This is a genomic window from Exiguobacterium sp. s133 (genome assembly GCF_018618595.1).
Taxonomy (GTDB): Bacteria; Bacillota; Bacilli; order Exiguobacteriales; family Exiguobacteriaceae; genus Exiguobacterium_A; species Exiguobacterium_A oxidotolerans.
Window position 1 is genome coordinate 57672 of record NZ_JACSMK010000007.1, and the last position, 103904, is coordinate 161575.

Sequence of the window (103904 nt, forward strand, 5' to 3'; positions counted from 1 at the left end):
AGTTCAATAAAGGTATCGCAGCAAGTGCTGCCTTCATCGTCGGGATTGGTGCTGGAATCGTCGGTGCTGCCGGAGCTTTCTTACTTGTTCCAATCATGCTTGTCATCTTAAAAATTCCAACACGGATGACGATCGCTTCGTCCCTCGCGATTACGTTCATTTCTTCGATTGGCGCGACCGTCGGTAAAATCACGACGGGGCAAGTCGATTGGGGTCCTGCAGCGATCATGGTTGTTGCCAGTCTGATTGCGGCGCCACTCGGAGCAATCGCCGGGAAAAAGATGAATACTAAAATCCTACAAGTGACCCTTGCTGTCTTGATTCTCGCGACAGCAATCAAGATTTGGCTTGATATTTTATAAACAGACAAAAAACGAGTCGGTATCGTCAAAAGACGAAACCGGCTCGTTTTTTTGCTTACTTGCTTGCGTCGATGACGTGAAGCAATTGATCTTCGACTTCTTTTGCGACCTGTTTTAATTGTTCATCTTCAACGAGCGCAATCAGTGCTGTCGGACGTGGCATGCCGATTTTCGTTTGTCCATTCTCCGTAAAGACAGCCAGTTTACAAGGTAGGAAGTAACCCGCACGTCGTTCAGCTGACAGGACGCGGTGTGCTTCTTTCGGGTTACAGACTTCGAGAATATGATACTCGCCTTCAAAGTCGAGTCCCTTTTCATCTAATTTTCCTGCTAAATCGAATTCCCAAAGGACACCAAATGAAACTTTTTGGAGCTCCTCTTTCAAACGTGTGATGGTTTTTTCTGTTGAGTGTTCAGTCGTAACTGTATAATCAAACATCGATACCCCTCCTGGTGTTTAGTCTTAAAGCTATTCCCTACTTTTTCATTAAATAATCATTCAGCATCAGATGTGCAATTTTGAGGCACGGTCAACGACAAACTATGTGAAATCAAGGTACATTAGAAAAAAGACATCTAACCATTCACCCGGAACGTATGCTTTAAAAAGGAGGCGAAGGGAGATGAAGAAGCGAATGTTGACGATTCTATCCGTCGTTGCATTACTTGCCATCATGATTGGCGGGTATTTTGTTTTCCAGCAGCAACAGGCGAAGTCGAGCGGAAGTAAAGAACTGACCTATGCGAAAGAGGAGACGGCGATTTTAGCAGGGGGCTGTTTTTGGTGTATGGAACCGCCATTTGAGGAATTGAAGGGCGTGAAGTCCGTCATCTCGGGTTATACCGGCGGTGACGTTGAAAACCCGACCTACAATCAAGTGTCTGCTGAGACGACCGGTCACCGGGAAGCCGTTTTGATTACGTTTGACCCGACTGTCATTTCGTACAAACAGTTACTCGATGTCTACTGGCGCCAAATCGATCCAACCGATCCGAACGGTCAATTCGTCGATCAAGGCGAGTCGTATACGACAGCGATTTTTTATACAAACGATGACCAAAAGCAAATCGCTGAACAGTCAAAACAAGACCTGGCAGACCGCGGCATCTTTGACGACAAAATCGTCACACCTTTGATTGAGTCCGGTCCTTTTTATGAGGCGGAGGCATATCATCAGGACTACTACTTGAAGAGCGAGAAAAAGTATAAGTTTTACCGTGCCGCTTCCGGGCGAGATGAGTTCATCGACCGCTACTGGACCGATCAACCGAAACTCGATTTACCGAAGTATGACAAGTTAACGGATGCTCAAAAGAAAGCAAAATTGACCGATATTCAGTATAAAGTTACGCAAGAAGACGGGACCGAACCTGCCTTTGACAATCCCTATCACGACTTAAAAGCGGACGGGATTTACGTCGATCTGATTTCTGGTGAACCGCTCTTCTCATCAAAAGATAAGTACGACTCGAAAACAGGATGGCCCAGTTTCAGTCAACCACTCGAGCCTGGGAATATCATTGAAAAAAGTGATTTTGCCCTCGGGATGAAGCGGATGGAAGTCCGGAGTCGTCATGGCAACGCCCATCTCGGTCACGTCTTTAACGATGGTCCTGAGCCGACCGGTCTTCGGTACTGCATGAACTCGGCAGCTCTACAGTTCATTGCGAAGGAAGATTTAGAAAAAGAGGGGTACGGTCAGTATCTGTCTGAATTTAAATAACATATGCGCCCCATCCTTTCGTTCGAAAGGGTGGGGTTTCTTCTGAAAAAAAGCAGGGGGACCAAGTCGTTCGGTCAAGTGAATATTTTTCCTTTCGAAATTGTAAGGTAATATAACGAAAAAATTATCATATTTATCCAAATATTGTTTATACTTGAGAAAAGCACGATTTATTTTTCTTAAGGAGGAACAGTGGTGAAGAAGTTGACGATTTGGCTCATGTTGAGCTGCCTCATTCTGACACTTGGAGTGGGACCTTTCGCTATGAAAACGATAGCGGCAGACGAAATAGGACAGGCAATCGGATTAAAAGCAGGACAAGAAACGGTCCTCGAAACGGGGACGAACGACAAAAATACATATTGGTATAAAGTCGAACAGCAAGCAGGAATCGAAAAAACAGCATCGCACTTCGAATTATCAATTGATACGGATCAATCGATCGAAGTGACCGCCTATCCGAGTGAAGAAATGGCAGCGAAAGATGAAACATTCGATCGTTACCGGAGCTACGCTGAACCTAATGAAAAAGAAGCCATGAAACTGGCGGTTCCCTACGCTTGGGATGGCCCGTATTATATAAAAGTCGATTACTATCCGAATATCGAGGAAGGCAAAACGACGAAAGCGGCACACGTTAAACTGACATACAATGATGTCAAACTGGCAGTCGAGTACGAACCAATCAGTGATATTAGCTGTGCAGCGGAAGAAGCGTTGAAGCAAAAGACTGAAGAAAAGCCGATGCTTGCGTTGATGCACGCGATTCAAAAACAAGTGTTGAGTCAATCGGAGCAAGGACGTAGCTTAACGTCGCTGTATTACAAAGCGTCACCCTACGTCGTCAAAGCGATTTTATTTAATAAAGATAAGCGAACACAAGCAGCAGAAGACTTGAAGACGTTGAAACCAGCGATGACGGCGCTCGTCAATGGAACGACGTATACATTATCAAAAGCCGATCAGCAGGCAGTCAATCGTCTGTTTGAATTAACACGTGACGCGTCACCAGAAATCATCGCGAATGAAATCAATCAGTATGCGAAAAAAATGGAAATTTCAACGCTCGGTGGAAGCACGCTGAGTGAAACATTCCGTTCACTCGGAATGACGATTCAATCAGAAGAAAAAACACGGTTCATCGTTAAATTAAAACCGGGTCAGATGAATCGGTCGATGAAGATCGCTGGAACTCCAGCGACAGATGTTGAGCGTTTATCGCTTGGTAAAGCGGGCGACTTCGTCATTGTCACGGAAGATCCGACAGTCAAAAGTCAAACCGCGACGGCATTGAAACAGTCACTCAGCCGGTCTTCTGCCGTCGAGTATGTCGAGAAAATTCAGACGTACCGCGCAACAGGGGACATCAACTATGACTACCAGTGGGCGTTAAATAAAAATGCGATCGTCGAACAGTTACCGGATGTCGGTATCGGTTTTGAACAATTCGTCGCCAGTCCAATCAGCAAAACACTGACTCCGGTGACGATTGCTGTCATCGATACAGGAGTCGATTACCGCCTGAAAGATTTACAAGGAAAAGTCGACATCGCGAACGAAAAAAACTATGTCGATGTCAATGGAAAAGGAGATGCCCTTGACGACAATGGTCACGGGACACACGTCTCAGGCGTCATCGCGGCAGCACTCGAAAATGAATATGGCATTCGCGGAATTCACCAATCTGCTAAAATCCTCCCGATTAAAGTATTGAATGCGAATGGGGAAGGCGAAACAGATGCCATCGCACTCGGAATTAAATATGCTGTCGATCACGGAGCAAAAGTCATCAACATGAGCCTCGGTGGCGGCGAGAGTCGAACGATGGCTTACATGATGAAGTACGCAGCGGACAACGGCGTCACAGTCGTCGCGGCGTCAGGGAATGAATATGACAGTTACATCGGGTTCCCGGCGAACTCGGAGTATGCCATTTCAGTTGGAGCAACGAATCCACTCGGGATGGTCGCTGACTATTCGAACTACGGTTTCGGGCTTGACGTCGTAGCACCAGGATCAAAAATCGCAAGTCTCGTCCCGGACGGTAACACCGTCTACATGGATGGAACGAGTATGGCAACACCACACGTTGCGGCAGTCGCCGGCATCTTGGCGTCACTCGACGGGACACTGAAACCAAAAGAAATCGAAAACATCTTACGAACAAGTGCAGAACCACTCGCCTTCGAAAATCCGAATGATTGGTACGAGGATGATGAAGAGGACATGGAAGACGAGTATCCGCCTGGTAAAGCGCCAGAAAAACTTCCGGCCTACGTCAGTCCGGTATCCGGTTACGGGAAAATCAATATTTTGCGTGCCATCTCACAATTGCATTTACAAGGAAAGGTCAAACCGGTCTATGACAATCAACTCGTTGTCAGCGGGACTGTTAAGACGGGCACAAAAGTAGAAGTCTGGTCAACAAAACGTTTAGCTTCGACGGTAGCAAAAGCTGGTACGTTCTCCGTTCAAATTCCACGCCAAGCAAAAGAAACGGTCTTGACGATTCGTTATGCGAATGGAACGGATGTTACATCTGAGCGGACGGAAGTATTGCCTGGTAAAGCACCTGCTGCACCGAAAGTGAATCCTGTACTCGCAGGCGCGACGAAAGTGACAGGAACAGCCAGTGCAAGTGGAAAAATCGTCATGAAGGACGCTAAGAATAAGACGATTGCCACAAGCATGGTGGATGCGAAAGGTAAGTTCAGCGTCAAAGTACCAAAACAAACAGCTGGAGCACGCCTCAGCGTGACAGTGCTTGATATCGCAAAACGTTCAAGTAAACCAACTGTCGTAACGGTTTTGGCACCACCTGCGGCACCAAAAGTCAAAGCCATCACTAGTAGTCAGACGAAACTGTCTGGGACAGGTGAGAAAAAAACACGCGTCTACGTACAAAATGCGAAAAAGAAAGTCATCGCTAAAGGAACCGTCACGTCAAAAGGAACGTTCTCTGTAAAAATCGCGAAACAAAAAGCAGGAACGAAACTTTCCGTTTATCTTGTCAACGCGCATAAACAGACAAGTGTAAAGACGTCGATCACGGTCAAAAAAGCGAAAAAATAATCTGTTGAACAGCCCTTCTCCAGTCATCTGGAGAAGGTTTTTTTGTAGTCGATTATTTTTAAGGTATTTTTCGGTAGATTATGCTATTTTTAAGTAACTGAAACCATTTTAAAAAAGGCATCATCCCTGAGTGGATGGTGAGGGGGATATTCTATGATCAAGTGGATTCGGAGACGAATCGGACGCCAGTTGCTAGCGGTGTTTTATGTAGTATTACTATTAGTATCGGTGACATCATTTTTTGTTTATGACTACATGGAAACACGAATTGAATCGTCCCGAAGTGATCTTGAGACGATTAGTGAGAAAAATAGACGGGCTGATACGCTTTGGGACAATTGGCAGAACGTCCAATTTGGATTACGCGGATTCGTGATTTTTGGAGATCAGGAACGATTTGATGAAATTGAAGCCTTACGGACTGAAATCAAAAGTGAGACGGATTGGTTTGGACGCAGAGCAGAAACGGATCAAGAAGAAGAATTCGCTGCTCAAATGTTGAACTTGTATGATTTATATTACGGGGCATTGTTCCCGCTGACGCAATCATACGTAACGGAGAAAAAAGCAAATCGCATCAATGAAGATTTTTTACAAGGTGACAGTTTGTTTTCGTTACCAATCGCGCAACGTCTCGTCGAGCAAGGTCAAATCAAACCGACGGCAGACGGATCGATTGATATCACACCAGACATCGAAAAAGCATCATCGGCACTGGAAGAATACCGTAATACGTTGCAGCAACAACAAGAAGCGGCCGTTTTAAAATTACGGACTGAAGTCGCGAATACACAGTGGATTTGGATTTCAAGTATTTTTGTTTTAATCAGTTTCATTCTATTGTTCGTTCATCCGTTCATTCGTCGGATGACAAAACAGTTATTCCGCTTAATTGACGACAATCAAAAATTGACGCGAAGTGAACCGATTGAAATAGATGAGGCGGCACAACAACGTCCTGATGAAATCGGTCTACTCCGGGCCTCGTTCAATCAAATGGCGCTGACGACGAACGCACATAAAGATGAGATGCAGGGGAAAAATGAAGAGTTGCAAGCGCAAAGTGAAGAATTGCTTGCACAACAAGAAGAATTGCAAGCACAGCAAGAAGAATTAGAGGAAGCCTACCAGGCAACGAAACAAAATGAAGAAAAACTAAAGCTCAGAAGTGAACTGACAGAAGCCTTAGCCATTCGAGAAACGATGGAAGCCTATCCGTCAATCATCCAGAAAATGATTGATATCACGTCTTCAGAGTACGGAGCGCTTCTTCTGTATGAAGCAGGCATGTACATCGGTGCGACGACGAATGGCATGAAACAAAGTCACCTGGAAGCCTTACGAACTGACGATACGTCCGTGTTAAGTCGGATGCTTTTAGGTAAAAAGATCGTTCAATCTGAAAAACGTGTCGACCGCACAGCGGACATTCCGTACAGCTTTAGTACACATGAAGTGGCACTACCTATCTATGATCCGGCAAATGGTCAGTTGATGGCGGCCATTTATTTAGTCCGGTACAAGTCGCCTTACAAAAAGCAACAGTTACTTGATATGCGCGATTTCTCCCAACAAATGACGCTCTCTCTGTTACGGACACGTTCGTATGAAGAGATGAAACAAGAAAAGAAAAAAACGGAACAAGTGTTAGACTCGATTCGTGAGGCCATCATCTATCTAGAAGACGGAAATGACGAACTGTATGTCAACCGTCCGCTGTTTGACCTGATACCGGAATTACAATCGGAGTTCACGAGTGACCGGACCTTATCATCCGGGTCCTATGTGATTGAAGTGATGCGAAGTGTAGTCGACGATCGTGACGTATTTGATGAGTATGTCACTTTAATTCGCTCAGGCATCGTTCCTCCGGATAAGTTTCAGTTCGATGTGCGAAACAATACAGCACATCTCGAAGTGTATGCGGAACGGATTGATATTGAAGGCGGATGGAAAGGTGTCATTCTTGTCATTCGTGATATTACCCGGGAAACAGAGGCGGATCGTCTGAAAACAGAACTCGTGTCAACGGTCTCGCATGAGTTACGAACACCGCTTTCATCCATTTATGGATTTACGGAGTTGATGTTGAACCGTGAAATCGATGTCATGAAGCAAAAAAAATATTTAGCAACGATTCATGACGAAACAGGTCGTTTGTCAAACTTAGTGACAGACTTCTTAGACGTTCAACGGATGCAATCAGGGGCGCAGCTCTATCAAAAGACGACACTTCATTTGTACACTGTCGCGAAACAAGTCGTCGAAATTTATGAGACGTCGAGTGTACGCCACTCGATTCGACTACGCCTCTTAAATAAGGAATTGCCAGCCATTCATGCTGACGAAGATCGTATTAAACAGCTCTTAAGTAATTTAATTAATAATGCAATCAAATATTCACCGGATGGTGGAGAAATTGACGTCGTTCTGGACTTGGACGATGAACATGTCATCATTCGTGTCATTGACGAAGGGATCGGTATACCGCCTCATGCGTTTGCTCATCTGTTTGATAAATTTTATCGCGTAGACAATTCCGATACGCGTCGTATCGGTGGAACGGGACTCGGGTTATCAATCTGTAAAGAAATCGTCAAGGAACATGATGGAACGATCCACGTTGAATCTGAAGAAGGCGAAGGCAGTACATTTACGATTCTACTTCCATTGTCTAGCGTACTTCCATCTTAAAAATACACTAAAATGCTTGCTCGTTCATTCGAGCAAGCATTTCAGCGTGTAGAAAAACTATTAAAAAGCGTAAACATACGGTATCGAGAGGCAATCCGTTCACGCTTGCCTGTCTCGCCTCGTCTTCAAAGCGGCAATCGGTCACGCCGCTACAGCAAAGCTGCTGGGTCGCTTACGATTGCTTTTCGCTTTAAAAGCGAGTCAAGACGGATTGCGCTCTAAACCGTCTGCATGCCCGGCTTTCCGTCACGGTGTTACCTAAAAAGCGTCACATTTCGTTGACTCCTACGGGAAAAGTGCGTTTTTAACGCACTTTCAGAGGCAGCCAAGACCCTGCTCGTTGTCCGTGAGGACTAAGGAGCAACGGCTTGCGCCTCGCCCGAGGAAAGCAACGAAAAAAGATGCTTCGTCTCTCGATAGCACTTTGTCTACAGTTTAAAATGCTTGCTCGTTCATTCGAGCAAGCATTTTTTAGGGTCGACCAAACCAAATACTTCGATAGGCGGAATAGAGGAAAATAAAAAACTTTTTGAATATAATAAGAAAAGAAGGTTAAAAATATATTGTTTTGACCGATAGATGATAGGACATTAGAACTATTTGAAGGGAGGAGGACGAAGTGAGACAAAAATTAATTTATATTTTGATAATTGCTTGGATTTTGAGTCATTTTAGCTGGTTAGGCATTGTAGGAACGTCCTCCGATCTCGCACGAATCGGTAATAGTCTATTTACGACGGGTGGTGCTGTTTTATCTTCTGCAATGCTCCTACTGGCGATTTATAAACATCCCACTCGTCCCTTTACGCAACGACTTTTTTTCCTGTTGCTCTTAGGAAATATCGCTTTGATTGCAGGTGAAGTAGGTCAATTGGTTTTGCAAATTCAGCGGGCTGAACGCTTTGGACCATTCGACTGGATTGACTTTGTCTTCAGCTTGCAGATTATCTTTTATTTGATTGCGTTTTGTTACTTTTTATTCAATCGCCGCACTCAAATCAATCTGCGATTTTTCTTATTCGATGAATTAATTATTCTGATCGTTGCAGGATCGATATCTTGGCACTATATGATTACACCCTATTTAGAAAATGTGACCGGATTTGACTTAGAAACCTTGCTGTTGATTCGCTATCCGCTAGGTGATTTTTTACTCCTTGGAGGAATGATCATCTTATTCTTTGGCGTGATGAAACGAGGCAACAGTAGATCGTTGTTGCTCGTCTTATTAGGTTTTCACTTACAACTATTAGCCGATCTTCTGTACGTCGTGTTGTATCGGGCGGACTTCCCGGTGTCCGCCATGTGGCTCGATCCAGTTTGGCTCGCGACAACGTTGACAGTAGGGGGAGCCGCGATTTTATTTGATGCAGATGAGCGGTCTGTCGATTTCATGTTAAATCGTCGCGTGCTGGATTGGGTACGCTTAGTGACGCCTTATATTTTCTTGTTGATTTTATTTATCACAATGGCGCGCCAAGCCGTCACCTTTAACGGGTTGACCATCGGGCTGATGATTGCGACACCTTTGTTGATTTCGCGACAAATTCGTATTGTCATGGATAATCACCGGCTTCGGGAAAACTTGGAGGCGAAAGTCGACCAGCGGACGGCGGACTTGGAGCGAGCGCTCGAAGAAATGGAGCATATGGCTTATCACGATGCATTGACGAATTTGCCGAACCGGTATTTGTTTGCCCGTCTCTTTAAAGAAGAGCTGCGTCGCGCAGAAATACACGAACGGTTAGCCGCTCTGTATTTTATTGATGTGGATCACTTCAAACAAATCAATGACACCTATGGTCACCAAATCGGCGATCAACTCATCATCGATATTGCCAGCCGTCTTGAGAAAAAATTACCACACAACACTGTCATTTCCCGTCAAGGCGGTGATGAATTCGTTGTCCTTTTATTTGACGTGAAAGAAACGAACGTGATTGAGGAGTGTGGACAATTACTCGTACAATTGTTTGAACGCCCCTTTATTCTTCAAGACACACCGGTCTGCATGACAGCGAGCATCGGGTGCGCAATCTATCCGACACATGCGACGTCACGGACGACGTTGATTGAACAAGCGGATATTGCGATGTATGAAGCGAAACGGCGCGGGAAAAATCAATTCTATTTACAAGCTGATTAAAAAGCGAAGCCTCCCGAAAACAGGGTGCTTCGCTTTTGCTGTTATTTAGCATTTGCTAAGAATTTTTCAAGATCAGAAATCGCTGTGATGGAAGTGTTACATCGGTCGCTATCGATGCATAAGTAGTTCCCGACAGCACGATAGTGATCAGCTGATTTATTTGTTCGAACCGAGACGAGCGCGACCTCATTGTTTGTTTTACAGAGGCTGCAAATTCCGTGCTGAATGTTTGGTAAATAGGTGCTCTCGAGTCCGATCCACGTCCCGTCGAGCGGATAAACAAAAAATTTCTTTTTGTTGCTCGTATCATTCCAGCTCAAATACGTCGTCATTGAAAAATCAATCGTATCGAGTGGAGGAAGATGGAGTTTTTTTACCTTTGGAAAAAGTGCCTGGATTTCAGCGGGGATGATCGTCGGAAATGGTTCGACGAACGGTTGGATTTGATCGAGATACGTGAACAGCTGTTGCTCTGAAGCTTGATTCCGGATCGTCATCAAAAGTTCCTCTTGTTCCGGGGACAGAATGGGAATGATGTCGAAAATTTTTGTCGTCGCGCTGTATAAAACGGCATCACGGACATCGGGGTCATTCACGGTCGTTAATTGTTGAAGTAATAACTCAATTTGATTCCGGATGAAATTATATTGGTGGGGCTTGATGAATGGTTGCATATGATCAACGCTCCTTTATCTTTCCATCGTACCTGAATCCGTTTCTTGAAGACAGTTTTTTTGTTTTCGAGCATGTCGCGTCGGGAAAAGACTAGGTAAGGAGGTGGACGCGAGATGTTGACACTGACGGGACTTCGTTTACTCAATTTTTTATCGTTTTTATTCGTTTTATTTGCCCGTGTCGTGTGGTATAAGATGACGACCGAGTTACCGTTAGCAATCATGCCGGCACCATTCGTTGATGCTGTCGTCGGTGTTCTGTATACGACACTCCTGATTTGGTGCATCCGTCCAGTCCGATCTTATCCGGCAGATCGAACGTTGATACTTGATATAAGTGGATGGTTCAGTTTGACGATGATTGGACTCGGAGTAAGTTCGATTGTAGGTCCGCCGTGGGAACTCGTGTTGATGACAGTGTCTTTCATAAGTCTTTGTCTCATCTATTCAAAAATTCAACAGCATCCGAACCGTTCACCTTGGATGCGCTCGCCTTTTTCCGTCTTTCTAGCCTGGTCGAGCGTCCAAATCTTAATTTTACCGTTTCGGATTTTACGTGATTTCCGGTTTGAGGAACTGTTTGGTTTAAGTGTCTCGCTTTGGACGAGTATCATGCTGATTGTTTTTGCCGGTGGTGTACTAGTATTCAGCTGGTTCCATTCGGATTGGGTGTTTGGTGTAGTGATGATTTGGTTTTATAGTGGGCTGTTCTTTAACGATCGTCTCACTTTAACACAGGAATGGATTACCGTTATTGCGACGGTGGCAGTCGCAATCGTCACAGTAGTGGTCTTTCGGAGACGACAAAAGGTTTTTTCAGAACAAAAAACACCAGTTTCTTGAAACAAACCGACAGTTTGAATCATTGCTTTTCGTTTTTTCGGGTATATCCCTTATAGAAGTTAAAAAGGGGGACACAGTCAAATGGGGAAAAAACAATTTATCGGAACGTATGAAAATGAAACCGAATTGATTCGGGATATTGAAGATTTACATTTTAAAGGGTATCTTGAGGAAGATTTATACGTCGTCTTACAGGATAAAACCGATATGGCGATGTTGCGGGGACAGTCAGCAGCACAACTCGTCACGGGTAAACGGACATTGTTCGAGCGTTTTACTGGAAAGCCGGCGACAGAAGATGAAATCCGAACGGCATTTACGTCGCTTGGTCTAGCGGACGAGGAAATCGAACGTCATGTCGTCGGTGTCCGGCATGGTGCTTACGTCTTGTTCGCGGATCGAGAAGGTGCGGAGCGACCGACACCGTCACCTAAAAGTATTCTTGAGACGGAGCCGGAAGGCATCGAAGCAGAACGGAAACTCGATCATGAAAACAGAGCATTGGAGAACGAAAACAACGATAAATTATGAGTGTTGCCTTTGTTTGAGTGGAGAGGGTGAATCATGATGGACAGCCACTACCATACAATTCTGGTCGCAGTAGACGGATCAAAGACAGCAGACTTGGCATTCGATAAAGCGGTCCAGTTTGCAAAAATTGATCATGCAAAGCTCGTCATCACACATGTCATCGACATTCAGACATTCGCGAATGTCCGTGCCAACCAACGCTTCATTGACCAAAACGTGACAGAGTATGCACAAGAATTACTTGAACGATACGAAAAACAGGCACATCAAGCCGGGTTGGATGCAGTCGAGCTCGTCATCGAGACAGGGTCACCGAAGACGTTGATCCCGAAAGTCATTGCACCGCGTGTCGGGGCAGGACTGATTGTCTGTGGGGCTGTCGGCATGAACGCAATGGAACGGATTATGATTGGGAGTGTATCCGAAAACATTGCCCGTTATGCGAAATGCGACATTTATATCGTCCGTCCAAAAACGTTAAATTAATCAAAAAAGATAAGCAGTCTCTTAACGGTAGTAGCTTAAGGGACCGCTTATCTTTTTTAGTTTACTTTGTCAGCAGGTAATAAAATACACCAAGTACGATTAAGATGACCGGTAGTAAAATCAAGTACATCCAAACCATGTTTTTAGCAGTTGTTTTGTTACTGTAGCTTTCTTCATTGCGGCTACGTCCGACCATGAGTGTAAAAATAAGTCCAATGATACAAATCACAAGGGCGATCCAAAATAAAAGGGTCATCGTTCTTCCTCCTTTATCTAGCAAGCATCAAGCTCTCTTTTATCATATCGAACATTGCTCGGGTCTGTCTGCCTAATTGTGACAGTTTGAAGTTGACGTCAGCTAGTTGAGGGGCTAAACTAACACTAACAGTTTAGGAGGTAAACTAAAATGAAAGACAATCTTCGGGAAGCCGTCCTTCTGTTTGAGGAAGTCATGATTCATGGGACGGAACGCGTATTAAAGTCCGTTGAATCTCCCGTGTGGCGTTTGTATTCTCCAGAGCAACTTCATTTATTGAAAATCGTCGGTAAATACGGACCGATTGCTTCGGGACGAATCGCCGTCATGCAAGGTGTCCATAAAAGCGCGATTTCAAACCGTCTGAAAAAGTTAAATGAAAAAGGACTCGTGGAAGTCGAACGGGCGGAAGATGATCATCGGACGAAACAAATCATTTTGACGCAAGCAGGACACGATGTCGTCGAGGAATCGAACCAGGCAATCTATCTCTATTTGGAACAATTGATTGACGGTAAGGTCGAGGACGATGAAATTCAACAGTTTATCGAAACATTTAAAAAGGTCAAATCGATTTTAAAGATTGAAGACTAAGCAGAGAGAAAAATAGAACTAGAAGAGGTGGAGAAGGTATGCGACAAATCGTCAAGTGGCGCTGGCCGATCGTAATCGTCTTATTGATTGCGACAGTCGGTCTATTTTTAGCGGCACCGAACTTATCGAAACAAGCAGAGGATGCTGGAGCGATTCAGCTCGCAAGTGATGCAGATTCGCAGCGCGCAGCAGATATTTTACAGGCAGCTGGTGCAAGTGAAGAAACCATTTCGCTCGTCATCCCGTTAAAGGACAAGGTCTCAGCGTCTGACCGCACTGACATCGGTCAAATCGTGACGGATTTAGAAAAACTCGACAAACCTGTGACCGGTGTCCTTAATCCGTTTGAAAGTGAGGAAACGGAAGGACAACTTGTCTCAAAAGATAAAAAAACGGTGCTCGTTCCAATTACAGTGGACGGGTCACAAGAAGAAATTACAGCGCTCGCGGAAAAAATCCGGGCGGATGTCCTTCCGAACGACCGGACGATTTATCTGACAGGTGAATCGCTGATTAATGCAGACGTCAACAAAAGTTCGCAAGAAGGACTGAAACGGACGGAGTTAATTACTGTCGGTTTGATTTTTGGTTTATTGCTTATCGTCTTCCGTTCGATCGTCACACCGTTCGTTCCACTGCTTGCAGTCGGCGTAACCTACCTGATGAGCCAATCATTTGTGGCGTTTTTTGTTGATTGGTTCGGTTTCCCGGTCTCGAACTTCACACAAATCTTCCTCGTCGCGATCTTATTCGGGATTGGGACAGATTACTGTATCTTACTGTTAAGCCGCTACAAGGAAGAACTGACAGCTGGACATGACGTCGAAACGGCAATCGTCAACACGTATAAAACAGCGGGTCGGACATTGCTGATTAGTGGGATTGCCGTTCTCGTCGGTTTCTCGGCAATCGGATTCGCAGATTTCCCGATCTTTAAATCATCGGTTGCAGTAGCGGTCGGGATTGCCGTCTTACTGCTCGTCCTGTTTACACTCGTCCCATTCTTCATGGCGACGTTAAAAGAAAAATTATTCTGGCCGTCGAAAAGTGCAGCGAGTCACCGTGATAGTAAGTTATGGGCACGTTACGGCGGATTATCGATTCGCCGTCCATTGCTCGCGATGGCAATCGTCGCCGTCATTACAGTCCCGACGCTCTTTACGTATGATGACGATCTTTCATTCAATACAGTCGATGAGATTGGAGAAAAATACGAAACCGTCAAAGGGTTAAATGCGATTTCAGACGGATTTGGTGCGGGAGAATCGCTCCCCGTCAACGTCATCTTAAAGGACGATAAAGACATCGTGACAGAAGAAACACTTCCTTATGCGGAGCAGTTAAGTCGCGAGCTCGTCAAATTGGATGGTGTCAAATCCGTTCGGTCGATTTCAAGACCAACGGGTGAGGTCATCCCCGATTTATACGTCGACCGCCAACTCGCGCAAATTGCAGATGGGGTCAAAGATGCCAATACGGGTCTTGGTGAAGTCGGTCAAGGTTTAGAGGAAGTCGAAAAAAACCTTCAATCGATTAGTGGACAGCTTCCGGCTGGAGACGAAGCGACGGCTGGGGCAACACAATTGCAACAGGCAGCAGATGGTCTCGGTCAAATCAATCAACAGCTCGGCGCTGTCGGTCAAGGACTGCAAACGACACAAAACATACCGCAAGCGGTCGGGACGTTGTCCGCTTTATCGGAACAATTGACGCAAATTGAAACCGGCATTGCGCAAGCGGCGACAGGAATTGAACAACAAGGTGCACAAGCTGGACAGCTCGGTGGTGGCTTGACGCAACTTGCGGACGGTGTCGGTTCGGCAAATGAGGGTCTTCAAAAAATCGAAGACGGTTTAACGGATGTAGCGGATATTCTGACTGAGATGGGCGATTCGAAAACGATTCGCGGGACCGGAATGTTTATTCCGAAAGAGACGTTAACGAATAAAGAGTTTGAACCGGTCATCGAACGATATGCAATTGATGACGAAACAGGATTGAAGTTTGAAGTCATCTTAAACGACGATCCCTATTCGCCAAAAGCGATCGAAACAGTCGCGGCGATTAAAAAAACGACTGCGAGTACGTTAAAAGATACGCCACTCGAAGAGGCAAAAGTTGCTTACGGTGGTATTTCAAGCATCAATAGTGACTTAAACGATACGTCAAAAGCGGACTTTTCGCGGACGGTCGCGATTATGATCGTGAGTCTGTTCATCGTCCTCGCAATCATGTTCCGTTCGTTCATCATGCCGCTGTTCATGATTGGTTCATTGTTACTGACGTACTATACGTCGGTCTCAATCGCAGAGTTGATCTTCGTCAACGGACTGGGGTATGACGGAATCAGTTGGGCGGTTCCATTCTTTGGCTTTGTCATGCTTGTCGCACTTGGCATCGACTATTCAATCTTCCTCCTTGATCGCTTCCGCGAAGAAACGATCAACGGACTTGAGACGAAAGAAGCGATGTACATCTCGATGAAAAAAATGGGCTCGGTCATCATTACGGCAGCGATCATCCTCGCCGGTACGTTCGGTGCGATGATGCCATCCGGTGTCCTCAGTCTCGTTCAAATCGCGACGATTGTCATCACGGGTCTTCTCTTGTATGGATTGATTGTCTTACCGCTCTTGATCCCGGCGATTACGGTTTCGTTCGGTTCAGGTGTCTGGTGGCCTTTCCGTCAAAAAGAAAATAAGAAGTAAAGGCATTGAACTGGTCCATCCGGGCGTCATCCGGATGGGCTTTTTCGTTATACTACAAGCAGGAGGCGATGAAGATGCAACAATTTAACCAATTGACGGATCGTGTATGGTATCAAACGCCGGTCAGTGAAACGGATCGACCGATTTTAGGGCTGATCGTCGGAGCAAAACGCAGTCTGATGATTGACGCAGGAAACTCGAGCCGGCATGCGGCACTGTTTTTAGAAGAAGTGGAGCGACAGGGCTTGAAAAAACCTGATTTACTGGCATTGACGCATTGGCACTGGGATCATATTTTCGGACTAAAGGAAATGAACCTTCCGGCGATGGCAACGAAGCGGACGGTCGCGCGAATTGAACAGATGCTAGATTATGACTGGACAGATGAATCACTCGAAGCGCGAATCGAGCAGGGAATCGAGATACCGTTTTGTGCCGATGCCATCAAGCTCGAGTTTGGTCCGACACGTGATATAGCAGTACAATTGCCAAATATTCAATTCGAGGGAGAACTTGTCGTCGACTTAGGGAATGTGCATTGTATTCTGCGCGAAGTCGAAAATGACCATTCACCCGGGAGTCTGCTTGTTTACATACCGGAAGAACGTGTCTTATTTTTAGGGGACGCGATGTATGCTGATATCTTTTCGGCGAAATGGAACTATACGGTCGAGCGAATGACGTTGCTACTTGATGCAATCGCGGAGTATGATGCGGCGTATTACGTCTGGTCGCACGGTGAGGCAATGCCCCGCGAAGCCTTTGAAAAAGAAGTCGCGATGTTACGTCAGGCGATGGATGTGACGGAGCGAGCAGGTGGGAAGATTTCAGAGATGCGTCGATTATACAAAGAAACGGTCGACCGTGTGTTAACGACGGACGAAGAAGAAACGCTCGTCTTTTTTGCGAACGGGATGAAATCTTAAAGAAATCAATCGTCAGTTCGGAAGGAATTGATGCCGCAAAAGGCGAAACTATTCAATATGAGAAAAATTGGATAGATGAGAAAGGGAGTTGTATAATGTATCCGGATAAAAATAATCGGAACGAAACAAGCGACCGTGTTTTTTTTGGTACGGGAAAATTCTTTTTCGTCTTTGTGATTGCGCTAGTGCTCTATGTTCTCTACGACTTGTATCTCCAATGAAAACAATCTGACGCGTCACCTTCCTGAAAAAATCGGGAGGTGATTTTTTGATTTTTAGGGGAGTGCAAAGAGACCAAATTTTGGGTAATAATCAGCATGAGACACTTACAGGTTTTTGCAGAGGAGGCACAACATGAAACGCATCCAGATTGCCGACTTTGATCGTCGTTTACCTGGGAGAGAGCTCCGGGAGACGACGCATTATTATGAAGTGATTTTTATGAAAGATTACGAAGAAATGTATCCTTCAACACAAGTACGAACGATTCAATTGGCAGATATCTGTGTCAACTTAATCGTGATGCCGGAGCGGACGTATCTTGTCTCCGCGTTATTTTTGAAGCCGGTCGAAGTAACAGATGTCGTCGCCTGGATTCAACTGTACACGATTAGTTTTGCGACAGCTGATGACTCGGGTTATTATGTCGAACAGGCGGATGAAATTCTTGAAATCGTCCTGTATCAAGACAATCCGATTGTCATTGCGACACGAGGGGATGACCGCCTTTATTATGAGACGAAAGGAGCGATTGAAGTGCGCCGAGCCACCAATGAAGGAATTGGAAACAAACCATTGTTGTATTTGAACGGAGAAGCATGGTTCGGGGTCCCGCGACTTGAATTCAACCCGAAGCAAGACGAAATCCATGTCAATGGAACGTTTTTATTCGCTGATTATATGGACGTTTATCAAGGTCATGTCAGCTTTTTTCGGAAGACGGACCCAGAATTGCCGGCTGTGTTGCTAGTCGGGCAGGCCATTATTGAAATGGAGTTGACGGAAAAGCCAGACGGTAGCCGAATCCTCGTCATCGAGCAGCCGTATGATGAAGCGTGAAACCTCGCCTCTTTCTCTTTCAAAATGAGTTAAAAAGGAGACAGTGAAATCCCTTACAAAATGTGCGAAGATAGGAAGGAGAAGGTTAGAGGGGATGAGGGGAAGCATGACTAAAGAGACACCACGTAATTCAAAATGGATGCGCTCCTACAATCGGGCACTTGTGTTACGCCTGATTCGAATGCATCAGCCAATTTCGAGGGTCGAACTTGCCCAGCGGACAAATTTGACGAAGCCGACGGTCTCGAACATCGTCAGTGAGTTGATTGCCGATGGTCTCGTGACGGAGCGGGAACTCGGAGTTTCGAATGGGGGACGCAAACCAATCATGCTTGAATTGGTTGCGACGGAACAATATGTCATCGGAATCGATGCGACGAGTCATCGTTTCATCGGTGTCATCGCCGACTTGAGTGGAAATACGATCCATGAAGTCGAATCAATCGGACACTTTGATACGAGTGACGATATGATTGATGCCGTCAGTCAACTGTGTGAAGAATTGATTGAAGCGACAAACGGTGTCGGGACGATTCATGGCATCGGGATTTCTGTCCACGGGATGGTTAATCCGGAAACAGGTGTCATCCTATTTGCCCCTCGGTTCCACCTTCATGATGTCGCACTAAAAAAACATTTAGAGGAACGATTTGCCTATCCAGTTTTCATCGAGAATGACGTGCGTGCGCTCGCTTCCTTCGAATTGTTATTTGGCGAGGGGGTTGGGGTCGATCAATTCTTTTACCTTTATGCAGGCGAAGGGATTGGAGGCGCCTATGTACTGGATGGAAAGTTGATTGATGGGGAAAACCACATCACGGGTGAAGTCGGACATATGCGACTTGATTTAGATGGACCCATCTGTTCTTGTGGCAATCGTGGTTGCCTCGAGGCATTGGCAGGCGAAAAGTCACTGTTGCGCGATTTTGAAGTCATTGATCCGCAAGTAAAAACCTTACTGGAACTGCGGAGTCGTTTAGTGGCAGGAGACGAACAAGCGGCGCGCGCCTATCATCGAGCAGGAGAGTATATCGGGATTGGTGTATTGAATACGATTCACTTGTTGAACCCGAAACGGATTTTACTAGGCGGCCCGATGTTTGAACGCGCACCGGGCATCGTCGAGCAGATTAAAGAACGGGTCGCGCATACGGCGCTGACAACAGCCTCGCGACAGACGGACGTGAAGATGGTGCCGTGGAGTGAAAAACAAGGGGCACTTAGTGCAGCTGCCTTAGCGACAAATAGTGTCTTTCAAACGATTTAAAGTATAAACTACTTCCATCGATATGACGGAAGTAGTTTTTTTGACTGTAGGCAAACTCTTATGAAGAGTGAAAATGCGATAACGAGAAGCAATCAGTTCGCGCTTCCCTTTCTCGCTTCATCTTCAAAGCGGCAATTGGTCTAAAGCGATTCAAGACGGATTGCGCTCCAAATCGTCTGCATGCCTGGATTTCTCTCACGGTATTACTTAAAAAGCGTCACGTTTCGTTGACTCCTACGGGAAAAAGTGCGTGTTTAACGCACTTTCAGAGGCAGGCAAGACCCTGCTCGTGTCCGTTAGGACCAAGGAGCAACGGCTTGCGCCTCGCCCGAGGAAAGCAACGAAAAAGACGCTTTGTCACGCCCTCAGTTATCAGGACTTCAAGCAATCTCGAGATAATCCCAAAAAATAATTTATGAAAACGTTTACAAATATAAAAGTCATATGCTATAGTCTTTTTAAAGATAGATAATAAATTTAATTTACTAAGTTCATGTGAACGGTGGAGGTGGATGCGGACTGGCGAAGACCAGTCGAGCTGAAACGGAAAGAAGGAGGCAACGCGCCGATGGAAACAAAAGATCCGTGGGTTTCCTATCGTGAAGCTTTTGGGCGTTACGGGGCCATCCGCGGCTTTTACTATGATCGTCAAACGCAGCGGATGACTGAACAACAACTAGGGGATGAACGGTCACCGGACCAAGACATCGTGCTCGTCCGTCCGCGACAAGATGGAGTTTTTCAATTCCGGATGTCATCCGTGCAAGGAGTATTGACAATCCGTTCCTCAGAACTGCATGTTCGAAAAAATGAGAGCGGATACATCGAATTACGCGCATTGATGCAACAAATGCGGACGGCAGGCTGCTTAACACTTGGCGGGGAGTTTTACTTATTTGTCGCTCGCGAAGTCGACACATTGGATTATCGGTTACGTTTGATTGCCCGCGTGTTGATTCGGCTACAGGGAATGCCGATCGACCAAACGGTGGTGGAAGACTGGTGCAAACAAGCGAAACTGGAAGGTCAACACGGTCAAAAATACGCATGATACTTACACATAAAAAGGGGATCAATCAGATGAAATTTAAAAAATCGAAGATTTTAGCGGCAGCATCGGTTCTTACATTATCAGCACTACTCGCAGCTTGTGGTGGCGAAGATGAGCAACAGACGACAACAAAAGACGGTAAAACAATCGTTACCTGGTGGGGCTGGGCACCACAACCTGAAGCTGGGAAAGCCGTTGTCGATGCGTTCAATAAATCGCAAGACAAGTATTCAGTCGAATTCAAACGGTACAGTGAAGACTATGAAAAGCAACTTCAAGTCGCAATGTTGTCAGGTAAAGGCCCGGACATCATTGGCTTAAAAGAACCGATGATTCAGCAGTATAAAGATCGTGTCGTACCGGTCGATTCATATATGGATAAAGCAGCCGGAGATGGATGGAAAGATAAATTCGTCGAGCTCGGGATTGAACAGACGACACTTGATGGTACACAATACGCAGTCCCAATCGGTTTCACAGGACAAGCATACTTGATGTACAACAAGACGATGCTTGATAAATACGGTGTCACGCCACCTAAGAACTATAAAGAAACGGTCGATGCCGTCAAAAAAATCAAAGCGTCTGGCGATAAAGTCATTCCATTGATGCTCGGAGCAAAAGATGCTTGGATCGACATCGATGTCTACAATGTCCTCAGTCACCAAGTCGCGCCGGGTTATATTCAAAAAGTCTTGTCGGGTGAAGCAAAATGGACAGATGACGAAATGGTCAAAACAGCACAAGTATGGCAAGACCTCTTCGAAGATAAAGTCTTCCAAGAAGGAGCGCTTGGTCTTGCGACTTACAATGACGGGATGAACCAGTTCTTCGATAAAAAAGCTGCGATGTGGGTCATCGGTTCATGGGAAGCACACTCGATGACGACGGCTGAGAAAAAAGACAAATGGAAAATTGACGATGAGCTTGGATTTGCACCACTTCCTAACCTCGTAGGCGGAACAGAACAACCAATCATCGCTTCAATCGATATGGCGCTTGGTGTCAATAAAGAATCGAAACAACAAGAAGGTGCAGCAGAGTTCATCGCCTTCATGAGTCAAGGTGAAGGACAAGAAGTATACATGGGTGAGTTCGAGATGGCACCAGGAATTAAAGATGTCACAATCGACTCTGATTCCGCTTTCACATCGGAAGGCGAAAAAGAATCATACAAAATGTTAAACGATACGCTTGCGGACGCAGTCGCGAGCCGTGGAATCCGGGATACGAAATTGAACGATATCCTCGGGAAGGAACTTCAAAATATCGCAACAGGTCAAGATCCGAAAGAAGCACTTCAACGTGTTCAAGATACAGCGGATAAATCGGCGAAATAAGCAGTAGACAGCGAAGTGATGCGCCTGGCGTATCACTTCCTGATTTTTGGAAAAGAGGAAAGTGAGGAATCAACATGCAGACAGAGCGTCAGGAATTGCCGATTAAACCAAAAGCAGAGCCGTTAAAACCAGCAGCGACACGTTCACCTGCTCCAAGAAAAAAAGGCAAGATGAAACAAAATATGGTCGGTTGGGCATTTGTCGCACCAATCGTCCTTTTCGTCGTCAGTTTCATCTACTACGGGATTTTCTACAATGCCTATAACTCGTTTTTCTCATGGGACGGGATTTCGTTTGATAAAGCGTTTGTCGGGCTTTCAAACTATGCGGAAATGTTCGGAGATCCGGACTTTTATCTTTCGCTCAAAAACACCTTCATCTTCACCGTCTTGACGGTCACAATCCAGGCTGGAATCGGACTTGTTCTCGCGTACTTCCTGCATACACAAGGACCGCTGCGGACTGCGATGAAATCGGTCTTCTTCTTCCCGGTCGTTTTGAGTCCGGTCGTCCTTGGGGCAGCTTTCACACAAATTTATGATTTCCAATTTGGCTACATCAACGAATTCTTACGTGCAATCGGTCTTGGGAGTCTCGAGCAGAATTGGCTCGGCGATCCGGATATCGCGCTTTATTCCGTCATCGCCATCAATATCTTCCAGTGGACAGGGTCGTCGATGGTCATGTACTACATGGCGATGTTGACGATTGAAAAAGAAATTTTCGAAGCTGCGAAAATTGATGGAGCCGGTTTCTTCCGGACCCTTTGGAGCATTGTGTTCCCGAACTTAAAGGGCACGACCTTCACGTTATCGATCCTCGGTGTCATCGGTGGACTGAAGACATTTGACTTAGTCTGGATCACGACTGCCGGTGGGCCGGGATCGTCCACAGAATTTATCTCGACCTACTTATTCCGAAAATCAATGCTCCAACAGGAAGTCGGCTACTCGAGTGCTGTCGCCATCGTGCTACTTACAATCGCGTTGCTGATCACGTATTTCCAATTACGGATACAAAAGAAAATGGATAACTAAGGAGGAACGTACCATGAATGTAGAATCTAAAAAGAGTCGTTGGATGATCAACCTTGTCCTTGCCTTAGCTTCAATCGTCTGGCTGTTCCCGATCTTTGTCATGTTCAAGGAAAGCTTACGTGTCAATGGATTTGAGAACTATATCGCGACGTTACAAAACCCGAATTTCCCAACGTTCGTCTTCAACAGTTTCTTTGTTGCTTTCTTCATGATCATCATCTCAATCACGATTCTTGCGTTTGCAGCGTTCGCTTTTTCAAAGCTAGAGTTCGCAGGAAAGCGTCTCATGTTCAATATGGTCCTCGCCGGTTTAATGTTACCGGTTGCTTCGATGATCGTCCCTTTGTTCTTTACGCTCCGTTCATTTGACGGACTGAACAATCATTGGGGATTGATTGGGGCAGAAGTTGCATTTTTCCTCCCGTTCGGCTTGATGCTCATCAAAGGGTACTTTGACGAATTGCCGAACGAACTGATGGAAGCGGCCTATATCGACGGTGCGACAATTTTAGAAGTCTTCTTCAAAGTCATGTTGCCACTCGCGAAACCGGCACTTGCGACAGCATTAATCTATGCGTTCCTCAACTCGTGGAACGAATACTTGATGGTCTTGACGTTCATGACCGATCCCGCTTACCAGACAGTCACGATGGCACCGAGTTTCTTCAAAGATGCACTCGGCGGCGATCCAGGTAAAATCTATGCCTCACTTGTGTTAATCAGTTTACCGACAATGGTCTTCTATATCTTCTTCCAACGTTTCTTCCAAAAAGGAATGACGGCCGGTGCAGTAAAATAATTTGTTTTTTGAGTCAGGGGGAGCAATATGTATTTAGGAGTCGATTATTATCCGGAACAAACACCACGTGAATTGTGGGAGGAAGATTTTCGTTTGATGAAAGAACTGGGGGTCAACGTCGTCCGGATTGCAGAATTTGCGTGGACGATGATGGAACCGGAAGAAGGGGTTTATGACTTCGACTTTTGGGATGACGTCGTCGCACGACTCAGTGACGCGGGCTTCGATATCGTCCTCGGTACACCGACGGCAACACCACCCGCCTGGATGTGTCATAAGTATCCAGAAATTTTACCGGTCGACGAAAACGGTGTGACGATCAGCTTTGGTGCGCGTCGTCACTATACGGTTCACAGTGAGACCTATCAAAAGTTTTCCGTCGCGATTACGACGGAAATGGCGAAACGGTACGGGCAACATCCGCGTGTCATCGGTTGGCAGACAGATAATGAGTACGGTCATGAAAAGTCGGACCGCTCTTACAGTGCTATCGACCGGGCCGCTTTCCAGGTCTGGCTCAAGAAGCGGTATGGCACGCTTGACGTGTTAAACGAGACATGGGGAACGGTCTTTTGGAGTCAAACCTATACGGCGTGGGAACAAATTCCCGTCCCGCGTAAAGTTTACCAAGAGCATAGTCCTGCCCTGCTCGTCGATTTCGACCGATTTTGTGCCGACGGCTATAACTATTACAACAAGCTGCAAGTCGATGTCTTACGGGAACATATCCATCCGGATGCCTTTATCACACATAACCTCGTCTACAGCGATATGGCTGTGAATCAACAACAGATGGCGCAAGATCTTGACTATGTCTCATTTGATAACTATCCCGTCTGGGGCGGGTTACCGGAACCAAACCGTTTCGAGAAGATGGCGAGCGATCACGATCTCTGCCGGTCGTCGAAACAGGGCAAAGGTTTCTGGGTCATGGAACAGCTCAGTGGCGCACAGGGGTGGAGCAAAATCGGATACTTACCACGCCCGGGTCATATTCGTCTCTGGACGTATCAAGCCGTTGCGCGCGGCGCGGAAGCGATCGTCTATTTCCGCTTCCGGGCAGCCTTGTTCGGGACGGAAGAATTTTGCCACGGCATCATCGACCACGACGGGAAACCGAAACGGAAGTTTGCTGAAGTCAAACAGATCATGACGGAACTAAATACGTTCGGCGACGAGATCAATGCCAGTACGTACCGAGCGGATGTCGGTGTCTATTTTGATCAGGAAAACGTTTGGGCCTGGACGCATCAACCACACAGCGATGCATTTAATTTCCGGACCGAGTTCGTCCGTTTTTACGGCGGGGCTGTCCGCAAGCAGGTTGCGACGGACATCGTTTTCCCGGGCGATGCGCTTGACGGCTACAAACTGATTATCGTGCCGCTGTACTTCCTGACGAACCCGACGTTCGATCAAGCATTGATTGATTACATGGAACAAGGGGGGCACGTCATCTTTACGTACCGGACAGGTGTCAAGGATCCGCATAACAATGTCATCCCGAAAACACTTCCCGGGAAGTTTGCCACGTATGCCGGCATTGAAATCGATGAATATGAATCCCTTCAAGCGGTCCAGCAAAACCGTGTCGAGGGACTTGACGGACAATCGTCGACGGCACGCCTCTGGTGCGATCTCATTACACCGACGACGGCAGAGCCGCTCGCCGTTTATCGCGATACATTTTACGATGGTGTCGCAGCCGTCACGCGAAATCAATACAAAGGAACAATCACGTACATCGGAGCGTCGATCGATGACGCGATGATCGATACGATTTACGCGCAAGCCTTTGAAGAAGCAGGAATCGAGACGCTTGAAGTGCCGGACCAGGTCGAAGTCGTTCGCCGTCACGGGGAAACACGCGATTTCGTCTTCCTGATGAACCATGACACAAAAGAAACGAAACAAGTCACGCTTGACGGAACATATCAGGAGCTGACGACGCAAGAGACATACAGTGGAACAGTGACACTCGCACCGCTTGCGACACTGATTCTGACGACGTAAGGAGGTAGGACCATGGCAATCTTTGAAGTATCGAAACACCGATTCGTGATTGAAGGACAAGATGTCGCGCATGTCGTGACAATCGGAGCGAATGGGAAGCTCGTTCATACGTATTTCGGGGCACGACTTCCGTATCGAGCAGATTATGCGGCGTTACCGAGTGCGGTTCTTGCCCACAGTTCATTCGAATCGCCAGACGGCGTCGCGACGTACGACTTTATCCCGTTCGGTGAGATGGTCTATACAGAACCGACGTTAAAATCAGAACGGGCAGACGGAGCAAGAATCAGTCAATTTTCTTTCGAGCAAGCAGAGCTGTCGGATACGGCACTTGTCTTATGGCTCCACGATCCCCTCCAAGATTTGCGCGTCGGGGTACGGTATGAACTTTTCGCGGCATACGATATGATCGGGCGCTCGCTCATCGTCGAAAACGCAGGAGAAAGACCTGTCCGTTTGACGACGGCGCAGTCGTTCGCGATGGGACTTTTAAATCGTCCGACGCTCAACTTCCATCATTATGCCGGGACATGGACGGGCGAATTCCAAAAACAAATCACGCCGCTGACAGCAGGACGCAAGACGATTGAAAGTCGACGCGGTGTGACGAGTCACCAGGCAAATCCCTGGTTCGCGCTTGAACACAATGCGACAGAGACGACGGGCGAAGTCATTTACGGCCATTTTGCCTATTCGGGCAACTGGTCGATTCACGCTGAACAAGATGCCTTCGGGTTCGTCCAACTATCGGGTGGGATGAATGGATTTGACTTCAGCTGGACGCTTGACGCTGAACAACGTCTAATAACACCGGTCTTTTATATCGGCTATACTCCGGACGGCTTCGCCGGAATGAGTGCGCGCGCGCATGACTTCCAGCGTCACGTGATCATGCCGGCGTCTGACCGTGAAAACGTTCGACCGGTCCTCTATAACTCATGGGAAGCGACGTATTTCGATGTGACGGAACAGGGACAACGGGCACTCGTCAATCAAGCAGCGGACATCGGATGTGAACTATTCGTCGTCGATGACGGCTGGTTCGGTGAACGTCACTCCGATCAAGCGGGATTAGGCGACTGGGTCGTCAATCGGAAGAAGTTTCCGAACGGTCTGACCCCTTTGATTGAGTATGTGAAGGGAAAAAACATGCAGTTCGGTCTTTGGGTCGAGCCGGAGATGGTCAATCCGGACTCCGATTTATATCGCGCACATCCGGACTGGATTTATCATGCTCCGGGTGCTGTCCGGACGACATCGAGAAACCAGTTCGTCTTGAACCTCGGTTTACCGGAAGTCGAACGTTTTGTTTATGACATGATGGATGAATTATTGACGTCGCACGAAATCGACTACATCAAGTGGGACATGAATCGGGCATTCTCTGAGCCGGGTGTCCCGTCGCAAACGCCGGACGCGCAAAAAGAACTTTGGAAGCGTCACGTCGATGCCTTATATCGAATCTTCGACGAGCTACGACTCGGGCATCCGACGGTCGACTTCGAAGCGTGTGCCGGTGGCGGAGGTCGGATTGATCTCGGGATTTTAGAGCGGACGGAACAAGTCTGGACGAGTGACAACACGGACCCGCTTGACCGGTTGACGATTCAACATGACTTCTCGTTTGCCTATAATGCAAAAATGATGAGTTGCTGGGTGACGGATGGTCCGAACTGGTTGAATGGGCGGAACTTACCGCTTGCGACGCGGTTCGTCTCTTCGATGCAAGGGACGCTCGGCATCGGTGGAAACTTAAGTGAGTGGACGGCAAGTGAACTCGCGGAAGCGAAAGGATGGATTGAGACATACAAGACGATTCGGCCGACAGTTCAGCACGGACGTCAATACCGCCTCAGTCCATTCTCACAAACGACAGCGAGCATCATGCAGTATACGTCTGAAACTGAGACAGTCATTTTGGCGGTTGCACCGATGCGTAAGCATGGCATTCACCAGTACAGCTTTAAACTGACGGGATTAGATGCAAGTAGACTCTATCAAGTGGAAGATCGCCAGGTGAGCGGTGCTTACTTGATGAACCAAGGACTGAACTTCTCTTATTCGACGGACTATGAAGCACGTTGTTTACGAATTCAACCCATCTATCAATTGAGACAAATTGAGCAAAAGGAGCCGATCGCATGACCGACCAGACGTTAGAACAAATCTTTGAAGAGCAATTCGATGTACAGGCGACACATCGCTTTTTTGCGCCAGGGCGTATCAATTTGATTGGAGAGCATACGGACTATAACGGAGGTCATGTGTTTCCATGTGCCTTGACGCTCGGGACGCATGCGATTGCCCGAAAACGGGATGATGCAACGTGTCGTTTCTATTCACTCAACTTCGAAGCAGACGGCATCATCGAAGTCGGATTAGACGACTTGGCCCATAATCCGCAAGACGGTTGGACGAATTATGCCAAAGGAATGGTGCACATCCTCCGGGAAGCCGGGTACGCCATCACGTCAGGATTTGACGTCTTGATTAAAGGGGATATTCCGAACGGAGCAGGGTTGTCTTCGTCTGCTTCACTCGAACTCGTCATCGGTGTCATGCTCGAGCGTTTATATGAATTGGATCTCGACCGGGTCGAACTCGTGAAGTTCGGTCAGCAGGTCGAAAATCACTACATCGGCGTCAACAGTGGCATCATGGATCAATTTGCGATCGGGATGGGACAGGCAGGGTCAGGATTACTCCTTGACTGCCAAACGCTTGATTACACGTATGCACCGCTCGACTTGACGGGCTATACGATCATCATCATGAACACGAACAAGCGGCGTGAACTCGCCGATTCAAAATACAACGAGCGACGTGCGGAGTGTGAACAGGTGCTCGAACAGTTACAGCAAGTCCGGCCGTATGCAACGCTCGGAGATTGGTCGATGGCAGAATTCGAAGCCGTCACACTCGACGACGAACGCTTGATGCGCCGGGCACGCCATGCCATTTCTGAAAATGAGCGGACGTTACAAGCCTTGGAAGCACTACAAGCAGGGCAACTCGAGGAATTCGGAGAATTGATGAATGCGTCGCACCGGTCACTCCAACACGATTATGAAGTGACAGGGCAAGAACTCGACGCGTTGGTCGAAGCGGCTTGGGCGCAACCGGGTGTCCTTGGGGCACGGATGACAGGAGCCGGCTTTGGTGGCTGTGCGATTGCAATCGTTGAAACGTCAACAGTCGACCGATTCATCGATGCCGTCGGACAACGCTATGAAAGCCGGATCGGTTATCCGGCAACGTTTTACACGGCGACTGTCGGAGACGGAGCGCGTGAAGTCGAACGGGAGGTCATCTAATATGGCAGTACTAGTTGTCGGTGGGGCCGGCTATATCGGCTCCCATGCGGTCTATCAGTTGATTGATGCTGGAAAAGACGTCGTCGTCATTGATCATTTACAGGCAGGTCACAAAAAGGCGGTCCATCCGCAAGCCCGTTTATACGAAGGAGATATTCGCGACCGGTCGTTCCTTGACCGTGTCTTTACAAAAGAGACGATTGAACAAGTCGTTCACTTCGCTGCCTTTTCGTTGGTCGGGGAGTCGATGGAACAACCATTAAAATACTTCAACAATAACGTCTACGGAACGGAAGTCTTACTCGAGGCAATGGTCGCACATGATATCAAACAAATCGTCTTCTCTTCGACGGCTGCGACATACGGTGAGCAAGAAACGATGCCGATTCTCGAGACGGCAATGACGAACCCGACGAATACGTACGGTGAAACGAAATTGATGATGGAGAAGATGATGAAATGGTGCGAACAAGCACATGGTCTTCGTTATGTGGCGTTACGTTACTTCAACGTCGCTGGAGCACGCGCGACAGGAGAAGTCGGAGAGGACCATACACCAGAGACACACCTTGTTCCACTTGTCCTTGAAGTCGCAAACAATCAGCGGTCTGTCATCTCGATTTATGGGGATGACTACGCGACGCCAGACGGGACATGCATCCGGGATTACATTCATGTCGAAGATTTGATTGATGCCCATATTCTCGCACTCGATTACTTACAACAAGGACACACGAGTGATGTCTTTAACCTCGGTTCGAGCAACGGATTTTCCGTCCGCGAAATCATCGAGGCGGCGCGCCGGGTGACGGGGCACCCGATTCCGGAACAAGTCGTCGCAAGACGTGCCGGTGATCCGAGTACGTTAATCGCAGGATCAGAAAAAGCAAAACGTGTTCTCGACTGGTCACCGCGTCGGACGGACATCGACCAAATCATCCGTGATGCCTGGAACTGGCACGAACGCCGTCCGAACGGCTATCAGACAACATAAGAGAGAGAATGGATTGAGGAGAGTGAAGGCGATGAATGAACACATCAAACGATTGATTGAGCAAGCGATTGCTGAACATCTGATTGACGCAGAAGATGAAATCTATGCGCGTAATCGAATTCTTGCGCTTGTCGGTCAGGCGGATTATACCGATCCAGGGACTGTTACAGCGGAACCGATTCCAGACATCCTCGAGGCGCTGGTGGAAGAAATGATTGCGTCCGGACGGCTTGCAGCACGACTCGATGAAAAAGAACGTTTCGCAGCTGAATTAATGGATGTGTTCGTCGATCGTCCTTCGACGATCACGACGACGTTCAATCAGCTCTACAAAGAAAATCCGGTGCACGCAACGGATTATTTCTATCAACTCAGTCAGGCGAGCAATTATATCCAGACGAAACGGATTGCGAAAAACATCCAGTACAAGGCAGCGACGGTTTACGGGGAAATTGATATTACAATCAACTTATCGAAACCGGAAAAAGATCCACGCGAAATTGCGGCAGCCCGGACAGAACCTGTTGCAGCATCGACCTATCCAACGTGTTTGCTTTGTGTCGAGAACGTCGGTTATGCCGGACGCAACAATCATCCGGCTCGGGCGAACCACCGGATCGTTCCGTTGACACTCCAAGGTGAGGATTGGGCATTGCAGTATTCGCCATACGTTTACTACAACGAACATAGCATCATTTTGTCGCAGGCGCATCGCGATATGGTAATCAACCGCGACGCCTTTGAACGATTACTGGAGTTCGTCGATCAATTCCCGCATTATTTTGCAGGGTCAAATGCTGATTTACCAATCGTCGGCGGTTCGATTTTGACGCACGATCATTACCAAGGCGGGCGTTATGAGTTCGCGATGGACCGAGCAACGATCCAAAGCCGGTTCGACTTGCCGCAACAACCGGATGTCAGTGGGCAAACGTTACACTGGCCGCTCAGCGTCATCCGCTTGAGTAGCCCTGATCGTCACCAGTTACTCGCTGCTGCCGATGATGTGTATACAGCCTGGCTGACGTATAGTGACGCGGAGCAGGAAATCATTGCGATGACAGACGGCGTCCGGCATAACACGGTGACACCGATTGCCCGGATGCGAAACGGCGTCTATGAACTCGATCTTGTCTTACGAAACAACCGGACCTCTGTCGAACATCCGGATGGCATTTTCCATACGCACGCGGACATCCACCACATCAAACGTGAAAACATCGGCTTGATTGAAGTGATGGGACTTGCGGTCTTACCAGCCCGGTTGCTTGAAGAACTAAAGCAGGTCGAACAGTTCATCGTCGGTGAAACGACGGACGTCTTGCCGGTACACCGGACTTGGGCAGAAGCGTTGAAGCAACAGTACACCGGTCAACCGGTCACAGCTTACGTCGAACAAGCGGTGGCCGAAAAATTCGTCCGTGGACTCGAAGACTGCGGTGTCTTCAAACAGACGGAGGCAGGGCAGGCGGGACTTAACCGGTTCCTGCAGACGGTGACACATCAAGTGACAGGTGACCGGCGATGACGTACGAGACACATCAAACAGAAGACGCGCGACTCGTTCGGCACCGCTTGATGCAACCGGACATGGAAGTCGAGATATGGAATTACGGTGGCATCATCAATGACGTCCGGGTCAAAGATCGCTCGGGCAAGATGGAGAGTGTGGTGCTCGGCTTCGATACACTGGCCGCGTACAAAGAACATTCGCCGTATTTCGGAGCAATCGTCGGCCGGGTCGCCGGACGGATTGGGCAAGCCCGCTTTTCAATTGCTGAACAAACCTATCACCTTGCGGCAAATGACGGAACGAATCACTTACATGGCGGCACGCACGGCTTCGATCAAGTCTTCTTTGATGTCATCGAAGCAACGGAACAGCTGTTGCACTTACGGACGCTCAGTCCGGATGGTTGCGAAGGGTATCCCGGGGACGTGACGGTGGATGTCATCTACCGGCTAAACGGTACAGCATTGACGTTGTCGATTGAAGCAACGACGGATCAGACGACACCATTGAACGTGACGAATCATACGTACTGGAACCTGTCCGGGAACTTACAACGCGATATTCTGGATCATCAGTTGACGTTACCGAGTTCGACCTATCTACCGCTCGGATCCGATCTGCTACCGACGGGTGAATTCCGTGCGGTCGACGGAACGGTCCTTGATTTCCGGACAGGGCGGTCGATTCGCAGTGGCGCTGAATCGGAAAGTGAGGAGACGGTCAATGCCGGGAACGGTTATGATCATCCGTTCGTCTTAGACGAAGGGAGAGCGCAACTCATGGATCCGGTATCAGGACGAACGTTACAGATGACGACGAATCAGCCGGTCGTCGTCTTATATACGGGAACACAACTTTTGACCGACTATACGGTTCGCGGTGTCCCGTCCCGTCCGTCACTTGGTCTTTGCCTTGAGGCACAAGTTCATCCGAATGCTGTCAATGAATCCCGTTTTCCATCGATTCTCATCGAACCGGGTGCGACGTACCAGTGGGAGACGACATATCGGTTTGGGATCAATAATGTAAACTGATATCGGAGGGGTGACGTCCCTCGTTTGAGTCATCCGCTGTTCATCTTTATATTCTTTTGATGAAGAACATGCTGAAGCAGGTGTCATCCGTTGATTCTCATGCGAGACGGAGACTCCTGCGGGAACAGCGGAATAGGTGAGACCCCCGAGGAACGTAAGTGACAAGGAGGCTTGCCTTCCGCCCGTGGAAAGCGAAGTCTCGCATGAGAATCAACAACCGCTTGATCGTTGACCTTTAGCTTGTCTCCATTTCATTTTGTGTTAATCTCGATGACTCATGCCTCAACCGAGAAAAACATATGAACAAAAGGCTGATTGTTCATCAACCACGACGTAATGAACGCCGTGTCTACGTGAAAACCCGAGCGTTCCGTTTCTTGTTAGAAAACGGAGTCGCTCGGGTTTTCGATTACATCGTATTCGGACTGACTTCTTGCTCTAAGGCAAGCAAGCGGCGTTTCATGTTCAATCCACCCCAGTAGCCAATCAAATCACCGTTCTTGCCGACAATCCGGTGACAGGGGATGACTAACAGCAACCGGTTTTTCCCGATTGCCGTGCCGACTGCCCGGATGGCACGAGGGCGTGAGACGGCCGCTGCGATCTCGGAATACGTTGTAGTGTTTCCGTATGGAACAGCTTGCAATGCTTGCCAGACATCGAGCTGGAACGGTGTCCCGATCGGGTGAAGTGGCAATGTAAAGGCCGTCCGCTCTCCCTGCAAATAACCGAGCAGTTGCTCCCGGTACGGATTGATTCTTGAATCGTCAATTAAGACTTCAGCCCGTGGAAGATGCTTTCGTTTCCAGTCTTCAAAGAGTTCGGACGGTTCGTCAAACGCACCGACATAACAGAGACCGTCCGACGTCGCAGCAATCGGAAAGCAATGGTGTTCCCATTCAAGTTTCGTAAAGTAAAGTTCCATCGGGCATTGCTCCTTCAAAAACAAGTGGTGTGGTTACGTGTTCGAGAAGACAGCCTGTTGACGTGGTGGAAGATGGATTGCTTGTCCGACCAGTGCTTCGAGTGCTTCCGTCAAGGCTTCATTGCGACTCGGGTGTGCTTGGACCGGAAAACGTAAATCTTCTTGTTTCGCAGCCATTTCAAGGGCAAGCGCACATGTACCGGCGAGTTCAAGGGCACCGTCCCCAATCATATGAATGCCTAAAATCAGTGATGTCTTCGCGTCCGAGACGACTTTGATAAAACCGCTGGCCGCATCGATACTGCTCGCCCCGTTTGCCGTCAATGGAAACTGTCCGACTTGCACCGTGAACCCGCCTTCAGTGGCTGCTTGTTCCGTCAAGCCGATGGAAGCGATTGGCGGAAGTGAGCGGATGATTGTCGGGAAGTAAGGAATCGTCGTATCAGGTGAAGCGCCACCGAGATGTTCCGCCGTCCGTTTTGCTTCATGGATTGCCCGCGTCGCGAGTTGCGGACCAGGTGTTACGTCCCCAATCGCATAAATATGGGGGAAGTTTGTTCGACCAAGCGCATCTACGACTAGTGTTGCATCCTCGTTTAACGTCAGACCAAGCCGATCGACACCTAAATCAAGTGTATTGGCTACGCGTGGCAACGACTGGAAGAGGTAACTGGCCTGGACAGTTTTTTCTTGTTCAGCCTTGACGATTGTGACGTCGACGTGAGTATCTGTCGGTGTAATCGTCGTCACAGTGCCACTGACAAGTGTGATTTTTTGTTTTTTGAACGTCCGCTTCAATTCTTTTTCGAGACTTGTGTCGAACTCGAATCCGTCAGCAATCAACGTCACATCTGTCCCGAGTGCTTGAAAACTCATCGCTGCTTCAATCGCGATATAATCGTTCCCGATGATAATCAGACTGTCCGGTAACTCTTGTAATTGATACAGTTGTTCCGCGTTCAAGAGAACGGATGATTCTTCACGGATGCTGTGGCTGCCGGTTGCGATCACGACATCCTGAAAACGATACGTATCGAACTGATGTCCGTGTTCGACACCAATCCGGTCGTCTGAGAGGAAGGACGCAGACCCGGTCACGTATTCAATATCGTTAGCTTTACATAGCGCTTCGACGCCTTGGCGCAGCTTCGTCACGACTTGGTCACGGTAGCTTGCTAACTGGCCGAAATCATGTGTCGTTTCGATGGAAAAGCCGAGTGCCGTCAAGTGTGAGAGACGTGTCCGCTCCTGCGCAGCATGCGCCAATACTTTCGACGGGATACATCCGACGTTCAAGCATGTTCCACCGAGTCGTTCCCGTTCAATTAATGTGACGTTGCGTCCAAGCTGTTTCGCCCGAATCGCAGCTGTGTAACCAGCCGGTCCACCCCCGAGAATGAGGAGGTCACGCTCTTGTGTCAGTTCTCCTACGACCATTTAAATCAACTCCATTAATAAAGTAGTCGGTTGTTCAATCAGACCGGCGAAGCGATTCGTAAAGGCGACGGCCGTCGCTCCGTCCGCGACACGGTGATCAAACGACATCGAGACGTTCATCATCGAGCGGACGACGATTTGATCGTTTTCATCGACGCAAGCCCGTTTTTTTGTTTTATGAAAAGCGATCAGGGCGGTCTCCGGATAGTTGATGATGGGCGTCGCACCGGTACTACCGAGCGGTCCGACATTACTCATCGTAAACGTGCTCGCTTTTAAGTCGCCCGCCCGCAACTCGTTTGTTTTCGCCCGTGTGTGCAGTCCGGCGAGTTGTTCATGTAGCAGGCGGAGTGAGAGCTGGTCGGCTTGACGGACGACAGGGACGATTAAGCCGTCTTCCGTTTCCGTCGCGATGCCGATATGGTACTCCTGCTCTAAAATGATTTGATCATTGGCTTCATCCAGTTTGGCATTGAAGACCGGGAAGTCTTTTAAGGCAACGACAAGTGCCTTGACGAAGAAGGCGTTGACACTGATCGGTGTCCCGTTCGCTTTTAGTTCTGCCCGCAGCGCGAGGAGACGAGTCATGTCGATTTCTTCAAAGTGCGTGACATGAGGAATCGTAAAGAGCGATTGCGTCATCTTCTTCGCAATCTGTTTGCGGATCCCGCGAAACGGTAACGTCGTCGGAGTAGCTGGCGGTGTGACCGCTTCAGGAGCCGTGACGGCTTCAGGCCGGACAGGTGACGCGGATTCTCGACTTGTGACGAACTGCAGAACATCCTCTTCCGAAACGCGTCCGGATGGGTCCGATGCGGGTACTTGTTCGATATCAATTCCGTGATCGCGAGCGATTTTTCGTGTGTACGGTGTCGCGAGGACACGGCGCGTCTGTATGGCAAGCGGTGTTCGCGCGTTCACGACAGGACGCGATGGCTCGGTGACGGTTTCACGTGTTGCCGCTTCCTCGTCACCGGATTCAATCAGGAGGAGTGTCGTTCCGACAGTGACGGTCTGGCCGACCGGAATTAAGATGTCTTTGATGACGCCGGAAATCGGTGCCGGTAGTTCAGCGACCACTTTATCGGTCGACACTTCGACAACCGGTTGATCAAGCGTCACATGATCACCGATTTTGACGAGATAATGGGCGATTTCACCTTCCGTCATGCCTTCTCCGACATCATGTAGTTTCACTTCAGTCATAAACTCAGCTCCTTAGAAGTCGACCGTACGCGTAATCGCTTCAAGTACGCGGGCGGGTGTCGGAATATAGTGATCCTCTAGTGCGAACAACGGGACGGGAACATCAAATCCGGTCACGCGGGCAATCGGTGCCCGTAAGTAGAGGAAGGATGTGTCATTAATCAAAGCAATCAAGTCTGTCCCGAGACCGCCCATCGCGTGGGCCTCGTGGACGATGACGGCCCGTCCTGTTTTTTGGACGGAGGCGGCGATCGTCTCTTGATCGAGCGGATAAAGTGTCCGCAGGTCGAGCACTTCACAAGAGAGACCTTGTTTTTCTGCCTGTGCTGCTGCTTTTTGAGCGACTTGCACCATTCCACCCCAGGCAATCAACGTGACGTCGGTCCCTTCCGAGACGATGTTCGCTTTACCGATTTCAATCGTATAGGCTTCATTTGGGACGGGTTCCTTGAAAGCGCGATAGCTCCGCATCGACTCGAGGAACAGAACGGGATCGGGGTCATCGATCGCAGCAAGTAACAGTCCTTTGGCGTCGTAAGGCGTCGCAGGACAGACGACCTTGAGTCCTGGCATCGAGGTGAATAAACTTTCCGTGCTGTCCGAATGGATTTCCGGGGCGCGGATTCCGGCACCATACGGCGCACGAATGACCATCGGTACGCTGTAGCGTCCCATCGTCCGCATCCGAATGCGCGAGACGTGGGTCATGATTTGTTCATAAGCCGGATAAATGAACCCGAGAAATTGAATTTCGACGATCGGTTTAAAGCCATTGACGGCAAGTCCGACCGAGGTCCCGACAATCCCCGCTTCACTGAGTGGGGTGTCGATGATACGGTCTTCGCCGAATTCGGCTTGCAGTTCGTCCGTTGCCCGGAAGACACCGCCGTTTTTCCCGACATCTTCGCCGAGGACAAGCGTCGTGTCGTCGGTCGCTAATTTAATGCGTAATGCATCCGTGACGGCTTGGATGAGCGTCATGTCGGTTTGCTGATTGATTGGTGTCGCCATGTTAGTTCCCCCTCGCAGTCAGGTAAGCGGTTTTTTGACGCGCGACGTCTGCTGGCAACGTCGCATAGGTATGATCGAACAGGTCATCGATTGCCGGTGGCTTGAAGGCTTCCATCGCTTTGACGGCCTCCTCGACCTCCGTTTGGTGACGTGTCCGGATTGCATCGATTTCCGTCTCGTCGTAAAACCCTTGCGTGCGCATGAACTGTTCGAGGCGTTCGAGCGGATCGACACGGTCGCGCGACTGTTCTTGATCGCGGTACTTCGACGGGTCATCCGCTGTCGTATGGGCACCGAACCGCCATGTGACGGCCTCGATCAATGTCGGTCCCTGACCGTTCCGTGCGCGGGCGACAGCTTTTTGCATCGTGAAGTAGACGGCAAAGGCATCGTTTCCATCAATCCGGACGCTCGGCATGCCGTAAGCGAGTGCTTTTTGGGCGATGGTCTCCGAGTGCATCTGCTTCTGGATCGGGACAGAAATCGCATAACCGTTATTTTGGTTGAACAGAATGACCGGTGCCTGGAAGACACTTGCGAAGTTCATCCCCTCATGGAAGTCACCTTCAGACGTCGCCCCGTCTCCGAAATAGGCAACGGAGACGGCGGACGTTCCTTTTCGTTTTTCCGCCCAAGCGGCACCGACCGCATGGGGGATTTGTGTGGCAATCGGAACGGTAGGGGGGAAGATATGCAAGTCGTCCGTCGGGACACACCCCTCGACCCGTCCGTTCCAGTAAAGGAGTGTCCGTACCATATCGGCACCGAACGTCAACGTCGCCCCGTGATCACGGTACGTCGGAAAAATCCAGTCCGTATCGTTTAACGCCAGGGCACTGCCGACTTGAGCCGCTTCCTGTCCTTCAAACGGGGCATAGGTTCCGAGTCGCCCTTGGCGTTGCAAGTTGATTGCTTTTCGGTCGAATGTCCGAATCCGGTTCATGTGCGTGAATAACTGTAACGCTAATTCTTTCGTCAAAGCGTCTCGTTTCGTCTCGTCGACGATTTGACCGGCATCGTCGATGATACGTTGAATCGGGAATTGTGATTCCATCTCGTCCACCTCCATCAAGATTGATTGCGAATGTTCCACTTTGGTTTCGTTGTATTCGTGAAGATATTATTGTGGCGGGCGCGGACGTGAATCCGTTTGTCACACATTCGGTTTGCGGCTTCGAGTGTCGTAATCGACTCGGCACGTGATTGTCCGAATACTTCCAGGACGGCATCGTAAATGTGACGTGTTTTCAGGAGGACCCGTTCATGATTGGCTCCGTACAGTTCATCTGCGACTTGAATCAGACCACCGCCATTGACGATGTAATCGGGAGCATAAAGGATGCCGCGCTGCATCAATTCTTCAGCGAGCGAATCGTCTGCGAGCTGATTGTTGGCTGAACCGCAGATTGCCTTACACGGAAGACTTGCGATGTTATCCGCACGGATGACACCGCCGTAGGCACAAGGGACGAAGACATCGGCATCCGTCAGGTGAATCTCGTGTGGGGCGACAACATGAACCGTTCCCGGTGTCATCTCGGCTTCTTTGACGATCGAGGCGAGTGCTGTTTCGTTAATGTCCGAGACATACAGATTGGCACCGGCATGTAAAAGTTGTTCTGCGACCTTATAACCGACTTTTCCGAGTCCTTGGACGGCGTAAGAGGCACGACTCAAGTCGTCCGATCCGAACAGGCTCTCAATCGTTGCACGTAATCCATTGACGACACCTTCAGCAGTCGGAATCGACGAATCACCACTCCCGCCAAAGGCTTCCGGGATGCCGACGATCCGTGAGGTTTCGCGACTCGCATGGACGAAGTCGTCCATCGTCGTCCCCATGTCCGTCCCCGTATAGAAACGTCCGCCTAACGAATCGACGAATCGACCGAAAGCACGAAACATTTCCGGCGTTTTGTCCGTTGCCGGATTACCGATGATGACAGCTTTCCCTCCGCCGAAATCAACGTCGGCAGCGGCGCATTTATAGGTCATGCCGCGCGACAGACGCAAGACATCGTCAAGTGCCTCATCGACGGTCGCATACGGTGCCATGCGACAACCGCCGAGTGCCGGACCAAGTGTCGTATCGTGAATCGCGATGATGGCTTGAAGTCCCGAAATCGGATCGTTACAAAAGACGACCTGCTCGTGTCCTGCGATTTTTTCCATGATTGATAAAGAAGTATTTGTAGATGGATTGATCATGTTCATGTCAAAGCCTCCTTGGATTTCTAAGTAAGCGCTTTCATTTTTTTAGTTTAAAAAATGTGTGTCGTCAACTTGTCCTCAATTAATCGTTTATCCAAAATGATTTGCGTGACTTCGCCGACGCCGATCAACCCGTGTTCGTTCGTGACATCGATTTTTGTCCGGACGCGGTTGTCCCGCAGTTCCGTCACCGTCGCTACGATGCTGACCTGTGATCCGAGTGGTGCCATATTCAGATGTTTTACGTTGACTGCTCCCCCGACGCCTTCTTCTGACGATTCCAGATAAGGGAGGATGATTTTGCGGGCGGCCCACTCCATATGATAAACCATCGACACAGTGGAGTAGGCGGGATGGACGACGGTTCCTTCGAACTGTGCGAACATCTCTTCCGTGACGGTCGTTTCGACGCGTGCCGTCTGACCAAGGGCTAAACCGGGTTTCATAGAATCCTCCTCTATCTTCAAAACATATCTGTTTCTCTCCAAGTGGTCTTACCAAAAATAGTATAACACTTGTCACACGATATTTTATCAATCAGTTACAAAATGAGCAAATCATTTCAGAAATTTTTTCCAAACAGTAGTATATTATGCCGTTTAAGATGGTGAAAAGACCTTAAATCCGAAAAAGGACGAAGATTCGATTGGGTGACGAAAGATATGGGAGCTTTTAACAAAATGAATCATTGACAACATTGTGAACGTATCGTAGGTTTAACGTATAACTAAATTTAAACGGGCGTATTTTTATTGTGTTAAATGAATGGGGGGTGCGCTATGTTTTATGATGAGGCACTTGAGACGATGACGCATGAAACACGACAACAACTGCAACTCAATCGTTTACGTGAAACGGTCCGGTATGCGATGGAACGTGTGCCGTTTTACCGGAAACGTTTTGAGGAAGCCGGGCTTGATGCTGTTGCCTTTGATCAGCTAGAAGATATTCAAAAACTTCCGTTCACCGGAAAAAGTGATTTACGTGAGAACTATCCGTTCGGGCTGTTTGCCGTCAAACAAGAAGAGGTTGCGCGCATTCACGCCTCGTCCGGAACGAGCGGCAAAGCGACGGTCGTCGGGTACACGCAGGAAGATTTGGACGACTGGGCAGGTGCCGTCGCACGTGGTCTCGTCATGGCAGGTGCAAAACGGACGGATTTGTTGCATAACGCGTATGGTTATGGACTGTTCACGGGTGGGCTCGGTTTACATGCCGGAGCAGAAAAACTCGGGATGACGGTCGTCCCCGTATCAGGCGGGAATACGGATCGGCAAATCACATTGATCGAAGACTTCAAACCGGCAGGGATTTGCGGGACACCTTCTTATGTGCTGCGCCTCGCAGAACGGATGGAAGAGCGGGGCATCAATCCCCGGGCAACGGGCTTACGTTATGGAATTTTCGGAGCTGAACCGTGGTCGGAAGAAATGCGTCGGACGCTCGAAGAAAAATTGAATATTACTGCACTTGATATTTACGGACTGAGCGAAATCATGGGTCCGGGCGTCGCAATCGAATGTCCAGCGCAACAGGGATTACACATCATGGATGACTTGTTCATCACGGAAGTCATTGATCCCAGCACGGGGGAACCGTTACCAGAAGGGATGGTCGGGGAACTCGTTTTTACAAGTTTAAAAAAGAAAGCGCTTCCAATTATCCGCTACCGAACGGGGGACCTTGCTTCGATTACACGTGAAACATGCGCTTGCGGTCGAACGACGACCCGGATGTCCCGGATTACAGGACGAACGGATGACATGATGATCATCCGCGGTGTCAACGTCTTCCCGTCGGAGATTGAACGTGTCCTGTTGAAACAAGATGGTGTCACACCACATTATCAAATTCATCTCGTCAAACGACATGGACTTGATGCGATCGAGCTGCACGTCGAGCTCGAAGAACAGACGCAGCAGGAAGCAGTCATGCGAACCGTCTGTGAAGCCATCAAATCAGAATGCCTGATTTCGATTGAAATGATCTGTCACCCGCGGTATGGCGTCACCCGTTCAGAAGGAAAAGCAGAGCGGATTGTCGATCGTCGGACCGAAACGTCGGATAAAGAACCTGTTTAAGACAAGAGGAGGAACTCAACATGTACGATGCAACACACTTGTTCGAACCGGAAGTCATGACGGAAGATGAAAAGCTCGCCCGGTTCACGGAACGAATCGAGAACGGTGAAAAGATTGAAGCCGATGACTGGATGCCTGCGTTTTACCGCGATACGTTAATCAAATTGATTTCGATGCACGGAATCAGCGAAATTATGGGCGCCTTACCAGAGAAGGAATGGGTCCCGAAAGCCCCGTCCCTCCGGCGAAAACTTGGGATCATGGCGAAAGTCCAGGATGAAATGGGGCACGGACAACTGTTGCTCCGCGTCGTCGAGGATTTGATGAAACCGTACGGGAAAACGCGCGGTGATTTGATGGATGACCTGTTTACGGGACGTCTGAAGTTTCACAACGTCTTCCACATGCCGACCCGTACGTGGGCAGATGCCGGAACGATCGGTTGGCTCGTTGATGGTGCAGCAATCATCACCCAGACGAACATGTTAGGGGCGTCATACGGTCCGTATGCCCGTGCCTTACAACGAATTTGTGCGGAAGAAGTGTTCCATGCGCAGCATGGTGAATCAATCATCATGGCACTTGCTGAAGGAACACCCGAACAAAAAGCGATGATTCAGGAATCACTGGATGAATGGTGGGAGTCGCTCTTGATGTTCTTCGGTCCGGCGACAAAAGAAACGACCGGAACATCGAAACAAGACATCACGATTGCCTATAAGATTCGGACGAAGACAAACGAAGAACTCCGCCAAAATTTCTTTACGAAGTATGTCCCGCGGATTCAATCGCTTGGACTGGTCATTCCGGATCCAACGCTCCGTTTTGACGAAGAATCGGGACAATGGATTTATGCCCAGCCCGATTGGTCGGAGTTTAAGAAAATCATTCAAGGCGGAGGACCGCGTTCGAAGGAGCGTCTCGCCTTACGCCGGACGTCTTATCAAAATAACGCGTGGGTCCGTGAAGCGTTGACCAAGACGATGGCATGAAGGAGGGGAACGACATGACGGAAACATTTTATCAGGAGTTCGAAGTGTTTAGTAAACGGACGCCGAACGCCGCGTTCACGCATCAATTCAGCTTGCTTGCACCAAACAAGGAAATGGCGTTACTGATGGCGCAAGAAAACTTCATGCGCCGCGAACCGGTCGTCGACATTTGGGTCGTCAAACGGACGGACGTCCGCGGCCTGACTCCGGACGAAAAGCAGATGTTGACGCGACTCGATAACAAGGATTACCGGACGACGAAAGGGTACGGCTACTTGAAGAAAAAGTGGCGCCATTATGAACAGCAGATGCTCGACGAAAAAGAAATCATGTCTTGGCAGGGAGGCGACTCGAAATGACGGAGCAAGAACGGACAGCGCTCGCAGCGTTACTGTATCAGTTAGCGGATGACGATTTTCTTTATGCGTTCCGCGGCTCGGAATGGCTTGGTCTGGCACCGCATATCGAAGAAGATGTTGCGTCCTCATCCATTGCCCAGGATTCGATGGGACACGCGGCGATGTATTATCAGTTGCTCGAAGAGTTAGGGGAAGGGAAGGCGGACGCATTGGCACACGTCCGGCTGGCGCATGAACGGAAAAATTCGATTCTCGTCGAACGGGTCAACGGTCCCGGATACTACATGGAGACACCGGAATATGACTGGGCGTATGCCGTCGTCCGGAACTACTGTTACACGCTGGCGAAAAAAATCCGCATCGATGCTTTAAAAAACAGCAGCTATGCCCCACTCGCGGCAGCCGCCGTCAAAATCAATATGGAATTGTACTATCACTTGCTCCACTGGCAAACGTGGTTCACGCAACTGTATCAAGCGACTCCGACGGCACGTCAAAAGATGGATGCGGCACTCGAACAAGTGCTGGCGGACTTCGGCGACATGTTTGATTACGGGGAGCACGGTGACGTGATTGAAGAGATGCGATTGATTGAAGGGCAAGGCATCTTACTTGATCGGTGGTATCAGACATTGACGCCGACGCTCGTCGAGTTGGATGTCACGTTACCGGAGATGCGGATGTCAGCCAATGGTCGCAACGGTGAACATTCGGCTGACTTGAACGATGCCTTGTCGACGCTCGGAGAAGTCTACTTGATTGACCAGTCCGCCGTATGGTGAGGAGGGATGCGTCATGACGACGCTTGCGTTACAACAAGAAATCCAGGCCGCGCTCGATACCGTCAAGGATCCGGAAATCGATGCCGTCAGCATTCTTGATCTCGGTATGTTCGACAAGATGGAGTTGACGGAATCTGCGACCGGTTACGCGATTCGGGTGACGTTGCTTCCGACATTCCTCGGATGTCCGGCACTCGACATCATCAAAAAAAATACGATTGCAGCACTCGAGCAAATTACGGCGTTACAAACAATCGACGTCGTCTTCATCTTTGACCCGCCGTGGACGTCGGACCGGATCACTGAGCAGGGCATCGAGGGACTGAAGTCATTCGGGATTGCACCACCACGCGTCGTCGATGGATCTTGGGAAATTGATTGTCCGTACTGTGGTTCGACGTTCGTATCGATCGAAAACCTCTTTGGTCCGACGGCATGTCGCAGCATTCTGTACTGTAAAACGTGTAAAAATCCATTCGAGGCGATGAAACCCGTCTCTACTCTCATGTGAAGGAAGGTAATTGATATGGTAAAACTAATCGCGCTTTATAAACACCCGGAGAACAAGGAACAGTTTGACGAGCACTACTTCAATGTTCATGGTCCGATCACGGCTAAAATTCCCGGCTTACAAGAGATGACCGTGACGAAAATCGTTGGTTCACCGATGGGTGGCGAAGGAAAATATTATTTGATGTGTGAAATGGTCTACGAAAGTCACGAGACAATGCAGGCCGGTATGCGTTCACTTGAAGGGAAAGCATCCGGGAAGGACTTGATGAGCTTCGCTGGGGATCTCGTCACATTGATGATTGGTGAAGAAGTCCATGCCGATGCAACAGTACGTTAAAACAGCGATTGATGGAGCGGTCGGACGCATCACTCTCAATCGGCCGGAGCGGTACAACGCCCTCAACCGGGCGATGATTCGTGAAATCGTTGAAGCGATGGAGCAGTTCGACCGCGACGAAACGATTGGTGCCATCGTATTGAGTGGCGCCGGAAAATCATTTTCTGCCGGAGCAGACATCGACGAGATGGTAGAGGCAACACCGATTTCGATGGAGCTCCTGGACCCGTTCGCCGATTGGGACCGCATCAGTCGGCTGAAGAAACCGCTGCTCGCTGCCGTTCACGGCTATGTCCTGGGTGGCGGGTTTGAACTGGCACTTGCTTGCGATTTGATTTATGCAACAGATACGACACGGTTCGGTTTCCCGGAAGTCAATCTTGGTGTCATGCCGGGAGCAGGCGGAACACAGCGACTGACGAAACGGATCGGCCGGACACGTGCCCTCGAATGGTTATGGACGGGGGAGCAGATGACAGCAGATCAAGCGGAGCGTTTTGGGCTCGTCAACCGACTCGTCGAAGCCGACCGACTCGAAGCGACGGTATTGACCGTTGCCCACCGGATTGCGGCGCAACCGAAGATGTCGGTCCGCCTGATTAAGGATGCCGTCGATAAAGCCGGCGACTTGTCGATTCAGGACGGAATGGAACACGAGCGGAGAAATTTCTACTTGTTATTTGCGACAGACGATCAAACGGAAGGCATGCAAGCCTTTCTCGAAAAACGTCAACCTACATTCAAAGGAAACTAAAAGGGAGTGGATGTCATGTCAACGGTACACGAAAAAACAATCGAAATGAAACGGTCGGTCTACCACCTCGTCATCAATGGGGAGCAAGTCGAAGGCACGACAGGCGAGACGTTTAAGACCTATAACCCGGCGACCGGCGAAGTCCTGGCAGAAGTGGCGAAAGCGTCCAAAGAAGATGCCGACCGTGCCGTCAAAGCAGCACGTGAGGCGTTTGACCATGGCAAATGGAAGATGTGGCCAGTTGGTCGTCGTGCGCAAATCCTGAACAAAATCGCAAGCATCATGCGGTCGCGCTTCAATGAAATCGTGGAACTCGAGATTCTCGATACCGGGAAATCGTTAGCGGCTGCGCAAGGACAAGTCACGCAGGCAATCGAAGACTTCGAATTTTATGCCGGGGCGATCGTCGGTCACCGCGGTGTCGTCAATAACGTGCCGGGACAATTCCACAACTACACAGAAAAAGAAGCAGTCGGTGTTTGTGCCCAAATTATTCCATGGAACTATCCGTTGATGATGGCTGCCTGGAAAGTCGCACCAGCGATCGCGGTCGGTTGTTCCGTCGTCGTCAAACCGGCAACGCTGACGCCGCTGACTGCCATCATTCTCGGAGAAATTTGTCTGGAAGCCGGTGTCCCGGCAGGCGTCGTTAACGTCATTCCGGGATCAGGACGCGAAATCGGAAACCATCTCGTCGAGCATCCGCACGTCGATAAAGTAGCCTTCACCGGTTCAACACCGGTCGGGAAAGACATCATGGGTCGGGCATCCGAGACACTGAAGCGTGTCACGCTCGAGCTCGGCGGCAAGTCACCGAACATCGTCTTTGAAGATGCGGATATCACGGCTGCTGTCGACGGCTCATTGTTTGGCATCTTCTATAACAGCGGTCAATCGTGTGAGGCACGGTCACGTCTTTACGTCCATGAAGACATCTACGAAACATTCATGGAACAATTCGTCGCGAAGACAAAGCAACTTGTCCTCGGGAACCCGTTCGATAAAGGGACACACATCGGGGCGATCATTGATCAACAGCAACTCGATGTCATCGACGGGTACGTCCAATCGGCAAAAGCGGACGGGGCCACGATCCTTGCGGGCGGTCAAGTCGAACAGGTCGAAGGATTCGAAAAAGGTTTCTGGTATGCACCGACGATCATCACGGACGTCACGCACGAGATGAAAGCGGTCAATGAAGAAATCTTCGGACCGGTCGTCGTCGTCATGCCATTTAAAGATGAAAAAGAAGCGGTCCGCCTCGCGAACGATACGGAATTTGGGCTCGGTTCAGCTGTCTGGACGAAGGACGGGGCGCGGGCGACACGAGTCGCGAACCAAATCAAAGCCGGGATTGTCATGGTTAACTGTCCGTTCTCAGCCTTCCCGGGTACGCCGTTCGGTGGCTACAAACAATCCGGTTTCGGTCGTGAACTCTGTATCGAAACGCTTGATTTATATACGGAAACAAAAAGTATCTTATCGTATTACGGAAGCCGTCCGCTTAATCCGTTCGGACTGTAAACACCAACGTGCGGACGCGAGTCCGCACATTTTTTTATAAGGAGGAATTCAGATGATTAATCAGATTGTCGTTGTTGGATCAGGCGTCATGGGTCGCGGAATCGCCTACGTCGCAGCCGCAAAAGGATTCGAAGTCACACTCGTCGATATCGAAACTGCCTTGCTCACTTCTGCCAAACAGGAGTTGGAACGGATTGCCGAAAAAGGAATCGTCCGCGGGAAGATGTCGGCGGATGAAGTCGAACAACTGTTTTTACACCTTCGTTTTTCAACAGACTTAACAGCGGCCGCAGCACACGCCGATCTCGTGATTGAAGCCGTCCCGGAACGGCTCGAAATTAAACAGTCCGTCTTCCGGACGATTGAAGCCGCAGCCCGGCCGGCATGTTTTTTCGCGACGAACACGTCGACGATGAGTCCGACAGAAATCGCCTCGTTCACGATGCGACCGGACCGTGTCATGGCGATGCATTTCTTTAATCCGGTTCATCTGATGCCGCTTGTCGAACTCGTCCGTGGACTTGAGACGTCGGATGAGACAGTGACGGCACTGACGGACGTCGCCGAACGGATGGGGAAAGAAACGGTCGTCATCCAGGAATTCCCGGGGTTCGTCACGTCACGGATCAGTGCGCTTGTTGGTAACGAAGCCTTCTACATGCTACAAGAAGGACTTGGGACGCCGGAAGAAATCGATAAGGCGATCAAGCTTGGGTTGAATTATCCGATGGGACCGTTCGAACTGGGAGACTTAGTCGGGCTCGATACGCGCCTGCATAATTTACGTTACTTACATGAGAAGCTCGGAGAAAAATACCGTCCGGCTCCATTGCTTGAGCAATACGTCAAAGCGGGACGACTCGGTCGTAAGACGGGACGCGGAGTATATGACTATGCCGAAAGCGGGGTGAAGGCACCATGAGGCGTGTCGCGATCATCGATGCCGTCCGGACACCGATCGGACGGTACAATGGGGCGTTAAAAGACGTCCGGCCGGATGACTTAGGAGCGGTCGTCATCGAAGCATTACTCGCCCGTAATACAGGTGTTGCTCCTGAAACAATCGAAGAAGTCATTTTCGGTAACGCCAACCAAGCGGGCGAAGACAATCGGAATGTCGCCCGGATGTCGGGCTTACTTGCCGGTTTACCGGTCAGCGTCGCCGGAACGACGATGAATCGGCTATGCGGTTCCGGACTTGATGCTGTCATCGCAGCCGCACGGGCGATTGCCTTAGGCGAAGGCGACGTCTATATCGCCGGCGGGACGGAAAGTATGACGCGTGCTCCATTCGTGATGGGGAAACCGGATGCGGCGTTCCCGCGTGGCAATCAAACGTTATACGATACGACAATCGGCTGGCGGTTCGTCAATGAACGGCTGGCCGAACAATACGGAACCGACTCGATGCCGGAAACGGCGGAAAATGTCGCGTCGCGTTACGGAATCAGCCGGGATGCCCAGGACGACTTCGCGTATACAAGCCAGTTCCGGGCGAAACAGGCGATCGATAGTCAACGTTTTGCGGACGAAATCGTTCCTGTTCGTTACGCAAATAAACGAGGAGCGATGCTTGAGGTCAGTCAAGATGAACATCCGCGACCGGAGACGACGCGCGAGAAGCTTGGCACATTGCGCCCGTTGTTTCCAAACGGAACGGTCACGGCGGGGAATGCGTCAGGTGTCAATGATGGTGCATCAGCCTTGCTGTTGATGAGTGAGGAACACGCACGCGAGCTTGGACTGACGCCGCTCGGGTTTTACCGGGCAAGTGCGACGGCAGGTGTCGAACCTGCCGTCATGGGGATTGGTCCGATTGACGCAACGAAAAAAGCGTTACGGCGCGCAGGACTGACGATCGAGCAACTCGACCTGATTGAACTGAATGAAGCATTTGCCGCACAAAGTTTAGCCTGTATCCATGAACTTGGTCTGGATGCGGAAAAGGTCAATGTCAACGGAGGGGCGATCGCTTTCGGTCATCCACTCGGTGCAAGTGGTGCCCGGATTTTGACGACCTTGTTGCATGAAATGAAGCGGACGAACCGGACATACGGGCTGGCGACGATGTGTGTCGGGGTCGGACAAGGAATCGCCTTGATAGTCGAACGGGAGGGACTGACATGATTCATTTTGAACGAAGTGGACAACTTGCGCTGATTCGGATTGATCGTCCGGAACGGATGAATTGTTTTGATTATCCGACGCTGGTCGAGCTACAGGAACTTGTGGATGCCGTCAAAACGGACGAATCGGTCCGGGTCGTCGTATTTACCGGGACAGGGAAAGCATTTAGTGCCGGTGCTGACTTAAAAGAGCGGGTGACACTGAATGAAACAGAAGTCCGTCGGAATGTGCTGGCAATCCGTGAAGTCTTTGCGAGCATCGCGGCGTTGCCTCAACCGACGATTGCAGCAGTTAACGGTCACGCGCTTGGCGGGGGATTTGAGTGGATGCTTGCCTGCGATTTCCGGATCATCGTCGACGGCGCGTTGGTCGGTCTGACGGAAACGAGCTTTGGTATCATCCCGGGAGCGGGTGGAACACAACGCCTTCCGCGTCTGATTGGGGAGACACGGGCGAAAGAACTGATCTTTACGGCGAAGAAAATTGATGCCGAGACGGCAGAACGATACGGGCTCGTCTCGCAAGTCGTCGCGACAAAGGATGCGTTGTTACCGGCTTGCTTTGAACTTGCAGCAGCGATGCTCCGTAATGGGCCGATTGCCATTCGTCAGGCGAAACAAGCGATCGATGGCGGAATGAATGTGTCGCTCGCTGACGGCTTACGACTTGAAACGGAAGCCTATGAGGCAGTCATACCAACCGAGGACCGGCTTGAAGCACTCCGCGCCTTTGCTGAGAAGCGAACACCGCAGTTTCAAGGGAGATGAGGATGGTCGCCACCTGAAATAACACGTATACTAACGGTACACAAAAAAACGTTATATCAAAGAGAGAGTGAATGACATGAGTGCGAATACCCAATCGATGATTTTTACGATTTATGGCGATTATATCCGGCACTACGGGAATCAGGTTTGGGTGGGAAGTCTGATTCGGTTGTTGAAGGAGTTCGGACATAACGAACAAGCCGTTCGCGTTGCCGTTTCACGAATGGTCAAGCAAGGATGGTTGATCTCTGAAAAACAAGGGACAAAAAGTTTTTATTCGCTGACGGACCGTGGGGTCGAACGGATGGAAGAGGCGGCGCGGCGGATTTACAAGTCGACGCCACACGTCTGGGATGGGAAATGGCGGACATTGATGTATACGATTCCGGAGGAAAAACGTCAGATTCGGGATGAGTTGCGGAAGGAACTGACGTGGAGTGGTTTCGGTAACTTATCAAACGGGGTCTGGATTTCTCCGAACCCGCTTGAAAAAGAAGCGACACGTCTGATCGAGGCGTATCAGATTACCGAATACGTCGATTTTTTCGTCGGCGAATACCACGGACCGCAACAAGATCAATCGCTCGTCGAACGTGCTTTTTTGCTCGACGAGTTACAAGCGCTGTACGAAGCATTCATCGTTGAGTACAGCCGGCGTTACATCGTCCACCAAAGCCAAATCCAACTCGGAGAGATGGATGAGGAACAGTGTTTTGTCGAACGGACGAAGCTCGTCCATGAATACCGGAAGTTTTTGTTTACGGATCCTGGTTTGCCGCAAGAATTACTTCCGGATGCCTGGAACGGACACCATGCGGCAGTATTGTTCGAACAATACTATCGCCTGCTTGCGGCACCGGCCAGCCGATTTTTTGAGTCGATTTTCAAAGAGACACACGACGTGACACAAAAAAGTGCTGACTACGATGCGTCGGAGCATCCATTGTTTGCGGAGCGGTCGTAAGCGCAAGTAACCTTGTGCTTACGACCGTAGCGTCAATTGAGAAATGAATCTATTACAGGTGAGCTCCGGTCTTCTGGAAGTTCACTTTTCGCATGTGGAAAACAGTTATTGTCCGAGCTGTTCCCGGAAGGCGTACCCTTTATCAACATAGGAGTCGATTGATTCCTGAATCATCTCGAGATCAGCTGGTGTCAACTGCCGCACGATTTTACCGGGGGAGCCGACGATCAAGGAGCGGGGCGGGAACTTCTTGCCCGGGGGAATCAACGTATTGGCGCCGATGATACATTCTTCACCGATTTCGGCGTGATCAAGGACCGTCGCCCCCATGCCGACGATCGATCTGCGACCGATGCGACAGCCATGGAGAATCGCATTATGTCCGACCGTCACCTCGTCTTCGACGATGACAGGTGCCCCTTCGTATAAATGAATCGTCGCGTTGTCCTGGATGCTGCAACGCTTCCCGATTGTAATCGGTCCTTCGTCCCCGCGTAATACGGCGTTGAACCAAACCGTTGACTCTTCACCGATCGTTACGTCACCGATTAAGAATGCTCCCGGCGCCACGAAGACGGTCTCCGCAAGTCTAGGTGTCGTATCACGATATGGAATATTCATAAAAATCCCTCTTTTCCGATTAATGAATTTCAATTCAGTCTTACTTAGTATACCATTCTTAAACAGCAGATTGGAGGAAGACGATGTCCCGATTATGTGAGTTACTGCAAATCCGCGTTCCAATCATCCAAGGCGGAATGGGAAATGTCAGTCATGCTGCCTTAACGGCAGCCGTCTCGAATGCCGGTGGTTTAGGAACACTCGGTTGTGGCACACGTTCGCCGGAAGAAATGCGCCGTTTGATTGAGCAGACCCGTCAATTAACAACGCATCCGATTGCCTTGAACATTGCGATTGGTGTCTCGCCGCATACGGAAGCCCTGATTGAATTAGCGATAGCAGAACAGATTCCGGTCGTGTCCTTATCAGCCGGAAACCCAGCACCCTATACTGAACGTTTACGGACGGCCGGAATTACGACGATTGCGGTCATCGCGTCAGTCAAACATGCATTAAAGGCAGAAACGGCCGGGGTCGATTTGCTTGTTGCAGAAGGTGTGGAAGCGGCAGGTATCAATTCACCGCTCGAGCTGACGACGCTGACACTGGTTCCGCAAATCGTGGATCAGGTCACGCTTCCCGTCATCGCGGCTGGTGGAATTGGAGACGGTCGTGGCCTTGCAGCCGCTTGGATGCTTGGTGCATCCGGTGTTCAACTCGGTACGCGGCTGATTGCGACGCAAGAAGCAGTCGTTCATGCGAACTACAAGAACCATCTCGTAGAAGCAACGGATCTTGAGACACGAATCATCGGTCGTTCCGTCGGTCGTGTCCGGCGTGTGTTAAATGGACCGTACGTTGCTGCACTACAAGGTGTTTCATCGCTTGATGAGTTTAACGCGAAGACGACAGAAGCGTATCACTTGACGGGTGCGGTCGATGGTGACGAGGTCAACGGGTATGTCAACGCCGGTCTCGTGTCTGGTCTCGTTACAGATATTCCGACCGTATCTGAATTATTCGAGCGGATGCAACAGGAAGCTTATACGCAAATTGAACGGGTGCGGGCCGATTATATGTAATGGATCAGTAATCAGTAAGGCGGATTGTTCCTGGGAAGACGAACAATCCGTCTTCGGACTGTAGACAACGTGCGATCGGGAGATCAAGCGTCGTTATTCGTTGCTTTCCCCGTAGGAGTCTACGAAACGTGACGCTTTTTAGGTGATATCGCTTTGAAGACGAGGCGAGACGGGGAAGCGCGAACGGATTGCATCCCGATATCGCATGGTTACGCCTCTTAATCGATTATCTACACGCTGAAGACGGGCAATCCGTCTTTTTTTATACAATTTTTTAAAATGGGACATTTGTCCTTTTCAGATAAGGTGAAAATAGTGTCTACTCATAACAGAAGAAACAAAAGGAGGTGCCTTAAAGTGCAGGGAGTTATATTCGCATTAATGAGTGGACTATTCATTGCGTTGCAGGGGATTTTTAATGCCCGTTTAGGAGATGCCATTGGTCCGTGGTTTTCGGTGACGATCGTTCATTTCGTCGGATTGATGGGGTGCTTAGCGATTTATAGTGTGGTTCGTGACCGGAAAATCGGCGGTTTTCGACAGCTTCCGCTCCTCTATGCCAGTGGCGGATTGCTTGGCGTACTCGTCGTCGTGACCGAACTGACGTCGATTCAGTTACTTGGCATGACGTGGGCGATGTGTTTGTTGCTCGTCGCACAAATTTTATGTGCATTCGTGATTGATTTGAACGGCTGGTTTGGTGTCATCAAAAAAAGGAGTAACCGGGGACAGTGGATCGGGATCAGTTTGATGCTTGCCGGAGTTGCGATTTTTTCACTGTCCTAAAGGGAGGGCCTATGCAGACGATTGAGACCTATTTAAAACAGTACGACTTAGCGGATATTTTTACGGAGACCAGTAAAGGCTATTTACGCATCGAAACGTTTTCGGAAGGGGACCTGTTATGTGTGACGGGTGAACCGATTGACCGGATGTATTTCATCGTCGAAGGAAAAATTAAAATCTCTGCAGCATCGGCTGAAGGGAAACAACGGATTTTACGCTTCAAAAAGGCGATGACGGTGATTGGTGATGCGGAATATATCAATCAACGGGAAGTCTTGAATACCATCGAGGTGATTACGGACGTCGTGGCACTCAGCATTCCGTATGCGATCTTACGTGAGCACAATACGACGAACACCTTTTTACAATTTTTACTGCGGGTCATTACGACCAAGTGGTACGCGGACTCGAAATCAGCATCATTTCATGTCCTCTATTCGGTCGAAGAACGATTTGCCGGATATCTGTTATCGATTACCTCGGACGTTTCCGACAGTCTGTTTTATCAAGAGATGCGAACGTCGAATCTCCATGACGTCGCCGATTGGCTCGGGACGAGTTACCGTCATTTAAACCGTATCATCTCAACACTTTGTGAAGAAGAAATCTTGGCGAGACGACGCGGGAAAATCATTATTTTAGATGTAGAGCGGATTAAAGAAAAAGCGAACGGAAATAGTTACGAATAAGGAGGGGCTAGCGTGGGACTAGGTATGTTTTGTGCGATTACGGCAGGAATGATGATTAGTTTACAGACGGTATTGAATGCACGGATGAGTCATGCGTTCGGGGCATGGGCGACGACGACCCTCGTCTTTTTTGTCGGGTTCATCGGTTCACTGTTTGCGCTACTCGTATTTCGGGGTGGCACATTCTCGAACATTCAAACGGTCGAACCGCTTTATTTATTCGGTGGTCTGGTCGGTGTCGGTGTCGTATTTTGTGTGATGCGCGGGATTCAGCTGCTCGGTCCATCGATTGCGATTTCGGTCGTCTTGATTTCGCAACTGAGTTTTGCATTATGTGTCGACTTGTTCGGTTGGTTCGGTTTACCGGAACTTGAGCTTTCGCTCGGACAAGTCGCTGGATTGCTTGTGATGCTAGCCGGTATTTTTGTGTTGAAACGATATCAAGTCGTAGAAATCGAATCTTCGGATGAGTTGTCGGAAAAGGTATCGTAATTCTTACGGTTAACTCTGGCAGTATAAAGTCGATTTTTTAGCGCGAAGACGAATCAGTAGTTGTGGAATGAAAGATTCGTTCTTTTCGTTGCTTTCCTCGGGCGAGGCGCAAGCCGTTGCTCCTTGATCCTCACGGACAACGAGCAGGGTCTTGCCAGCCTCTTGGCAGCGCGTGTTCACGCGCTTTTTCCCGTAGGAGTCAACGAAAAACGAAGTTTTCAGGGTGTACCGTAGAGAAAATCATAGAGTAGTGTTAGAGCGCAATCCGTCTCGAATCGCTTTGAAGACAAGGCGAGACAGGGAAACGCGAACGGATTGCCTCTTGTTATAGCATAGTCACTCTTCATAAGAGTTTGTCTACATGCTGAAAGCCCGCACGAAGCGGGCTTTTTTAGTTTAGACAGATACTTCTTCTTTCCAAGCCACATCGATGAATTCATCGCGACCGGATGCTTTCCGGTCTTTTTTGTAGTGTTCCGGATTCTTTTTGTGGAAGTTTTGATGATAGTCTTCTGCTGGATAGAAGGCTTGTGCCGCTTCGATTCGTGTGACGATCGGCTGCTTAAAGCGATTGCTCGCAGCAAGCGCGTCACGTGAAGCAATCGCAGCAAGGCGCTGTTCTTCCGTATGATAAAAGATGGCAGGTGCGTATTGTGTCCCACGGTCCTGGAACTGTCCGCCGGCGTCAGTCGGATCCGTTTGCGGCCAGTAAAGTTCGAGTAACCGCTCGTATGAGAATAACGCCGGATCAAATGTAATCTCGACGACCTCCGAATGACCGGTCGTGCCTGTTTTTATTTGTTCGTATGTCGGATTTTCGATTTGTCCTCCTGTATAACCGGAAACAATTCCGTGAATACCGGGCAGTTCTTCGAATGGGGTCACCATGCACCAGAAACAGCCTCCTGCGAATGTTGCTTTTTCCATCTATATCTCGTCCTTTCCGCTGGCGGTAGTCGCCCTGTAATCATTCGTGCTCTGACAGCGAGAAAACGAAAACGACTCCTTTGCTTGGTTGCAAAAGGAGTCGTCGCTTTTTATCAACCAAAGCTTGCGCTTTGCTGGTCGTAGCACCTTGCCACTGAAGGCAGGTTGCTGGGACGTCATCGATCCAGATCTCTCAGTCCACTCTTGATAAGTGTTATATGAAGTTGATTAAATTCGTTATCATTGATGTGATAATAGCATCTCTAAAACGACAAAGTCAATCATTAAGATTGTAAGGCATGCAGGACGGTCGCACCTAGAGATTTCGCGCCGACGAGTAGTGCCCGTTCATCGATTTCATATTTCGGATGGTGTTGCGGATAAATCGTACTCCCGTCCGTTTTGGCGGACCCCGTAAAGAAGTAGCTTCCTGGGGTACGCTCTAAATAATAGGCGAAATCGTCTGCTGCCATCATCGGTTTGAGTTCTTTGACAGATGCCTCACCTAAGAAAGCCGTCGCTTCTTTAACGAGATTTGTTTCTACCGGATGATTCCAAAGGGATGGATAACCCGTCGTAAAGTCGATGGAGTAGCTCGCACCGATTCCGGCACACGTCGTCCGAGCAACTAAATCGACCTGCTGGCGTAACTGGTGACGCAGCGCTTCGTCAAATGTCCGGATTTCACCGACAATCCGTGCCTCACCAGTAACGATGTTCGGAGCCGTTCCGGCATGGAATGAACCGATTGCGATGATGGCAGGTGAAAACGGATCAACGCGCCGACTGACGAGGTGTTGGAGATTACAGACGAGTTGTGCCCCGGCGACGAGTGCATCTTGTGTTTTATGAGGGGCTTGCGCATGACCACCCTGTCCGTGGACAACGATTTCGAATTCATCGATGGCGCACAGCGTATGTCCTGCGTGATAGCCAATTGTTCCGACAGGTAAGTCATTTTCGAGATGCGTACCGAAAATTGCATCGACCCCGTCAAGACAGCCGTCTTCAATCATTTGAATGGCACCACCCGGGAAGACTTCTTCCCCGTGCTGATGAATGAACACGATTGTTCCGTGAAGGTCTTCTTGCAGTGCTGTAAAGGCCGAGGCAAGACCGAGTGCAATCGCCGTATGTCCGTCATGTCCACACGCATGCATGACACCCGGATGAATCGAACGGAAGGCGAGATCCGTTTCCTCCTGCAGTGGCAGGGCATCGAAATCGGCCCGAATGGCGATGGTCTTTCCAGGATGTTTTCCTTTGAGGGTCGCGACGATCCCGCTACCACCGACGTTCCTGCGGTAAGGGAGACCAAGCTCATCATAAAATGAGGCGATGGCGTTTGGTGTCCGCACTTCTTGAAAAGAGAGTTCCGGGTGACGGTGCAGATCACGACGTCTTTCAATGATTTGTTGTTCGAGTTGATCGAGTTGAGTGAAGAGTTGCTGTTGCATCATAATCATCCTTTCAGGTTTTTGAGGTATGACTTTCTATAAAACGGGTAGAGATAGGAGTAATGAATGATGAGGAGGAAAACAAGTCATGGGAGAAATTATTGTCAACGCGGTCATCACAGTCAAAGCAGGTTTAGCCGATCAAGTCTTTCCGATTTTAAGTACGGTCTACAAAGCTTCACAAAACGAGCCGGGGTGCTTGCGTTATAGCTTACATCAATCGATTGAAGATGAACATCAGTTCATGCTGTATGAAGTCTATCAAGATGAAGAAGCGTTAGAAGCGCATATTGCGTCAGACCACTATAAAGCGTATCGCGAGCAAATCGAATTGTACTTAATCGATCGCCAAGTTACGAAATATGCGGAAATGACATTTTAATGTTAGCTAAAAGAAGCGGACCTCCCGGGTTAGGGAAGGTCCGTTTTTTTAATCATTACATTGATTTGAAACCGAGGAAGTGCTCACGCCAGTGCGGCTCGTAAATTGAACTGATTTGCAGTTGTGATCCTCCGGCATGAATGAAGTGTTTACTATCTAACATGATCCCGATATGCGAGGGGCCATCCGTATACGTGTTTTCGAAGAAGACGATATCCGAGCGTTTTCCGGAACTGATACTTGTGCGTTGATTTGTAAAGAACGCTCCGTACCAGTAACCGCGGACATTCGTCCGTCCGCCGTATTTTCCGGCTTGGTTCGTCGCATAATGAATCAAGCCGGAACAATCGAATCCACCATTCGCCACGTTTTGTGATCCCCATGTGTACGGAGTACCGATATGGGCAACAGCAGCTTGAATCAACTTTTCGCCACGTGAATTATTTTTCTTGTCAACTTTTGTTTCGCTCGTCACTGTAAGGGCCGTCACCGGGATGTAGACGGGCGTCCAGCCGGACTGAATGACATAGAAATTACCGACGCGGTAACGCGGATACACACGCTTGCCTTTTTCGACCAACCCGGCACTTTTTGGACTGGCAGGTGTGTCATAAAATGAAGTCGTTGCTTTGACCGTATAGACTTTTGAACGATTGATGGCTTGCTCGTTATACCGCATATCCGGTTTGCTCGTTCCGATATAAGGATTGAGGACGTAACCCGTTTGACCATTCGGTAGACGGACTTGCCAAAAGTCATCATCAATCGATTTTAATCCGATCAATTTCGTTCCTTTGCTTAAGTGACTCGCCGGACGACTGTAGGCGACGTCAGCAGAAAAGAGTGGTGTTTGGTTGAAATGGACGTAAAAGACGGTCCCGACTTTGGCTTTAGATGTCGGTTTATTTAAACCGAGCCGACTTGAGTCAACGAATCCGAAGCGTGATCCGATTTTAACGCGTGTGTAGTAACCGCTTTTTCCGTAGGTCGTGATTAATGCTCCTTTTTTCAGTGTCCCAATGTTTCCGCTAAGACTGGCTTTTGGATGGACGACCAACTTGTCTTCGGTCACGTAACGTGTTCCTGTCGTCGCATACAGATCTGCTTTCGTTGCTGCGAGCGAACTCGTCAAGACGTATGCATATTCACCGCGGAAGATGATTCGGCTATAGGCGCCGCTCGTCCCGTAAATCGTCAAGAGCGTGTTCTTTTGATGATGCTTAAGAACCGTACTTGAACTGCTTGGGGATTGCTGGATCGGTGTTGTTTTTTGGATGTACAGGCGATTTGTTTTGGCATAGACTTTTGATTTCGCGAGTGAGCTCGTCAAGACGTACGCATATTCACCGCGGAAGATGATTCGGCTATAGGCGCCGCTCGTCCCGTAAATCGTCAAGAGTGTATTTTGTTTATGATGCTTCAAGACGGTGCTCGAACTGTTTGGCTCCACCTGAATCGGTGTCGTTTTTTGGATGTACAGGCGATCCGTTTTGGCATAGACTTTTGATTTCGCGAGCGAGCTCGTCAAAACGTACGCGTATTCGCCGCGGAAGATGATTCGGCTATAGGCGCCGCTCGTCCCGTAAATCGTCAAAAGTGTATTTTGTTTATGGTGCTTCAAGACGGTACTCGAACTGTTTGGCTCTACCTGAATCGGTGTCGTTTTTTGGATGTACAGGCGATCTGTTTTGGCATAGACTTTTGATTTCGCGAGCGAGCTCGTCAAGACGTACGCATACTCGCCACGGAAAATGATTCGGCTGTAGGCACCGCTCGTGCCATAAATCGTCAAAAGTGTATTTTGTTTATGATGCTTCAAGACGGTGCTCGAACTGTTTGGCTCTACCTGAATCGGTGTCGTATCTTGGACGTAAAGCCGATCGGTCTTTGCGTAGACGACGGAATCGCCGAGGTGCGCCGTCAATACGTATCCGTAGGTATCATTGATTCGGACGCGGGAATAAAGACCAGATGTCCCGTAAAGATCGACCGATTGATTCGGTGCTAGCGTCCCGATGACCGAACTTGTTGCTGCTTTGTCGTAAATGGATGTCGTTTGTTGGGCGTACTTTTTCCCGGTCAGCGGATACGATTCAACTTCCTTTGAACCGAGTTGTTTTGTAAGCACGAAGCCGTAAACACCATTGAACTGGACACGGGTGAATGTGCCGGACGTCCCGTATGTTTTGACGGTAGCATTTAAAGAATAGCTCCCAAGTTGTTTACTTGTCGTATCGGCATCTGTATAAATCACAGTTTGTTGTTGGGCGAATTGAGTGTCTGTCGTTTCATAAACAGGTGTCTTACTTAAGAATTTACTTGAAACGAAGACGTAAACGTCGCCTTGTTTAATCCGCGTGAAGTCACCCGATGTCCCGTACGTATCGATTAACGTATTTTGAGTGATTGATTTTCCTGTCGGCGTATCAATTGAAGCAGTCGTATAGGAAGGCGAGAGTGCTGTTATGTATTGCGAATCGATTTTTTGATAAACCGGTTGCTTTGCAAGTTGCGTTGTCTTGACGAAGCGATAGACGCCATCGATTGAAATGCGTGTAAAGAGACCATCTGTGCCAAAGGTTTCGACGGCGGTCGTTGCTGGTAACGTCTTGACGAGGGTCGTCTCGTCAGCAGTCTCAAAAACAGGAGTTTCGGAAAGTGTGTACTGCGTTCCGGTTGCTTGTTCTGTTTCTGTTTGTTCTGTCACTTCCATTGGTGTCGGATTCGTATCCGCGTGGCCTTGTAGTGGGAGAGACCCGAGTAACATGACAGATGCCGTGATACTCGTAAACCAATATTTATAAGATTTCATTCATTGAGCTCCTATCATTAAAATTGTAATTTAGCATGTCTAAAGATAAGTTTAGCACTTTCTTTTTGGAAAAAGAGCTGGATATCAGAAATAGTAAAAATGAACTAAATTATGGGAACGGTTTCATAGGACATATTCCGCCGTGAATAAATCAAAAAAGAGACGGACGAATTTCGCTAGAAATTCGACCATCTCTTTTGGTGAAATGAAGTTATTCTGCTTCGTGATCAATCTGCCACTCCCAGTCGAGCATGCTGTAAATCAACGAATCGCGCCAGTGGTCTTCTAAATAAACGGTTTCCCGTAACAAACCTTCGCGCGTCATCCGAACCTTTTGCAAGACACGCTCCGAAGCGACATTTCGCGGATCACATGTTGCCGTGATGCGATGTAAGTTTAATTTTTCGAAGCCGAATTCGAGTAAAAATGTTGCAATCGATGTCGCGTAACCATTGCCCCATTCGTCAGGCGATAAAATATATCCAATTTCTGCGATTTTATGTTCTGTGTCGGTGACGATGAGCTCTCCCGCGCCGATGACATGATCGTCAGGAGAGGTGACGGCGAAGACATAGCGACGACGTGGACTTTCGAGCTCACTTTCAAGTGCATCGTGTAAAAACTGTTTTGTATCACTCTCAGAGTTCGGTCCCCACGACTGATACTGACTGGCGATTGGTTGTGAGGCATAGGAATGAACAGCCTCCAAATCTTCTGGTGTGAAACGTCGAATCCGAAGTTGATCGTTGATTTTGTAGCGCATGATGAGACCCTCCTCTTTGATTGATTCACTTATCTATATTGGCTAACGGTAGTGGATTCTCCTGTTTGACACATAAAATCAAGCGTGCTAGGGTGAAGACATCGAACGAAATAGCTAGCCACTAGGGTTCCGTACGGCAACGTAGACTTGGACCGAGGGAGGCACATGAGTACACCTCATGCAACGGAGGGATAAAAGCCCGGGAGTAGAGCGTCTAGACGCCTGCTTCCGGGCTTTTTTTATTTTTTAGGATGAATGTTAGGAGGAAAAGTGATGACGAAATACTGGTTAGGAATTCTAGTGGCTTCCTTTTTTGAAGTTGCTTGGGTAGTCGGTTTGAAACATGCAGATAGCGTACTCGAATGGATGGGAACAATCATCAGCATCATCATCAGCTTTGCTGTCTTGATTAAGGCGAGTAACCATTTGCCGGTTGGAACAGTTTATGCGGTCTTCGTCGGCCTTGGAACAGTCGGGACGGTCATATTGGACATCATTTTATTTGACCAAAGTGCGTCAGTCATGAAGTTAGGATTGATTGGTGTGCTTTTGATGGGTGTCATCGGATTGAAATTAGTCAGTGGGGAGGTGGAAGAATGAGTTGGTTATTTGTCCTTATTGCCGGATTGTTTGAAATGCTGGGTGTCGTTTTCATCAATACGTTTAATCAGCATAAAACGTTCAAGAATGGTCTATTGATGTTTGGCGGATTCGGCTTGAGTTTTGTTTTTCTGACACTTGCGATGAACGGATTGCCGATGGGAACAGCTTACGCTGTCTGGACAGGAATCGGGGCAGCCGGTGGAACAGTACTGAGTATGATTTTTTATCAGGAAGCGAAAGACTGGAAGCGGATAGTATGTATCGGTCTGATTCTTAGTGCGACGGTCGGATTAAAGCTGATTGGCGAATAAACATGTCAAATAGATTATTTTTTTATGGAAGAGCCGACTTGTTGGCATATTTTACAGAGAAACAGGAAATACTCCTTATAAGGATACGTTGTACGACAAAACGAACATAAGGGGAGATTCATATGAAAACGAAACAATACATCGGTACGTATTACTCGGAAGAAGAGTTAATCTCGAAAATGGATGAATTGCATATTCAGGGGCACCGTGAAGAAGATTTTTATGTCATCGTCAAGGAAAAATCAGATATCGAACTCGTCCGCAGTCAAATGGACGCGGAAATTGCGGCGACAAAACCATCTTGGATGGATCGGATCCGCGGCAACAAAGGGCGCGATCAAGAAGTCGATCAATTGTTCGACTCACTTGATTTACCTGCAGAAGATGTAGAAGAACGTAAAGTCGAAGTCGAGGGCGGCGGATTCGTACTTCTGATTGAGGTTCAGGATATTCAGTTTGATCCGCATTTGAATACGGACAATACACATGAAGATGTCAAAGTCCGTTACGGCAGTTATGATGAGACGCACACATCGAGCGCTGCAAATTCAAATGCCCAACTCGGTTCAGGGAATACGCTTGATGTCGATCGGGACTCTAAGGAAGAACATGCCGAAGTTGATTTACACCGAGCCGGAACGGATCAGATGCCGCAAGACGAACAAGCCATCAATCGGGCAAAAGTAGAACAGGACCGCAAGCCGGACATTGCGATGCGTCGCGATGACGATTTCAAACGGCTCGACTCTGAGCGTGATGAAGAAAATAAGAAACAGACGCAGTCACACTCGGATGATGTAGCCGAGCAAGATCACGGAAACAATCTCGATCGTTAATCCGCTCTTGAAAAAGTTACTAAAAGGGAGGAGCCGAAAACGGCCCTCCCTTTTTTGATTATTTTTTATGCATTTCATCCGGATTCGAACCGGTTCGTTGATTTTGATTTAACGCATCAAGTTGTTGCATCTCAGTTGCTGAAAGTTCGAAGTCAAAGACTGCCAGGTTTTCACGAATTCGACTCGGCGTGACCGATTTCGGAATTGCGATAATCCCGTGTTGAATGTGCCAGCGGAGAATGACTTGGGCTGGTGTTTTGTCTTTTGTCGTCGCGATGTCCGTGATGACAGGTTCAGTCAAGGCGTCGCGTCCCTTCATGAGCGGACTCCATGCTTCAACTAAAATGTCGTGTTCCTTACAAAACGTCCGAATTTCTTCCTGACTTAAGAACGGATGTAATTCAATCTGATTGACAGCAGGTACGACGGTTCCTTCTTCCAGAATCCGCTTCAAGTGGGGGATATGGAAGTTCGAAACACCGATGGCTTTCGTTTTTCCTTGCTTGTACAGTTCTTCGAGCGCATGCCATGTGTCCACGTAACGATCTTCGTTCGGCATCGGCCAATGGATAAGATATAAATCGACATAATCGACCCCGAGTTTAGTGAGGCTTGTTTCGAAGGCTGCGAGCGTTTCTGCATATCCTTGATCCGCATTCCAAACTTTCGTCGTCAGAAAAATTTCTTCGCGCGGAATTCCAGAGTCACGTAATGCGCGTCCGACACCTGCTTCATTTTCATAAATCATCGCCGTATCGATTGAATGATAGCCGGCACGTAACGCTTCCAGTACTGCTTGATACACTTCTTCTTCGGGTACTTTAAAAACACCGTAACCGAGTTGAGGCATACTTAGACCGTTGTTGAGTGTGACGTGTTGCATGAGTGGAAGTCCTCCTTCATGTAATCGTTTTATCTTCATAAGTGTACGCTTATTCAGTATGAAAATCGAATGAAATGAGGGGTTGTAAGAAAGGAACAGTCTGCGTATACTGAGCAATAACAAATAATGGAATGAGGGGATTTAGATGATTCGTCAAGCAGTTTTGCAATACATACATGAAAAAGAAGCCGTATCTCAGCTTGACACGTTGCTTGGGAAGCGGAGTGGCGTGCTACTACACGGAGCAAAAGCCTTACAAGCGGCGAATCCTTACTTGCCAGCATTACCGAAAGTCCTGTTTCAAGGGCATTGTACGGATTTTCAAGTCGCGGAATTAGTCAAGGCATGTGCGACATATGACGTCATCGTTGCGTTAGGGGGCGGATCATTGATTGATACGGCAAAGAAAGTTGCTGTTCAATTGAACCGACCTTTGATTGTCATTCCGACGATCGTCTCGAATTGTGCGCCGTGGACGCCACTTAGCGTCATGTACGACACGCAAGGTCAATATCTTCGTTTTGATACGCTGCCGGTTGTCATCGAGGCACTTTTACTCGACCATCGGATTCTGTCGGCGAGCCCCTATGATTATTTTGTCGCGGGTCTCGTAGACACACTTGCAAAATGGTATGAGGCACGTGCTTTAAGTGGGATCACAGTGGAGAATCCAATCATTGAAATGGCTTTACGGGTTGCGGAGCAGTGCAAAGACCTCATCTTAAAAACACCAATCAGCGAGGAGATTTTTCGGGCGTATCCGTCCAGCATCGAACACTTGGTGGAAACCGTCATTCCGTTAGCGGGTAGTGTCGGCGGGTTTGGTGATGATGCGACGCGTGGGGCAATTGGTCATGGTGTCCATAATGCGATGTCTCCTTTTGCATCAACACATTCAATTTTACACGGAAGTAAGGTCGGATATGGTCTCTTGGTCCAGGAGCAGTTGTTGGGTGAAAGTGAAGCATACAACGAGTTGCGGACGTATTTACAAAAAAACGGACAACCGATAACGAGTCTTGATTTAGGACTGACATCGGTAGAACTTAGTCAGTTGGCAGCACGAATCGGACAAGAACCATTATGTCAGTTGATTGAGACGGATTTATCGCCAGCACGTTTACTGGGCGTGCTTAAGCAAAATGATGTCGAGATCATCACAACTTCATGAAAAAACAGTCCCTGCTTAAAAAATGGGGGCTGTTTTTCTTGTTATTGTGCCTTTGCGAATTGTGCGTAAGGTGCAGGGCGACCAAGCAGATATCCTTGGCCAAGATCGAAACCAAGCTGCCGGCAAAGCTCGAGTTCTTCCTCGCGTTCGATGCCCTCTGCTAAAATCTTGATTCCCATTTCTTTCGTAAGATGGCGAGCTTTTCGTAAGAAGGCTTCATTTTCTGCGACCGTATCACAGTTCGAGATGAAAGACCGATCGATTTTGATATAGTCCGGTTGCAACAACGTCAACATATCGAGTGTCGAGAAGCCGGCGCCGACATCATCAAGCGCGACTTGTATCCCTTGTTTTTTATATTGTTCGAAGACATGTTTCAAGTGATTGACGTCTTCAATTTTTTCCGTTTCGACGACTTCAAACACAAGACGACTCGGGTCGACATTATATCGTTCGACGATTTCGAACGTATGACGAAGGCAGTATTCTGGGTTATAAATCGTCGAGGGAAGGAAGTTGATGAATGTTTTCTCTGTTCCGCCAATATGATGTGTCGCGCGAATCGCTTCTTCGCGTGCGCGTTGATCAAGTCGTGAGTGGAGTCCCATCTTTGAAGCAGTCGAAAAAAGAATACCTGGTGACATCGAGACATTGTGATCAGCGGCGCGAAGGAGTGCCTCATTCGCGAACAGCGTGTTGGCCTGAATATCGTAAATCGGTTGCAGGTGACTCGTCATGTTACCTGTTTGGATGAAGTCGATGGCTTGACGATGACGTAATTGCTCGAGTAGAACAGAAGCGAGAAGCATTGGGGTAGAAAAGCGCGATCCATCTTTTCGACATGAGACGGGAACATCATTAATCTGTAACGTTGATTCAAGAAGCTCCTCTAACTGGTTAAACGATGTGTACGAATAAACTTGAGGGATGCTCGACTGGATATGTAAGGAGCCGGCCTCGATAAAACGGATCGTTGTCGTACATTCGGCGCAAGGATGCCACATAAAATGATTTCCACCTTTCCTGTAGAGAGATACATCTAAAAAAAGATGTATTTATTAAATTGGTTAAATACTTTACCCAAAGATAATTGAAATGTAACCTGAATTCAAACATTTAATACGCTATTGACCAAACTAAAAAAAGATAGAGAATTCGAAGAAAATCGAATCCTCTATCTTCTTTATCGGGTGATTGAAACGAAAAGTAAAACGATCGATCATGCTGTCATGAACAAAACCCAGCCCGTCGCGTGTAACAAAAGAGCAAGCGGGACAAGTAACTGGAATTTCGGTTTGCGTGTTTTATGACGTACGAGTTGCATCCCGAGTAATGAACCGAGCGCACCTCCGAGAAAGGCAATCCAAAGCAATGTAGCTTCCGGCGTCCGTTGCGCGTGTTGTTTCGCGCGACGTTTATCGGACCACATCGAGAAGAAGCCGACGACGGTCATCACGCCGTAAAAAATAAGAACCATGTATAATCCGTTCATTATTTGCGCCTACCTTTCTGCGCCACCGCCGCCGGAACTACCGCCGCCACCACGACTTCCACCACCACCACCGCCACCGCCGCGCATAACGGCTGACAGAATGTTGATGATTGCGAAGAAGAACATGCCACCTGTAAATTTCATATCCAAGAACAATAACAGGACAAGGCCTGCACCGATGACGATTTTGACCCAAAGACTCAATCCCTCTTCAGCATTCGCTTTAGGCGGATCTTGTGATTCGAGTGACTGTTCCTTCGAGACGACACTGATGACGGCTTTATAGGTTTCTGAAGCTGCTTTTCCGTAATCGCCTTCGTCACGATAAGGAACGGCATATTGGTCGAGGATCCGGCCTGCCGTGATATCGGTCAGGACACCCTCAAGCTTGTAGCCAACTTCAATCCGGAAATTCCGGCTTTTTTCGTTTGGTGCCACGATCACCATGACACCGTTATCTTTTCCTTCTTGTCCAATCCCTTGGGCACGGAAGGTTTCATTCGCATACGTGCTCAAGTCCTGTCCTTTTAAGTCGGGGACAGTTTTTAAAACGACTTGTGCGGTCGTATATTGTTCGAGTTCCTGACCAAGACGAGCGAGTTCCGCTTCTTCCGACGCGGTCAGCAACTTTGCATCATCTTGGATGAAGAAAGCGGCTCCCGTGCGTTCTGATACGGCTTCGGCAGTCGGAGTCAGAAGGAAGAAAACGAGGAACGCACTCAAAAGGAGGCGCGTTCTTCGCCAAATCATTTCGAATCACTGTTGAAATCGACCGTTGGGTTTTCGCGGTCGCTTTCTGAAATTTCATAGTATGGTTTTTTATCAAAACCAAACGCCGAAGCATAAAGCGAAGTTGGGAAACTGCGACGTTTCTTATTGTAGAGTGTGACTGCATCGTTGTAATCTTTCCGTGCGATACCGAGACGGTTTTCTGTCCCTTCAAGCGTATCCATCAATGATTGGAATCGTTCACTTGATTTGAGGTCCGGATACGTCGTTTGTAAGGCGATTAATCCACGGAGAGAAGACGTGACTTGCTGGTCGGCTTCAATCCGTTGTTCTGTCGAAGCAGCGCGGGCAAGGCCGGCTTGTGCTTCTGCGATATCGCCGTAAACTTTTTCTTCTTGACCAGCGACACCTTTAACAGTCTCGACGAGATTCGGGATGAGATCCGCCCGTCGTTTAATTTGGTTATCGACTTGTGACCATTTGTTCGAAACATCTTCTTCGACGTTTACGAGACTGTTGTATTGTCCGATTGCTAAAAATGCAATGATGACAACAACAGCAATTCCGATGATGAGAGGTAATTTAGAACCCCCACGATTTCTACGTGCCATAATTCGTTCACTCCTTTTTCTGTATCTCATCTACTATATACCCTAAACGGTTTCAATAAGTTTCAAAAAAACAAAAAACTATCAGCAAAAAACTGATAGTTTTTTTGTTTCTTACATGTAAACGACGATTGCAAGAATCCCAGCTAAGACAAGGCGATAGATCGCAAACGGAACAAGTTTGATTTTATTGATCAGTTTCAAGAAGAAACGAATCGATAGTAGCGCAAACGCGAACGATGCAACAAAACCGACGATGTAAAAGCCAAGATCGCCTACATTGATGTAATCCCAGTTCTTAACGAGCGAGAGGAAACTGGCTCCGAACATGATCGGTACGGCCATGATGAACGTAAAGTCGGCGGCTGTCCGGTGATTCATCCCGAGGAAGACCCCGCCGGAAATCGTTGAACCGGAACGCGAAAATCCTGGCCAAAGCGAAATACATTGGAACAATCCGACGAGTGCCGCTTGGCGGTAAGTAATTTGGTCGAGTGTCGTCGTTTTCGGTTCTTTTGGACCGAGTTTATCCGCTGCAATCATCAAGATGGCACCGACAGCGAGACCGATGATGACGGTATCGATTGAAAAGAGGTTTTCATCGATGAAGTCTTCGAACAATAAACCGAGCACGGCAGCAGGAAGCAGTCCGATTAAGACGTGACGCAGTTTTAATTTGTGTGTGCCCGTCGCATCATGCTCGCCTTCGATTTTATAGAGTCCGATTAAGCTAAACAACCGTTTCCAAAAGACGACGATGACGGCAAGGATTGATCCGAGCTGAATGACGATTTTAAAGGTGTTCGCGGAGTATTTTCCGAGAAAGTCCGTTGTTTGGAGCCACATGTCATCGACGATGATCATATGACCAGTTGAAGAGACCGGGGCGAATTCCGTCATCCCTTCGACGAAACCGAGTAAGAGTGCTTTAAGTAATTCTAAGATATGCATGTTATTCTCCTTCTATATTTTACTATCTAAAAACATATCATGTTTCATTCTTCTGAGGTAGAACTAATCTGAATATCGGGCGCAAGACCGATAACGAAAACACCTTGTCGAATGAATAAAAAAAGAGTAGGATGGACTTATAATCAAACGAACATTTGAATGAGGTGGAGGAATGGAAACGAAAACTGAGCGATTACGAATTTCAGGAATTGATTGTGCCAATTGTGCGGCGAAGGTCGAGCGTGGTGTTTCGACTGTCGAAGGAATCGAAGCGGCAAATCTTGATTTTACGGGACAAAAGCTTTATATCACTTATCAAGGAGAGGCACCGGATGACGCAACATACGATGCGGTCGTCAAACGGGTACAAGAATTAGAGCCGAACGTCGAAGTTTCTCGTGACGTTCCATCTGACGAAAGTCATGTTCATGACCACGGTCCATTTTTAACGAAAATGAAAAAGATTCAATACAGCATCGGTGGGGTTGCCTTCATCAGTGCCTTCTTTTTACCGAGCTCAATTGAACTTATCTCATTTGCGCTGGCTTACTTCTTAATCGGTTGGGATGTGTTACGAAACGCGATCCGAAATATTCGTCAGGGACAAGTATTTGATGAAAATTTCTTGATGGTCATCGCGACGGTTGGTGCTTTTCTAATTGGCGAGTACCCGGAAGCGGTCGCCGTCATGCTGTTTTATCAAGTCGGTGAGTTTTTCCAACACCGGGCAGTCGATCAATCCCGCAAATCGATTGCTGAATTAATGGATATTCGTCCTGAGACGGCAACTCTTGAAAATGGACAAACGATTAGTCCGTTACAAGTGAAGGTCGGGCAACGAATTTTAGTCCGACCGGGCGAAAAAATTCCGCTCGACGGAACAATCCTTGAAGGAGAAGCATTCATCGATACCGTCGCCTTGACGGGAGAATCAGTACCACGACGTGTCCGCACGAACGATACGATTCTTGCAGGAACGATCAATACAGATGGGCGACTGTTGATTCAAGTCGACCGTCTCTATAGTGAGTCAACGGTCGCAAAAATTCTTGATCTCGTTGAAAATGCTTCGCGCCACAAGGCGCCGACGGAAAAATTCATCACCCGATTTGCTCGTGTCTACACACCGGCAGTCGTCGGGATTGCGACATTGCTTGCTGTCTTGCCTCCATTGTTTGTCACGGGTGCGACATGGGAGGACTGGATTTACCGGGCACTTGTTTTTCTTGTCATCAGTTGTCCCTGTGCGCTCGTCATTTCAATTCCGCTCGGGTTCTTCAGTGGAATTGGTGCCGCTTCAAAACGAGGGATTCTCGTGAAGGGTGGAAATCACCTCGAGTCATTACAACAGCTGGATACGGTCGTTTTTGATAAAACAGGGACCTTGACAGAAGGGGTCTTTGAAGTGACGGAACTCCGCCCGGTTGCCTGTTCAGACGAAGAATTATTGAAAGTGGCAACGCTTGTTGAACAGCATTCGAATCATCCGATTGCAAAGTCCATCCAACGGACATATGCAAGTTATGGTGAAGTGACGGAATCCGTTCAAGAGTATCGCGAAGTCGCAGGATCAGGTGTCGTCGGTCGCTTCGGAACGGATACGATTCGTGCCGGGAATGCCCGTTGGTTCAACGAACTTGGTTATGAGACGCTTGATCAAACGGCAGACGGGACGTACGTTCATGTCGCACGCAATGATACGTACCTGGGCTACATCCGAATTGCTGATCACATTAAAGACAGCACGGTTGAAGCACTTGCTCGCCTCAAGGCACTCGGTGTGAAGAAAACGATTATGTTAACAGGGGACCGCCTGGCAACAGCAGAAGTGATTGGTCGTCAAATCGGGATTGACGAAGTTGCAGCAGAACTATTACCTGATCAAAAAGTCGAACAACTCGAACTGATTTTGAAGCAAGCGGATGGAAAAGTGGCCTTTGTTGGCGACGGCATCAATGATGCCCCTGTTTTGACACGAGCCGATGTCGGAATCGCGATGGGCGGACTCGGCAGTGATGTGGCGATTGAAGCCGCAGATATCGTCCTCATGACAGATGAACCAAAGCAGTTGGTCGAAGCAATTGAGGTTGCCCGTGCGACACGAAAAATTGTCTATCAAAACATTTTCTTCGCACTTGGCGTGAAAGCCGTGTTTCTCCTGTTTGGTGCATTTGGTTTCGCGACGATGTGGGAAGCTGTGTTTGCGGATGTTGGTGTAACCGTCCTGGCTGTTTTAAATGCGATGCGCATCCTCAAAAAATAATTAAAGGTACACGTTGAAAGGTAAGGACTCAAAAGTCATTCCAATATTAATCTGAAAACTCCTTCACCGGCGATGAAGGAGTTTTTTTTTGTTCAATCAGTTTGTTTTTAGCCTAAGGCGACATCAAGAATCATCATGACGGTAAAGCCGACCATTAGACCGAGTGTCGCTAAATCCGAGCCGTTTTCAGCTTGTGATTCAGGAATCAATTCCTCAACGACAACAAAAATCATCGCGCCGGCTGCAAAGGCGAGTGCGTAAGGCAGTAACGGTTGAATGAAGAAAACGGCAGCCGCCCCGATCATTGCCGCAATCGGTTCAACAATAGCGGACATTTGACCGTAATTGAAAGCGCGACGGCGTGACATGCCTTCACCACGAAGCGGAATCGATAAGGCAGCACCTTCCGGCATATTTTGAATCCCGATTCCGAGTGCGAGCGTCAAAGCACCAGCGACTGTCGCCCCGTCCATATTTAACGCAGCAGCACCAAAAGCGACACCGATTGCTAGACCTTCCGGGATATTGTGCAAGGTGATCGCTAAAAAGAGCAGAGTTGCCTTTTTAAGACCGGTCGAAGGGCCTTCTGCATTTTCAAGTGGTGCGGATAAGTGTAAATGTGGTGTGACGAAGTCGAGTAAGCGAACGAAGAAGCCACCTGCTAAAAATCCGATTGCAGCCGGAAGCCAGGCGATGCCACCATCCTGTTCCGTAAATTCAATCGCCGGAGCGAGCAGTGACCAAAAGGACGCAGCGATCATGACACCGGCGGCGAAGCCGAGCATCATATTCATGACCTTTTTTTCAATTGTCGTAAAGACGAAAACAAGTGCCGCCCCAAGTGCGGTCAAGCCCCATGTCATCATCCCGGCGAGTAATGCCTGGATCACGACGGGGAGTGAAGTAAACCATTCAAACATACAAACATTCCTTCTTTCAAATCATAATTCAAGAGATAAGTGCATTATTGAAGCCCACTGTCACTCCTACCCGTTTTCAATCCGAACTAGTCGCATCAGGGGAATTTCGATCGAATTTTGACTCCGGACGTACAGAAGTCCTCGTTCGCGCTCGATTCGTTCGATGAATCCGGTCAGTGTGATATAGCTTCCTTCCTTATAATACGTGATTTCAAGTTCTTTTCCTTCCATTAATGCTTCTTCGAGGATGAATTGCCATGATTCTTGAAGTTGTTCATCGATGGGCGGTAGTGTTAAACGATGCGTATCTTTATAATAGTCGCGCAACAGTTGAATGTACTCCGGCATCAAAAACGGAATCCATTTTAAATTGCCACGGTCACGATACCGTGTCATTGCCGTCACCTCCCGGATGACCACCGACGAAGCGGAGGCGGCGCTTGGCGACACTTGTATCAAGAAAAGAAACAGCGAGGCGGATGGTTCCCTTCCCGTAACGGACGTTGACATGATCGATTGCCTTTAACAAGCGTTTGCGTTTCCAAACACGGGTATTGTCTTCGAACAACGACAGTTGCAGTGCACCTTGGTCGGGGACAAGTTGACCGAGCGAGACGGACAAAAAACGAATCGGTTCGTGTTCGAGCCAGTTCGGCTCGAACAGCTGAAGGATATGCCGCAGGATAATCCGTTCGTCTGAAGTCGGATAAGGGAGACGGAGTTGCTTTGAAAACCCTGCCCGGACGATATGTCTCGAGTAACGGACACCTAAGTGAACCGTCCATCCAAGTTGATTGGAAAAGCGGACGCGGGCTGCGACATCGCTTGCGAGCTCACTTAAGACCAGCCGAATCTGGTCGTATTCGTAATAATCACGCATTAGTGTCACGCCATGACCAACCGTCTTCTGTCGGGATGATGCCGGACGAAATAAAGCGGTCGGATCAATCGTCGTCGGAGATTGATCGATGCCCCATGCATGATGCCAAAGTTCGGCACCGATGACACCAAAACGTTCGTGTAGTGTTTCTAATGGTGCGGCCGCCAAATCGCCGATCGTCTCGATGCCTAATTGATTCAGATGGTGCTCCATTTGATGACCGATCCCCCACATCTTGCGAACGGGAAAGTCATGTAAGAGACGGGGGACATCAGCATAACCACAACGCGCAATGCCCTGTTTTTTCCCGAGTAAATCAAGGGCAAGTTTCGCGATGACGTTATTAGGACCAATCCCGATTCGGACGTGAATACCGGTTTGTTCCAGGATGGCTGACTGTAATTGGTTAGCAGCTTCAAAATCCGTACCGAAGAGGTGCTCCGTTCCCGTCATGTCGATGAAACTTTCGTCAATCGAGTATACCCGGATTGCTTCCGGTGGTCCGAATTGATGGAGCACATCGAGGACACGAATCGACGTTTTCATGTAGCATAACATGCGTGGTTCGACGAGGTGAATCTGCTTTCGTTCCTTGTACGGGAGTTGTTCAATCTGGTAGAGACGACTTGCCGTTTTGATACCAAGCGTCTTCAAAGCAGGGCTCGCCGCTAAAATGACGGAGCCGCTCCGTTTTAAATCGGAAACGACGGCTAATTTTGTTGTTAATGGTGGTAGATTTCGGTAATGGCACTCGCAACTGGCATAAAAAGAGACACTATCCACGCAAAAAATACGTTGGTTTGGAAAGTCCGCATCAGAAGACACGAAAATCACTCCTTTTAGAACGTTTGTTCTTATTTTATTTATGTTGATTCTAGCACGGTCTCAAAGTGTCTCAAATCAAAAATTGAAAAAGAGTGTACATGTCATCACTTTTTAGAGCGCGGCATGACTTTAGAGATCATCCTCTTGAGTCATATTTAGGTAACAGGTTTGGTACACTAAGGACTGAGAAGAAGAAGGGTTGGGAGAGAATGAAGAAAAAACCGATGATCCATCTACCGGATGTCCCGAATAATTTAGCAGTCGAAACATTTGCAGAAATCGAAATCGATGATCCGTACTTGTATCAAATGATGTATGAAAAAGAAACGTTACCCATCGAGCTGACGGAGCGGATCGATGCCAATCAAGTCTGTTTTCGGAATGTCTCATTTGCGGGGCTCGTGTTTGATCGCGCGTCATTTGAAAATGTCCGGTTTGAGCAGTGCGATTTGACGGGTTGCCAGTTCCGTGACAGTCGTTTTCATCGCGTTCTGTTTCAGGACTGCCGCCTGACGGGGGTTCAATTAGAAGAAACATCGCTTGATCATGTCACGGTAAAAGCATGCCAGGCGAATTACTTACAAGTGATTCGGACATCGCTCCGACAAGTAACGTTCGAGCAGACGGCGATGCGGGAGACACAATTCTTCGAAGGGAAACTCATCGATTTACGTTTTGAGGATGTTGAATTGATGGAAAGCCAGTGGGTTGAAACTCCGTTAAAAGGACTCGATTTGCGACAAGCGGACGTCTCGGGGATTACGATTGATCCACGCTTTTTGACAGGGGCGATCGTGACGGAAGGACAAGCAATCGCATTTGCCCGATTACTCGGTCTTGTCATTCCGCAAGAATGAACATGAAAAAACCGGACGCTGTTCCTCTTCCTTTTAGGGAAACGGAAAACGTCCGGTTTTTTTGTATTCATACGACTCTCGAAGGAGAGACTTAAAAGGAGAGCGTCTCGCCGTCGTCCGGAATCAAAAAGTGAGCGGAGAGATGATTTGCTGCTAAAAAGTCAGCGATCATATCGCGGCGGAGCAGGCAGTGATTGACAGCTTCGAGATGCGAGACGATGATCGTCGCTTCAGCCGCTGCCGCGTGGACCGCTAATAAATCACGTTCCGACATCGTGATCGGTTCACCGGTCTGGAACTGGGCGGCACCACTATTGACGACGATGACATCCGGTGCATAGGTATCAATCGCAGAATCGACGTCGTCACACCAAATCGTATCACCGGCGATATAAAGCGTCGGCTCATCGGGATGTGTAAAGACGAGACCGGATACGTGTCCCATCCGTTGTCCGATTTCGCCGACACCGTGTTGACCGTTCGTGCGGAAAACTTTGACATCACGGAGTGTCACACCCTGGTCGAACGGCTGAACGTCGGTGAAACCGGCTTCTTTAATGACAGAGGCGTCCGTCGCGTTTTGGGCATAGAGCGGAACCGTCTTCGGTAACAATTGTTTTGCGGCCTCATCGAAATGATCGGCGTGAAGATGTGTCACGAAGACGGCATCCGGGTCGAGTAAGGTCGAGACATCGACTGGTAAGTCGACAAGGGGGTTGCGGTGGGTGTTCGGTGTATGGTCGAACGGAGGAAGCGAACCCTTTTCACCGAGAAAAGGATCAATTAAAAAAACTTGGTTGGCATAGGTCAAGACGAGTGTCGCATTTCGAATTTGCTGGATGTTCACAGGCAATCTTCCTTTCTTGTACGAATCTTCCTCGTCTCATATTCCCGACTTGCCGAACCTTTAATCCAAAACATCATTGGTCCGGTTTAGGGAGAATTTTTTCCATGGCCAGGACATCGACGTAATACCCGTTTAACATTCCTTGTTCTTTAAAGGTACCGACGATTCGGAATCCGGCTTTGATGTAGAGTTTTTGTCCGATCCGGTTGAAGGGGAACGTAAAGAGAATCAGCTTATGCATGCCGTGAATGATTGCATGTTCTTCGATGATGTCGAGTAGTCGTTTTCCGATTCCTTGTCCGCGGTGGGTCCGTGTGATGTAGACGGACAGTTCGCCGACGGACTGATAGACGGGACGCGGATTGTAGGCATCGAGCGAAATGAAGCCAAGAATCTTTGCCCCTTCATAGGCAACGTAACCGGCATGTCGCTCGGAGCGTTCACTGAACCATTGCTGCATGAAGGCGAGATCTTTCGTATCCGTCTCGAGCGTCGCGATCCGGTCTTCGATTCCTTCATTATATATGGCGAGCACGTCCGGTAAGTCGGTTTCTTGAACGAGACGAATCATCATACACGTCAGCTCCTTTTTGTGTCCTTTTCTTCATTATATCGGAGATGGACGAAACAAACGGCATGTTTCTAGAATAGGAAATGCTTCCGTACACGCGCTTTCCTCAAACATGTTTGTCAGACGACGTTTCCGTACAAAAAAAGCCCAGGTCCTCTATTGCTAGAAGACTTGGGCCGGACCGGACTGAATTAGTTTGCTGAAGACAGGGCGTCCCGCTCGTAAATCGGCACCCAGCCGTCCGTCGTGACGAAGATTCGGATCGCCACCACTTTCCGGTCTTCCTGGAGCGTGAAGTAGTGGCGCGTGTTGACGGGAACGGAAATCAAATCACCGGGATTGAGCTCGATGTTGTAATAGCCGACCTCCTCGTCTTTAATCGCAAACACGCCATGGCCGCTGACGATGAAGCGGACCTCGTCATCGGTATGATGGTGTTCTTTTTGGAAGTTGACGAGTAATTCATCGAGATTCGGTGTCGTATCCGACAGTGCGATGATGTCAGCCGTCTGGTAACCGCGACGTTCCGAAACATCTTTAATCTCGTCCGCGAATGTCGTTAAGATCGTCTGTTTGTCGTCATCCGTTAATGTAAAGTTCTCGACGAGGTCGCCCGGTAACTTCGAGACGTCCCATTGTTCATATAAGACGCCGCGTGAAGCAAGGAATGAAGAGACCTCATTTTGATCCGTATACCGTTCGTTTGTCTGTTGGAAAAGTACTGTTGCCATTGTAAATTCCTCCTTTTAATGAATCGCCTGTCGGCACGTTTGTAGTTTTAAGGTGTAACTGAACAAAAACTCGAATGCTTCCAACTGTTTTTTCGCTTCAAAGGCAGTCGGTGCCCAGACGGTGATGCCGTGATTGCGAATCAGGACGGCGCCGCTCTCGGCATGTACATGTGCTGCAAAGGCAGCGGCAAGCGTCGGAATGTCGGCATGGTTCGGGATAATCGGCACACGGACTTCCGCATCTTCTTCCCAACGGCCGAGTGCCTTGATGATTTCCTGACCGGCAAACCGAATCTCGCCTTGGTCGCCGTACAGTTCCGAAATGACATTATTGTCAATCGTATGGACGTGAAGGGAACACCCGGCAGTCGTTCGGTTGAAGACCTCGACGTGGAGCAACGTTTCGGCAGAGGGACGACCCGTCTGTTCGCCGATCAGTTGACCGGACGCGTCGACATGGACGAAGTCGTCCGGTGTATCCTGCCGTTTGTCCTTCCCGCTTGCCGTCACGAGAAATTCAGTCGGTTGATCGGCTGTCCGGATGGCGAGATTGCCGCTTGTGCCGGGGAACCAGTCGCGTGCTGCAAGTTCCTGTTTGACGGCACGTAATTCTTCATATCGTTTTAAGAAGGTCATGTGTACACCACCTTTGTCTGCAGATGATTCAATATGTCATGAAAGTTTTCAAACGGCGTATACGGGATGCCGTGCTGTTCACATAGCGTGATCAGATAATCCCGTGCATAAACGTGATCCGCCTGCTTAGCCAGTTCAAAATCTGTTACGGAGTCGCCGATCGCGATGATCGTGTCACCGTTCTGCTTCAGCTTCCGGGCGATCGAGGTTTTGCAACAGCCGCATTGATTTGTACAGGCCGCGTCGCAGGCATGCGGCCATTCGATTCGAACCGTCTCCTGGCTGAAGTCACTGCCGTTGCAATAAATCGCTTCGTCCGTCAGTACATCCGCAAGAATCGGCTGGACAAAAAAGTCGATCCCGCCGCTGACGATGGAAAAATCAATCTCGTTTGATTTGGCAAAAGCGAGTAAGGTGTCGAAGCCGGGACGAATGACTGCCTGTGTCATCAAGAAATCAATGTAGTCCTGTTTTTGACTGGACGGAAGCAGCTGAAACATCTGTCCGACGCCGGATTGAATCGAGAGCGACCGGTCGAGCACACCTTGTTTTAACGGTTCAAATTTTTCCGGCGGAGCGAACTCCTGCATCAAGGCGATGATATTATCGTGCTCCGTTACTGTTCCGTCAAAGTCACATAAAATCCGGATCGTCATTTCGTGATCCCCCAAGCATCGAGAGCGACACGTAATTCCTCGTGCCGGTGGGCGGCACTTGTCAGTGATTCGCCGGCCAGTGCTGCGCCCAGTGCCTGGCGGAAAGCGATGACTCCGGCCGCAGCACCTTGCGGATGACCGTGGACACCGCCTCCGGCATTGATGACGGAATCGACGCCGAAATCACGAACAAGCTGGGCGACGAGACCCGGGTGGATTCCGGCGGACGGGACCGGGAGAATTGTTTTGGTCTCACCGATTCGGGTCGCTTCGACGGCAATCCCGCGGGCCAAGTCTTTGGCGAGGGCGACATTCCCGTACGGCGACGGGAACAGTGTCAAGTCGGCACCGGCAATCCGCGGCAACGTTCCGAGCAGGACCGGGGCGGCAATCCCGTACTCGGGACTGGCGATCAAGGCACCGCTCAACGCCGGATGATTAAAGATCGGGACCGGGATTTCCGGATCGGCTGCCAGTTCCCGCAAGACATCAAGCCCGTATGTAAACGTGTTGAGCAGGAGGGCTGTCGCTCCGGCTTCGACCAGTCGTTTCGCCTGCTCTTTCAAGCGGAAGACCGGACCACTCAATGTAATCGCATAAAGGGCCCGTTTACCGGTCCGTTCATAGTGTGCATCGAGGACTTCCCGTCCAATCCGCGCCCGGTCGAGTGCCGGTGTCAGCGGATTGTCGTATAAGATTTCGTCATCCTTGACGAGATCAATCCCGCCGGCGAGCTGGGCTTCCAGTTGTTCCCGTAAAAAAACGAGATCCCGTCCGATGACGCCTTTGAAGATGCTCATCAACAGGGGGCGATCATGGACTTGGATCAATTGGCGGACGCCCTCGATGCCGAATTTAGCACCGGGGAAATCCGGTGTGAATGAAGCGGGAAGCTGAAGATCCGTCAGTTTGATTTGACCGTCGAGTGACAGCTTGCCGAAGACGGTCGTCAAAATCGCCGAAAAGTCTCGTGAGACGTTGTGTTCCGGATAACGGATCGTGACATACCCTTTTCCGTCGTGTTCTTCCGTATGGACGACTTGTCCTTTAAAGGATTCAAGCTGTTGTTGTTCCAAGTGATTCAAATCGGTCCATGAGCCGACCGTCAGACCGAGGGCGATTTGCTCTGCCCGTTTTGGTAACTGATCGGTCACGCCGAGTTGGTAAGTTGCGGTAATGTACGCCATGATCGTCGTCTCTCCCTTGTTAAAAAATACAAAAATGGTCCCTCGTCAATGACAAGAGACCATGAAAAATTGCGCGTGGACTCTTATCTGTCAGCGTGTTAGCTGCAAGAATTAGCACCGTGCCAACTGGTCGGTTGCTGCGACATCATAGGGCTCGTCCCTCCGTCTGCTCTTGATAAGAATTGGATGAAATTGTGAAATCTAATTGCAATTTTTACATGAGATGGACGTGATGTCAAATAATTTTTTGAAAATTTATTTTTTTTGAAATCCGCTTCTATAGATGGCGGTCTTTTAAATGGTTTTTCACTAAAAATTGGAATTGACAGATGATTTAAGACGGGCGTAATATTCGAATCAACATCGAACACAACAACCACATATGACTCTTATCGTGAGTTGGCAGAGGGAATTGGCCCGAAGACGCCGCAGCAACCGACCATCCGGCACGGTGCTACATCCAACAGACATTCGTCTGAGAGATAAGAGGACGGATGATACCCCGCGCCTCTTTTCTATGACGAAAAGCGGCGTTTTTTTGTGTAGAAATGAAGGGGGAAGCAAGATGGCATATCAAGCATTTACAGAACAAGACGCCATTAAACGTGTCCGGGAACTCGGACTCATCGGACAGGAAGAAGCGACGGCAGAAGAAATCGGCGACGGCAACTTGAACTTAGTCTTTCGGATTCAGGCAGGGAAAGAACGTTTGATCTTGAAGCAGGCATTACCTTATGCAAAAGTCGTCGGGGAAAGCTGGCCCTTGTCACTCGAGCGGGCCTGGATCGAACAGTTGGCACTGAAGGAATTCGCAAAATACGCGACGCCATTCGTTCCACGGGTCTTTCATGCCAGTCATGAAGAAGCGTATACGGTGATGGAGGACTTGTCGCACCTGCAAATCGTTCGGACGGGATTGCTCGCCGGCGAAACGTATCCGCTCCTTGCAGAACATGTCGGTTCTTACTTGGCGCGGACGTTATTTTTCACGTCAGATTTTGCGCTCGGTCCAGTCGGAAAAAAGCAGGTCGCACGTGACTATTACAACCCGGATTTATGCGACATCACGGAAAAGTTAATCTTTACGGATCCGTTTTACGACGCGGAAACAAACAACATCGAGAGCGGCTTGGAAACAGACGTACAGCAGCTCTGGCAGGACGAAAAACTGAAGCGGGAAGTGGCGAAGCTCGAAACGTTGTTCATCACGAAAGGGGAAGCCTTATTACACGGGGATTTACATACAGGAAGCATTTTTGCTTCCGCGGGCGAAACGAAAATCATCGATCCGGAGTTCGCTTTTTACGGACCGTTCGGGTTTGATGTCGGTCAGTTCATTGCCCACCTCTGCTTTGCGGCGTATCCGAACTATGCTGAGTTGCGGGAGACGCGGGTGAAGGATATCGATACGTTCTGGCTGACGTTTGCTTCGACGTTCACGGCACTTTGGGAACGGGAAGCCGTCGAACCTTTCCGGACGGTACCCGGGCTTGTCGATGATGTCCTCAGTACAATTCTCCAAGACGCGCTCGGTTTCGCCGGTTGTGAACTGATCCGGCGGACGATTGGTTTGGCACCGGTCGCTGATTTGGAACAAATTCCGGATGCTGCGACGCGCCTTGAACGGAAACGTCATGCGTTACGCCTCGGGACGGCATTGATTAAACGGCGCGGCGAATGTAAGACGTTTACCGATCTCCGGAATTTTGACGTGACGGAGGAATTGAGCCGATGAGCGAGTTTATCCGTAGTGTCATCTATGAGCGGGCGTGCTTAAAGATCCTTGATCAGACCCGTCTCCCGCAAGAAGAACGGTACGAAGTCATTCATGATTTGGCGCAAGCGGTTGAGGCGATTAAACAACTTCGTGTCCGGGGGGCGCCGGCAATCAGTCTGTTCGGTGGATTCGTCCTCGTGCAGGAAGCGTTCCGGACGACGGGATCGCTTGACGAGGTCAAACAAAAACTGTTGACGGTATCGGCGGAGTTACTGGCGACCCGGCCGACCGCCGTCAATTTGCGGAACGTACTCGATGCGCTCAATCAGCTTATCCTTTCGAGCACAACGCTCGAGGAACTGCCGAAACGTCTGGAACAAAAAGTAATTGCCCTTTATGAAGCCGATGCCAAGACGTCACGGCAAATCGGTGTGCATGCGTTGGAGCTGTTTCAAGCGGGAGACCGGGTGTTGACGATTTGTAACGCCGGATCGATTGCGACAGCGGCGTACGGGACGGCACTGGCCCCGTTTTATCTTGCGAAGGAACAAGGCATCCCGTTATCCGTCTATGCGTCGGAAACCCGGCCTTTGTTGCAGGGGGCGCGCTTGACGACATGGGAGCTGCAACGGGCAGGGATTGACGTCACCTTGATCACGGACAATATGGTCGCACATACGATCAAGGAAAAGCAGATCACCGCCATCATCGTCGGCGCGGACCGGATCACCCGTAACGGGGATACGGCCAATAAAATCGGGACGTTCCAGCTGGCGTTACTCGCACGTGCCTTCGGGATTCCGTTTTATGTCGCTGCGCCGCTGTCGACGTTTGATGTGACGAGTTTATCAGGTGACGAGATTGAAATTGAAGAACGCGATGCTAGTGAAGTGACGCAACTGGCAGGGAAAGTAACGGCACCAGCCGGAACAAAGGTCTTTAATCCGGCGTTTGACGTGACACCGCACGAGCTCATCACGGCGATCATCACGGAACTCGGCGTCATTGAACGGCCGAGCGTGGAAACGATCGAACAGGCGATTGGACAACAGGTCATCTAAACAGACAGGAGAGATCGAGATGAAAAAATTAGCATTCTTACTCGCACCGGCGGTCTTGCTGGCTGCTTGCGCCAATAGTGAAGCGACACCGGCGAAAAAAATCAGCGGTGTGCCGGAAAGTGTCCAAGGCGACATCAAGATTGCCGTCATCCGCAATCTGGCGTCCGATGATCATACGAAACAATTTTTAGACGGTGCCCGTTCGGAAGGGGAGGCGCTTGGGTTTAAGGTCAACACGTTCATTTCCGAAGGCAATGACGTCAAGTTCAAGGAACTGGTGGCGCAAGCCGTTCAGCAGGATTATGACGGACTGATCATCTCGCACGGAAAAGAAGATTATGCCTACGACATGATTAAACCGGCGATCGACAAAGGGATTCAGGTCGTGACGTTTGATACGGTGACGAAGAAAAAGGACCAGACGTTAACAGGCATCACGGAGACGTTCCAGGATGATCACAAACTGGCAGAACTTTCACTCGATGAAGTGACGAAAGTGAAAGACGACAAGCCGGTCCGGGTCATCAAATTGTGGTTCGGTCCGGGGTTTGCACCGCTTGACCGCCGTCAGGAAATCTATAAGACGTATGAAGCGGACGGCAAAATCAAGACGCTTGAAACGGTCGGACCGACGAATTTCCAGGATGTCCAGGGCGATATCGCGACGAAGATGAACGCGATTCTCGCGAAATATCCGAAAGGAAGCATCGATGCCGTCTGGGGAGCGTGGGATGAAGTCGCAAAAGGCGCCTATAAATCCTTAAAAGACAACAAACGTCAGGAAATCCCGTTGATTTCAATCGATGTCTCGAATCAGGACATCAACCTGATGCGTGAGAATGGCAGCAACTGGGTGTCGACGAGTGCCGTTGATCCGCATTTGATCGGACAGACGGACATGCGCCTGCTGGCGAAAAAACTGGCCGGTGAAAAAACACCGGGCAGCTTTGATCTGGACGCTAAATTAGTCGAGCAAAAGGCGCTCAAAGCCGATACGACGATGTACAATCTCGATACAATCATCAAGGGCTGGAGCACATCTGAGAAATTCAATGAACCGTGGATGGAAAAACTGCGGAAAGCGAATGCTGCGAAATGACGCATCTGGACGCGACGAACCGGCTCGAGATGCGTGGGATTTCAATTGAATTCCCCGGTGTCAAAGCGCTTGATGCTGTTGACTTTTCCGTCCGCCGCGGGGAAATTCATGCGCTCGTCGGAGCGAACGGCGCCGGTAAGTCGACGCTGATGAAAGTATTGGCGGGAGCGCATGCGGCGTATGACGGGACGATTTCGTTTGAAGGTGTGCCGTTGAAGATCGATTCGCCACGGGCCGCGAAACGGGCGGGAATTGAAATCGTCTACCAAGAAGTCGATACGGCATTGATTTCATACTTGACGGTCGCGGAAAACATTTGCCTCGATTTGTTGACGAACGGACAGCTCAAAGGGGTCATCCGGCAACGCCGATTTGAACAGATTGCACGGGAGGCGCTCGGGAAACTCCAGTCTTCGATTGATGTCCGGCAACGGGTCAGTGAACTGCGCCTTGCCGACAAACAGTTGGTCTTGATTGCCCGGGCACTCGTTCAAGACAGCCATTTTTTAATCCTGGATGAACCGACGGCGCCGCTCAGTCAACGGGAGACGGAACGTTTGTTTCGCATCATCAGGGAACTCGCGACACGCGAACAATTGGGCGTGATTTTCATCTCACACCGCCTGCAGGAATTATTTGAAATCTGTGAATCGATTTCCGTCATGCGTGACGGAAAACTTGTCGCCCGCCAAGCATTAGCCGGGCAAACGAAAGAGACAATCGTTGAACAGATGCTCGGAAGACGTTTGCAACAGACGGACCGGCAAACCCGAACCGTCGGGCAAGCGTTGCTCGAGCTCAATCAAGTGATGGTCCCGGGTGAACTCAATCAGCTGTCATTGACGGTTCATGCAGGTGAAGTGATTGGAATTGCCGGACTTGTCGGAGCGGGAAAAACCGAGCTCTGTAAGACGATTTTCGGAGTGACTCCGACTGTGGCGGGACAGATTCGGATAGCCGGCGAACCGGCGACTATCCGGTCGCCGCACGAGGCAGTCAGACACGGGATTGGTCTGGTCCCGGAAGAACGCCGGAAAGAAGGCATCCTTGTCACGGATCCGATTTATCAAAACATGACCGCGGCAAGTCTCAGACAATTCGTCAATCGGTTCGGTTGGGTCAAGACGGGAACGGAACGGACTGCCGCCAACGCTATCATCAAACGATTGGCGATCAAATCAACGGATGAAACGCAACGCGTGGAAGGATTATCCGGCGGGAACCAGCAGAAGGTCGCGATCGGCAAATGGCTCCTCGCCGATGCTGCGGTCCTGCTGCTCGATGAACCGACAAAAGGTGTCGACGTCGGGGCGAAACGGGAAATCTTCGACGTGATCGATCAACTGGCCGGACAGCAAAAAGCGATTCTGTATGCGTCCAGTGAATTCGATGAATTGCTGGCGGTGACGGACCGGATTTATGTCATGTATGACGGGAAAATCGTGTTCGAGACGAATACGTCGGAGACGACGGAAGACCAATTACTGCTGTATGCGACAGGGGGGATGACTTGATGAACGAGGTACTTCACGAACCAACGACGGAATCAAAACCAAACACGGAACGACACGCATCCGGTAAACGGTTGTTACGCTTTTTGAATGACTGGGGGATCGTCCTCGCAATCCTTGCACTCATCGTCTTTTTTGCCGTGACGGCACCAAGCTTTTTACAGGGCGCGAACCTGATTAATATTTTGCGCAGTATCTCGATTGTGACGATCATCGCAATCGGGTTGACCGTTTCGCTGACCGTCAACGGTTTTGATTTATCGGTCGGTTCGACCGCGACCTTTGCCAGCTCGCTCGTCGTCTCATTTTTTGTCTGGTACAGCCTTCCGCTTGGTCTGTCGATCGGCTTGGCGATTTTGATTGCCTTAAGCGTCGCGCTGGTCAACGTGTTATTGATCGTCAAATTCAAGATTCCCGACTTGTTTGCGACGCTTGCGACGATGTTCATCTTTGAAGGGGTGGCGATGACGTATACCGGCGGCGGATCAATCAGTGCCGGGATGCCCCGTCTCGACGGAACACCGACAGTCGGGATGATTCCGGAGTCCTTCCTAAAAATCAGTCAGGCACCGTGGATCATCCTAATCATGCTCGCCGTCGTAGCAGTGACGCATCTGTTTTTGAACCATACACGACACGGCCGCTTCTTATACATCATCGGCGGAAACCCGGAGGCGGCACACTTGACGGGAATCCCGGTGCACCGTTACCGGGCACTGGCCTATGTGATTGCCGGACTACTCGCGGCAGTCGGAGGAATCCTGCTTGCGTCGCAGGTTGGATCGTCACAGATTAATGCCGGATCCGGCTATTTGATGCCGGCAGTCGCGGCTGCCTTCATCGGTTCATCGTTTGCCGGACAAGGGAAACCGAACGCACTCGGGACATTAGTCGGAGCCTGCTTAGTCGGGATTCTTGAGAATGGGCTCGTTATGTTATCTGTTCCGTATTACTCATTGAATATTATTAAGGGGCTTGTCCTTGCACTTGCTTTAGCAACGACGTATTACCGGTTTCGAAAAAAATAATTAAAAAACAAGGTTTAACTTCGAATAGATTCGGTAATATTCAATATATGAAAGGATGGTGATGCACATGAATGATTATCAATGTAGAGGGAACGATCGCATGTCGCTTCGAGTAGAAGAGGATCACCGGACTTGACGAACGGAATAAGTTTATAGACACGGATTGTACCCGTGTTTTACGTGCACTCTGCACGAATCAAGAACGGTTTACGGCATGTAATCGTTCCTGAAACACAAAGGGGGAGTCGCTCTGCGGCGCCTCCTTTTTTGTGCGTATTGAGAGACTCATATGCCTTTCCAAAGGGACTACGGTTATGAGAAGATAGAAAGAGTCAGAAAATTCAACTACTAAAGAGCAAGGGGCCTGACAATGCGAACATACACAAGAGAGATTCAAGCAATCATCGACAACGTAGAAAAAGTAATCGTCGGTAAGGAAGATGTTATTACACAATCGTTAGCAGCGCTACTTGCCGGAGGACATGTCTTACTTGAGGATGTACCGGGGGTCGGGAAAACGATGCTCGTGCGCGCATTCAGTCGCTCAATCGGCCTGACTTTTAAGCGTGTTCAATTCACACCCGATTTACTCCCCTCGGATTTAACGGGTGTTTCGATGTATAACCAAAAAACAAGTCAATTTGAGTATCGTCCGGGTCCATTGATGGGCAATATCGTTCTCGCGGATGAAATCAACCGAACCTCTCCGAAAACACAATCGGCGTTACTGGAAGGGATGGCGGAAGCAAATGTAACGGTGGACGGAGAAATCCATACGCTTCCGAATCCCTTCTTTGTCATGGCGACGCAAAATCCGATTGAGCATGAAGGGACATATCCATTGCCGGAAGCACAACTCGATCGCTTTTTAGTCAAAGTCAAGATGGGCTATCCGGATTTTCAGCAAGAGATGAAGTTGCTGAATCGATTCGAACGCGATGAACCAATCGACACGCTCGAATCGGTCATCGGGCGCGATGAATTGTTACGGATGAAGGAAGAAGTCAAGGAAGTCCACGTTTCACAACCGGTTAAAAAATATATCGTTCAGCTCGTCCAGGCCACGCGTGAGCATGCTTCGCTTTACCTTGGAGCCAGTCCGCGTTCATCGATTGCTTTAATGAAAGTCGCGCAAGCCTGGGCTTATATGGAAGGGCGGAAATTCGTATTACCCGATGACGTGAAACACCTGTTGACACCCGTCTTATCACACCGGTTGATTTTGACGGCAGATGCTCGCTACCACGGACAGTCGGCTGAACGGGTATTGGAACAGGTGAAAAAAGAAGTTGCGGTGCCGATTCAACACGACGTGGAGTCTTTATGAAACGGTGGCAAATCGGCTGGCGTTATGCCGTCCTGCTCCTGATGGTCACGGCATTGTGGATTTACGCCCGTGTGGATGGTGGAAATGTAGCCTCGTTACTGTTCTACGTCATGGCAGGTTTGACTGTCTACTGGACGATTTTTTTAATCTGGCCCGTGACGAAAGCCGTCGCGACGCGAGAAGTTTCGAATAAGATGTTGATTGCCGGGACGGACATTCCTGTCGTTTTACAAGTTAGACGAAAATACCCTTTTCTTGTCGGGACCGTCGAAGTAACAGAGGAAGTACCGGAAGCATTGAGTGCGGAGCGTTTAGACATTCGGCGCTCGTTACGTGCCCATTACCGGAAGACGGAACAGATTGAATATGTCATTCCATCGATTCGTCGTGGACTGTATCAGATTCCTGGTTGTGTGATTGAAATTACGGATCCGTTCGGTGTATTCATGCGAAAAAAACTCTACCCGGTCGAAACATATCTCGCGATAGAACCGGCACGGCTCGCGACGCAGTTGCCACATGAAGACGATCGGGGGGACGGCGGAATTTCGCCCGTCTCGCTCGATTTGCGGCAGTCATCCTTTACCGTCGTTGGAGTCCGGGAATATGTCAGTGGCGACCGGATGAACCAGATTGATTGGAAGGCAACGGCGAAACGCCAAGGTTTGATGACGAAGACATTTGAACGGGAACAAGAGCGGGAAACGACAATTGTTTTTGATGAAGGAACGGTGAGTGATGCGCAGTTCGAACGGAGCATTTCGATGCTTGCCGATGCGACCGATCAACTCAACAAACGGCGCTTGAATTACCGGATCCATCTCGTCGGTCATGCTGTCCAGTCCCTGTCTCTACCGCTTGAAGGGGCGAAGCTGACACATTATTTGATGACGGCTCAACCGAGTCGGACCCGTTCGTTCATTGAGTCGTGGGAGTATTCCTCAAAAGCATTACGTCTGAGTGGAAACGTCCTCTTCATCACGCCGGACCTTGAATCGAATAACGAGATGTGGATGTCTAAAATCAGACAGGAAGCGACCGTGCATGTCTATACGCCGGAAAGGAGGGGGAGCCGATGAGTCAACGACTGATTTGGAACTTACTCGCGGCGTTACTACTTGCGAGCTTCATGCCCCCGCTACTGGAACTGACGACGTTTGACAGCATCGTTCCTTTCTTGCCGCTTCTTTTGACACCACTCCTGCTATCGCACGTCCGAAGACGGTGGTTTTTAAGTGGCAGTCTACTTGCTTTGATGGTGTCTTTTTACTTCATCTTGACACCGGGAGAGGCACCGTGGCGACTATTAGGTGAAATTACGGATGATGTATCACGTGTCATCAATGGGGAGTTGCCGGGACGACCGGCCTTCGCCTTATCGATCGGTCTAATTAGCTTTTTAATCGGCTACCTTGGTCGCCGAACCTTCCCGAACCGGGGATTTGTTGTTGGGTTGACCGTCGGTGTGATCGGTTTCATCGCCTATTGTGACACATGGACGGATTACTCGGGTGACCAGTTCATCTTGTATCCGATCCTCCTGGCATTACTTTTGTTGTATGCGACAGAAATCAATGAACGACCGACTGCCTCTTACGTTCGGCCGATTAGTGCCTTGTTGATTATCGGTGTAACGATCGTTGCGGCACTGCAAAGTCCGGTCATCACAGCGACGTGGCAAAACAGTTGGTATGACTGGACGTCACGTTTTGAAGGAGAAGGTACATCGACGAATGCGATTCAAAAAGTCGGATACGGCTCGAACGATGAACAGCTCGGTGGTCCATTCCAAATGGACGACCGGGAAGTTTTTCAAGTCGAGAGTGAAGGGAATCGTTACTGGCGGGTCGAGACGAAGGACGTCTACACCGGTAAAGGTTGGATTTTATCGGAGTCAAGTCCGGAGATTAACGGGCGTGGTTTCTTCTCGCACTTTGGCGATGACGTCGAGACACGTGAAGAGAGTGCGACGTTCAAGTTGGCTCGTGAGTTGCCGTTTGTCCCTTACAATGGAGATAATGTGCGCTTGACGGCAGCTGATCAACGGCAAAATCTTTTAATCAACCCGGAAAATCAAAAAATTTCGTATCTTGACGATGCAACGCGCCAACAAAATTATCAGATTCAGTACGCGTATCCACTGTTTACTGAAAAACTACTCCAAACGGATGAACCGGTAAAACTTTCAGAAATGGAACAAGATCGTTACCTGCAACTGCCGGGAACGTTACCGGACCGGGTTCGTGATTTAGCGGCTGAGATCGTTGCTGATGAAGAAACACCGTGGGATCGCGCGAAAGCGATTGAAAATTACTTCGAGCAAGAAAACTTTGAGTACAATACGGAAGATGTTGCTGTCCCGGCAGAAGATCAAGACTATGTCGATCAATTCTTGTTCGAGACGAAGCTCGGTTATTGTGATAACTTTTCGACTTCAGCAACTGTGTTACTGCGGGCGGCTGGATTACCGGCACGCTGGGTCAAAGGATTTACAGGTGGCGAATCCGATGTCATCGGTTCTGCTGTCACGAGCTATACGGTCCGAAACAAAAATGCCCATTCCTGGGTCGAAGTCTACATCGAAGGACCGGGTTGGGTACCGCTCGAGCCGACTGTAAGTTTTGACGGTACAGGACAATATACGATCAATCAAGAGACTGATAACGAAACGGAACAATCAAATCCGCAACGGGATACAGAGACAGATACGGAAACGGCAACACCGAACCGTCCGCAGGAAAATCTTCTTGATGACGCCCAAGCGACGACAGCGAATCAGGCGGAAAAACGTTCGATTCCCGTCTGGCCGATCATTGGTGCGTTGCTCGGTCTTGTGTTCCTCTATCTGTTTAGAAAACCAATCAGACGAACGGCCGCAATTCTCTTCTTCCGTAGCCAAATCAAACGACCGGAAGGATTCAAACGGATGTATCGCTTCTTGCTCCGACGTCTCGATAAACAAGGGTTCCATTATAAGGATGGACGGACGCTCGCGGAACTTGCACATGAAGTCGATGGGTATTACGAAACGTACGCGATGCGCCCGTTGACGGATGCCTATGAACGGATGATTTATGGTGGTGAGACGTTGTCGCTCGAAAAGAAACGTGAATATTTCGAAAATATGATTCGTCGCGTAGAGGGTTGATATTTTTGAATTGATACAGTTACAATGAGAACAACGTAAATCATACATGCATCTCCTTTGTATATACTCGCGGATATGGCGCGAGAGTCTCTACCGGGTCACCTTAAACGACCTGACTATGAAGGAGCAGACCCTTCGTATACAATTTTTTTGTGAAGCGGCCTGCTCTTTTTCCATTTATTCATGGGGGAAGAGTGGGCTTTTTTCATAGGGGTACGCATGAAACTTGAAAGGCGGGAATAGATTTGGAAGCACATTTGGACCAAGAAATGATCCTCGTCCTCGATTTTGGAGGTCAGTACAACCAATTGATCACACGACGCATCCGTGATCTCGGAGTTTACAGTGAACTGCATTCGCACAAGATTACGGCAGCAGAAATCAAAGATATCGCACCAGCGGGTATCATCTTCTCCGGTGGACCACGCAGTGTCTACGCAGAAGACGCGTACCGCTGTGATCCGGAAATCTTCGAACTCGGAATTCCGATCTTTGGTATTTGCTACGGCATGCAATTGATGTCGCAACACTTCGGTGGGACAGTCGAGCGTGCCGGACACCGGGAGTACGGAAAAGCGACATTGACGCTGAACGATCCGTCCGCGATGTATGCAAACTTACCACTCGAGCAGACGGTCTGGATGAGCCATAGTGATCTCGTCACAACGGTTCCGAACGGTTTCGTCGTCGATGGGACAAACGTTTCCTGCCCGATCGCTTCCATCAAAAACGAAGAGTTAAAAATGTATGGTGTCCAGTATCATCCGGAAGTCAACCACACGATGTTCGGCAAAGAACTCTTGAAAAACTTCCTGTTCGAAGTCTGTCAGTGTACAGGCGACTGGTCGATGGAGAACTTCATCGAAATCGAAATCGCGAAGATTAAAGAAGAAGTCGGCGACAAAAAAGTTCTTTGTGCCCTTTCAGGCGGTGTCGACTCGTCTGTCGTCGCAGCACTGATTCATGCGGCAATCGGTGACCAATTGACATGTATGTTCGTCGACCACGGTCTCTTACGGAAAGGGGAAGCGGAAAGTGTCATGAAGACATTTGCCGATCACTTCCATATGAACGTCATCAAAATCGACGCGCAGGACCGTTTCCTGAACAAATTAAAAGGGATTTCGGATCCGGAGCAAAAACGTAAAATCATCGGTAACGAGTTCGTGTACGTCTTCGACGAAGAAGCGTCGAAATTGACGGATATGGACTTCCTGGCCCAAGGAACGCTTTATACGGATATCATCGAAAGCGGAACGGATACGGCACAAACGATCAAATCGCACCATAATGTTGGTGGATTACCGGAAGACATGCAGTTCAAGTTGATTGAACCGATCAACACGTTGTTCAAGGATGAAGTCCGTGCACTCGGTAAAGAACTTGGTTTGTCTGACGAAATCGTCTGGCGGCAACCGTTCCCAGGACCAGGTCTCGGAATTCGTGTCCTCGGTGAAATCACAGACGAGAAACTTGAAATCGTCCGTGAATCAGATTTCATCCTCCGCGACGAAATCAAAAAAGCCGGTCTCGAACGTGAAATCTGGCAGTATTTCACGGTCTTGCCACCACTTCGTTCAGTCGGTGTCATGGGTGACGAGCGGACATACGACTATGCAGTCGGCATCCGTGCCGTTACGTCAATCGACGGCATGACGTCGGACTGGGCACGCATCCCGTGGGACGTGCTCGAGAAGATTTCTGTCCGGATCGTCAACGAAGTCCAGAACGTTAACCGCGTCCTGTACGATGTGACGTCGAAACCACCGTCAACGATTGAGTGGGAATAGATGGTAATTAATTAAAATTATAAGGTACGGAAACCCTTTTGTACCAACAGTTTTAATGTTAAATACTCATTCTAATTCCTTTCACCTACGACTATTGACTTCTAAAAATACTTTCTTTTATTTGTGTTGTTTCGCAAATAGAAGGGAGTTTTTTTGATGGTCAAATTAATTGAACTGATTGATGATTTTCAGCTAAATCAAAGAATTGAAGGGAAAAAGCATTTTTATATTAGTCTTTGTGCCACAAGGCTGACACGATGGAGATCATATGTAGAAGCAGAATTTCAAATAGTTGATTTAGAGAGCGTGAGACCCGCTCACATCAAAAGTTACATTCAAGCATGTCAAGGTACTGGGAAAGAAATCAACAGCACAATAAACGGCAGTATAGCCACTCTGAGAGTATTCTTTAATTTGCTAGTCGAAGAAGAGTATTTAAGCGAGCACGAAAATCCAATGCGTAGAATCAAGAACTTAAAAGAAGATAAAAAAGTGATCTTGACATTCAATGACGAAGAAGTAAGCCGGATATTAAACGATGTAGAGGAAGCCACATACTCGAACATTAGAGATAAGCTTATTTTAATTTTTTTATTTGATAGTGGAATACGAGTGAGCGAACTTTGTGATATTAAAACAAACGATGTTTCAAGAAAGCATATTCTTATTCATGGAAAGGGTTCGAAACAACGTCTTATCTACATTTCGAAGCTCATGCGAAAATACATGCGCAAGTTTGAAGCAATTAAGAAAGAACGATTTAACCATAGACTTGATGATGAGATAGGTGAGCATTATTTTCTAGATCAAAGCGATGAACGGTTATCTAGATCGAGGATCAACCAAATACTGAAAGAACATTGTAGAAGAGTAGGAGTCAGGAAAGAAATACGTTGTAGCCCAAACGATTGCAGACACTATTATGAGCAAAAACAGTTAAAGAACGGAATCGATATTTATAGTTTGAGTAGATTGATGGGGTATTTTGATACACAGATCACTTCTAAGTATCTAAGAGGTTTAGAACAAGAAGAAGTTCTTAAGATTGGAAATATGACTAGTCCGTTAAATGCTTTAAAATTGAAAAAAACCTCTCTCAAGTAGAGAAGTTTTTTTGCAGTAAGTATTAAGAAATTTCAGATCAGGAGTTAAATTATATTTATCACGTGAAATCATATGATGTTTCTTCTTGGGAGCAAGATAGCTGTATTTTATCAAATAATCTATCTTGATTATCACTTTGGTTAAAAAAAATCATCGAAACTATTGATTTTAAATCACCGTTTAACTGGTCACTTCTGTATCCAAGCCTACTCGAAATTTCACGCCAAGGAATACCATAATGTCCTTCTAAATCAGGATCATGTAAAACAAGATTTAGATTATTTACTTCTTTTTCATTATTGAAGTAAGAAGTAATTGCTCTAGGTAAAGAGTGTCTCGCATCTTGATCTGTATCAATCACTACAATCACATTTTTACCTAAGTAATTCAATAACTTAACAAAAAAAGGCATATACACTTTTCCATGTGCAGTGAAAACTTGCGTAGATGTAGGAAATCTATTTTTAATAGTATTTAAAGCTATTATTTCAGATGCACCTTCTACAAGTACAATAGTTTTATTAAATAAACACCTGAAAAACTCTTCACTTTCTATTAGTTGCGAAACAAGAACTCTCAAGTACTCCTCATTTTGATAAGCATTTAATTTATTTAACATATATGCTCCTATAGTGAAATCACGACTTTCAAATGATCTAATGTTAGTTGTAGTCTCTCTCATCATCTCTCGTATACCTTCGAAGTTAATATAATGATGTCCAGATCTGTTAACTATAAAAATTTTGTTCATTGTCGCATTACACTCTATCAAAATGCGCGTACTATGTGTTGCTACTTTGACCTTTAGACCTATTTTAGACAACATAACAATTATTCGAGAAACTTCTTTTATATAGTCTTCATCTAAAAAATTCTCAGGTTCATCTAAGCATATGCACTTTATATTATTAAAATTGTATTCAGTAAATATGTTCAATAAATTCGAAAATTTTTCTTGTCCTTTAGATTTTAATGTAATTAAACTTAATTTCCTCTTTAAAATCGAAATTTCCTTTAACAGAGGTAAGAAAGCGGAACTAATTCTTTCTTGTTGAGATTCTTCTGGTTGTTCTCCTCTTCGAGACTCATCTTGAAAATAATATATTCCGCTCTCAAAATCGATTCGTACATTAGGCTTGGTTATTTTAAAGCTAGGATGTCCTTCTTCATTAATAAATACAGAATGGTTGTTTTCTTCAAAAAATTGTCGTAGAGTAAAAGTTTTTCCTGCTCCATTAGAACCCACAAAAAAATTCAAATCCATTCATATTTCTCCTTAAACTTATTGTATACAGCGAAACAGTATTTTAAATATAGATTTTTTAAATGAACTTTAGAAAGAGAGCTTCGATTGTTATTTCTTATCTTAAACAACTTTTTAACATCTTCAGCATTCGAATTGAAATCTTCTAATGTGATTTGAGTAAGTTTTTCAATAGAATTAATAAATATTTGTAGTTCTTCTTCATTTTGCGGATATACAAAATTTAGATCCATATCTATAGCTCTTAAAAACATATGATTTTTTATAGCGTATGCAAGTTTTTTATCAGGTTCTAAATCGTTTACCCAATTTATAGAAACATCTAGTTGCATAGAAAACATTGCTTTGCTTATATAACTTTTATCATTAGGTACAATATTATATTTATCAATTTTATCTTTTAGAAGAGTTGGTAATTTATTGTACTCTGCTTCCCAAAAAACTACTCGCTCACCTAAATAATCAACCAGAACTGAATTATCTAATTGTTTTTTTTCAATCATTTCAATATCGTAAAAGAAATAGTCCTGCTTTAATAAATTAATTGCTTCATCAGAAAAAACTACAAATCCTTCTTCTATATCACCGTTGTAATGATTCGGATTATGATCTCTCACTTTACCAGTACCAAGGTCAATAACTTTTATAGATCTTGCATTAGTCTTACTGAATGAAAAAGGTAGTATCATACTTCCTCGAAGATATAGTCCGTACTTTTCATTATAGGAACACTCTAGACATATAGAATTTGAGTTTCCTTGATTTTCAAGCAACTTGGTATGATTTTTATTCCTATATTCAAATTCAGCTACCAATTCGTAGACATGTTCATATTTTTGTTCATCGTGGATAATAAATTCAGCTAAGAAATTTTTTAATATACCTAAATACTCACTATTCTCCTCTTTTTGATAGTTTAAAACTAAGCTACCTTTTTCATTTTGATATTCTTCATCAAAGTAAGCTTCAACATATTTAAATTGCTTAATATCATTTTCTGAATATGCTTCAGTTACAGTAAAAAATGGGTTAACTTGGTATACACTTGAATTTTTATAATTTTTATAAACAATTACATTATGAATAAATAACTCGTTTAATTGGGATGGGGTAATATTATGAATGTTCTGTGGGGTTGGAAATGAGAAGCTTAAATTAGAGGTTAACCATGTTTTATCTATAGGTAACTCTTTATGTTTTAAGACTAGTTTCACATAAAAATCGGCTTCGATTCCGTTAATAAAGTCACCTTCACTTAAAATAGCTGGTATATACAAATTTTCAGTATTAGAGTAAATTTTTTTGATATAGTTTGTAATCTGTTCTGTACTATTAAAATTTCTTAAATTTTCTAAGTGTTTGATCATTTCTTTAATCATCCTTTACTTTTATAAAATTATAATAATTAACCGAAATAATTTATGTTAAGTGATTTAAGCATGCAAGCCGTTACTACTAACAAGTCCTACATAATTTTATGTTTTATAACAATATTAGTACGTTTATACGAAATATTAATAAATCTAGTATATCGTCATAGAGCTTTTGCCTCAATGAAGTGCATTTAATTAATAGAAACGCAAAGCCAAATTACATGTATAAGTAATTTGGCTTTTTATTTACATTTAAATTAATTTTAATAGAAGGTTGACTGCCAAGGCGTCCCGAAATCTTTCGGACAGAGAAACCTAGCTCGAGATAAGTCTCTATTTTGACTCTTTCTGATGCGTAAGATGAACATAGCTCATAACGAATCTTCCGTAGAACTCTATTTTACGCGAGGCCGTTATAGTTTTTTTGTGTTTTCAGCTAGGTGTTTCACTCAATATTACAATTAGTCTAAAAAAAACACCTCACTAATAATTATAAAAATTGGATATAATGATTATAAATTACTATAAAGGTAGGAAGTGGGATTGTGAAAGTATGGGTTTTATCTACGAGGTTTCCTGAGTTTGAAGATTTGAGTCTATGCTTGAAAAAAAATAACGAGATTAATCTATCGTTTATTAGAGAGACAAACAATGAGTCTTTGGAAGTAGGAGATGAGTTATTCATATGGGGTGCATATGATGAAACTAAAAGTGATTTTCGAATACTCGCTAGATCGAAAGTAATCTCTATTTTGAAAAATAAAAAGAGTACTTTAAGGATGAAAATTCTTGAAACAGATTTTGAATATAAAATTAGAATAAGAGATTTTAATGAAAAGAAATATTTATATGATTTAATTTCATCAAACCTAGAAGATAAATCAATATACTTACTTTCTGAAGATAATGGAAGTTATTTGCGTAGATTTTGGTATGGGCATTATGCTATTTCAAAAGAAGAGGTAACTACTCGTTTTTCATTAGTTGATTCTGTAGAAGACATTAAAAATAATATGAAAAAATTTGAACTAGATTTAACAAAAAACAAGGACTTAAAGAAAGACCTTAAAAGATTTCAACAATGGTATTACATTCATACAGATAACTTTGTAGCACCTAGTAAATTTATAGGCTATAAAGATATGAATGGCATTTTGTATGTGGATAAAGATGCTATTTCTTGGACAGATGGTAGAGATACAGAAAATTGCTTATCAAAGTGGTTTGTTCCCTATAGGAATGAAGCTCTTGAAAATTATATTAGAGAACACTTTGGGAAACCACTTCGGAAAAATTTTAAGATAAATGTTCTCGAAAGTGAGTTGAACATTATTGAGGAAAGATTCAAAAAATTTATAAAGAACTTTAACCTTCCAACTCTCAAACCTAATAGGAGAGATAGAGAATTTAAAAAATACTCTGATGACATTAAAGGACAAGTTATTTATGAGCATCTAATAAATTCTAAAACGCACAGATGGCTCGATGAAAATATTTTAGGTATAAAAAGTGGTAATACAAGAGGGCGAAATTCGGCTAATATTCTTTATTATTTAGGTATGAAAGCTGACTACAGAGGGATTTTTAATAATAAAAAAATAGATGAAGTTATTTCTATACTTAAAGAAAGTGATCAAAATTATTCGGTTGCTATTGAACTTTTGAAAATCAACAAATTCAATGAAGATAGGGTTAAACAGCTCGTACATATTGTTGAACTTGACGTTGAGGCTGAGCAAGTTGAAGAAGAATACAGTTTTGAAGGTAATGTTAAATATTATCATACAAAGCGCTATGAACGTAGTGTCAAAAACCGAGCATTAGCCATAAAAAAACACGATGTAAATTGTATGGCATGTGGATTTAATTTTGAAGAGGCTTATGGAGAGCACGGAAAAAATTTTATAGAAGTACATCATGTAAAGGCATTGAGTACACTCGATGAAGCAGTGAGGATTGATCCTGAAGTAGATTTAACTCCATTATGTGCCAATTGTCACAGGATGATTCACAGGAAAAAAGATCATGCTTTAACAGTTGATCAATTGATTGAAATCTTAAAATTAAATAAAAATTGAGATTTTTATAGGATTATAAAGATTTGTTATTTAGTCAATACTCATGATTGATAGAAAAGTTAAAAGCATTTAATTTACAAGTAGATATAAATAAGTTGCTGAGCAAATTGAGTTGTTTTTTAATATGTGGAGAAAGTTGTGGAGGATAGAGGAGAATTATGGATAGTTCAAGCAATGCTAGAAAAGTGATGCTGTTAGAAAGAAAAAGAATAATTAATCAAAAAATAGATCAAAAGGCTAGGAAAAAAATATATACGATTGTCCTTAGTATAATTCTGATTTGTATAGGTGTTTTTTTAAGACCATTAGCAGGCTATTATGGGATGGTAACATTAATTGACAAAAAAATTATTTTTATGGTTAGTTTAACATCGATATTTTACGGAACTTCCATATTTTTTAGTACATTTGTTGTTTTTCAAAATATCTATAAAACCGATTTGCAGGAAATTGAAAATGAACTTGATCTGCTTAGTATATCGCTCTCTTCTGAAGAAGAGAGGGCAGAGAAGCTTTTTAAGCACCATCATGTTGAGTTAAAGAAATATTATGATGAAAATCTTAAACAGAGTTCATGGATTTTTATAGTGGGGATAATTTGCATAATTGCTGGATTTAGTATAATAGCGTTTACTTTATACTTATTATATAACAACATGTCTAATCAAATTGAGAATAAGATCATAATTGCATCCATTGGTGCCATTGGAGCAATTTTAACAAACTTTATTGCTGTTGTTTTTCTAAAGATGCATGCTGAAACTGTAAAATCATTAACGGAATTTCATAATAGATTTGTTAACACTCACCATTTTTATTTTGGAAATTTTTTAATATCTAAAGTGAAGAATGAAGAGAAAAGAGAAGAAGCATTAATTAGTTTATCTCTAAATATTAATGGAAGTAATAATTTGGATAAAAACTCAAATGAAAAGGAAACAGTCTAAATAATCAATAATATATGTTTAAAGTGTTGAGTAACAAAAATTATGAGGAGGGAAATAATGAAAAAGAAATTACAGGTATTTATTTCATCTACGTATACAGATTTAATTGAAGAGAGGCAGGCAGCTGTACAAGCTGTTTTAAGTGCTGGACATATTCCGGCTGGCATGGAGTTATTCAAGTCAGGGGATGAATCGCAAAAAGAAACAATTAAAAAGTGGATAGATGAATCAGATGTATACCTTTTAATACTAGGTGGTCGGTACGGTACTATAGAACCTGTGAGCGGAAATAGTTATACACATTGGGAATACGAATACGCAGGCGAAATAGGAAAACCAAGATTTTCTGTTGTTATAAATGAAGAAGCCTTGAAGGAGAAAGTAAAGGTTTGGGAGTATCCTGATGTTTATGAAGTTGACAATAGAAACAAGTATGAAGAGTTTAGAAGTCAAGTTTTAAATAAAACGTCTGAATTTTTTGATGATGTAAAAGACATTAAAATTACCGTAATTAGAAAGTTACTTGAGTACGCAAATATGGATGATTTAAAAGGATGGGTTTCCAGGAGTAAAGTTCCTGATAACGAGAGTTTAATAATTAGTTTCGAAAGTTTACTTAAAGAAAATAATCAGCTAAAGAATGTGAATGAAAAATTGCAGAATGAACTCTCGGAATTAAGAAAAAAAATTACATCTGAAGTGAACTTTGTAGGGGGGGAGCAAGCTGGAAATTTGAGATTAAGAGATAGAACAGATAGAATATTTAAGGTTCTGAATCTTGAAGAGTTATATGATGAAAATGAAGGATTTAAAATTATGAATGATTCAAATGAAGTGGGTCAAATTTATCTTCCGGATCCATCTGAGTATTTCGAGGTTTATAAAAAATATCACGATAAATACGATGACATCGTATCAGAATTTATAATGGTAGGAATGGTAGAAGGGAATGAAAAGGTTGAAGAATATTTATCTGAAATTAGAGTTATAATATCTGAACAGCAAAATTATATTAAAGATGTTGTCGGTGTTAATGTAAAATTTATTATTGTAGTTAATGATTTAGATGATAAAGCTAAAAAAATAACGCAAGTCTTTTTAGAAAAAGTAATGGTTCTCTTAGAACTCAAAAAAGGGAATAACTATAGTATTGAAATATGGGATGATAAAAAAATTGAAGAAATTGAATATGAACTGATTTTGAAAATCTAAGTAATAAGTAAGTGTAAAACATCACCGCTATATAAAATTACACTGATAAGATTGTGTTTTGAAGACAATTTTGATTATGAGCAAGCATTTCTTATAGTGGCGTTTCTTTAGATAAATGTAGTTTTAAGTGAAGGCTTTGTATTAGAGAAACATTACTTTACCCGATACTATTGAGTCACAGAAATAAGACAAGTGATTAGAGCTTACATTTATAGAAGTTTAATAGTCATATCGCTGAAAGATCGATATACCAACTTTTTCGTCAACAAAGTCCAGAACGTTAACCGCGTCCTGTACGATGTGACGTCGAAACTACCTTCAACAATTCGATATTATGATGAAGCTTTCTTTTGTTCACATGATTTGTGGATGGAAGGGAGCTTTTGTGATAATAATTTATTAATTAGGAAAATTGTTATTATATTTATCGTGTATAGCTATAAATACACTTAATCTCAAAAGATTGGTATAATTTTTATCGATGAAATTATTATGTCTTAAAGGAGTGTTTTTTTGGATATTAAAGAATGGTTACCATCATTTAAAGTTTCAGCTGAATCTGATAAAGATTTAATGCGTTATTTTTTAAAGACTCAATATTTAACGGATATCATAGATTTAGACAAATGGATGGTCTTAGGAAGAAAAGGTACTGGGAAAACTGCAATTTTTGAATATCTTAAAAACAGTGATCCTTCTAGCATCAATGGATATAATGTAATCTCACTTGATTTTAGTAATTATCCTTGGCCGATTCATCAGCTTTATAAAGAATCTATGGAAGGTGAGCTAACTGCTTATCAAAAAAGTTGGAACTATTTATTTATAGTTCAAGCAATTTCTAAATTAATAAGTTTGAAAGAACAGCAAGGTATTAAATTGAATAAAGAATTAAAAGAAGCCAAAAAGCTACTTCAAGAAATTTTTGGAAATCCAAACCCTAATTTAACTGAAGTTATAAAGTCAAAAATTATGAGAATAAAGACTTTAAGTTCTCCAAATATGGGGATGATGGGGTTTGATGCATCTTTAGGGGAAGTAGCTTTTGAAGAAATAGGCGCTAACGAACAACTTAAAAGTAGATTAAAATCTAATAGTTTTACCATTTTAGATTATTTAGAGAAAATTTATTTAGATAATATTGGCGAAGAGAAAATCTTGATAATTTTAGATCATTTGGATGAAAATTGGCTTGAAGATGGTATTCATGAATACAGTAAAATTTTAATAAACTTAATAAATATTTCAAAGTTTATAAACAATTCTTCTGCTTTTGCAAGTAAATTAAAAATAGTTCCGTTTTTAAGAATTGATATATACGAAACCTTGAGATTCAATGATAAAAATAAAATTTACCAAGACAGTGCTACTGAAATTATGTGGAGTGAAGAATCTTTAAATAGTATGTTTTTAGAGAGAATACAAAATTATAAACCATCACATGTAGAATTAAATTTAGGTGCAAAGACTAACTCAGTTTTTGAAGTAAGATATGTAAGACATGGAGCTACACCGTTTAAGCATATTATTAGAAGGTCTTTTCTAAGACCTAGAGATATAATAGTGTACATGAATAAAATTAATGATATTCATAATAGTCACAGTTCTAAAGCTGATTTGTACTCATCTAAAGACTTATATGATGCTGAAAAAGAATTTTCAGTAAGTATGTACAATGAAATTATTGATGAGTGGAATAACCAAAAACCAGAAATAGCTGAAATTTTATCAGTTATTCAAAGTATCGGCTATCAAACTTTTAAATATGAAGATTTTGAGACTAAATATGACTCTATTTTTCGGGACGGTAAAGCCAAAGAAACAGTTCATTTCTTGTTTAATAACTCAATACTAGGTCAAAAAATAAACGCCAATTGGGAGTATTATTGTGGTAATCCATACATGAATATTGATTACGAGAAACCGTTCCATGCGAATTCGGCCTTGAAGTCTAGGTTGATGTTAACAGAGGGACAAGTTTAATATTCAGTTAAAACCGAACGTTCGGCTTATTTAATCCACTAAATTTCGCTTTTATGGTTGACCGTCTATTTTGAGCGTGCTACGATGTGTCTGTTCTTATTTTAAATCATCTACTAAAAAACAAAAAATAATGCCGTATAATTCTGGGGATATGGCCCGGAAGTCTCTACAGGAACACCTTAAAGGTTCCTACTACGGCGTGCACTGATTCTAGTGTGCGCTTAAAGAAACGGCTTTTACCGCTTAGGTAACTGCCGTTTTTTTCGTTTCTTGAGACGGCTTATTTGGAAAGAAGGCAACCATGAGCACACAGATGAAACCGCAACAACCTAAACAAAAGGAGAACGCGATCGCGCGGTACTTCGATTTTAATGGACTCGGTACGAACATGCGGACAGAGTTTATCGCCGGTATGACAACATTCTTCGCGATGGCGTACATCTTATTCGTTAACCCGAATACGTTAGCAGACGCCGGGATGAATCCTGGTGCTGTCTTCGGTGCAACGGCGCTTGTCGCCGTTATCGGTTCAGTCACGATGGGCTTACTCGCGAATTATCCGATTGCTCTCGCACCCGGTATGGGACTGAACGCGTTCTTCGCCTACAGTGTCGTCATCGGCATGGGGATCCCGTGGGAAACGGCATTATCCGGTGTTTTAGTATCGGGTCTTGTCTTCATGGTACTCACGGCATCAGGGATTCGTGAAACAATCATCAATGCGATTCCAGAACCACTTAAAATGGCAGTTGCTGCTGGAATCGGTTTATTCATCGCCTTCATCGGTTTGAAAACAGGTGGAATCGTCGTCGCAAACGAAGCGACGCTCGTCTCACTCGGTAACTTGGGTCAAGGGACAACATTGCTTGCTGTGTTCGGTTTAGTCGTTTCAGCGATCTTAATGACACGCGGAATTAAAGGCGCCATCTTCTTCGGAATGATTTTGACGGCAATCGCGGGAATGATTTTTGGATTGATTCCTGTTCCGTCAAGCCTTGGGGAAATCGTTTCAGCTCCACCGAGTATCGCACCGACATTCGGACAAGCGTTCCTTCACTTCAATGAAATCTTTACTGTCCAGATGGCAGTCGTCATCTTAACGTTCTTCTTCGTTGATTTCTTCGATACAGCGGGAACACTCGTTGCCGTCGCGAACCAAGCAGGATTAATTAAGGAAAATAAAGTTCCGCGTGCAGGACGCGCCTTGATCGCTGACTCAACAGCAACAGTCGCGGGTTCAATCCTTGGAACATCAACGACGGTTTCATACATTGAATCAAGTGCAGGTGTCGCAGCAGGCGGTCGCTCAGGAATGACGGCAATCGTAACCGGCTTATTCTTCGGACTTGCCTTATTCTTCTCACCACTTCTCGCCGTCATCACGGCGCCGGTCACAGCACCGGCACTCATCATCGTTGGTGTGTTAATGGCATCCTCACTTCTCCAGATTGATTGGAAAAAGTTCGAGTATGCAGTTCCAGCCTTCTTGACAGTCATCATGATGCCACTTACGTATTCGATCGCAACGGGAATCGCATTCGGGTTCTTATTCTATCCAATCACGATGATCGCGAAAGGTCGCGCGAAAGAAGTGCACCCGATCATGTACGCCATGTCACTCGGATTCCTAGCATACTTCATCTGGTTACACTAATTTTTCTTATTAAGCTGACGTCTTTCTTCTATATAGAAGAAAGGCGTTTTTTTAATGGAGAGTAGGGAATCAACAAACAGGAGGTGATGAACGTGTTGGAAAAACTAACAGGTCCGATATTCGAACGACTCGCTGTCGATAAACGTCTTATTCGTGTGGCCCGAGCAGTCGGCTTACCTTTAGGGGGAACATTATTCGTAGGAGGGCAAACAATCGATGAGACGTTCCGAACAGTCCGGACGTTGAATGTGCAGGGGCGGGCAGTCACGATTGATTGTTTAGGAGAGTTTATTCACAGTGTGCAGGATGCAAAGGCGATTGCGGATGAATGCATTGATGTTTTGTACCGATTAGAGAAAGAACAAGTGGATGGACAAATTTCATTAAAGTTAACATCCGTCGGCGTGCGGTTAGATCCGGAACTCGCCCTCATGCAGATGGAGCGTATCCTTGAAGTCGCACTTCAGCTGAATCGCCGGGTGACGATCAACATGGAAGAGTACGAAATGACTGAGTCGATTTTGAAAATTTTCCGTGTGCTTCAGTTCTCTTACCCGAACCTTGGCGTGGCGCTTCAAGCAAATCTGCACCGTAGTCGTTTTGACTTGGATCAACTCGAACCAATGACCCGGATCGTAAAAGGGGCATATACGGGGTCGAAAGAACATTACATCGAGGATAAGGCGATGGTAGATGCCAACTATCTTCTATTAGTAAAACAGAATTTGATGAAAGGACGTTATACGCAAATCGCGACACATGATGACGATATGATTGAGGAACTACTCGACTTTATTCGACAAGCTGACATTTCAGATGAGTGTTTTGAATTTCAAATGCTTCAAGGGATGCGACCGCAACGTCAGAAAGAGTTGGTCAATTCAGGATATCGTGTTGTCGTGTATGTACCGCACGGAGTAGACTGGTATACGTACTTGATGAGACGTCTGGCTGAACGACCTGCAAATATCGGGTTTACTTTATTGAGTATGTTAAGACTCTGATGCTGTATGTAAAACGCAAAACAGCTTTTTGTAAAGTTTTTTTAAAATAATGCTTGTGTTTGTCGAATTTTGTTGTTATATTAATAAATGTTCCAGCGAGACGCCTTTTATAAACGGTTTGTTGGGGCTGAAAAATCTTTTCAAAAACACGGTTGACATAATCAAAACAACCTGTTAATCTATTAAAGTCGCTAACACGACACGACGAACTTTGAAAACTGAACGATGAGGCAAAAAACGTATCTTCGGATACAAACAATGAATGAAGC

At 47.0% G+C, this 103904-nt stretch carries 95 protein-coding genes, 1 pseudogene and 5 riboswitches (1 of these 101 only partly in view); of the genes and pseudogenes, 63 read left to right on the plus strand and 33 right to left on the minus strand.

All coding sequences use genetic code 11. The annotated features are described in order from the left end of the window. Positions 1-362, plus strand: the 3' end of a protein-coding gene (locus tag KNP96_RS10685) for a sulfite exporter TauE/SafE family protein (protein ID WP_029332504.1). It extends 415 nt beyond the left edge of the window; 362 of the gene's 777 nt are visible here — the last part of the coding sequence; its start codon lies beyond the left edge, outside the window; it ends in the stop codon at positions 360-362. A 55-nt stretch (positions 363-417) separates the two neighbouring features. Here the strand turns inward: KNP96_RS10685 and KNP96_RS10690 are convergent, their stop codons facing one another. Further along, a complete protein-coding gene (locus KNP96_RS10690) occupies positions 418-801 on the minus strand; it encodes a DUF302 domain-containing protein (protein ID WP_088836183.1) in 384 nt (127 codons plus the stop codon). A 184-nt stretch (positions 802-985) separates the two neighbouring features. Here KNP96_RS10690 and msrB point away from each other — a divergent pair, with 184 nt between their 5' ends. The 4 genes from msrB (at position 986) to KNP96_RS10710 (ending at position 9998) form a co-directional block, all read left to right on the plus strand. Further along, the gene (gene msrB, locus KNP96_RS10695) at positions 986-2086 is read left to right on the plus strand and encodes a peptide-methionine (R)-S-oxide reductase MsrB (protein ID WP_214770416.1); all 1101 of its coding nucleotides are present in this window, start codon (positions 986-988) and stop codon (positions 2084-2086) included. 195 nt (positions 2087-2281) lie between these two features. Further along, a complete protein-coding gene (locus KNP96_RS10700; RefSeq protein WP_214770418.1) occupies positions 2282-5158 on the plus strand; it encodes a S8 family peptidase in 2877 nt (958 codons plus the stop codon). Positions 5159-5311: 153 nt separating this feature from the next. Next, positions 5312-7852 carry an ATP-binding protein gene (locus KNP96_RS10705; RefSeq protein WP_214770420.1) on the plus strand — a complete coding sequence of 847 codons (2541 nt, stop codon included), beginning with the start codon at positions 5312-5314 and terminating at the stop codon, positions 7850-7852. A gap of 619 nt (positions 7853-8471) precedes the next feature. Then, positions 8472-9998, plus strand: coding sequence for a diguanylate cyclase domain-containing protein (locus KNP96_RS10710; RefSeq protein WP_353048348.1), 1527 nt, complete (start codon positions 8472-8474; stop codon positions 9996-9998). A gap of 41 nt (positions 9999-10039) precedes the next feature. Here KNP96_RS10710 and KNP96_RS10715 read toward each other — a convergent pair whose 3' ends face one another. Continuing rightward, positions 10040-10672 (minus strand): FusB/FusC family EF-G-binding protein, encoded by a 633-nt coding sequence (locus KNP96_RS10715; protein ID WP_214770424.1) that lies wholly within the window; start codon positions 10670-10672, stop codon positions 10040-10042. A gap of 114 nt (positions 10673-10786) precedes the next feature. Between KNP96_RS10715 and KNP96_RS10720 the strand changes: the two genes are divergently transcribed. The 3 genes from KNP96_RS10720 (at position 10787) to KNP96_RS10730 (ending at position 12532) form a co-directional block, all read left to right on the plus strand. Continuing rightward, positions 10787-11515 (plus strand): hypothetical protein, encoded by a 729-nt coding sequence (locus KNP96_RS10720; protein WP_214770427.1) that lies wholly within the window; start codon positions 10787-10789, stop codon positions 11513-11515. Between the two features lie 81 nt (positions 11516-11596). Continuing rightward, entirely contained in the window at positions 11597-12046 is a 450-nt protein-coding gene (locus KNP96_RS10725; protein ID WP_214767247.1) for a YflT domain-containing protein, read from the plus strand. Positions 12047-12082: 36 nt separating this feature from the next. Then, positions 12083-12532: a universal stress protein gene (locus KNP96_RS10730; protein ID WP_088838409.1), complete on the plus strand. Its 450-nt coding sequence runs from the start codon at positions 12083-12085 to the stop codon at positions 12530-12532. 61 nt (positions 12533-12593) lie between these two features. Here KNP96_RS10730 and KNP96_RS10735 read toward each other — a convergent pair whose 3' ends face one another. Beyond that, positions 12594-12788 carry a hypothetical protein gene (locus tag KNP96_RS10735; RefSeq protein WP_088836190.1) on the minus strand — a complete coding sequence of 65 codons (195 nt, stop codon included), beginning with the start codon at positions 12786-12788 and terminating at the stop codon, positions 12594-12596. 150 nt (positions 12789-12938) lie between these two features. Here KNP96_RS10735 and KNP96_RS10740 point away from each other — a divergent pair, with 150 nt between their 5' ends. The 15 genes from KNP96_RS10740 (at position 12939) to KNP96_RS10810 (ending at position 32437) form a co-directional block, all read left to right on the plus strand. Further along, positions 12939-13382, plus strand: coding sequence for a MarR family winged helix-turn-helix transcriptional regulator (locus tag KNP96_RS10740; protein ID WP_029332515.1), 444 nt, complete (start codon positions 12939-12941; stop codon positions 13380-13382). A gap of 38 nt (positions 13383-13420) precedes the next feature. Then, the gene (locus KNP96_RS10745) at positions 13421-16090 is read left to right on the plus strand and encodes an MMPL family transporter (RefSeq protein WP_214770429.1); all 2670 of its coding nucleotides are present in this window, start codon (positions 13421-13423) and stop codon (positions 16088-16090) included. Between the two features lie 74 nt (positions 16091-16164). Then, the gene (locus tag KNP96_RS10750; RefSeq protein ID WP_214770431.1) at positions 16165-17016 is read left to right on the plus strand and encodes an MBL fold metallo-hydrolase; all 852 of its coding nucleotides are present in this window, start codon (positions 16165-16167) and stop codon (positions 17014-17016) included. A 354-nt stretch (positions 17017-17370) separates the two neighbouring features. After that, on the plus strand, positions 17371-18075 hold the full coding sequence (locus tag KNP96_RS10755; RefSeq protein ID WP_214767241.1) for a hypothetical protein: 705 nt from the start codon (positions 17371-17373) through the stop codon (positions 18073-18075). Between the two features lie 106 nt (positions 18076-18181). After that, positions 18182-19342: an ROK family transcriptional regulator gene (locus KNP96_RS10760; RefSeq protein WP_214767239.1), complete on the plus strand. Its 1161-nt coding sequence runs from the start codon at positions 18182-18184 to the stop codon at positions 19340-19342. A gap of 568 nt (positions 19343-19910) precedes the next feature. Then, positions 19911-20393 (plus strand): hypothetical protein, encoded by a 483-nt coding sequence (locus tag KNP96_RS10765; protein WP_214770433.1) that lies wholly within the window; start codon positions 19911-19913, stop codon positions 20391-20393. 29 nt (positions 20394-20422) lie between these two features. Next, positions 20423-21733 carry an ABC transporter substrate-binding protein gene (locus tag KNP96_RS10770; RefSeq protein WP_214767237.1) on the plus strand — a complete coding sequence of 437 codons (1311 nt, stop codon included), beginning with the start codon at positions 20423-20425 and terminating at the stop codon, positions 21731-21733. Between the two features lie 74 nt (positions 21734-21807). After that, positions 21808-22770: a carbohydrate ABC transporter permease gene (locus KNP96_RS10775; RefSeq protein WP_088836196.1), complete on the plus strand. Its 963-nt coding sequence runs from the start codon at positions 21808-21810 to the stop codon at positions 22768-22770. A 13-nt stretch (positions 22771-22783) separates the two neighbouring features. Continuing rightward, positions 22784-23569 carry a carbohydrate ABC transporter permease gene (locus KNP96_RS10780; protein ID WP_088836197.1) on the plus strand — a complete coding sequence of 262 codons (786 nt, stop codon included), beginning with the start codon at positions 22784-22786 and terminating at the stop codon, positions 23567-23569. 27 nt (positions 23570-23596) lie between these two features. Beyond that, entirely contained in the window at positions 23597-25582 is a 1986-nt protein-coding gene (locus tag KNP96_RS10785; RefSeq protein ID WP_214770435.1) for a beta-galactosidase, read from the plus strand. A gap of 12 nt (positions 25583-25594) precedes the next feature. Next, positions 25595-27727 carry an alpha-galactosidase gene (locus KNP96_RS10790; protein WP_214770436.1) on the plus strand — a complete coding sequence of 711 codons (2133 nt, stop codon included), beginning with the start codon at positions 25595-25597 and terminating at the stop codon, positions 27725-27727. Further along, entirely contained in the window at positions 27724-28896 is a 1173-nt protein-coding gene (locus KNP96_RS10795) for a galactokinase (RefSeq protein WP_088836200.1), read from the plus strand. Before KNP96_RS10790 ends, KNP96_RS10795 begins: the two co-directional genes overlap by 4 nt. A gap of 1 nt (position 28897) precedes the next feature. Next, on the plus strand, positions 28898-29890 hold the full coding sequence (gene galE, locus KNP96_RS10800) for a UDP-glucose 4-epimerase GalE (RefSeq protein WP_088836201.1): 993 nt from the start codon (positions 28898-28900) through the stop codon (positions 29888-29890). Positions 29891-29921: 31 nt separating this feature from the next. Then, positions 29922-31418, plus strand: coding sequence for a UDP-glucose--hexose-1-phosphate uridylyltransferase (locus KNP96_RS10805; protein WP_214770438.1), 1497 nt, complete (start codon positions 29922-29924; stop codon positions 31416-31418). Further along, entirely contained in the window at positions 31415-32437 is a 1023-nt protein-coding gene (locus tag KNP96_RS10810) for an aldose epimerase family protein (RefSeq protein WP_214770440.1), read from the plus strand. The genes KNP96_RS10805 and KNP96_RS10810 overlap by 4 nt, the downstream gene beginning before the upstream one ends. 409 nt (positions 32438-32846) lie before the next feature. On the opposite strand, the gene KNP96_RS10815 is transcribed toward KNP96_RS10810, so the two are convergent. From KNP96_RS10815 to KNP96_RS10845, 7 genes are read right to left on the minus strand one after another with little or no spacing between them, the layout of a single operon-like run. Continuing rightward, positions 32847-33362, minus strand: a complete 516-nt coding sequence (locus KNP96_RS10815) for a methylated-DNA--[protein]-cysteine S-methyltransferase (protein ID WP_214770443.1) — start codon at positions 33360-33362, stop codon at positions 32847-32849. A gap of 33 nt (positions 33363-33395) precedes the next feature. Further along, positions 33396-34799, minus strand: coding sequence for a dihydrolipoyl dehydrogenase family protein (locus KNP96_RS10820; protein ID WP_214770446.1), 1404 nt, complete (start codon positions 34797-34799; stop codon positions 33396-33398). Beyond that, positions 34800-36005 carry a dihydrolipoamide acetyltransferase family protein gene (locus KNP96_RS10825; RefSeq protein ID WP_214770449.1) on the minus strand — a complete coding sequence of 402 codons (1206 nt, stop codon included), beginning with the start codon at positions 36003-36005 and terminating at the stop codon, positions 34800-34802. A 12-nt stretch (positions 36006-36017) separates the two neighbouring features. Continuing rightward, positions 36018-37016: an alpha-ketoacid dehydrogenase subunit beta gene (locus tag KNP96_RS10830; RefSeq protein WP_214770452.1), complete on the minus strand. Its 999-nt coding sequence runs from the start codon at positions 37014-37016 to the stop codon at positions 36018-36020. Position 37017: 1 nt separating this feature from the next. Beyond that, positions 37018-38070 carry a pyruvate dehydrogenase (acetyl-transferring) E1 component subunit alpha gene (pdhA, locus tag KNP96_RS10835; protein WP_214770455.1) on the minus strand — a complete coding sequence of 351 codons (1053 nt, stop codon included), beginning with the start codon at positions 38068-38070 and terminating at the stop codon, positions 37018-37020. Positions 38071-38084: 14 nt separating this feature from the next. Further along, positions 38085-39230 (minus strand): Leu/Phe/Val dehydrogenase, encoded by a 1146-nt coding sequence (locus tag KNP96_RS10840; protein WP_214770458.1) that lies wholly within the window; start codon positions 39228-39230, stop codon positions 38085-38087. Between the two features lie 47 nt (positions 39231-39277). Next, on the minus strand, positions 39278-39673 hold the full coding sequence (locus KNP96_RS10845; RefSeq protein WP_214770461.1) for a thioesterase family protein: 396 nt from the start codon (positions 39671-39673) through the stop codon (positions 39278-39280). A gap of 333 nt (positions 39674-40006) precedes the next feature. On the opposite strand from KNP96_RS10845, the gene KNP96_RS10850 reads away from it, so the two are divergent. From KNP96_RS10850 to paaX, 12 genes are all read left to right on the plus strand, one after another. Beyond that, positions 40007-41308, plus strand: a complete 1302-nt coding sequence (locus tag KNP96_RS10850) for a phenylacetate--CoA ligase family protein (protein ID WP_214770463.1) — start codon at positions 40007-40009, stop codon at positions 41306-41308. 20 nt (positions 41309-41328) lie between these two features. After that, positions 41329-42300 carry a 1,2-phenylacetyl-CoA epoxidase subunit PaaA gene (gene paaA, locus KNP96_RS10855; protein WP_214770465.1) on the plus strand — a complete coding sequence of 324 codons (972 nt, stop codon included), beginning with the start codon at positions 41329-41331 and terminating at the stop codon, positions 42298-42300. A gap of 14 nt (positions 42301-42314) precedes the next feature. After that, positions 42315-42659: a 1,2-phenylacetyl-CoA epoxidase subunit PaaB gene (gene paaB / locus KNP96_RS10860; protein WP_029332538.1), complete on the plus strand. Its 345-nt coding sequence runs from the start codon at positions 42315-42317 to the stop codon at positions 42657-42659. Then, positions 42656-43441: a 1,2-phenylacetyl-CoA epoxidase subunit PaaC gene (gene paaC, locus KNP96_RS10865; protein ID WP_088836213.1), complete on the plus strand. Its 786-nt coding sequence runs from the start codon at positions 42656-42658 to the stop codon at positions 43439-43441. The genes paaB and paaC overlap by 4 nt, the downstream gene beginning before the upstream one ends. 13 nt (positions 43442-43454) lie before the next feature. Next, positions 43455-43952, plus strand: coding sequence for a 1,2-phenylacetyl-CoA epoxidase subunit PaaD (paaD, locus tag KNP96_RS10870; protein ID WP_088836214.1), 498 nt, complete (start codon positions 43455-43457; stop codon positions 43950-43952). A gap of 15 nt (positions 43953-43967) precedes the next feature. Continuing rightward, positions 43968-44291 carry an EthD family reductase gene (locus KNP96_RS10875; RefSeq protein WP_029332541.1) on the plus strand — a complete coding sequence of 108 codons (324 nt, stop codon included), beginning with the start codon at positions 43968-43970 and terminating at the stop codon, positions 44289-44291. Beyond that, the gene (locus KNP96_RS10880; RefSeq protein WP_214770467.1) at positions 44269-45045 is read left to right on the plus strand and encodes an enoyl-CoA hydratase/isomerase family protein; all 777 of its coding nucleotides are present in this window, start codon (positions 44269-44271) and stop codon (positions 45043-45045) included. The genes KNP96_RS10875 and KNP96_RS10880 overlap by 23 nt, the downstream gene beginning before the upstream one ends. Positions 45046-45060: 15 nt before the next feature. Continuing rightward, positions 45061-46569 carry an aldehyde dehydrogenase family protein gene (locus tag KNP96_RS10885; protein ID WP_214770469.1) on the plus strand — a complete coding sequence of 503 codons (1509 nt, stop codon included), beginning with the start codon at positions 45061-45063 and terminating at the stop codon, positions 46567-46569. Between the two features lie 52 nt (positions 46570-46621). Beyond that, complete coding sequence (locus KNP96_RS10890; protein ID WP_214770471.1) at positions 46622-47491, plus strand: 3-hydroxyacyl-CoA dehydrogenase; 870 nt, start codon at positions 46622-46624, stop codon at positions 47489-47491. Further along, positions 47488-48696, plus strand: a complete 1209-nt coding sequence (locus KNP96_RS10895; protein ID WP_214770474.1) for an acetyl-CoA C-acyltransferase — start codon at positions 47488-47490, stop codon at positions 48694-48696. The genes KNP96_RS10890 and KNP96_RS10895 overlap by 4 nt, the downstream gene beginning before the upstream one ends. Further along, positions 48693-49463, plus strand: a complete 771-nt coding sequence (locus KNP96_RS10900; protein WP_214770476.1) for an enoyl-CoA hydratase-related protein — start codon at positions 48693-48695, stop codon at positions 49461-49463. Before KNP96_RS10895 ends, KNP96_RS10900 begins: the two co-directional genes overlap by 4 nt. Before the next feature lie 76 nt (positions 49464-49539). Continuing rightward, entirely contained in the window at positions 49540-50427 is an 888-nt protein-coding gene (gene paaX, locus KNP96_RS10905; protein ID WP_214770479.1) for a phenylacetic acid degradation operon negative regulatory protein PaaX, read from the plus strand. A gap of 105 nt (positions 50428-50532) precedes the next feature. Here the strand turns inward: paaX and KNP96_RS10910 are convergent, their stop codons facing one another. Next, the gene (locus KNP96_RS10910; RefSeq protein WP_214770482.1) at positions 50533-51048 is read right to left on the minus strand and encodes a gamma carbonic anhydrase family protein; all 516 of its coding nucleotides are present in this window, start codon (positions 51046-51048) and stop codon (positions 50533-50535) included. 83 nt (positions 51049-51131) lie between these two features. On the opposite strand from KNP96_RS10910, the gene KNP96_RS10915 reads away from it, so the two are divergent. The 4 genes from KNP96_RS10915 to KNP96_RS10930 all read left to right on the plus strand — a co-directional run bounded on the left by KNP96_RS10915 (position 51132) and on the right by KNP96_RS10930 (position 54037). After that, a complete protein-coding gene (locus KNP96_RS10915) occupies positions 51132-52070 on the plus strand; it encodes an NAD(P)H-dependent flavin oxidoreductase (RefSeq protein WP_214770485.1) in 939 nt (312 codons plus the stop codon). 357 nt (positions 52071-52427) lie between these two features. Further along, a complete protein-coding gene (locus KNP96_RS10920; RefSeq protein WP_214767195.1) occupies positions 52428-52856 on the plus strand; it encodes a DMT family transporter in 429 nt (142 codons plus the stop codon). Positions 52857-52867: 11 nt separating this feature from the next. Next, positions 52868-53545 (plus strand): Crp/Fnr family transcriptional regulator, encoded by a 678-nt coding sequence (locus tag KNP96_RS10925; protein WP_214770488.1) that lies wholly within the window; start codon positions 52868-52870, stop codon positions 53543-53545. A 12-nt stretch (positions 53546-53557) separates the two neighbouring features. Beyond that, positions 53558-54037, plus strand: a complete 480-nt coding sequence (locus KNP96_RS10930; protein ID WP_214767191.1) for a DMT family transporter — start codon at positions 53558-53560, stop codon at positions 54035-54037. A gap of 396 nt (positions 54038-54433) precedes the next feature. Here the strand turns inward: KNP96_RS10930 and msrA are convergent, their stop codons facing one another. Beyond that, on the minus strand, positions 54434-54964 hold the full coding sequence (gene msrA / locus KNP96_RS10935; protein WP_088836228.1) for a peptide-methionine (S)-S-oxide reductase MsrA: 531 nt from the start codon (positions 54962-54964) through the stop codon (positions 54434-54436). Positions 54965-55071: 107 nt separating this feature from the next. Continuing rightward, positions 55072-55178, minus strand: a riboswitch (SAM riboswitch). 70 nt (positions 55179-55248) lie between these two features. Next, positions 55249-56421, minus strand: a complete 1173-nt coding sequence (locus tag KNP96_RS10940; RefSeq protein WP_214770491.1) for a M20 metallopeptidase family protein — start codon at positions 56419-56421, stop codon at positions 55249-55251. An 88-nt stretch (positions 56422-56509) separates the two neighbouring features. Here KNP96_RS10940 and KNP96_RS10945 point away from each other — a divergent pair, with 88 nt between their 5' ends. Continuing rightward, the gene (locus KNP96_RS10945) at positions 56510-56803 is read left to right on the plus strand and encodes a putative quinol monooxygenase (RefSeq protein ID WP_029332555.1); all 294 of its coding nucleotides are present in this window, start codon (positions 56510-56512) and stop codon (positions 56801-56803) included. A gap of 55 nt (positions 56804-56858) precedes the next feature. Here KNP96_RS10945 and KNP96_RS10950 read toward each other — a convergent pair whose 3' ends face one another. Together KNP96_RS10950 and KNP96_RS10955 are read right to left on the minus strand one after the other, a co-directional pair. Further along, on the minus strand, positions 56859-59615 hold the full coding sequence (locus KNP96_RS10950; RefSeq protein ID WP_251135766.1) for an SH3 domain-containing C40 family peptidase: 2757 nt from the start codon (positions 59613-59615) through the stop codon (positions 56859-56861). A gap of 211 nt (positions 59616-59826) precedes the next feature. Continuing rightward, positions 59827-60378 carry a GNAT family N-acetyltransferase gene (locus KNP96_RS10955; protein WP_214767185.1) on the minus strand — a complete coding sequence of 184 codons (552 nt, stop codon included), beginning with the start codon at positions 60376-60378 and terminating at the stop codon, positions 59827-59829. Between the two features lie 273 nt (positions 60379-60651). On the opposite strand from KNP96_RS10955, the gene KNP96_RS10960 reads away from it, so the two are divergent. The 3 genes from KNP96_RS10960 (at position 60652) to KNP96_RS10970 (ending at position 62128) form a co-directional block, all read left to right on the plus strand. Continuing rightward, on the plus strand, positions 60652-60978 hold the full coding sequence (locus KNP96_RS10960; RefSeq protein WP_088836231.1) for a DMT family transporter: 327 nt from the start codon (positions 60652-60654) through the stop codon (positions 60976-60978). After that, entirely contained in the window at positions 60975-61292 is a 318-nt protein-coding gene (locus tag KNP96_RS10965; protein ID WP_214770494.1) for a DMT family transporter, read from the plus strand. Before KNP96_RS10960 ends, KNP96_RS10965 begins: the two co-directional genes overlap by 4 nt. Positions 61293-61414: 122 nt before the next feature. Then, entirely contained in the window at positions 61415-62128 is a 714-nt protein-coding gene (locus tag KNP96_RS10970; protein ID WP_088836233.1) for a general stress protein, read from the plus strand. A gap of 58 nt (positions 62129-62186) precedes the next feature. Here KNP96_RS10970 and KNP96_RS10975 read toward each other — a convergent pair whose 3' ends face one another. Next, a complete protein-coding gene (locus tag KNP96_RS10975) occupies positions 62187-63011 on the minus strand; it encodes an aldo/keto reductase (protein WP_214770497.1) in 825 nt (274 codons plus the stop codon). Positions 63012-63156: 145 nt separating this feature from the next. Between KNP96_RS10975 and KNP96_RS10980 the strand changes: the two genes are divergently transcribed. Beyond that, positions 63157-64182 carry an iron-containing alcohol dehydrogenase family protein gene (locus tag KNP96_RS10980; RefSeq protein ID WP_214767177.1) on the plus strand — a complete coding sequence of 342 codons (1026 nt, stop codon included), beginning with the start codon at positions 63157-63159 and terminating at the stop codon, positions 64180-64182. Positions 64183-64223: 41 nt separating this feature from the next. Here KNP96_RS10980 and KNP96_RS10985 read toward each other — a convergent pair whose 3' ends face one another. The 5 genes from KNP96_RS10985 to KNP96_RS11005 form a co-directional block, all read right to left on the minus strand. Next, the gene (locus KNP96_RS10985; RefSeq protein WP_088836237.1) at positions 64224-65186 is read right to left on the minus strand and encodes an EAL domain-containing protein; all 963 of its coding nucleotides are present in this window, start codon (positions 65184-65186) and stop codon (positions 64224-64226) included. A gap of 215 nt (positions 65187-65401) precedes the next feature. Next, the gene (locus KNP96_RS10990; protein ID WP_369834755.1) at positions 65402-65674 is read right to left on the minus strand and encodes a DUF1294 domain-containing protein; all 273 of its coding nucleotides are present in this window, start codon (positions 65672-65674) and stop codon (positions 65402-65404) included. Positions 65675-65683: 9 nt separating this feature from the next. Next, on the minus strand, positions 65684-66424 hold the full coding sequence (locus KNP96_RS10995) for a TPM domain-containing protein (protein WP_088836238.1): 741 nt from the start codon (positions 66422-66424) through the stop codon (positions 65684-65686). Continuing rightward, complete coding sequence (locus KNP96_RS11000; RefSeq protein ID WP_159172805.1) at positions 66421-67014, minus strand: LemA family protein; 594 nt, start codon at positions 67012-67014, stop codon at positions 66421-66423. Before KNP96_RS11000 ends, KNP96_RS10995 begins: the two co-directional genes overlap by 4 nt. A gap of 111 nt (positions 67015-67125) precedes the next feature. Beyond that, positions 67126-67962: an undecaprenyl-diphosphate phosphatase gene (locus KNP96_RS11005; RefSeq protein ID WP_214767175.1), complete on the minus strand. Its 837-nt coding sequence runs from the start codon at positions 67960-67962 to the stop codon at positions 67126-67128. Positions 67963-68134: 172 nt separating this feature from the next. Between KNP96_RS11005 and KNP96_RS11010 the strand changes: the two genes are divergently transcribed. Further along, complete coding sequence (locus KNP96_RS11010) at positions 68135-70225, plus strand: heavy metal translocating P-type ATPase (protein WP_214770500.1); 2091 nt, start codon at positions 68135-68137, stop codon at positions 70223-70225. A gap of 107 nt (positions 70226-70332) precedes the next feature. Here the strand turns inward: KNP96_RS11010 and KNP96_RS11015 are convergent, their stop codons facing one another. The 3 genes from KNP96_RS11015 to KNP96_RS16920 form a co-directional block, all read right to left on the minus strand. Next, a complete protein-coding gene (locus tag KNP96_RS11015) occupies positions 70333-71145 on the minus strand; it encodes a ZIP family metal transporter (RefSeq protein ID WP_029332569.1) in 813 nt (270 codons plus the stop codon). 66 nt (positions 71146-71211) lie between these two features. Further along, positions 71212-71541: a YolD-like family protein gene (locus KNP96_RS11020; protein WP_088836242.1), complete on the minus strand. Its 330-nt coding sequence runs from the start codon at positions 71539-71541 to the stop codon at positions 71212-71214. Further along, positions 71525-72850, minus strand: coding sequence for a Y-family DNA polymerase (locus tag KNP96_RS16920; protein ID WP_214767169.1), 1326 nt, complete (start codon positions 72848-72850; stop codon positions 71525-71527). Before KNP96_RS16920 ends, KNP96_RS11020 begins: the two co-directional genes overlap by 17 nt. Before the next feature lie 209 nt (positions 72851-73059). On the opposite strand from KNP96_RS16920, the gene KNP96_RS11030 reads away from it, so the two are divergent. Then, positions 73060-73707: a pentapeptide repeat-containing protein gene (locus tag KNP96_RS11030; RefSeq protein ID WP_214770503.1), complete on the plus strand. Its 648-nt coding sequence runs from the start codon at positions 73060-73062 to the stop codon at positions 73705-73707. 91 nt (positions 73708-73798) lie between these two features. Here the strand turns inward: KNP96_RS11030 and KNP96_RS11035 are convergent, their stop codons facing one another. The 6 genes from KNP96_RS11035 to KNP96_RS11060 form a co-directional block, all read right to left on the minus strand. Beyond that, positions 73799-74554, minus strand: a complete 756-nt coding sequence (locus tag KNP96_RS11035; protein WP_088836246.1) for an MBL fold metallo-hydrolase — start codon at positions 74552-74554, stop codon at positions 73799-73801. Between the two features lie 73 nt (positions 74555-74627). Further along, the gene (locus tag KNP96_RS11040) at positions 74628-75128 is read right to left on the minus strand and encodes an arsinothricin resistance N-acetyltransferase ArsN1 family A (RefSeq protein WP_088836248.1); all 501 of its coding nucleotides are present in this window, start codon (positions 75126-75128) and stop codon (positions 74628-74630) included. 188 nt (positions 75129-75316) lie between these two features. Next, positions 75317-75856, minus strand: coding sequence for a 1,2-dihydroxy-3-keto-5-methylthiopentene dioxygenase (locus KNP96_RS11045; protein ID WP_088836249.1), 540 nt, complete (start codon positions 75854-75856; stop codon positions 75317-75319). Between the two features lie 15 nt (positions 75857-75871). Further along, on the minus strand, positions 75872-76492 hold the full coding sequence (locus KNP96_RS11050; protein WP_088836250.1) for a methylthioribulose 1-phosphate dehydratase: 621 nt from the start codon (positions 76490-76492) through the stop codon (positions 75872-75874). Then, a complete protein-coding gene (locus tag KNP96_RS11055; protein ID WP_088836251.1) occupies positions 76489-77148 on the minus strand; it encodes a 2-hydroxy-3-keto-5-methylthiopentenyl-1-phosphate phosphatase in 660 nt (219 codons plus the stop codon). The genes KNP96_RS11050 and KNP96_RS11055 overlap by 4 nt, the downstream gene beginning before the upstream one ends. After that, positions 77145-78335 (minus strand): 2,3-diketo-5-methylthiopentyl-1-phosphate enolase, encoded by a 1191-nt coding sequence (locus tag KNP96_RS11060; RefSeq protein WP_088836252.1) that lies wholly within the window; start codon positions 78333-78335, stop codon positions 77145-77147. The genes KNP96_RS11055 and KNP96_RS11060 overlap by 4 nt, the downstream gene beginning before the upstream one ends. Positions 78336-78415: 80 nt before the next feature. Then, positions 78416-78517, minus strand: a riboswitch (SAM riboswitch). Between the two features lie 204 nt (positions 78518-78721). Further along, a riboswitch (SAM riboswitch) is annotated at positions 78722-78824 on the plus strand. A 76-nt stretch (positions 78825-78900) separates the two neighbouring features. On the opposite strand from KNP96_RS11060, the gene mtnK reads away from it, so the two are divergent. The 10 genes from mtnK to KNP96_RS11110 all read left to right on the plus strand — a co-directional run bounded on the left by mtnK (position 78901) and on the right by KNP96_RS11110 (position 92120). After that, the gene (gene mtnK, locus KNP96_RS11065; RefSeq protein WP_214770506.1) at positions 78901-80070 is read left to right on the plus strand and encodes an S-methyl-5-thioribose kinase; all 1170 of its coding nucleotides are present in this window, start codon (positions 78901-78903) and stop codon (positions 80068-80070) included. Then, entirely contained in the window at positions 80067-81113 is a 1047-nt protein-coding gene (mtnA, locus tag KNP96_RS11070) for an S-methyl-5-thioribose-1-phosphate isomerase (RefSeq protein WP_088836255.1), read from the plus strand. The genes mtnK and mtnA overlap by 4 nt, the downstream gene beginning before the upstream one ends. Before the next feature lie 19 nt (positions 81114-81132). Then, complete coding sequence (locus KNP96_RS11075; protein ID WP_214767153.1) at positions 81133-82212, plus strand: sugar ABC transporter substrate-binding protein; 1080 nt, start codon at positions 81133-81135, stop codon at positions 82210-82212. Beyond that, positions 82209-83726, plus strand: a complete 1518-nt coding sequence (locus tag KNP96_RS11080; protein ID WP_214770509.1) for a sugar ABC transporter ATP-binding protein — start codon at positions 82209-82211, stop codon at positions 83724-83726. Before KNP96_RS11075 ends, KNP96_RS11080 begins: the two co-directional genes overlap by 4 nt. After that, positions 83726-84751: an ABC transporter permease gene (locus KNP96_RS11085; RefSeq protein ID WP_204251417.1), complete on the plus strand. Its 1026-nt coding sequence runs from the start codon at positions 83726-83728 to the stop codon at positions 84749-84751. Before KNP96_RS11080 ends, KNP96_RS11085 begins: the two co-directional genes overlap by 1 nt. Before the next feature lie 370 nt (positions 84752-85121). Beyond that, positions 85122-86078 carry an AAA family ATPase gene (locus KNP96_RS11090; RefSeq protein WP_029332575.1) on the plus strand — a complete coding sequence of 319 codons (957 nt, stop codon included), beginning with the start codon at positions 85122-85124 and terminating at the stop codon, positions 86076-86078. After that, positions 86075-87157, plus strand: a complete 1083-nt coding sequence (locus KNP96_RS11095; RefSeq protein WP_088836260.1) for a DUF58 domain-containing protein — start codon at positions 86075-86077, stop codon at positions 87155-87157. Before KNP96_RS11090 ends, KNP96_RS11095 begins: the two co-directional genes overlap by 4 nt. Next, the gene (locus KNP96_RS11100) at positions 87154-89226 is read left to right on the plus strand and encodes a DUF4129 domain-containing transglutaminase family protein (RefSeq protein WP_214770512.1); all 2073 of its coding nucleotides are present in this window, start codon (positions 87154-87156) and stop codon (positions 89224-89226) included. The genes KNP96_RS11095 and KNP96_RS11100 overlap by 4 nt, the downstream gene beginning before the upstream one ends. Positions 89227-89263: 37 nt before the next feature. Then, a riboswitch (purine riboswitch) is annotated at positions 89264-89365 on the plus strand. A gap of 130 nt (positions 89366-89495) precedes the next feature. Then, entirely contained in the window at positions 89496-91016 is a 1521-nt protein-coding gene (gene guaA / locus KNP96_RS11105; protein WP_088838417.1) for a glutamine-hydrolyzing GMP synthase, read from the plus strand. Between the two features lie 156 nt (positions 91017-91172). Next, positions 91173-92120: a tyrosine-type recombinase/integrase gene (locus KNP96_RS11110; RefSeq protein WP_214770515.1), complete on the plus strand. Its 948-nt coding sequence runs from the start codon at positions 91173-91175 to the stop codon at positions 92118-92120. 58 nt (positions 92121-92178) lie between these two features. On the opposite strand, the gene KNP96_RS11115 is transcribed toward KNP96_RS11110, so the two are convergent. The 3 genes and pseudogenes from KNP96_RS11115 to KNP96_RS17005 all read right to left on the minus strand — a co-directional run. Next, entirely contained in the window at positions 92179-93384 is a 1206-nt protein-coding gene (locus KNP96_RS11115; RefSeq protein ID WP_214770517.1) for a TOPRIM nucleotidyl transferase/hydrolase domain-containing protein, read from the minus strand. Next, entirely contained in the window at positions 93375-94751 is a 1377-nt protein-coding gene (locus KNP96_RS11120; RefSeq protein WP_214770519.1) for a hypothetical protein, read from the minus strand. Before KNP96_RS11120 ends, KNP96_RS11115 begins: the two co-directional genes overlap by 10 nt. Before the next feature lie 235 nt (positions 94752-94986). After that, positions 94987-95132, minus strand: a pseudogene (locus KNP96_RS17005) (helix-turn-helix domain-containing protein); the annotation flags it as partial. 170 nt (positions 95133-95302) lie between these two features. Between KNP96_RS17005 and KNP96_RS16925 the strand changes: the two are divergent. The 7 genes from KNP96_RS16925 (at position 95303) to KNP96_RS11155 (ending at position 103635) form a co-directional block, all read left to right on the plus strand. Continuing rightward, complete coding sequence (locus KNP96_RS16925) at positions 95303-96835, plus strand: HNH endonuclease (protein WP_214770520.1); 1533 nt, start codon at positions 95303-95305, stop codon at positions 96833-96835. Between the two features lie 158 nt (positions 96836-96993). Continuing rightward, positions 96994-97782, plus strand: coding sequence for a TRADD-N-associated membrane domain-containing protein (locus KNP96_RS11130; protein WP_251135767.1), 789 nt, complete (start codon positions 96994-96996; stop codon positions 97780-97782). 57 nt (positions 97783-97839) lie between these two features. After that, a complete protein-coding gene (locus KNP96_RS11135; protein ID WP_214770522.1) occupies positions 97840-98994 on the plus strand; it encodes a DUF4062 domain-containing protein in 1155 nt (384 codons plus the stop codon). A gap of 192 nt (positions 98995-99186) precedes the next feature. After that, complete coding sequence (locus KNP96_RS16930; RefSeq protein WP_214770524.1) at positions 99187-99447, plus strand: GMP synthase (glutamine-hydrolyzing); 261 nt, start codon at positions 99187-99189, stop codon at positions 99445-99447. Positions 99448-99507: 60 nt separating this feature from the next. After that, complete coding sequence (locus KNP96_RS11145) at positions 99508-100977, plus strand: P-loop ATPase, Sll1717 family (RefSeq protein WP_214770526.1); 1470 nt, start codon at positions 99508-99510, stop codon at positions 100975-100977. A 113-nt stretch (positions 100978-101090) separates the two neighbouring features. Then, positions 101091-101192, plus strand: a riboswitch (purine riboswitch). A 134-nt stretch (positions 101193-101326) separates the two neighbouring features. Then, entirely contained in the window at positions 101327-102631 is a 1305-nt protein-coding gene (locus KNP96_RS11150; protein WP_214770541.1) for an NCS2 family permease, read from the plus strand. 86 nt (positions 102632-102717) lie between these two features. Beyond that, complete coding sequence (locus tag KNP96_RS11155; RefSeq protein ID WP_251132511.1) at positions 102718-103635, plus strand: proline dehydrogenase family protein; 918 nt, start codon at positions 102718-102720, stop codon at positions 103633-103635. The last annotated feature ends 269 nt before the right edge of the window (positions 103636-103904 follow it).

Coding starts and splice junctions, on each gene's coding strand:
- KNP96_RS11130 (WP_251135767.1), top strand. CDS start 96,994: ATGGATAGTTCAAGCAATGCTAGAAAAGTGATGCTGTTAGAAAGAAAA.
- KNP96_RS10775 (WP_088836196.1), top strand. CDS start 21,808: ATGCAGACAGAGCGTCAGGAATTGCCGATTAAACCAAAAGCAGAGCCG.
- mtnK (WP_214770506.1), top strand. CDS start 78,901: ATGGCATATCAAGCATTTACAGAACAAGACGCCATTAAACGTGTCCGG.
- KNP96_RS11110 (WP_214770515.1), top strand. CDS start 91,173: ATGGTCAAATTAATTGAACTGATTGATGATTTTCAGCTAAATCAAAGA.
- KNP96_RS11045 (WP_088836249.1), bottom strand. CDS start 75,856: ATGGCAACAGTACTTTTCCAACAGACAAACGAACGGTATACGGATCAA.
- KNP96_RS10980 (WP_214767177.1), top strand. CDS start 63,157: ATGATTCGTCAAGCAGTTTTGCAATACATACATGAAAAAGAAGCCGTA.
- KNP96_RS11120 (WP_214770519.1), bottom strand. CDS start 94,751: ATGATCAAACACTTAGAAAATTTAAGAAATTTTAATAGTACAGAACAG.
- KNP96_RS11000 (WP_159172805.1), bottom strand. CDS start 67,014: ATGGCACGTAGAAATCGTGGGGGTTCTAAATTACCTCTCATCATCGGA.
- KNP96_RS10820 (WP_214770446.1), bottom strand. CDS start 34,799: ATGGTCGTAGGAGAACTGACACAAGAGCGTGACCTCCTCATTCTCGGG.
- KNP96_RS10995 (WP_088836238.1), bottom strand. CDS start 66,424: ATGATTTGGCGAAGAACGCGCCTCCTTTTGAGTGCGTTCCTCGTTTTC.
- paaD (WP_088836214.1), top strand. CDS start 43,455: ATGACGACGCTTGCGTTACAACAAGAAATCCAGGCCGCGCTCGATACC.
- paaX (WP_214770479.1), top strand. CDS start 49,540: ATGAGTGCGAATACCCAATCGATGATTTTTACGATTTATGGCGATTAT.
- KNP96_RS10780 (WP_088836197.1), top strand. CDS start 22,784: ATGAATGTAGAATCTAAAAAGAGTCGTTGGATGATCAACCTTGTCCTT.
- KNP96_RS10830 (WP_214770452.1), bottom strand. CDS start 37,016: ATGGCGACACCAATCAATCAGCAAACCGACATGACGCTCATCCAAGCC.
- KNP96_RS10690 (WP_088836183.1), bottom strand. CDS start 801: ATGTTTGATTATACAGTTACGACTGAACACTCAACAGAAAAAACCATC.
- KNP96_RS10705 (WP_214770420.1), top strand. CDS start 5,312: ATGATCAAGTGGATTCGGAGACGAATCGGACGCCAGTTGCTAGCGGTG.
- KNP96_RS10770 (WP_214767237.1), top strand. CDS start 20,423: ATGAAATTTAAAAAATCGAAGATTTTAGCGGCAGCATCGGTTCTTACA.
- KNP96_RS11100 (WP_214770512.1), top strand. CDS start 87,154: ATGAGTCAACGACTGATTTGGAACTTACTCGCGGCGTTACTACTTGCG.
- KNP96_RS10740 (WP_029332515.1), top strand. CDS start 12,939: ATGAAAGACAATCTTCGGGAAGCCGTCCTTCTGTTTGAGGAAGTCATG.
- paaC (WP_088836213.1), top strand. CDS start 42,656: ATGACGGAGCAAGAACGGACAGCGCTCGCAGCGTTACTGTATCAGTTA.
- KNP96_RS10955 (WP_214767185.1), bottom strand. CDS start 60,378: ATGCGCTACAAAATCAACGATCAACTTCGGATTCGACGTTTCACACCA.
- KNP96_RS10900 (WP_214770476.1), top strand. CDS start 48,693: ATGATTCATTTTGAACGAAGTGGACAACTTGCGCTGATTCGGATTGAT.
- KNP96_RS11020 (WP_088836242.1), bottom strand. CDS start 71,541: ATGACACGGTATCGTGACCGTGGCAATTTAAAATGGATTCCGTTTTTG.
- KNP96_RS10730 (WP_088838409.1), top strand. CDS start 12,083: ATGGACAGCCACTACCATACAATTCTGGTCGCAGTAGACGGATCAAAG.
- KNP96_RS10725 (WP_214767247.1), top strand. CDS start 11,597: ATGGGGAAAAAACAATTTATCGGAACGTATGAAAATGAAACCGAATTG.
- KNP96_RS10845 (WP_214770461.1), bottom strand. CDS start 39,673: ATGAAACCCGGTTTAGCCCTTGGTCAGACGGCACGCGTCGAAACGACC.
- KNP96_RS10805 (WP_214770438.1), top strand. CDS start 29,922: ATGAATGAACACATCAAACGATTGATTGAGCAAGCGATTGCTGAACAT.
- KNP96_RS11005 (WP_214767175.1), bottom strand. CDS start 67,962: ATGCATATCTTAGAATTACTTAAAGCACTCTTACTCGGTTTCGTCGAA.
- KNP96_RS10960 (WP_088836231.1), top strand. CDS start 60,652: ATGACGAAATACTGGTTAGGAATTCTAGTGGCTTCCTTTTTTGAAGTT.
- KNP96_RS10965 (WP_214770494.1), top strand. CDS start 60,975: ATGAGTTGGTTATTTGTCCTTATTGCCGGATTGTTTGAAATGCTGGGT.
- KNP96_RS10765 (WP_214770433.1), top strand. CDS start 19,911: ATGGAAACAAAAGATCCGTGGGTTTCCTATCGTGAAGCTTTTGGGCGT.
- KNP96_RS10880 (WP_214770467.1), top strand. CDS start 44,269: ATGCCGATGCAACAGTACGTTAAAACAGCGATTGATGGAGCGGTCGGA.
- KNP96_RS10975 (WP_214770497.1), bottom strand. CDS start 63,011: ATGCAACACGTCACACTCAACAACGGTCTAAGTATGCCTCAACTCGGT.
- KNP96_RS11010 (WP_214770500.1), top strand. CDS start 68,135: ATGGAAACGAAAACTGAGCGATTACGAATTTCAGGAATTGATTGTGCC.
- KNP96_RS10795 (WP_088836200.1), top strand. CDS start 27,724: ATGACCGACCAGACGTTAGAACAAATCTTTGAAGAGCAATTCGATGTA.
- KNP96_RS10755 (WP_214767241.1), top strand. CDS start 17,371: ATGAAACGCATCCAGATTGCCGACTTTGATCGTCGTTTACCTGGGAGA.
- pdhA (WP_214770455.1), bottom strand. CDS start 38,070: ATGGAATCACAATTCCCGATTCAACGTATCATCGACGATGCCGGTCAA.
- KNP96_RS11015 (WP_029332569.1), bottom strand. CDS start 71,145: ATGTTTGAATGGTTTACTTCACTCCCCGTCGTGATCCAGGCATTACTC.
- KNP96_RS10985 (WP_088836237.1), bottom strand. CDS start 65,186: ATGTGGCATCCTTGCGCCGAATGTACGACAACGATCCGTTTTATCGAG.
- KNP96_RS10885 (WP_214770469.1), top strand. CDS start 45,061: ATGTCAACGGTACACGAAAAAACAATCGAAATGAAACGGTCGGTCTAC.
- KNP96_RS10990 (WP_369834755.1), bottom strand. CDS start 65,674: ATGAACGGATTATACATGGTTCTTATTTTTTACGGCGTGATGACCGTC.
- KNP96_RS10785 (WP_214770435.1), top strand. CDS start 23,597: ATGTATTTAGGAGTCGATTATTATCCGGAACAAACACCACGTGAATTG.
- KNP96_RS10910 (WP_214770482.1), bottom strand. CDS start 51,048: ATGAATATTCCATATCGTGATACGACACCTAGACTTGCGGAGACCGTC.
- KNP96_RS10760 (WP_214767239.1), top strand. CDS start 18,182: ATGACTAAAGAGACACCACGTAATTCAAAATGGATGCGCTCCTACAAT.
- KNP96_RS10720 (WP_214770427.1), top strand. CDS start 10,787: ATGTTGACACTGACGGGACTTCGTTTACTCAATTTTTTATCGTTTTTA.
- KNP96_RS11135 (WP_214770522.1), top strand. CDS start 97,840: ATGAAAAAGAAATTACAGGTATTTATTTCATCTACGTATACAGATTTA.
- KNP96_RS10970 (WP_088836233.1), top strand. CDS start 61,415: ATGAAAACGAAACAATACATCGGTACGTATTACTCGGAAGAAGAGTTA.
- KNP96_RS11055 (WP_088836251.1), bottom strand. CDS start 77,148: ATGACGATCCGGATTTTATGTGACTTTGACGGAACAGTAACGGAGCAC.
- KNP96_RS10840 (WP_214770458.1), bottom strand. CDS start 39,230: ATGAACATGATCAATCCATCTACAAATACTTCTTTATCAATCATGGAA.
- KNP96_RS11115 (WP_214770517.1), bottom strand. CDS start 93,384: ATGGATTTGAATTTTTTTGTGGGTTCTAATGGAGCAGGAAAAACTTTT.
- KNP96_RS11080 (WP_214770509.1), top strand. CDS start 82,209: ATGACGCATCTGGACGCGACGAACCGGCTCGAGATGCGTGGGATTTCA.
- KNP96_RS10790 (WP_214770436.1), top strand. CDS start 25,595: ATGGCAATCTTTGAAGTATCGAAACACCGATTCGTGATTGAAGGACAA.
- KNP96_RS10950 (WP_251135766.1), bottom strand. CDS start 59,615: ATGAAATCTTATAAATATTGGTTTACGAGTATCACGGCATCTGTCATG.
- msrB (WP_214770416.1), top strand. CDS start 986: ATGAAGAAGCGAATGTTGACGATTCTATCCGTCGTTGCATTACTTGCC.
- KNP96_RS11050 (WP_088836250.1), bottom strand. CDS start 76,492: ATGACCTTCTTAAAACGATATGAAGAATTACGTGCCGTCAAACAGGAA.
- msrA (WP_088836228.1), bottom strand. CDS start 54,964: ATGGAAAAAGCAACATTCGCAGGAGGCTGTTTCTGGTGCATGGTGACC.
- paaA (WP_214770465.1), top strand. CDS start 41,329: ATGTACGATGCAACACACTTGTTCGAACCGGAAGTCATGACGGAAGAT.
- KNP96_RS10895 (WP_214770474.1), top strand. CDS start 47,488: ATGAGGCGTGTCGCGATCATCGATGCCGTCCGGACACCGATCGGACGG.
- KNP96_RS11095 (WP_088836260.1), top strand. CDS start 86,075: ATGAAACGGTGGCAAATCGGCTGGCGTTATGCCGTCCTGCTCCTGATG.
- KNP96_RS11090 (WP_029332575.1), top strand. CDS start 85,122: ATGCGAACATACACAAGAGAGATTCAAGCAATCATCGACAACGTAGAA.
- paaB (WP_029332538.1), top strand. CDS start 42,315: ATGACGGAAACATTTTATCAGGAGTTCGAAGTGTTTAGTAAACGGACG.
- mtnA (WP_088836255.1), top strand. CDS start 80,067: ATGAGCGAGTTTATCCGTAGTGTCATCTATGAGCGGGCGTGCTTAAAG.
- KNP96_RS10890 (WP_214770471.1), top strand. CDS start 46,622: ATGATTAATCAGATTGTCGTTGTTGGATCAGGCGTCATGGGTCGCGGA.
- galE (WP_088836201.1), top strand. CDS start 28,898: ATGGCAGTACTAGTTGTCGGTGGGGCCGGCTATATCGGCTCCCATGCG.
- KNP96_RS10915 (WP_214770485.1), top strand. CDS start 51,132: ATGTCCCGATTATGTGAGTTACTGCAAATCCGCGTTCCAATCATCCAA.
- KNP96_RS11040 (WP_088836248.1), bottom strand. CDS start 75,128: ATGATGATTCGTCTCGTTCAAGAAACCGACTTACCGGACGTGCTCGCC.
- KNP96_RS11060 (WP_088836252.1), bottom strand. CDS start 78,335: ATGGCGTACATTACCGCAACTTACCAACTCGGCGTGACCGATCAGTTA.
- KNP96_RS11030 (WP_214770503.1), top strand. CDS start 73,060: ATGAAGAAAAAACCGATGATCCATCTACCGGATGTCCCGAATAATTTA.
- KNP96_RS10810 (WP_214770440.1), top strand. CDS start 31,415: ATGACGTACGAGACACATCAAACAGAAGACGCGCGACTCGTTCGGCAC.
- KNP96_RS10945 (WP_029332555.1), top strand. CDS start 56,510: ATGGGAGAAATTATTGTCAACGCGGTCATCACAGTCAAAGCAGGTTTA.
- KNP96_RS10815 (WP_214770443.1), bottom strand. CDS start 33,362: ATGGAACTTTACTTTACGAAACTTGAATGGGAACACCATTGCTTTCCG.
- KNP96_RS10875 (WP_029332541.1), top strand. CDS start 43,968: ATGGTAAAACTAATCGCGCTTTATAAACACCCGGAGAACAAGGAACAG.
- KNP96_RS10850 (WP_214770463.1), top strand. CDS start 40,007: ATGTTTTATGATGAGGCACTTGAGACGATGACGCATGAAACACGACAA.
- KNP96_RS10940 (WP_214770491.1), bottom strand. CDS start 56,421: ATGCAACAGCAACTCTTCACTCAACTCGATCAACTCGAACAACAAATC.
- KNP96_RS10750 (WP_214770431.1), top strand. CDS start 16,165: ATGCAACAATTTAACCAATTGACGGATCGTGTATGGTATCAAACGCCG.
- KNP96_RS10745 (WP_214770429.1), top strand. CDS start 13,421: ATGCGACAAATCGTCAAGTGGCGCTGGCCGATCGTAATCGTCTTATTG.
- KNP96_RS10715 (WP_214770424.1), bottom strand. CDS start 10,672: ATGCAACCATTCATCAAGCCCCACCAATATAATTTCATCCGGAATCAA.
- guaA (WP_088838417.1), top strand. CDS start 89,496: ATGATCCTCGTCCTCGATTTTGGAGGTCAGTACAACCAATTGATCACA.
- KNP96_RS11155 (WP_251132511.1), top strand. CDS start 102,718: ATGAACGTGTTGGAAAAACTAACAGGTCCGATATTCGAACGACTCGCT.
- KNP96_RS10825 (WP_214770449.1), bottom strand. CDS start 36,005: ATGACTGAAGTGAAACTACATGATGTCGGAGAAGGCATGACGGAAGGT.
- KNP96_RS11085 (WP_204251417.1), top strand. CDS start 83,726: ATGAACGAGGTACTTCACGAACCAACGACGGAATCAAAACCAAACACG.
- KNP96_RS11075 (WP_214767153.1), top strand. CDS start 81,133: ATGAAAAAATTAGCATTCTTACTCGCACCGGCGGTCTTGCTGGCTGCT.
- KNP96_RS10925 (WP_214770488.1), top strand. CDS start 52,868: ATGCAGACGATTGAGACCTATTTAAAACAGTACGACTTAGCGGATATT.
- KNP96_RS10735 (WP_088836190.1), bottom strand. CDS start 12,788: ATGACCCTTTTATTTTGGATCGCCCTTGTGATTTGTATCATTGGACTT.